This window comes from Pseudomonas sp. MF6747 (assembly GCF_963890955.1).
Classification (GTDB): Bacteria; Pseudomonadota; Gammaproteobacteria; order Pseudomonadales; family Pseudomonadaceae; genus Aquipseudomonas.
Window position 1 is genome coordinate 282,434 of sequence record NZ_CAWPSZ010000023.1, and the last position, 111,073, is coordinate 393,506.

The following is a 111,073-nucleotide window of genomic DNA, read 5'->3' on the forward strand; positions in this document are numbered from 1 at the left end:
ACCGGACCTTCGCCCGCAGCCGCCTTGCCGCGCTTGGCGGCAGGCTCCTTGCTGGCGCTAGCCGAACCGCTGGTGGGCAGGTCTCGGATATGGCCGATACTCGACTTCACCACGTACTCGTTGCCCAAGTACTTGTTGATGGTCTTGGCCTTAGCCGGGGATTCCACAATGACCAGCGATTTGCCCATGGATCGGAAAATTCCTGAATTCGAGAAGTGAAAGGCAGTTGGCGCCTGTCGCGGCAACGCTATATATAGTGGCAACAAGGTGAGGTCAAGCGCAGCATTCTGCGCGACCTGCCGTTATTGCCCTGAAAAAAGACTGGGTTCGGCCTGGACCAAAGCAAAGCGCGGGACCTGCTCGCCGTCAACTTCGACGGTCTCCAGGAACATGCTCAATGGGCGCACCCAAAAGCCGTAATCGCCATACAGTGCTTGGTAAAACACCACTTCTTCTTCGGTCTCGGAGTGCCGCGCCACGTTAAAAACGCGGTACTGCGGCCCCTTATAATGTTGGTAGAGCCCTGGTTCGACTTTCATGCTCTGGCCCTCTTACAAAATTTGTTGAAAAAAATATTAAAAATTCCAAAAAACAAAAACCGGGGCACTGGGCCCCGGCTTCCGTCAACGCAACGCTTAGACGCGTTCGAAGACGGTGGAAATGCCTTGGCCGAGACCAATGCACATGGTTGCAACCCCAAGGTTGCCGCCATTTTGCTTCATCACGTTAAGCAAAGTGCCGGAAATACGTGCACCGGAGCAACCGAATGGGTGGCCCAGGGCAATCGCACCGCCGTGCAGGTTAACCTTCTCGTTCATCTTGTCGAGTACTTTCAAATCTTTCAGCACTGGCAGGGCCTGTGCGGCGAAAGCTTCGTTGAGCTCGAAGAAGTCGATATCGGAGATGGTCAGGCCCGCGCGCTTCAAGGCTTTTTGTGTGGCCGGTACTGGACCATAGCCCATGATTGCCGGGTCCACACCCGCCACGGCCATCGAACGGATCACGGCCATCGGCTGGATACCCAGGTCCTGGGCACGCTGCGCCGACATCACGATCATGCACGAAGCACCGTCGGTGATTTGCGACGAAGTACCGGCTGTCACGGTGCCGCCCTTTGGATTGAAGGCAGGTTTCAAGGCTGCCAGGCTTTCCAGGGTGGTGTCCGGACGAATGGTTTCGTCGTAGTCGAACAGTTTCAGGAAACCGTTTTCGTCATAGCCGTTCATCGGGATGATTTCATCCTTGAACTTGCCTTCCACCGTCGCCTTGTGGGCAAGCTGGTGGGAGCGCAGGCCGAACGCGTCCTGGGCTTCGCGGGTAATGCCGTGCATTTTGCCGAGCATTTCTGCGGTGAGGCCCATCATGCCCGAGGCTTTTGCCGCGTACAGCGACATGTGCGGGTTAGGGTCGACGCCGTGCATCATGCTGACGTGGCCCATGTGCTCCACGCCGCCGACCACGAACACATCGCCGTTGCCGGTCATGATCGCTTGGGCAGCGGTGTGCAGCGCGCTCATCGAGGAGCCACACAGGCGGCTGACGGTCTGGCCAGCGGCGGTGTGCGGGATCTGGGTCATCAAAGACGCCATGCGCGCGATGTTCCAGCCCTGCTCCAGGGTCTGGTTGACACAGCCCCAGATCACGTCTTCGACTTCGTTCGGGTCGACCTTGACGTTACGCTCCAGCAATTTGCTGATCAGGTGCGCCGACATGTCTTCGGCGCGGGTGTTGCGGTGCATGCCGCCCTTGGAGCGGCCCATCGGTGTGCGACCGAAGTCGACAATCACCACGTCTCTTGGATTCAAGCTCATAAATATTCTCGCTCTATTCGTCTGGGCGCTTAACCGAAGAAGCTCTGGCCATTTTTGGCCATTTCACGCAGCTTCGCGGTCGGGTGGTACAGCGGGCCCAGATCAGCGTATTTGTCAGCCAGGGCAACGAACTCGGCCACACCGATCGAATCGATGTAACGCAGCGCACCACCACGGAATGGAGGGAAACCAATACCGTACACCAGGCCCATATCGGCTTCGGCGGCGGTTTCAACGATGCCGTCTTCCAGGCAACGTACGGTTTCCAGGCACAGGGCGATCATCATCCAGTTGATGATGTCCTCATCGGACACCTCACGCTGCTCGTAGATGACCGGCGCGAGTACTTCGTGAACCGAAGGGTCGGCCACTTTCTTCTGCTTGCCCTTCTTGTCGGCCTCGTAGGCGTAGAAGCCCTTGCCGTTCTTCTGGCCCAGACGCTTGGCTTCGTAGAGTGCGTCGATCGCCGAACGGCGGTCGTCTTTCATGCGGTCCGGGAAGCCTTCAGCCATGACGTCACGACCGTGGTGGCCGGTGTCGATGCCGACCACGTCCATCAGGTACGCCGGGCCCATTGGCCAGCCGAACTTTTCCATGACCTTGTCGATACGCACAAAGTCCACACCGGCGCTGACCAGCTTGGCGAAACCGCCGAAGTACGGGAACAGCACGCGGTTGACCAAAAAGCCCGGGCAGTCGTTAACGACGATCGGGTTCTTGCCCATTTTCTTGGCGTAGGCAACGGTGGTGGCAATCGCCAGCTCGCTGGACTTCTCGCCACGGATCACTTCCACCAGCGGCATCATGTGCACCGGGTTGAAGAAGTGCATGCCGACGAAGTTTTCCGGACGCTTGAGGGCCTTGGCCAGCAAGCTGATGGAAATGGTCGAAGTGTTCGAGGCCAGAATGGTGTCTTCTTTAACCTGAGCTTCCACTTCCGCCAGTACGGCTTGCTTGACCTTCGGGTTCTCGACAACCGCTTCGACCACCAGGTCGACGTGGCCGAAATCGCCGTAGGACAGCGTAGGACGAATGCCGTTAAGCACTTCAGCCATCTTCGCTGCGGTCATGCGACCTTTATCAACGCGGCCGACCAGCAGCTTGGCGGCTTCCGCCAGGCCTTGCTCAATGCCGTGTTCGTTGATGTCTTTCATCAGGATCGGCGTGCCTTTGGAGGCCGACTGATAAGCGATACCGCCGCCCATGATACCGGCGCCGAGTACGGCAGCCTGTTTCACGTCTTTGGCGATTTCGTCGTAGGCCTTGGCCTTTTTCTTCAGTTCCTGATCGTTCAGGAACAGACCGATCAGGCTCTGGGCTGCCGAGGTTTTCGCCAGTTTGACGAAACCTGCAGCTTCCACTTCCAGGGCTTTGTCGCGACCGAAGTTCGCGGCCTTCTGGATGGTCTTGATCGCTTCAACGGGCGCCGGGTAGTTCGGGCCGGCCTGGCCTGCCACGAAACCTTTGGCGGTTTCGAACGACATCATTTGTTCGATGGCGTTGAGCTTGAGTTTTTCAAGCTTCGGCTGACGCTTGGCCTTGTAGTCAAATTCGCCGCTGATGGCGCCTTTGATCAGGTTCAGTGCAGCTTCGGCGAGTTTGTCCGGGGCAACCACAGCATCGACGGCACCGACTTTCAGCGCGTCTTCTGCTTTGTTTTCCTTGCCGGCGGCAATCCACTCGATGGCGTTGTCGGCACCGATGATGCGCGGCAGGCGCACGGTGCCGCCAAAACCTGGGTAGATGCCCAGTTTGACTTCAGGCAGGCCGATTTTGGCGGTGGCCGACATGACACGGAAGTCTGCGGCCAGGCACATTTCCAGACCGCCGCCCAACGCGATGCCATTGATCGCGGCGACGGTTGGCACGTTGAGGTCTTCGAAATCGCTGAAAATCTTGTTGGCTTCGAGGTTGCCAGCCACCAGCTCGGCATCGGGCAGCTTGAAGTTGTCGACGAATTCGGTGATGTCAGCGCCGACGATAAACACGTCCTTGCCGCTGGAGACGATCACGCCCTTGACCGAAGCATCTGCTTTGATGGTGTCTACGGCCTGACGCAGTTCGTTCAGGGTTAGACGGTTGAACTTGTTGACGGACTCACCCTTGAGGTCGAATTTCAATTCGACGATGCCACTTTCAAGAGCCTTAACCGTGATGGCTTTACCTTCGTAAATCATCAACTGATCTCCACGATATGGAAGCTGAACAGTACACATTGGACGCTGGCCTCTGGTTGGACATTGATTATTGGGTCAATGCTCATGCCAATCCGCCAGGCACACCCGCCAACGCGCTAGTCGGGGTTCTGTATGAGCGGTCTGACAGACAAACGCTCAATTCATACGCCCGTTTGATTTGGGTACATCACCTTCATCCAATTCCGGGCAATTGTCAATCGCTCGAAAGGCTAGGAAAAACGCGACTTTCCAGTCAGTTCAGAAACCAGGCCCACGGCTTACGCCGCGCCAATATTCGACTATTCACGAAATCAATAACGGAAATTATGTGGGAAAAGGCTGTACAGAACAGGATATGCCGCTAGGCTAGCGACAACCTTAATGCGCCTGGATGAACATCCGACGCATGCATTACCGATTTACCGGCCTGCCTGGCCAACTCCAGCCCGATGATGATGTCGGGCTTTTTATTGCCTGGGTTTTATTCGGCAGGCATCAAGCCAGGGCCTTGAGCAACGCATCAATATCCTTCAACACGCTCGCCTCGCCCTTCTCGCCCCAGTACAGGGCGATCATTTGTTTGTCCGCCTCGACCTTGTAGACGCTATCCGGCAGGGTCGCAAAATGTGCCAACAACGTTTCATCGACGCACACTTCGCGCCACTGATTGACCCAAACCCCGGGCTCCAGCTGCCAGTAACACCAAAGGGCGGGCGCACTTGCGCGGCGCGGTCGGCAGTACTGCGCGCAAGGGCTTGGCGGCTCATGTTTAAGCCAGTACGGCCAGTCCTGCGGCGCCAATTGCATGGCCAGGCCAATGCGGCGCGCCTCCATGCGCAGGGCCATGCGCCCGCTCTGATGGCGCGAGGGACGCAACCAGGCCAGAGGGCTCAGCACCACGAGAAGGATTGACACCACTATCCAGACCGTCATATGTGTACTCCCGAATTTCTAGATGAGCGGATTTGACCTGACGCCACCCCATCCGCTTGAAAGCAGCCATACTGAACTTATTGCAGTCCCCTGGAGGAACGCGCCATGCCCAACGAACACTCCTACAAACATATCCTGGTCGCTGTCGATCTGACCGAAGAGTGCGACCCAGTGATCAAGCGCGCGCAGGCTTCAGCAATCGCCAACGGCGCCAAGCTGTCACTCGTGCATATCGTCGAGCCTATGGCCATGGCGTTTGGTGGCGACGTGCCCATGGACCTTTCCCAGTTGCAGCAACAACAATTTGACCAGGCCAAAGAGCGCCTGGACCGGTTGATCCTCAAGTACCCGGAAGTAACCAAGGAAAATTCCCACCTCACCTACGGCCAGCCTCGTCAGGAAATCCACCACCTGGCCAAGGAACAGGGCTGTGACCTGATCGTGGTCGGCAGCCACGGCCGTCATGGCCTGGCGCTGCTGCTGGGCTCGACTGCCAATGACGTACTGCACGGCGCGCCGTGCGATGTGCTGGCAGTAAAACTGGTAAAAAATACGTAAGCACGGCGCTAACCAACTGTGGGAGCGGGCTTGCTCGCGAAAGCATTCTGTCAGTTGACGCATCCGGCGACTGATGTACCGATTTCGCGAGCAAGCCCGCTCCCACATTTCTAATCGCACTCCATATAAAAAGCCCGGCGTTCATACAAATGGGCGCCGGGCTTTTTTAGTGCGCTTGAATCAATCAGGCATCCAGCTCGGCCCAACGCTCAACCAACACTTCCAGCTCCTGGTTCAACGTTTCCAGGGAAGCAATGACCTTGGCCGTTTCCGCCGCCGGACGCAGGTAGAAACCTGCGTCCGCCATTTCTGCTTCTACTGCGGCAATCTGCTGTTCCTTGGCGTCGATATCCCCCGGCAAGGCTTCCAGCTCACGTTGCAGCTTGTAGCTGAGCTTTTTCTTGGTCGACGGTGCAGCGTCCTGGGCCGGAGCAGCAGCGCCAGCCACTGGCGCAACGACGGCGGAGGTCAGGTCGGCCTTGCCGGACTTGCTCTCGGTCACGCCCAGCAGGCGCGGCGAGCCGCCTTGACGCAGCCAGTCCTGATAACCACCGACGTATTCACGCACCTTGCCTTCGCCTTCGAAGACCAGGGTGCTGGTGACCACGTTGTCGAGGAATGCCCGGTCGTGGCTGACCATCAGCACGGTGCCGTTGAAGGTCAGCAAGACCTCCTCCAGCAGTTCAAGGGTTTCCACGTCGAGGTCGTTGGTCGGTTCGTCGAGCACCAGCAGATTGGCCGGCTTGCTGAACAGCTTGGCCAGCAGCTGGCGCGCACGCTCACCACCGGACAAGGCTTTCACCGGCGTACGTGCGCGTTGCGGGCTGAACAGGAAGTCGCCCAGGTAGCTCAGCACGTGGCGGCTCTGGCCGTCGATGTCGATAAAGTCGCGGCCTTCGGCGACGTTGTCGATCACGGTTTTTTCCAGGTCCAACTGATGGCGCAACTGGTCGAAGTAGGCCACGTCGATGCGCGTACCTTCTTCCACCGTGCCGCTGGTCGGTTGCAGACCATTGAGCATCAGCTTGAGCAAGGTGGTTTTGCCGGTGCCGTTGGCGCCCAGCAGGCCGATACGGTCGCCGCGCTGCAGCACCATCGAGAAGTCCTTGATCAGGAACGGGCCGTCCGGGTGATGGAAGCTGACGTTCTCCAGCACCATCACCTGCTTGCCCGACTTGTCGGCGGTATCCAGCTGGATATTGGCCTTGCCGGTGCGTTCACGGCGCTCGCTGCGCTCAACACGCAGGGCTTTCAAGGCGCGTACGCGACCTTCGTTACGGGTGCGACGGGCCTTGATGCCCTGGCGGATCCAGACTTCTTCCTGGGCCAGCTTTTTGTCGAACAGCGCGTTGGCGGTTTCTTCAGCGGCCAGCGTGGCCTCTTTGTGCACCAGGAAGCTGGCGTAGTCGCCGTTCCAGTCGATCAGGCCGCCACGGTCCAGTTCGAGGATGCGCGTGGCCAGATTCTGCAGGAAAGAACGGTCGTGCGTGATGAACAGCACGGCGCCCTGGAAATCCTTGAGGGCTTCTTCCAGCCAGGCGATTGCGCCGATATCCAAGTGGTTGGTGGGTTCGTCGAGCAGCAACAAATCCGGCTCGGACACCAGCGCCTGGGCCAGCAGCACGCGACGACGCCAGCCGCCGGACAACTCGGCAAGGGTCTTGTCGGCCGGCAGCTGCAGGCGGCTCAGGGTACTGTCGACCAGTTGCTGCAAGCGCCAGCCGTCACGGGCTTCGAGGTCTTGCTGGACGTGCATCAGCTTGTCCAGGTCCTCTTCGGTGACGCAGTTCTGCGCCAGGTGATGGTATTGCGCGAGCAACTCGCCAACGCCGTCCAGGCCTTCGGCAACCACGTCGAACACTGTCCGTCCGTCTGCCACCGGCAACTCTTGCGGCAATTCGCCGATCTTCAGGCCCGGCGCACGCCAAACAGAGCCGTCATCGGGCTTCTGATCGCCTTTAACCAGCTTCATCATGCTGGACTTGCCGGTGCCGTTGCGGCCGATGATGCACACCCGCTCACCACGGGCGATCTGCCAGGACACCTTGTCCAACAACGGCATAGCGCCGAAAGCAAGGGACACATCGCTGAATTTGAGCAGGGTCATACGCTTCTCCAAAAACTGGGCGCGCATTCTACCTGACTTGAAGGTGGGATGCGGTCGGCATTTTCGCTGTCGACACGTTCTGCAGGACATTTACGATGAACTTCAGCCAGCCGGCCGGCAAAGCTTTCGCCGGTCGCTGGCAAAAGGCTAAGCTAGGGGCAATCAGTGTCGGCGGTGCCGGTGCTAGTCGTGATTTCTCTGCACGGACGTCTCATGCGCAGTCGCCTTTTCAACTTTTTATCTTGTCTGCTTCTTTCCGCCACCGCCGTTCAATCCGCCCAGGCCGTGGACCTCACCACCCAACGTCAATATTACGATGAAGCCAAACGCGCCCTCGCCAAAGGCGACAGCGGGCCGTACATGCAATACAGCCAGGCCCTGGCCGACTACCCGCTCACGCCGTACCTGGCCTATGACGAGCTGACCGCGCGCCTGAAAACCGCGAGCAACGAGGAAATCGAACAGTTCCTCGCTAAAAACGGTGACCTGCCCCAGGCCAACTGGATGAAGCTGCGCTGGTTGCGCTGGCTGGCCGACCGTGGCGAATGGCAGACGTTTGAAAAGTACTACGACGCCAAACTCAATTTCGTCGAACTGGACTGCCTGCATGGTCAGTACCAGCTCACCCATAACTTGAAAGCCGAAGGCTACAAGACCACCGAAAAACTCTGGCTGACCGGCAAATCCCAACCCGCCGCGTGTGATGTCACGTTCGGCCAGTGGGCCGCCGATGGCCAACTCACTGAACAGAAAATCTGGGACCGCGCCAAGCTCGCCGCCGAAGCACGCAACTACGCGCTGGCCAACAGCCTGGTGAAAACCCTGCCGACCCTCGGCGCCCAAGGCCGCCTGATGGTCGACGTGGCGCAAAAGCCGGACATGCTCAGCGACCCGTCGCGCTTCCTGCCGGCCAACGAGGCGATGTCTGACGCCGTCGGCCTGGGCCTGCGCCGCCTGGCACGCCAGGACCCGGACAAGGCCATGGCGCTGCTCGACGGCTACGCCAGCAGCATGCACTTCTCGCGTGACGAAAAAGTGTCGATCGCCCGCGAAATCGGCTTGACCCTGGCACGCCGCTACGACCCGCGCGCGCTGGACGTGATGACCAAATACGACCCCGAGCTGCGTGACAACACCGTCTCCGAATGGCGCCTGCGCCTGCTGCTGCGTCTGGCACGCTGGGAAGATGCCTACCAGTTGACCCGCAAACTCCCACAAGACCTGGCGACCACCAACCGCTGGCGTTACTGGCAAGCGCGCAGCCTGGAGCTGGCCGAGCCGAAAAACCCGCAGCCGCTGGTGCTGTACAAAAACCTTGCACAAGAACGGGATTTCTACGGTTTCCTTGCCGCCGACCGCTCCAAAGCGCCGTATCAGCTGAAAAACAAGCCGCTGGTGATGAGCCAGGCGCTGGTCAACAAGGTCCGAAACACGCCCGGCGTACGCCGCGCGCTGGAGTTCTATGCACGTGGCCAGATTGTCGATGGCCGCCGCGAGTGGTACCACGTCAGCCGCCACTTCAATCGCGATGAAATGGTCGCCCAGGCCAAGCTGGCCTACGACATGAAGTGGTACTTCCCAGCGATCCGCACCATCAGCCAGGCCCAGTACTGGGATGACCTGGATATCCGCTTCCCGATGGCCCACCGTGACACCTTGGTGCGCGAAGCCAAGGTACGTGGCCTGCACTCCAGTTGGGTGTTTGCCATTACCCGCCAGGAAAGTGCCTTCATGGACGATGCGCGCTCCGGCGTCGGCGCCAGCGGCCTGATGCAACTGATGCCCGGCACCGCCAAGGAAACCGCGCGCAAGTTCAGCATCCCACTGGCCTCCCCGGCCCAGGTGCTGGACCCGGACAAAAACATCCAGCTTGGCGCCGCCTACCTGAGCCAGGTGCACAGCCAGTTCAACGGCAACCGCGTGCTTGCCTCCGCCGCCTACAACGCCGGCCCAGGGCGTGTACGCCAATGGCTGCGCGGTGCTGATCACCTGAGTTTTGATGTGTGGGTAGAAAGCATCCCGTTCGACGAAACCCGCCAGTACGTGCAGAACGTGCTGTCTTATTCGGTGATCTACGGGCAAAAGCTCAATTCACCGCAGCCGTTGGTGGATTGGCATGAGCGGTATTTTGACGATCAGTAAGGTTGACTGACGAAGAGCCCGTGGCGGTTTTTTCTGGTGCGGGGCTTGTTGTGCAGAGCAGTCTTAGTGTGGAGAGCAGGCCTGTTGTGGCGAGCAGGCTTGCCCTGCGCTGGAGTGCGAAGCGCTCCCCATCCAGGCGCCTCGGCGTAACCGCTCAAACCGGGTAGTCAGGTTTTGGGGCTGCTACGCAGCCCAACGCGGGGCAAGCCCGCTCGCCACAACATGCCTACTTGCCACAACAAGCCCGCTCACCACAACAAGCCTACTTGCCACGACAAGCCCGCTCGCCACATCCGGCCTGCTAGCCACAACAAGCCTGCTCACCACAGGAACAGCGCAATGCAGGTCGGCTATGCCTCGCTTTTCGCGACCTCATCACCATCATTGAACTGCAACGCCGCCAACCGCGCATACAAAGGATTGCTCGCGATCAGTTGCTGATGCGTGCCCACCGCCACCAGCTTGCCCTGGTCCATCACCGCAATGCGGTCGGCGTTTTTCACCGTTGCCAATCGATGCGCAATCACCAACGTGGTACGGCCCTGCATCAGTTGCGGCAATGCCTGCTGAATCAAATGCTCGCTCTGGGCATCCAGTGCGCTGGTGGCTTCGTCCAACAGCAGGATCGGCGCGTCCACCAACAACGCACGGGCGATGGCCAGGCGTTGGCGCTGGCCGCCGGAGAGGCCCATGCCGCCGTCGCCAAGGTGAGTCTGATAACCCTGGGGCATTTGCAGGATGAAGTCGTGGGCATGGGCGATGCGCGCCGCAGCCTCGACCTGCGCGGTGGTGGCGGACGGGTTGCCGTAGCGGATGTTCTCTTCAACGCTGCCGAAAAACAGCGCCGGGCTTTGGGACACCAATGCGAAGTGGCGGCGCAGGTCCATCGGGTCGAGCGCGGTCAGCGCGTGGCCTTCGAGCAGAATGCGGCCGTGCTGGGGATCATAAAAACGCAGCAGCAGGTCGAAGATCGTGGATTTACCGGCGCCGGACGGCCCGACCAGTGCCAGGGTTTCGCCGGGATTAATGGTCAGGCTCAAACCATCGATGGCATAGCTGTCCGGGCGCGACGGGTAGGAAAAGCGCAGGTCTTGCAGTTCCATGCGGCCGCTGACGCGCTCCGGCAACCGTACGGTGCCATCGGCTGGCGCCTGGATTTCATTACTCGACTGCAACAACTCGCCAATCCGCTCGGCAGCACCGGCGGCGCGTTGCAGTTCGCCAAGTACTTCGCTTAACGTGCCGACCGCACTGCCGACGATCAGGCTGTAAAACACGAACGCGGCCAGCTCACCGCCGGAAATGCGCCCGCCAATCACGTCCATCCCGCCAACCCACAGCATCACGCCAACGGCGCCGAGCACCAGCATGATCACCAGCGTAATCAGCCAGGCGCGTTGCACGATCCGTTTGCGCGCGGTGGCAAAGGCCTCTTCCACGGTAACGGCAAAACGCTGCTCGTCCTGGACCTGATGGTTGTAGGCCTGCACGGTCTTGATCTGGCCGAGGGTCTCGGACACATAACTGCCGACGTCAGCGATACGGTCCTGGCTCAGGCGCGAGAGGCTACGCACACGCCGGCCGAAAATCAGGATCGGCGCCAGCACCAGCGGCAGCGCGATCACCACGATACTGGTGAGCTTGGGGTTGGTGACAAACAGCAGCACGATGCCGCCGATGACCATCAGGGCGTTGCGCAGGAACAGCGACAGCGAGGAGCCGATCACCGATTGCAACAAGGTGGTGTCGGTGGTCAACCGCGACTGGATTTCCGAGCTGCGATTGTTTTCGTAAAAGCCGGGGTGCAGGTAGATCAAATGGTTGAACACTTGGCGGCGAATATCCGCCACCACCCGCTCGCCGATCCACGACACCAGGTAAAACCGCGCAAATGTACCCACGGCCAGGCCCAGCACCAGAATCATGAACAGGCCAATGGATTGGTTGAGCAGGTGCGGCGACTGCGTCATGAAACCCTGGTCGACCAGCAGGCGAATGCCCTGCCCCATGGACAAGGTGATGCCTGCCGTGACGATCAGCGCCAGCAAGGCCCCCAGCGCCTGCCAACGGTAGGGCGCGATAAAGCGGCTGGCCAAGCGGATCGCACGGCGTTGACGGACTGAGAACATGGAGGGCATCACCTGCGCAGGGGAGATAAGTATCTACACCACAACATTGGGGGAACTTGAGTAAATAACAATGAGTCAGGTTAATTATGCCCGCCGATGCTGATCCCTAGAGGTTATCGGTCTAACCCCCAGCTGGAAATTTGTATCGCTTTCTGGTGGACTGGTTGTTCGAACCGGTGACTTTGTAAGGAGTTGTAATAGCTTGGTCACGCGGGGGGCTTAATGTAAGAAACACAGTAGGTACACAACCTGATGAGGAGACAGGCCATGACCTTGCAAAACAGCAGCGATGCCAAGATTGAAGTAATCCGCCAACCGCAGCATCTGCCTTGCTCCGTGATCGACGCTCAAGGCCGCGAAGTGCAGATTACCGAAGAGATGATCCAGCAAGCGTGCCGCGAACTGGAACAGCGCCTGGTCAAGCCTGCGCAGCAAGGCTGATACGCCCGAGCTCTTTCAAACCCGGCCCCTGTGGCCGGGTTTTTTATGCCTTGCGTATGCGCACGCCCCTTACCGGCGCGTTGCGTTAAAGCAGTTCGGCGCCCAGGGCGGTGACGATCGCCGACAGCGCGGCAGAGTCGCCATTGATTCGCACCTTCAAGCCGTCAATCTCACGGCGCTGCGGATAATGCTTGCGCAGCAGGTCGAACGCCTTGCGTTGCTCGTCCACAGAGCCTACGAGGCTACGGCGAAAATCCGCGTCATCACGGCGCGGGTCGTACACGCTGCGGCACAAGGTCGCCAACGCCCAGGCCGGGTCGGTCGAAGCGTTCAAGTGCACCTCGGCCAGCCAAGGCTGCGGCAGCAGATCGCTTAGCTGGATGCTCGGCGCCTGGCCCAGATGGGCGCAGAACGCCTGATAAATCTGTGCAGTGCCGCGCTGCTTGCCGTCGAGGCTGTACCCGGCGATATGCGGAGTGGCCAGCACACACAGGTCAGCCAGGTCGGCGTCCACTTCCGGCTCACCCTCCCACACGTCCAGCACGGCCTGCAGGTCCTCGCGCGCCAGCAACACTTCGCGCAGGGCCGCGTTATCCACCACCGGACCACGGCTGGCATTGATCAGCCAGGCGCCAGGCTTGAGGCGATTGAGGCGCTCGCGGTCAAACAAATGCCAGGTGGAGCCGTTGCCGGACTTGGTCAGCGGCGTGTGCAGGCTGATGACGTCGCACTGCTGGATGATCTGTTCGAGGCTGACGTAATCGCCGTCTTCAGCGATCTGGCGCGGCGGGTCACACACCAGCACGTTCCAGCCCAGGTCCTTGAGCACCTTGACCAACCGCCCGCCGACTTCACCGGCACCCACAACGCCGTAGGTGCGCTGATTGAGGTCAGCGCCTTCGATTTCGGCCAGGGTCTGCAGGCTGCCCAGCACATAGTCCACCACGCCACGCGCATTGCAGCCCGGCGCGCTGGACCAGGTGATGCCGGCCTGTTTGAAGTAATCCAGGTCCAGATGGTCGGTGCCGATGGTGCAAGTGCCGACAAACCGTACCTGCGTGCCTTCCAGCAACGCGCGATTGACGTTGGTCACCGAGCGCACCAGCAGCACGTCGGCCTGCTCGACCGTGGCGCGGTCGATGGACCGGCCGGGCACCCGGCGAATCTCGCCAAACCCTTCGAAGAATGCATCGAGCAGCGGGATATTTTCGTCGGCAACAATCAGCATGGCAGGCTCCTTTCGCGGACCAGCAGTGTACAGGGATGCGATCTGTGTAACACCGCAGATCCCAGGTGGGCAGTGCTTATGTGGGCGCCGGGCTTGCCCGCGATAGCATCACCTCGGTACAGCTGATGGACCGAGGCGTCTGCATCGAAGGCAAGCCAGCGCCCACACAAGCCAGCACACACAGGATTAATGCGGCTGGCGCAGGAGCGCTTACAAATCGCTAACACAGGTTTTTTCCTGACCGTTGCGTCAGCGCGTAGACTTCGCCGTCCTTTGCAATACTTTTACTGGACACTCGCACGTGAACACCGCCACTACCGCCCTCTCCCGCCCCGCCCGCGTCAGCCGCGAGGTGCGCAGCCTGCTGACCCTGGCCCTGCCGATCATGATCGGCCAACTCGCGACCACCGCCATGGGCTTCGTCGACGCGGTGATGGCCGGGCGCGTAAGCCCGCGAGACCTGGCAGCGGTGGCCCTGGGCAACTCGATCTGGATTCCGGTGTACCTGCTGATGACCGGCACCTTGCTGGCCACCACGCCCAAGGTCGCCCAGCGCTTCGGCGCCGGCCACTACACCGAGATCGGCCCGCTGGTGCGTCAATCGCTGTGGCTGGCCGTGGTGGTCGGGCTCACCGCGCTGCTGATGCTGGTCAGCGCCGAGCCGATCCTGCATGCGATGAGTGTCGACCCCGAGCTGATCAAACCGTGCATGGCCTACTTGCACGGCATCGCCTCCGGCATGCCGGCCATCGCCCTGTATTACGTGCTGCGCTGCTTCAGCGATGGCCTGGGCCGCACGCGCCCGAGCATGGTCATGGGCCTGTGCGGGCTGGCGCTGAATATTCCGCTGAACTACGTGTTCATTTATGGCCACTTCGGCGTGCCGGCCATGGGCGGCGTGGGTTGCGGCTGGGCCACGGCAATCGTGATGTGGGTGATGATGCTCGGCCTGGCCGCGTGGACGCGCTGGGCACCGGCCTATCAGAGCAGCGAGCTGTTCAAGCGTTTCGACTGGCCACAATGGTCGGTGATAAAGCGTGTGCTGAGCATCGGCCTGCCGATTGGCATCGCGGTGTTTGCCGAATCGAGCATCTTTGCGGTGATCGCCCTGCTGATCGGCAGCCTGGGCGCCAGCGTAGTGGCCGGGCACCAGATCGCGCTGAACTTCAGTTCGCTGGTGTTCATGATCCCTTACTCGCTGAGCATGGCCGTGACCGTGCGTGTCGGCCAGGCCCTGGGCCGCGGCGAGCCGCGTGAGGCGCGTTTCGCCGCTGGAGTCGGCATGGGCACGGCGCTGACCTACGCGTGCCTGTCGTGCAGCCTGATGCTGCTGTTTCGCGAGCAAATTGCCACGATCTACACCCCGGATCCCTCGGTGATCCACGTGGCGTCGATGCTGATCGTGTTTGCGGCGCTGTTCCAGTTTTCGGACGCGATCCAGGTCACGGCCGCCGGCGCGCTGCGGGGCTATCAGGACACACGGGTGACCATGGTGCTGACCTTGTTCGCGTATTGGGGCGTGGGGTTGCCGGTGGGTTACGCGCTGGGGCTGACCGATTGGCTGGGCGCCGCCAGTGGGCCCAGTGGCTTGTGGCAGGGATTGATCGTGGGCTTGAGCTGCGCCGCCGCGATGCTGGTGATCCGCCTGGCACGCAGCGCGCGCCGGCGGATTCGCCTGGTTTAATCGGCCTTCTTGCGAATCCAGTACAGGTACGTACCGGCCTGTTCCTGCTGATCCACCAGTTCGTGGTCCAGAAACACGCAGAACTTGGGAATATCGCGGCGGGTGGACGGGTCGGTCGCAATCACCTTGAGCAAGCCGCCGGGCGGCAAGTCGCGGATGTGCTGGTGCAGCATCATCACCGGCTCCGGGCAGTTGAGGCCGGTGGCGTCGAGCACGGCGTCTGCCGGCAATTCGAGGGGCTGGTTCATACATCACTCCTGAAACGTGCACCGCTCAAATGTGGGAGCGGCGGTTCGACTTGCTCGCGAAGACGCGGGCACATTCAACATAAATTTCGACGGTTATACCGCTTTCGCGAGCAAGCCCGCTGCCACATGGGTCTTGTGGTCACCTCAAGGTGTCAGCGGGACTTCTGTTTCTTCGCATCCACCAGCCGACGCAAGTGGCAGGTCACTTCCTCACGGTCGTGGTACAGCTGCTTGCAGCCGATCTCAACACGAATACCACGCGCCTTGAAGCCGTCTTCAATGCGCTCCAGCAAACGCTTCACCTCGGCGTAACGCTGCTTCATCGGCAACTTCAGGTTCACCACCGCCTCACGGCAATAGCCTTCGCCAATCCAGGTTTCCAGCAGGGCCGCGTTACGCGCCGGCTTCTCGACGATATCGCACACCATCCAGTCCACCGGCTGCTTGGGCACAAAGGTAAAGCCGTCGGCCATCAGGTGCTGAACCAGGCCGGTGTCCATCAGGCTTTCGGCCATTGGGCCGTTGTCGATGGCCGTAACCAACATGCCACGGTTGACCAATTGCCAGGTCCAGCCGCCAGGCGCTGCGCCGAGGTCGACGCCGGTCATGTCGCTGTGCAGGCGCTCATCCCACTGGTCGCGGGGGATGAAGTGGTGCCAGGCCTCTTCCAGCTTCAGGGTGGAGCGGCTAGGTGCCTCACGCGGGAACTTGAGGCGCGGGATGCCCATCGGCCACATCGCCGAGTTGTTCGACTCGGCCAGGCCCATGAACACTTCGCGGCCGCTCTTGAACGTCAGCAGCAGGCGCGGCTTGCTCGGGTCGTCGACCAGCTTGCCGGCATTCAGCAAGGCTTTGCGCAGGTGCACTTCGAATTTCTTGCAGAAGTTCGACAGTTCCTTGCCGTCGTTGGTGTCGACCATCTCCAGCCACAGGCTGCCGCACACCGGGAAGCCTTGCAGGTGCGCGAGGATCACGCTGATACGGTCGGTTTCCGGCAGGTCGATGAACACCCCGCGCGCCCACTGCCTTGGGAAGATCAGCTCGGCAAAGCGCTGGCCGTGCATCAGGCGCTGGGCGCCGTCTTCTTCGGTGCAGACAAATTCGGCACACGCGCTGCCGGTCTTGGTCTTGGCATAGCCGGAAACGTTGAGGCGCGCGGCGTGTTCCGCGATCTCGGAACAGACTTCGCCTTCAAAACCCGGCCGGCAGTGCATAAAAAGGGTGTTCATCAACTCTCCTGGTGAATCAACCGGCATTGCGCTATCGCACTACCTGTCATGAAAACGCGCGCATGATAGCCGAGTTCGGAACCTTGGACTTAACGATAGAGTCCAGTTATTAGCCTGCTAATGAAAACAGGGCTAAGTTGATAGCTCTGTTCGTCCCGTCAGGTCCGTAGCCGTGCGGACCATAAGGAGTCATGTAATGTCATCCCTTGATAGCCTGAGAACCCTTAAAACCCTGCAAATCGACGACAAGACCTACCACTACTTCAGCTTGCCCGAAGCCGCCAAGAGCCTGGGTGACCTGGACAAGCTGCCGATGTCCCTCAAGGTGCTGCTGGAAAACCTGCTGCGCTGGGAAGATGACAAAACCGTCACCGGCACCGACCTCAAGGCCATCGCCGCCTGGCTCAAAGAGCGCCAGTCCGACCGCGAAATCCAATACCGCCCGGCCCGCGTGCTGATGCAAGACTTTACCGGCGTGCCCGCCGTGGTCGACCTGGCCGCCATGCGCGCCGCCGTGGCCAAGGCCGGTGGCGACCCGCAGCGCATCAACCCGCTCTCCCCCGTGGACCTGGTCATCGACCACTCGGTGATGGTCGACAAATTCGGCAGCACCAGCGCGTTCGAGCAAAACGTCGACATCGAAATGCAGCGCAACGGTGAACGCTACGCCTTCCTGCGTTGGGGCCAAAGCGCCTTTGACAACTTCAGCGTGGTGCCACCGGGCACCGGCATCTGCCACCAGGTCAACCTTGAATACCTGGGCCGCACCGTGTGGACCAAGGACGAAGACGGCCGCACCTACGCCTTCCCGGACACGCTGGTAGGCACCGACTCGCACACCACCATGATCAACGGCCTCGGCGTACTCGGCTGGGGCGTGGGCGGCATCGAAGCAGAAGCGGCGATGCTCGGCCAGCCGGTGTCGATGCTGATTCCGGAAGTGATCGGCTTCAAGCTCACCGGCAAACTCAAGGAAGGCATCACCGCCACCGACCTGGTGCTGACCGTCACCCAGATGCTGCGTAAAAAAGGCGTGGTGGGTAAGTTCGTCGAGTTCTACGGCGACGGCCTGGCCGACCTGCCGCTGGCCGACCGCGCCACCATCGCCAACATGGCGCCGGAATACGGCGCCACCTGCGGCTTTTTCCCGGTGGATGAGGTGACGCTGGACTACCTGCGCCTGTCCGGTCGCCCTGCCGAAACCGTCAAGCTGGTGGAGGCCTACACCAAGGCCCAGGGCCTGTGGCGCATCGCCGGCCAGGAGCCGGTATTCACCGACACCCTGGCGCTGGACATGGGCAGCGTCGAAGCCAGCCTCGCCGGGCCTAAACGCCCGCAGGACCGTGTGTCTCTGCCGAATGTAGGCCAGGCCTTCAGCGATTTCCTCGACCTGCAATTCAAACCGACCAGCAAAGAAGAAGGTCGCCTGGAAAGCGAAGGCGGCGGCGGGGTCGCCGTGGGCAACGCCGACTTGGTGGGCGAAACCGACTATGAGTACGACGGCCACACCTATCGCCTGAAAAACGGCGCCGTGGTGATTGCCGCGATTACCTCATGCACCAACACGTCCAACCCCAGCGTGATGATGGCCGCAGGCCTGGTGGCGAAAAAAGCCGTGGAAAAAGGCCTCACCAGCAAACCCTGGGTAAAAACCTCGCTGGCGCCTGGCTCCAAAGTGGTCACCGACTATTACAAGGCGGCGGGCCTCACCCAATACCTTGACCAACTCGGCTTCGACCTTGTGGGTTACGGCTGCACCACGTGCATCGGTAACTCCGGTCCATTGCCTGAACCGATCGAAAAAGCCATCCAAAAAGCCGACCTCGCCGTCGCCTCGGTGCTCTCCGGCAACCGTAACTTCGAGGGCCGCGTGCACCCCCTGGTGAAAACCAACTGGCTGGCCTCGCCGCCCCTGGTGGTCGCCTACGCCTTGGCCGGTACGGTGCGCATCGACATCAGCAGCGAGCCGCTGGGCGAAGGCAAAGACGGCAAGCCGGTGTACCTGAAAGACATCTGGCCAAGCAGCAAGGAAATCGCCGACGCCGTGGCTCAAGTCAGCACCGGCATGTTCCACAAGGAATATGCCGAGGTGTTTGCCGGCGATGAGCAGTGGCAAGCGATTGAAGTGCCGCAAGCGGCGACTTACGTATGGCAGAAAGACTCTACGTACATCCAGCACCCACCGTTCTTCGACGACATCGCCGGGCCACTGCCGGTCATCGAGGACGTCAAAGGCGCCAACGTACTGGCCTTGCTGGGCGATTCGGTGACCACCGACCACATCTCCCCTGCTGGCAACATCAAGGCCGACAGCCCCGCTGGACGCTACCTGCGCGAGCAGGGCGTGGAGCCGCGTGACTTCAACTCCTACGGCTCACGCCGGGGCAACCATGAAGTGATGATGCGCGGCACGTTTGCCAATATCCGTATCCGCAACGAAATGCTCGGCGGCGAAGAAGGCGGCAACACGCTGTACATCCCCACCGGCGAGAAAATGCCGATCTACGATGCGGCCATGAAATACCAGGCGTCGGGCACACCGCTGGTGGTGATCGCCGGCCAGGAGTACGGCACCGGCTCAAGCCGCGATTGGGCAGCCAAGGGCACCAACCTGCTGGGGGTCAAGGCAGTGATCGCCGAGAGCTTCGAGCGCATTCACCGTTCCAACCTGGTGGGCATGGGCGTGCTGCCGTTGCAGTTCAAGCTGGATCAGAACCGCAAGGCGCTGAAACTCACCGGCAAGGAGAAGATCGACATTCTTGGGCTGACCCATGCCGAGATCGAGCCGCGGATGAACCTGACGTTGGTGATTACGCGCGAGGATGGCAGCAGCGAGAAGGTCGAAGTGCTGTGCCGGATCGACACCCTCAATGAAGTGGAATACTTCAAGGCCGGCGGGATTCTGCACTATGTGCTGCGCCAGTTGATCGCCTCTTAAGCAATACTGCAAAACCAATGTGGGAGGGGGCTTGCCCCCGATGGCGGTGGATCAGGTATAGATACTCAGCCTGACACACCGCTGTCGGGGGCAAGCCCCCTCCCACCTTTCAACCTGTGTTTAACCATTCAAATCAGCTGAACAGCCACTTCCACAGCAGCACCAGCACGATAACCGCCAGCACCGGCCGCGCAATGCGGTAGGCCTTGGGATGCTTGCGCTTCCATTGCTTGACCACACCGCTGAACTTGTCGCTGAAGGTCTTGCTCCAGGCATACGCCTGGTTGATCCCGCCAACGCGTTCATCGTCCAGGTTCTGCGGCGCAGTGGCGCGACCCAGTTGCTTGCTGACCCAACGGTTGACGCGGGTCATGATGCGGTTGCTCAGCGGGCGTTCGATGTCGCAGAACAGGATCACGCGGGTCTGGTCGGTTTCGTTCTTCACCCAGTGCACGTAGGTTTCGTCGAACATCACGTCCTCACCGTCGCGCCAGGCATAGACCTGGCCGTCGACGAAGATGCGGCAATCGTCGGAGTTTGGCGTGGACAGCCCGAGGTGATAGCGCAGGGAACCGGCAAACGGGTCGCGGTGCGGGTTGAGGTGACTGCCGCCCGGCAACAGCGCGAACATCGCGCCCTTGACGTTGGGGATGCTGCTGACCAGGGCCACGGTTTTCGGGCACAGCGCCTCGGCCGATGGCAGCGGTTTGTCGTACCACTTGAGGTAGAAACGCTTCCAGCCCTTCTTGAAGAACGAACCGAAACCGGCGTCGTTGTTCTTTTCGGCGGCGCGGATGTAACCCTCGTCGAACAGGTGCATGGCCTCTTCGCGGATCACTTCCCAATTGTCCTTGAGCACATCCAGCTCCGGGAACTTGCTGCGGTCCAGGTACGGTTTGGACGGCACGGCCGAGAACAGGTACATCAGGGCGTTATAGGGTGCAAACAGCGCCGAATGGTTGACGAACTGACGCAACAGCGGCAAACGCGCCTTGCCACGCAGGTGCACATACAGCGTGCTGCCGATAAACAACAGCAACACCGACAGTTTGGCGGCCAAAGAAAAGGTCATGCAGCAACTCCTGGAAATAAGCGCCTGGCCAACAGCCTCCCGTCGACGGGAAACCAGACGTAGCAGCCGGCCATGATAAACACTTGGGCCATTATGCAGAAGGGCCAGGCCGACCGGCTGACATAAATCAACACCCTGGGGCCCTTGTGGCTTGCGGGCCGGTAGTGACCTGCAAGCGTGTAATGGCCTGCAAGCTTGTAGTGGCCTGCAAGCTGGCCGTGGCGAGCGGGCTTGCCCCGCGTTGGAGCGCGCAGCGCTCCCACTTCAGACGTCGCGGTGTACCTGATAGACCGCGTTGTCAGGTTTTAGGGGCTGCTTCGCAGCCCAACGCGGGACAAGCCCGCTCGCCACAGCAAGCCCACAGGCCACATCAAGCCGCTCGCCACAACAGCCCTACTTGCTACACAGTACCGATCAGGCCTGGGTTTCCTGGTCGGTGAACAAATCGCTGAACAGCATGCTCGACAGGTAGCGCTCACCGGAGTCCGGCAGGATCACCACGATGGTCTTGCCCTGCATTTCCGGTTTCTCGGCCAGACGCACGGCCACGGCCATTGCGGCGCCACAGGAAATACCGCACAGAATTCCCTCTTCCTGCATCAGCCGCAGGGCCATGGCCTTGGATTCCTCGTCGGTCACCAGCTCCACGCGGTCAACCATCGACAGATCGAGGTTTTTCGGCACAAACCCGGCGCCGATGCCCTGGATCTTGTGCGGGCTCGGCTTGATCTCTTCACCGGCCAACGCCTGGGTGATGACCGGCGAGACAATCGGCTCTACCGCCACCGACAAAATCGGCTTGCCCGCCGTGTTCTTGATATAACGCGACACGCCGGTGATGGTGCCGCCAGTGCCTACGCCCGCGACCAGCACGTCCACGGCACCATCGGTGTCGTTCCAGATTTCCGGGCCGGTGGTTTTTTCGTGGATCGCCGGGTTGGCCGGGTTTTCGAACTGCGCCGGCATGAAGTAGGTGGCCGGGTCGCTGGCGACGATCTCGCCAGCCTTGTCGATCGCGCCTTTCATGCCTTTGGCCGGCTCGGTCAACACCAGCTCGGCGCCAAGCGCCTTGAGCACTTTACGCCGCTCGATGCTCATCGATGCTGGCATGGTCAGCAGCAGCTTATAGCCACGGGCGGCGGCCACAAACGCCAGGCCGATGCCGGTGTTGCCGGAAGTCGGTTCTACAATGGTCATGCCCGGCTTGAGTTTGCCGGTGCTTTCGGCGTCCCAGATCATGTTTGCGCCGATGCGGCACTTCACCGAATAACCTGGGTTACGCCCCTCGATCTTGGCCAGGATGGTCACGCCACGCGGTGCGATGCGGTTGATCTGCACCAGGGGCGTGTTACCGATGGAGTGCGCGTTGTCTGCAAAGATACGGCTCATGACGGGTCCTTAAGGCAATTTCAACAAGGCCACAAGGGTATGCCTCAGGCCGGTAGGCGTCCAGTCAGAGGAACGTTGGGCCGGTACGCGCGGTCCATCGCCTATAACGTTGGAGAACCTGCACATGAAACGTCGCTACAGTGGGCTGCTATGGATCGTTGCCGTACTGGTGGTAGTACTGATTGCCCTGGACCTCGCCCTGCCCTACCTGGTGCGCAACTACCTGAACGACAAGCTCGCCGACATGGGCGATTACCGTGGCCAGGTCACGGATGTGGACGTGGCGCTGTGGCGCGGGGCCTATAAAATCAACGGCCTGCAGATCGTCAAAGTCGACGGTAAAGTGCCGGTTCCGTTCGTCAAGGCGCCGGTGATCGACGTGTCGGTGAGCTGGCATTCATTGTGGTACGACCATGCGGTGGTGGCCGAGGTGCAGTTCTTCCAGCCGGAGTTGAACTTCGTCGACGGTGGCAACCAGCAGGCATCGCAGACCGGTAAAGGCACCGACTGGCGTGAACAGTTGGGCAAATTGTTGCCGATCACCCTCAACGAAGTCCGCATTCAGGACGGCAAGATTGCCTTTCACAACTTCAATTCCAAGCCTGCGGTGAATATCTACGCCACCCAGGTCAACGCCAGCTTCTACAACCTGACCAATGTGGTGGACATCAAAGGCAAGCGGGACGCCACCTTTGAAGGCAAGGCGCAATTGCTCGGCCAGGCGCCCCTGGAGGCCACCGCGGCTTTCGACCCGCTGAGCAACTTCGAAGACTTCGAATTCCGCTTTCGCGCCAAGGATATTCAACTCAAACGCCTGAATGACTTCGCGTCGGCGTACGGCAAGTTCGACTTCAAGGCCGGCACCGGTGATGTGGTGGTCGAAGCACAGGCTGAAAAAGGCCAACTGAGCGGTTATATCAAGCCGCTGCTGCGCGACGTAGAGGTGTTCGACTGGAAACAGGATGTCGAAAATAAGGACAAGAATATCTTCCGCTCAATCTGGGAAGCCGTGGTTGGCGCCAGCGAGACCGTATTAAAAAACCAGAACAAAAACCAGTTTGCCACCCGCGTGGAACTCAGCGGCAGCGTGCACCAGCAAAATATCAGCGCGTTCTCGGCATTTTTGGCGATTTTGCGTAATGGTTTTATCCAGGCGTTCAATGCGCGGTATGAACAACCCAAGCCCAGCGCGGACTGAGCCGCACGCCGACCGGGAGATGGCTTAGCGATTAGCGTGCCGACGGGTGAATGACCAACGAGTAAGGAAACTGAGCATGCGCATTACAGGCTGGATACTGACAATTATTGGCTACCTTTTGGCCTATTCAGGCTTCGTGAAAATAGTGGGGTTCGCCATGCACGGCGGCCCCATCGCCGGCATGATGATCCTCGCCGGGACGGTCACCCTGGTGCTGGCCGCACTGGCCCTTTGGGGCGGTAGCAAGCTCAGGGACAAAGCGGACGCGCGGGCGTACGCGTTGGAGAAAGCCACCAAGGGTCGCGCGTGACCGGCCATTCAGAGACTGAATAACCCGTCTGCGTTCACAGTCGCCGGGGCTGCACGGTATAGTCCGGGCATTGATGAATTCGAGGAATGACCGATGAAGTTCGAAGGCACCCAGGCCTATGTGGCTACCGATGACCTGAAACTGGCCGTCAACGCCGCCATCACCCTGGAACGGCCGCTGCTGGTCAAGGGCGAGCCCGGCACCGGCAAGACCATGCTTGCCGAGCAATTGGCCGAATCCTTCGGCGCCAAGCTGATCACCTGGCACATCAAATCCACCACCAAGGCACATCAGGGCCTCTACGAGTACGACGCGGTCAGCCGCCTGCGCGACTCGCAACTGGGCGTGGACAAGGTCCACGATGTGCGCAACTACCTGAAGAAGGGCAAGCTCTGGGAAGCCTTCGAGTCCGAGGAGCGCGTGATTCTGCTGATCGATGAAATCGACAAGGCCGACATCGAGTTCCCCAACGACTTGCTGCAAGAACTCGACAAGATGGAGTTCTACGTCTACGAAATCGACGAGACCATCAAGGCCAAGAAACGCCCGATCATCATCATTACCTCCAACAACGAGAAAGAGCTGCCGGACGCGTTTCTGCGCCGCTGCTTCTTCCATTACATCGCCTTCCCTGACCGCACCACCCTGCAAAAGATCGTCGATGTGCACTACCCCGACATCAAGAAAGACCTGGTCAGCGAAGCGCTGGACGTGTTCTTCGACGTGCGCAAGGTGCCAGGCCTGAAGAAAAAGCCGTCCACCTCCGAACTGGTCGACTGGCTCAAGCTGCTGATGGCCGACAACATCGGCGAAGCCGTGCTGCGCGAACGCGACCCCACCAAAGCCATTCCACCGTTGGCCGGCGCCCTGGTGAAAAACGAGCAAGACGTGCAGTTGCTGGAACGTCTGGCCTTCATGAGCCGTCGCGGTAATCGATAATGTTGCTCAACCTGTTCAATGAGATGCGTGCCGCCAAGGTGCCGGTGTCGGTGCGCGAGCTGCTCGACCTGATCAACGCGCTGAAACAGCGTGTGGTCTTCGCCGACATGGACGAGTTTTACTACCTGGCCCGTGCGATTCTGGTCAAGGACGAGCGGCATTTCGACAAGTTCGACCGCGCGTTCGGTGCCTATTTCAACGGCCTGGAAAAGCTCGACGACCACCTGCAGGCGCTGATCCCCGAAGAGTGGCTGCGCAAGGAGTTCGAACGCTCGTTGAGCGATGAAGAGCGTGCGCAGATCCAGTCCCTCGGTGGCCTGGACAAGCTCATCGAAGAATTCAAGAAACGCCTGGAAGAACAGAAAGAGCGCCATGCCGGCGGCAACAAGTGGATCGGCACCGGCGGCACCAGCCCGTTCGGCTCCGGCGGCTACAACCCGGAAGGCATCCGTGTGGGTGAGGCCGGCAAGCGCCAGGGCAAGGCGGTAAAAGTCTGGGACCAGCGCGAGTACAAGAACCTCGACGATCAGGTGGAACTGGGCACGCGCAACATCAAGATTGCCCTGCGCCGCCTGCGCAAGTTCGCGCGCCAGGGTGCGGCCGAAGAGCTGGACATCGACGGCACCATCGACCACACCGCCCGCGATGCCGGGCTGCTGAATATCCAGATGCGTCCGGAGCGGCGCAACACCATCAAACTGCTGTTGCTGTTCGACATCGGCGGCTCAATGGACGCCCACGTGAAGATCTGCGAAGAGCTGTTCTCTGCGTGCAAGACCGAGTTCAAGCACCTGGAGTACTTCTACTTCCATAACTTCGTGTACGAGTCGGTGTGGAAGAACAACCAGCGCCGCACCTCCGAACGCACCTCCACCCAGGACTTGCTGCATAAATACGGCGCCGATTACAAAGTGATCTTTATCGGCGATGCGTCGATGGCACCGTATGAAATCACCCAGGCCGGCGGCAGCGTCGAGCACTGGAATGAGGAGCCTGGGTACGTGTGGATGCAGCGCTTCATGGCCAAGTACAAGAAGCTGATCTGGATTAACCCGTACCCGAAAGACACGTGGGGGTATACGGCGTCGACGGGAATTGTGCGCGAGCTGGTGGAAGATCAGATGTATCCGCTGACGCTGCGGGGCCTGGAAGAAGGGATGCGCTTTCTCTCCAAGTAACTCAAACCTCCCACGCAACGCACATCCCATGTGGGAGGGGGCTTGCCGCCGATGGCAGAGTGTCAGCCAATGCAACGGGCACTCAAAGGCCGCTATCGGGGGCAAGCCCCCTCCTACATTTTTAGCCTTCGCTGAAGCGCTGCAAAAAGTCCACATGCTGCCGATGCGCCGTCTCCTGCACCACCGGCGCCAAGCGCACCTTCTCCCCCGGCAAACATTGCGCCAGCCGCGCCAGCGCCAGGGGCGTCAACGCGCCTAAACGCGGGTAGCCGCCAATGGTCTGCCGATCATTGAGCAACACAATCGGCTGCCCATCCGGCGGCACCTGGATCGCTCCCAGCGGAATCCCTTCGGAGATCAACGACGGCCCCTGATACTGCAACGGCGTGCCCAGCAGGCGCATGCCCATGCGGTCGGCGCGGCTGTCCAGTGCCCAATCGGTGTTAAAAGCATCGAACAAACTCTGGCCGCTGAATTGGCCGATTTGTGCGCCGACTATCACCTCCAATGGCGCCTTGGCGGGCAAGTCCGGCGCGCTTAACACCTTCATCGCGCCGCCCACCCCGGAGTAAGCCAGCCGCGCGCCTTCGGCCAGCGGCGTGCCGAAACCATCCACACCGCCCAACGCTTCACGCACCACCGTGGCGCAACTGCCCAGCACCTGCGGCGCATCAAAGCCGCCCGGCGCCGCGAGGTAGGCCCGCGCGCCATTGAACGGCTGGGTAAAGCGCAAACGCTGACCCTTTTGCAGGATAAAACTGCGTCCCGGGCTGATCGCACGCTCATCGATGTACGCGCCCAGGTCCGCGCCGGCCAATGCCAGCAAGCAATACTCCTCGGCCTGCACGGTGAACCCGCCCAAGGTGATTTCAACCACCGGCGCATCCAGCGCATTGCCCAGCAGCCAGTTGGCCCAGGACATCGACACCCAGTCCAGCGCGCCGCCCTGGGTCACGCCCAGGTGCCGAACGCCAAAGCGACCGGCATCCTGCAACAGGCACAGCGGCGTGCTGGCCTCAATCAACAAGCGGCTCATGCCTGCGCCTCCAACGGCGTGTCATCGCCACCCAGGTTGATGAATTCGGCGTGACCGACCGCCTCGAAACGCACCGTATCGCCGGGCTGCATCAGGCTGTAACCGTCGCGTTCACGGTCGAACAGCTTGGCCGGGGTGCGGCCGATCAGGTTCCAGCCACCGGGCGAAACCACCGGGTACGCGGCGGTTTGCCGCTCGGCAATGCCGACGCTGCCGGCCGCCACACGCTTTCGCGGGGTATTGAGGCGCGGCGTCGCCAGGATTTCGTCCACCAACCCCATAAAGGCAAACCCGGGGGCAAACCCGAGGGCGAACACCTGGTATTCATGGGCGCTGTGGCGGCGGATCACGTCCTCAACCGACAGACCGCTGCGCTGGCTGAGCAAGCTCAGTTCCGGGCCGACACTCAGGTCGTACCACACCGGCAACACGTGACACTGGCCACTGCCCCGGGCCTGGGGTTGCAAGTCGGTCAGCGCCTGGCCGATCAACACGCGCGCCCGGGCCGGGGTTAAGGCGGTGAGGTCGTAATGCACCATCAACGTGGTGTAGGACGGCACCAGGTCCACCAACGCCGCGCCAAACTCCTCGCGCAGGCGTTGAGTGGCGGCGAGCATCCACGGCATGTTGGCTTCGGCAATGACATCAAACAGACGCACCATCAGGCAGTCGATCGCCACCACTTCAATGCGTGGCTTCATGCTGTCTTCAGCGCCTCGCGGATACGTTTCACGGCGGCCACCGAACTGGCGTTGTCGCCATGCACACACAAGGTGTTGGCCTGCAACACCATGGCGCTGCCATCGCTGGCGGTCAGGGCGTCGCCACGGGAAATCGTCAGCGCCTGCTGCACGATGGTTTCGGCATCATGGTGCACGGCGCCCGGCAACTGGCGCGAGACCAGATGCCCCTTGGGGTCGTAAGCGCGGTCGGCAAAGGCCTCGAACCACAAGGTCACGCCGTACTCATCGCCCAAGGCCTGGGCCGCGCTGTTGTCGCGGGTGGCCAGCAGCATCAGCGGCAGATCGCCATAAGCGGCCACGGCCTGGATCACTGCGCGCAATTGCGCAGGGTTGGCCATCATGTCGTTGTACATCGCGCCATGGGGTTTGACGTAGCTGACCCGCCCGCCTTGCGCACGGCAGATGCCGTCGAGGGCGCCGATCTGGTAGTGCAGCAGGTCCTGGATTTCCTGCGGTGTGTAGGCCATGGAGCGTCGACCGAAGCCTTGCAGGTCCTGGTACGCCGGGTGCGCCCCCACTTGCACGCCGTGCTTGAAGGCCAGGCTGACGGTCTTGCGCATGATGCTCGGATCACCGGCATGAAAGCCGCAGGCCACGTTGGCGCAATCAATGAACGGCATGACCTCGGCGTCCAGACCCATGGTCCAGTTGCCAAAGCTTTCGCCGATGTCGCAATTCAATAGCAGACGGCTCACGGTGGGTGCTCCTCCAGGCGTTGTTTTTCAGGCGTTGTATTTTTTGTAGTGTGGGATTTTTCGTACAGAACTGGCAACTTGTCCTCACACCCCAACGACGCTTATCGTGGAATAGCTCGATTTTTGGCGTTTGCCCGGTGCGGCGTCCAACTAATAAAAACCGATCCATGCATAAGAAAAGTTGATCCCATGAATTTGAAGTTCCTCGAAACCTTCGTCTGGGTGGCCAAGCTCAAGAGCTTTCGCCTGACCGCCGAGAAGTTGTTCACCACCCAGGCCTCGATTTCCAGCCGCATTGCCGTGCTCGAGAGCGAGTTGGGTGTGAAGCTGTTTCTACGCGACTCACGCGGCGTGAGCCTGACCCCGGAAGGCTTGAAGGTGCTCGATTACGCCGAGCAGATGATGGTGACCATGCAGGGTTTGAAGCAGTCACTGGAGACCACCAGCAGCAAGGTCGGGCGGATTCGCATCGGCGCGATGGACACGGTGATTCACACCTGGCTCAGCCCCTTGGTGGCCGAATTGATGGACCACTTCCCGTTGGTGGAAATCGAGTTGGTCGCCGATACCGCATTGAACCTCAGCGATCAGCTGCAAAAAGGCTTCCTCGACCTGATCCTGCAAACCGACCTGCTGCGCCTGGAAACCGTGCGCAGCCTGGAACTGGCCAGCCACCCGATGGCCTGGATCGTCGCCAGCCACTCGCTCTACAACCGCGACTATGCCTCCCTCGCCGAACTGGCCCAGGAGCGCATCATCACCTACTCGAAAAACTCCCACCCGCACCAGGACGTGCTGAGCCTGATGCAGGCCAACGGCGTCGCCGCGCCGCGCATGAACTGTGTGAATTCGGTGTCGGCGATCACCCGCCTGCTGCGCGATGGCTTCGGCATCGGCGCCCTGCCGCCGGTGCTGGTCAGCGAGGAACTGGCACGCGGGGAGTTGGTGATGCTGCCGATGGCGCAGAAGCTGCCGAATCTGCAGGTGGTAGTGTCGTGGCGGGTAGGTGTGGAGTTGGTGGAGGAGATTGTCGGGCTGTGCCAGAAGGTGGTGGCCCGCTATGCCGAAGAGGTCGGCAAAGCGCACATGGTGCTAAGCCACTGAAAAAACCGGGGCCACATGTGGGAGCGGGCTTGCTCGCGAATGCGCAGTGTCAGCCAACCTATTAGGCGACTGATCCACCGCATTCGCGGGCAAGCCCACTCCCACATTTAGATTCTCAGCAGTTTTAGAGGCCCTTCAGGTCACGCTCTTCAATCGGCCGACTCTGACGCAGGCGCTTGCCGCCCAACACCACCCAGTCGATCAAGCGGAACAGGCATTCAATGCCGAACGACAACAGCATCGCCCCGCCCAGGCCCCAGCCCATCGCTTCCGGCGTCAGCAGGATCTGATAGCTGTAGCCGTTCCACGTTTCCAGGCGAATCGCCGGGTCCGCGGCCACCGCCACCTGCAGGGCGCGGATGTACCACGGACCTTGCATGGCCTGGAATTGCTTGTCCAACGCCACCTGGCGATCCAGCAAGGTACCCAGGCTGTTGGCGTCGCTCTGGAACACCGGATCATCACTGGCGCGGTAATGCGCCACCAACGCCTGCAAATCACCGTTGAAGAACTGCCGTGCAGTGGTTTCAAACCCGCTGAGGCCGGTCTGGGCCTCGATCAGGTGGGCCTCGACGCGCTTGGCGTAGTCGTTGATGAAACCCGGCACCTGCACGCCGACCAACAAGCCAATGGCAAACAGCACCAACCGCAAATAACTGAGCAGCATGGTCGATATCCTTACTCGGTAATGCCCTGACTGACGCATTCACCGCGTCGCCACAGGCTCCATTGGCCCGGTTCGTAGCGGGTCCAGTTTTCGTTGTCGGTCAACGGCTCGGTGGCGATCACGGTGACCACGTCATTGGGGGTGGTTTCGGCCTGAAAATCGACGATCACGTCGACATCTTTCAAGCGCGCCGGGCCGAACGGTGCGCGCCGGGTAATCTGCGCCAGTTTGGTCGAGCAGTAGCAAAACAGCCAGTCACCGTCGCTGAGCAGGCAGTTGAACACGCCTTTGCTGCGGTATTCGGCGCAGGCGGCGATCAGGTCCGGCAGCACTTGTTCGATCTCTACCGGCTCGGGGAAGGCTTCGCGCACACGGTTGAGCAGGTCGCAGAACGCTGCTTCGCTGTCAGTATCGCCCACCGGCCGGTAGAACGTGGCGCGCGGGTTGAAGTCCGCCAGCTGGCCGTTATGGGCAAAACACCAGTTGCGGCCCCACAGCTCGCGCACGAACGGGTGGGTATTGGCCAGGCTCACCTTGCCCACGTTGGCCTGGCGGATATGGCCAATCACCACTTCACTTTTGATCGGATAACGCTGCACCAGCAGCGCGACTTCCGACTCGCTGCTGGCGGCTGGGTCCTGAAACAGGCGCAGGCCACGGCCTTCGTAGAACGCGATGCCCCAACCGTCGCGGTGGGGGCCGGTACGCCCGCCCCGCTGCATCAGCCCGGTAAAGCTGAACACGATGTCGGTGGGGACGTTGGCACTCATGCCCAATAATTCACACATGCCAGGGCTCTCGCTGCAGGGCGGACGACGTCAAAGGCGCGGTTCGACGCGCATTCCGCTGGCAGGCGCCGGGCGACGGAACGGCTCGTCGTCTTCGTCAACCGTCTCGGCAGCCAGGGCGGCGTCGACAGCGGCCTTGCGCTCACGCCGGGCGTTGGCGGCGCGCTCGATGGGCCAGCGGATCAGCGCAAACACGATATACACGCCAAACGCGATCATCGTGTACATGAACAGGTCGGAAATGGCCCGCCAGGCGTTATTGCCGACATGCAGCACCAGGTCCAAAGCCGTGATCGCTACCGCCGGCGCGAACTGGGTCTTGACCGGATCGACGATGGTCGGGCTGAACAGCAGCACCGCCATCAGCAACTGCAGCGGCTCGCGCAGCCAGCGCCAGATCCAGCGGGTCATGCGCCACCACACCAACAGGCAGCCCAAAGCGGCGAAGGCGTAAAGGCCCCAAGCGGTCAGATAGTCGTTCTCGGTCATGGTGTCCATGGCAAGGTAGGCAAACAGGCGGCTATGATAACGGCTTTTGCGTGTCTCGGCTGCAATGCCTGCCACCATCCGCCAGACAGAGAGTGATCCATGCCTTCATCGACCCACATCACTGCCGCCCCGATTGCCCGCAAGGCCGAAGGGCAGGACCCGTACGCCTGGCTGCAAGAGCGTGACACGGCTGAAGTCCTCGATTACCTCAAAGCCGAAAACGCCTGGCAGGAAGCGCAACTCGCCGATCAGCAGGCGCTGCGCGAAACCCTGTTCGACGAGATCAAGGGCCGCATTCTCGAAACCGACCTGTCCCTGCCCTCGCCGTGGGGTCCGTACCTGTACTACACGCGCACCACCGCCGGTGACGAATACGCCCGCCATTACCGCTGCCGCCGCCCGGCAGATGACAGCAACACAGTGGACGACAGCAGCGAAGAACTGCTGCTCGACCCCAACGTACTCGCCAACGGCGGCTTTTTCTCGCTGGGCGCGTTCAGCATCAGCCCCGACCACCAGCGCCTGGCCTACAGCCTGGACACCAGCGGTGAAGAGATCTACACCCTGTACGTGAAGGAACTGGCTAACGGCAAAGTCAGCGAACTGGAGTTTCAGGACTGCGACGGCAGCATGACCTGGGCCAATGACAGCCTGACCCTGTTCTTCGGCGAACTGGACGACACCCATCGCCCACACAAACTGTATCGCTACCGCCTGGATGGCACGGCAGCGCAGGAAGTGTTCCACGAGCCTGACGGACGTTTCTTCCTGCACTGCTACCGCTCCAGTTCCGAGCGCCAGTTGCTGCTGGCGCTCGGCAGCAAGACCACCAGTGAAATCTGGGCGCTGGACGCCAACCAGCCGCACCTCGACTTCACTTGCCTGGCACCACGGGTCGAAGACCACGAATACGATGTCGACCACGGCCAGCGCAATGGCGAGTGGACCTGGTTTATCCGCAGCAACCGCGATGGCATCAACTACGCGCTGTTCGTCGCCGCCGACACCGGCAGCGTGCCCACCGAAGATCAATGGCAAAACCTGATCCCGCACAGCGACGAAGTGATGCTCGACGGCGTGAGCCTCAATGCCAGCGCGATGACCTTGAGCCTGCGCATCGGCGGCCTGCCAGTGATCGAAGTGCACCCTGAGGACGTGCCGGCCTATCGCGTCGAACTGCCCGACGCCGCTTATAGCCTTTATGTACAAAACAGCCTGGAATTCCCGAGCGACAAGATCCGTCTGCGCTATGAAGCGCTGAACCGTCCGGCCCAGGTGCGCCAGCTGGAATTGGCGACCGGCGCGCAAACCGTGCTCAAGGAAACGCCGGTACTCGGCGAGTTCAACGCCGACGACTACGTCAGTCAACGCCTGTGGGCCACGTCTGCCGATGGCACCCAGGTGCCGATCAGCCTGGTTGTCAAACGCGACCAGTTGGGCAAACCGGTGCCGCTGTACCTCTACGGCTACGGCGCCTACGGCCACAGCCTCGACCCCTGGTTCTCGCACGCACGCCTGAGCCTGCTCGACCGTGGCGTGGCGTTTGCCATTGCGCACGTACGCGGCGGCGGCGAATTGGGTGAAGCCTGGTACCGCAACGGCAAGCAGGCACACAAACAGAACACCTTCAGCGACTTTATCGCCTGCGCCGAGCACCTGATCGCCCAGGGCCTGACCACCTCCAAACAACTGGCCATCAGCGGCGGCAGTGCCGGCGGCCTGTTGATCGGCGCGGTACTCAATCAACGCCCGGAGCTGTTCCAGGCGGCGATTGCCGAAGTGCCGTTCGTGGATGTGCTCAACACCATGCTCGACCCGGAGCTGCCGCTGACCATCACCGAATACGACGAGTGGGGCAACCCTGAAGAGCCAGAGGTGTACGAACGCATCAAGGCCTACGCGCCGTACGAGAACGTCAGCGCCCAGGCGTACCCGGCCCTGCTGGTGATCGCCGGCTACAACGACAGCCGCGTGCAGTACTGGGAAGCGGCCAAGTGGGTGGCCAAGCTGCGCGACACCAAGACAGACGACAACCTGCTGTTGCTCAAGACTGAACTGGGCGCCGGCCATGGTGGCATGAGCGGGCGTTATCAGGGATTACGTGATGTAGCGCTCGAATATGCATTTGTGTTCAAGGCGCTGGGGTTGATTTAAGGAACTTAGGGCGGCGGTCCTGTCTGAACACACAGACCGCCTACTTGATTGATGGACCAAGATTGCAGCTATGCCTCAACCAACTTTATTGAACAATGAAATCCGCGACATGCTCATGGACTGCGGCCTGTTCGACGCTTTGCTGCCGGAAGATTTTCACGTCGCCGCCGGCTACTTCAACATCAGCAGCATTGCCCAGGGCGAAGTGATCTTCGTTGAGGGCGATGCCGGCACGTTCATGTGCATCATCCACAGCGGCCAGGTGGCCGTGCAGAAAACCAACCATGAAGGCCAGCGCCTGACCATCGCCACCCTGCGCAGTGGGCGGGCGTTTGGCGAAATGGCGGTACTCGATGGCGAGCGGCGCTCTGCCAGTTGCCTGGCGGCAAGTGACTGCGTGCTGCTGAACCTGGGCAAGGACTCGCTGGAAAAAATGCTCAACGAAGCGCCCAGGGTCGCGGCCAAGATCATCCGCGCGATTGCGATCGCCTTGTCCAAGCGCCTGCGCATGGCCGACGGGCAATTGCTCTCGCAACCGTTTTAACCGCCGGGCGTCTTCGGCTTGCTGTCATTTTGCAGCAGGCCAGGCACGCTCTGGTCCTTGGGCGGCGTTGGCAACACAATCGGCACCAGCGCGGGTGAACCGTTGGCGGTGGCTTTGGGCGCCACAGGCGGGGTGACTTGCGGGTACAACGTCGGTGTCGGTGTACCCGGCGCACCGGGCGTTGGCGCGGGTGCGACCGGAACGGTTTGCACCTCCTGAGCCTGGGCCGCACCCAATGTGAGCGCGCCAAGCACAATGACCGTTAGAATGCTGCACTTCATCGATGGCTCCATGGCCTGACCGGAATGTCGTAAGGCTACTCCCAACCGCGCAAGAATGCCCTTCCCAATGAGATTTCAATGAAACGTTTCGTTCTGCTCGACACCACTCCAATCCCCGATAACGGCGGTGCCTTGTGCCTGTTCGAATACGGCGAGGATTTTGTCATCAAGATCCAGGGCGGTGACGGCGGCCAACTGATGAACACGCGCATGCACGGCTCCGAAGACGCACTGGCGGAAATTCCCTGCCGCAAAGTCGCCGGGCGCCCGGGTTCGCGGGTGTTGATCGGCGGGCTGGGCATGGGCTTTACCCTGGCCTCAGCGCTCAAACATCTGGGCAAGACGGCCGAAGTGGTGGTCGCCGAATTGGTGCCCGGCGTCGTGGAATGGAACCGTGGGCCCCTGGGTGAAAAGTCCGGCCGCCCGCTGCTCGACCCACGCACCGTGATCCGCATGGAAGACGTGGCCAAGGTGCTGCAAGCCGAGCCTCAAGGCTTTGACGCGATCATGCTGGATGTCGACAACGGCCCCGAAGGCCTTACGCAAAAGGCCAACAGCTGGCTCTACTCGGCCGGTGGCCTGGCTGCCTGCGCCAAAGCCCTGCGCCCCAAGGGCGTACTGGCCGTGTGGTCGGCCAGTGCCGATAAGTTGTTCAGCGACAAACTGCGCAAGGCCGGGTTCAAGGCCGAGGAAGTGCAGGTGTTCGCCCACGGCAACAAGGGCACCCGGCACACCATCTGGATCGCCGAAAAGCTCAAGGGCTGAGCAACATCCCCAAAACGCCACACATCTTTTGTCCTGAGTCAGCTTCGGGATTTGCGGTAATCGATCACATACGGCACTTTTTTCTCGACGGTCTTCTTCAGCTCGGCTTGATCCAACTGGGCCATGCCGCCCAACTGGTGGGCGGTGAAACCGCTGTCACCCACCTGTGAACCGGGCGCCAGGCTGACCATGCGCTGGGCGACGGCTTCAATCGCGTCCTTGTAACCGCCTTTCTTGTTCAGGTTGAAAGCACCCAGGTCGATCTGCGTGCGCAGCCAATTGCCCCAGTAAAACTCCAGGAATTCCGGCGCGACGGCGCCATCGTCCGGCTTGCCGTAGGCGGCCTTGCGAGTGAAATACACCAGGCTGCGAAAGGTGTCGTCCTGCAGGTTCTTGAAGCCCAGGTGCGCCGGCAATTGCTGCGGTGACAGCGGCTGGCCGTGATCGCCTTTGAGCCAGACCTTGCGCGCCGCTTCCATACGCTGCCAGAAGGTGGCCATGTCCGGGCTGTTGCTGAAATCATCGGTCACCTTGACCCACATGTGCAGCTGCGGGCCGCCGCCGGGGACTTCCCACAAGGTAGTGAAGCTGTGGTGACCGTCGGTCAGGTACAACTGGCCACCAGGGCCGACCACGACGGTTTTCATGTCATCGGGATGCGTGCCCACCGGGTCTTTGCAACTGAAGCTGGCGGGTTGGTGCAGGTCGGCCTTTTTGGGCACCTTGTCGGCCTCGCCCTGGCCGTTGGTTTCGCAGTATTCGTCGAAGACCTTGGCCGGCTTGTCGGCAAACAGGCCCAGGCTGTAGTAAATCTGGTCAAAGCCCACGACGGCCTGGGTCGGGTGCAATTGTTCAAGGGCCACCTCGATGATCTGGCCAGGCTTGGGCGTGGAGAATGCCTGGGCTTGGGCCGCCAGGACGCTGAGTAGCAGTGCTGCGGTCAATGTGTATAAACGCATTGGTTTCAGATCCTTGAGAATGAAGTGAGCCGATACTACAAACGATTGCCGCCGGCAGGCTGTACAGCAGCTGAAAAAGCCAGCAGTCATTTACCCCGCAAGCGGCTAGAATCAACCTTATCTGTGAACCCCCAAATAGCCAGGAGCCATGATGAGCTCGACCAACCCGCCCTCCCACACCGCCAAGCTGGACCGCATCCTCGCCGATGCCCAGCGCGACCGGGAAATGGGCTATCGCGACAAAGCCTTGAAGATGTACCCGCACGTGTGTGGCCGCTGCGCGCGTGAATTTGCCGGCAAGCGCTTGAGCGAACTGACCGTGCACCATCGCAACCACAACCATGATGACAACCCCCAGGACGGTTCCAACTGGGAGTTGCTGTGCCTGTATTGCCACGACAACGAACACTCACGCTACACCGACCAGCAGTACTTCGGCGAAGGCTCCACCAGCAGCCCGACGATCGCCAAGGCCACGCACAACCCGTTTGCGGCGTTGGCCGGGTTGATGAAAAAAGACGACTGAAATCGTCGCTGCCTGTCATGGCCTCTTCGCGGGCAAGCCCGCTCCCACATTTGTCCGCGTACATGCTTGGAAATGCGGTCGAATGGGGGAGCAGGCTTGCTCGCGAAGGCGGCCGCTGTAACGGCACCCAACTCGCGACCGACCGCAGCCCGAGCATTCCCCGTATAATCGCCGTTTTTCTCCAAGGCACCCTTCCCCGTGGGCAATAAACGCTACAGCTGCATCGGTCTGTATAACCCCAAATCCCCCGAAAACGTCGGTTCGGTGATGCGTGCCGCCGGCTGCTACGGCGTGGCCTCGGTGTTCTACACCGGCGTGCGTTACGAGCGCGCCCGGGATTTCATCACCGACACCAAGAAGGTCCATCACGACATTCCGCTGATCGGCATCGACGACCTGAAAAAAATCCTGCCGCTGGGTTGCATCCCGGTCGCCGTGGAGCTGGTCGAAGGCGCCCGCCCGCTGCCCGAATACACCCACCCTGATCGCGCGTTGTACATCTTCGGCCCCGAAGACGGCTCGCTGGACAAAGAGATTCGCGACTGGTGTGAAGACGTGGTGTACATCCCGACCACCGGCTGCATGAACCTCGCCGCCACGGTCAACGTGGTGCTCTACGATCGCCTGGCCAAGGGCAACAACACCCGCTCGGGCCCCAAGTACTGATTTTTTGGGAACATCCGGCGCCTGCAGGCAGTCAGCTACATATCACTTGCCTTGTTGGAGACAGATCATGAGCGACAGCAAAATCCTGCGACCTATCATCGAACACACGCCGTTTGAAACCCAACCGCCTCAAAACGTGCACGGCTGGGAGCGCATTGGCTCGGTGGCCGGTGGCGTGATGATGGTTGGCAAAGGCCTGCGCCGTGGCGGGATCTTCGGGCTCATCCAGGTGGCCATTGGTGGCGTGGCGCTGGTGCGCGGCGTTACCGGGCGCAGCTCGCTCAAAGACAAGCTGGAACAGGGCCGCCAGGAAATGAACAGCGTGCGTACCAAAATCGAGCGCGCGGGCGAAGAGCTGAAAAACCTGAAGACCAAGGCCGAAGTCGCCGCTGAAAAAGCCATCAAAACCACTGGCTGACGCCCCTCTCCACCTATTGGAGAGCTGAATGTGGGAGCGGGCGTGCTCGCGAAAGCGGTGAATCAGTCGCCAAGTATTTGGCTGACACACCGTATTCGCGAGCACGCCCGCTCCCGCATTTTTGCTTTGTGTATGGCCTAAGCTCAGCGCAATAATTTGCTATCCAGCACCACCGACGACTCACCGATCACACTGTCGGCCAACTGCACAAACTCCGCCGTCGTTATGCTGTTCGCGCGCATCACCGCCTGCGCAAGGTCATCCAGCGAGCGCTTGTTGTGGGTTTTCACGCGAATCTCGCGGTCCAACTCCTGCAACACCACCACCGCCCTCGCGACGGTCGCGCCGTTGACGTGGTCGCCACGCAATGTGGTCACGTCCTTGCCCTCTTTGCTCAAGCGCGCCTGAATCGCGGCATACCGCTCATCGGTGATGCCGCCCGCGCGGCGCAGCAGCTCGATGGCGTAGTACTCGCCAAGCCCTTCGCTGATCCAGTCACTGGTGTCGTGATCATTGAAGCGCCCGATCGCCTGCACCACCTCACGGATCAACGCGCTGCTGCCGTTCTCGCTGACCAGCGGCGTGCGGCTGTTGAGGTAGATCGAGTCGCGCGACGCAAACACGCCACGGCGCATCGGGTCGCTGGCGCCCACCACCAGCAGCTTGGCCGGGTGGCGCGGGAACGCGGCCTCCACTTGAGGCCAGACGAAGGTCAGCAGCGTCAGCACATCCATGCGGCGCATGGCCTGGCCTTTGGGCGAGGCCACGGTGACCTCGGTTTCGCCCAGGCGCACGCGGCGGCTGCCGAGGGTGCCGGCGAGCATCCAGCCGGTAGGGCGGTCGAACAGGCGGGAAACATTGTCGATGCGGAATTTGTGCTTGCCGATGCGCGGCCAGGCGGTTTCGACGCTTTTCCAGCCTGCCGGCAACTCGAACACCAGGCGCGAGACCAGCTCGACGCCGTCCTGCTGGTCGAGCCGCGCAGCCGGCACCAGGTCTTCGCCTCGGAACAACGCCCAACTGGGCGTCATCCGCGCTTCATACACGCCAGGTTTGCGCGCGTGGGTCAGGCGTACCCGGTAGCTCAGGCTGGCCTTGTCGGCGCTGGGTTGCCACAGGCCATGGGTGCCGGTGACCTTCCACTGGCCATCGGCCTTGAAGTCGCTGTAATCACCGTCGCGGCCCAGGTCGAAATTCAGGCTGCGCACCGCCGAGCCTTGGGACAGGCTCACACGCACCTCGGCTTGATCACTCTGGGGCAGCAGTTTGACGTGGTAGTCGAGGTCGACTTTCTTCGCGCACCACGCGGGCAGGCTCAGCGCCAGCAACACACAAGAGGCCGCCAGCTTGGTTGCCACCGTCATACACACTCCTTTTTCAGCCTGCGCGGAAGATCAGGTAATCCTCCCAGTCGTCTTCGGGCACGCTGCCTTCGGCGAGCATGCGACCGGACTGGGAAATGCGTTCGTGGTGCACGGCATCGCGGTCGCCGCAGACCAGGTGGTGCCACAGCGGCAGGTCCTTGCGCTCGCTGACCAGGCGGTAGCCGCAGGTTGGCGGCAGCCACTTGAACTGGTCGGCCTGGCCCGGCGTGAGCTGGATGCAGTCGGGCACCGAGGCGCGGCGGTTGGGGTAATCGGTGCACTGGCAGGTGTTCAGGTCGAGCAGTTTGCAGGCAATGCGCGTGTAATAAACGCTGTTGTCCTCCTCGTCCTCAAGCTTTTGCAGGCAGCACAGGCCACAGCCGTCGCACAACGACTCCCACTCCTCCTGGTCGAGGTGTTCAAGGGTTTTGCGTATCCAGAAAGGTTCGACTTTAGCGGCCATGGCTCTACATCAGTATCGGTCGGTGAAAAGGCCGCCAGTCTAGTGCCCAAGGCCCCCGGGGCCAAGCGCTTACGACTGGCGGTGTAACAACACTTGTCAGTCCTGTGGGCGCGCAGTAGCTTTGAACGCCGAATCGCACCTCAGGAACTGCCCATGACACGCGTTGCCGACTACCCGATCCACACCCAATTTACCGAACGCTGGTCGCCTCGCGCCTTTACCGGCGAGAGCATCCCGACAGACACCCTGCTGAGCTTTTTCGAGGCCGCACGCTGGGCGCCATCGGCCTATAACTCGCAACCTTGGCGTTTTCTCTACGCGCGCCGTGACACGCCAGATTGGGAACGCTACCTGGGCCTGCTGAATGAATTCAACCGTGCCTGGGCGCAGCATGCGTCGGCCTTGGTGATCATCGCGTCAAAAACCGAGTTCACCGCCCCCGGCGCCAGCGAAGAAACCCCGGCGCTGTGGCACACCTTTGATACCGGTTCGGCCTGGGGCCACCTGGCGCTGCAAGCCAGCCTGAGCGGCTGGCACACCCACGGCATGGCCGGTTTCGATCAAGAAATGACCCGCAAAGAACTGAAGATTCCCCAAGGCTATGCGCTGCACGCGGCGGTGGCCGTGGGCAAGCTGGGCGACAAGTCGAGCCTGCCCGAGTACTTGCAGGGCCGTGAAGCGCCAAGCCCACGCAAGCCGTTGAGCGAGCTGGTGTCCGAAGGCGATTTCAGCCTGTAAGCCTTGCTGATATCCCCTGTGGAAGCGGGCTTGCCCGCGATAGCGCACGGTCAGTCACGGCATCCTTGACTGACACGCTGCTATCGCGGGCAAGCCCGCTCGCACCTTAATAACCGCGTTCGAAGCTCACTTCTCCGCGTAACGCTTGCTTGGCTTGATACGCCCGTAGATTGTGCACAAACAACTCCACCATCATCCCCGGCGAGGTTGGCGCCGAGCTGTGCCCGGTCAGCAGCAGCCCCCACGCAGTCCAGAACGGATGGCGCTGCGGCAGCGGTTCCTGGCGGCACACGTCGATCACCGCTCCGGCCAGGTGCCCTTCTTTCAGCGCCTCGACCAGGTCAGCATCGACCACGGCCACGCCGCGGCCAACGTTGATAAACAAGCCGGTCGGTTTGAATTGCTTGAACAACGCCGCATCGTACACATCATGCGTGTTGGGCGTGTTGGGCAGCAGGTTGATCACGTAGTCCACCTCGCCCACCAGGCGGCCCAGTTGATCCAGCCTGGCCACTTCGATAAACGGCGCCTGCTCACGCGCGGTGCTGGCGATGCCGTACAGCTTGACGCCAAACGGCAGCAGAAAATCGGCAACGCTCTGGCCGATATCGCCCGTGCCGACGATCAGCGCCTTGCGCCCGGCCAGGCTCTGGCCCATGCGGTTGTCCCACTTGCGCTCAACCTGGCTGACCAGCCGCGCGAGCACTTCGCGCTCGTGGCCGAGCATGTAGGTGAGCACAAATTCGGCCATGACCTGGCCAAAAATGCCCACCGCACGGGTCAGGCGATAGTCGCGTGGCAAGCCATCGGCCAGCAGCGGCGTGATGCCCGCCCAGGTCGATTGCAGCCATTGCGGCTGGTGGCCTTGGCGCAACAGGGTGGCGAGCAGATCCGGCTGGCCAAGCCATACCGGGCAATCGGCGGCCAGGCGCGACAGTTCGGCCGAGTCGCCGCTGGTCAGCACTTCGACGTCCGGCGCGGCGTCACCCAGCAATTGGGCGTAGAGCGGGTAATCCTGTTCAGCAATCAGAACACGCATGGTTCAAACCTTTCAAAAACACTGCAGACGGCCGCCCGCATCCTTACGGCCACCGCCAACGAATACGTTTGCATTGAAGAAGGTGCCCGGTTCGGGCACTGACCGATCACATCGGGTCGTTGCGGCGCAGCAGCTCTTCGGGCAAGTGCTCGATGTACTCATCCTCGGCCGGTGGCATTTGCAGGTGGTAGCCCTGCTTGTCGAGGTTTTCCAGGACCACGGTGATGTCCTCGCGGGACAGCTTGCGCTCCGGCGTCAGGATCATCTCGAACGCCAGATGGGCCTTGCCGAAGGCCGCCATCAACGGTTCCGGCACACGCTCCAGCGCGTCGCTTTTGAGCACGTAGAGGTACATTCCGTCTTTTTTCAAGCTGCGGTAGATGGAGCAAATACGTTTCAAGGCTGTTCTCCGGCAGTGGCCAGGCTGTCGAGCAGCGCCTGGCCCATCAACTCGCGGCGCCAGCCACGCAGCGAGTCTGGCAATTTATAAGGCCCATCGGGGTAGCCACTCTTGACCAGGGCTTCGAGGGTTTTCTTGCGCAGCATCAGTTCCGGCGCCATGTCCAGGCGTTCGGCTTCGGCCTGGCCCAAGGCCCGCAGATGCTTGATCAGCGTGGCGGCGTCCACCGGCAGCGGCTCGGCAACAGCCGGTGGCCATTGGTCCATGGGCACGCTGGCGGCGCGCTTGATCAGGTCCAGCAGAAACTGGCCGTCCTGACGCACGGTGCGCGGGTGCATGTCTTCGATTTTGCCCAGCGCGGCGAGGTTGTCCGGCTGGGATTTGGCCAGGGGCCACAACGAGTGTTCGCGGATGATGCGGTTGCGCGGCAGGTCGCGGGCACGGGCCTGCTGCTCGCGCCAGGCGCACAGTTCACGCAATACGGCGAGCTGGGCGCGGGACAGTTTCCACGCCAGCTTGGCGTCGCGGTACACCTCGTACGGGTCGACTTCGCGGCGCAGGTTGGCCACCAACTCGGCGCCGTCTTCCAGCACCCAGGCGTATTTGTCGTCTGAGAGCTGCGGACGCAGGCGGATGTAGACCTCGGCCAAGTGCACCGCGTCTTCGGCGGCGTAGCTCACCTGGGTCTCGGACAACGGCCGCTGCAGCCAGTCCGAGCGGGTTTCACCCTTGGGCAACTCGATATCCAGCACGGCCTGCACCAGGCGCGAATAGCCCATGGAGAAACCGAGGTTCAGGTAAGCCGCCGCCAATTGGGTGTCGAACAACGGCACCGGCAGGCTGCCGGTCAGGCGCAGCAACACTTCCAGGTCTTCGCTGCACGCGTGCACCACCTTGATCACCGCCGGGTTTTCCAGCAAGGCGGCCAAGGGTTGCCAATTGTCGATGGTCAGAGGGTCGATCAGGTAAGCGCGTACGCCATCGCCGATCTGGATCAGCCCGGCAATGGGGTAAAAGGTGTCGACCCGCATGAATTCGGTGTCGAGGGCGACGAATGGCAACTGCTGCCATTCGGCGCAATGCTGGCCGAGGCTATCGTTGTCGCAGATCCAGTGAATATCGATGGCCACACGGCTCTCCCTTGAAGAATGGCGCGCAGTATATATCGCGAAAGACGCTTGCGAGCATCCGCAGTGCACACGCCTTCATGAAAACTCCGACAAGAGAGGAAGAATAGTCCGACGGGCGGGAGTTAGCTTCTCTTACGCAATACGTAAACCCGCCACAGCTTGGAGCCCGGCAGGAATTCCTGATGGTTGAGTATTTTGAAACCGGCCTGGCGAAACTCGCCCTCGACAGGCGCAGGTGCGTCCACGGAAACGATCACGGTGTCGCGGCTGACCCGATGGAACTCGCGCAGCAGCGCCAAACGCCCTTCACTGCTGGGTACATGGCGAAACAGTTCCATGCAGAAAATGCAGTCCACCGCATTGGCCGACAAGCCGATGGAAAACGCTGATCCCTGGAAGGTTTTGACGCGTTTGAGCAGTGCCGCCGGGTGATGAGTGCGCGCATGGTCGAGCATGGCCTGGGAGTTGTCGGAGGCCAGAATCACGCGGTTGATATGTTCTGCCAACACCGGCCAGAACCGGCCGGAGCCGCAGGCCAGGTCGAGGATCAGCCCAGGTTCGCCAGCCACTTTCAATGCCTGGCGCACCAACCGCTCATCGCGCCACGCTGCCACGCGCTGGCGCAGGCGTGGCGGGCGTGTGTCGCCGCAGACCCTGGCATGCTCGCGGTCACAGCGCTCGGTGAACTCAATCTCGATGGAGGAAGGTGGTTGTGACGACATCACGGGCTCATGTGTGTGGAACGGTAGTGAACGACCTTGAACCGCAGCTTACCCACTGCAACGTGAAAAAAAGGTCGAAGCCGTCACGGCCACCCAACACCCAAAATCCATTGTGGGCGTTGTCGAGCTTGAGCGAGGCTACGAGGGCGGTGGGCCAGGCAACCATCCCTGGCTGACACACCGCTATCGCGGGCAAGCCCGGCTCCCAGGGTGGATTACGCTTGGTGCAGATACCAGCGCCAATCCTGCTCGCCTACCTCGCCCATGAACTGGCGATATTCGGCACGCTTCACCGCCAGGTACACACCCAGGAACTCAGTGCCAAACGCATCCCGCGCCCAGCTTGACTCTTCAAGCGCACGCAGAGTCGTGAGCCAGTCGGTGGGCAGCAAATGTTTGGCCTGCGCGTAGCCGTTGCCTTCCACCGGCGCGCCGGGATCGCGTTGCTCACGGATACCGCGATGGATACCCGCCAGGATTGCGGCGGCAGCCAGGTAAGGGTTGGCGTCGGCACCGCAGATCCGGTGCTCGATGTGTCGGGAATTGGCCGGCCCGCCCGGCACGCGCAGGCTCACGGTGCGGTTGTCCACGCCCCACGTGGCGGCCAGCGGTGCGTAGCTGTTGGTCTGGAAGCGGCGATAGGAGTTGGCGTTGGGGCAGAACATCAGCAACGAATCGAGCAAGGTGCTGAGCATGCCGCCCACGGCCTGACGCAGCAGCGGCGTGCCGTCGGCGGCCTCACTGGCGAACAGGTTATTGCCGTGGGCATCCGCCAGGCTGACGTGCATGTGCATGCCGGTGCCCGCCAGGTCGTCGAACGGCTTGGCCATGAAGCAGGCGGTCATCCCGTGTTTATGCGCCACGCCCTTGACCAGGCGCTTGTAGCGCACGGCTTCGTCCATGGCCTGCAAGGCATCGGCGCGATGTTCCAGGGTGATTTCAACCTGGCCCGGGGCGTATTCGGAGATTGCCGTGCGCGCCGGAATGCCTTGCAGTTTGCACGCGCTATAAAGGTCGGCGAGAAACGGCTCGATCTGCTCCAGCTCGCGCAGGCCATACACCTGGGTCGAGCGCGGGCGATTGCCGTCCACATCCCGCGCCGGTTGTGGGCGGCCATTGCTGTCGGGTTTCTGGTCGAGCAGGTAAAACTCCAGCTCCGCCGCCATCACCGGGTAGTAACCGTCGGCTTTCAGCCCGTCGATGACCTTGGCGAGCAAATGCCGCGGGTCGGCCACGGTGGCGGGCATGCCCTCGGTGGGGTGCATGCTCACTTGCACGGCGGCCGTGGGAATCAGGCGCCATGGCATGCGCTGCAGGCTCCCGCTGATCGGGTAGGCGCGGCAGTCGATGTCACCGACTTCCCACACCAGCCCGGAGTTTTCCACGTCATCGCCATTAATCGTCAGGCCAAGGATGGTACTGGGCAACGGCCGGCCACTTTCGTACACCGCCAGCAGCTCATCGCGGTGCAGCAATTTGCCGCGCGGCACGCCGTTGTTGTCGAGGATAAACAGCTCGAACATCTCGATGTCCGGGTGCTGTTCAAGGAAAGATCGGGCTTCTTGCAGGCAGGCGAAATCACTCATGGCAAGTCTCATACGTTTGCGTCAGGCAGGAACATAGGCAACGCGCGCAGGGGCGCCTGGTCTATGGGGGAGATCAACGTAGGAGAGCGGTATCCGGAGGGCGTGCGTGTCGGCAGTGGAACAAGGCCCAGAAGGCCAGCTCGGAAGGAAGGGCCTCGACAACCGCGGTACGGCTGGGCACTAAAGCGCCAGGCAATGTCGCGGGATGAGTGTCGGGGGAACCGTCCATGCGGGATTCACAGTGAGGTAGATGCCCGGCAGCGTCACACGCCTGCACAGGGTGGTTAAATTCAGCGTTGATGGAGTTTGGTTGCAGCTTGGCTAAACATTCACGCCGCTTGCTACCTCGGCGCGCTCCTGGAAATAATGGCCGCCCCGATCATGCCCCAAGGACTCGACCGCATGAAAGCTCCCCTGGCCCTGTGTGTATTGGCGAGTTTGGCAACCACCGCCCTGGCCGATACCGCGCCCTCGCGCCTCGATGAGGTGCTGCAACGCGGCACGCTCACCGTTTGCACCACCGGCGATTACAAGCCTTACACTTCGCTGCGCGCCGATGGCCGTTATGAAGGCATCGACATTGCCATGGCCGAGTCGCTGGCCAAAAGCCTGAATGCGACGATCACGTGGGTGCCCACCACCTGGAAAACCCTGATGCCGGACTTCCTGGCCCAGCGCTGTGACATCGCGGTGGGCGGGATTTCGGTGTCGCTGGAGCGCCAGAAAAAGGCCTTCTTCAGCCAGGCGCTGGGTGTGGACGGCAAGATCCCGTTGGTGCGTTGCGCCGATGTGCAGCGCTACCAGAGCGTCGAGCAGATCAACCAGCCGCAGGTGCGGGTGATCGAGCCGGCCGGCGGCACCAACGAAGTGTTTGCCCGCACTCACCTGGGCCAGGCGCAGATCCGCCTGCATGACAACGTGACCATCTTCGACGAGTTGCTGGCGGGCAAGGCGGACGTGATGATCACCGACGCCAGCGAGGCGCGCTTCCAGCAAAAGCTCAAGCCGGGATTGTGCGCGGTCAACCCGCAGCAGCAGATGCAGTACAGCGAAAAGGCCTTCCTGCTGCCCCGCGATGATGTGGCGTGGAAAAGCTATGTCGACCAGTGGTTGCACTTGAGCGTCGCTACCGGGGCGTACGACGCCATTGTCAATCAATGGCTGGCGGCGCCCTGAGCCGCAGCCGTCTACGCTGTGGTCACATCAAACAATAACGAGGGATGAGTAATGAAGGGATTGCTCCGAATCACCTGGCTGCTGCTGTTGTGTTGCAGCCAGGTGCACGCGGCCACTCAGGAGGAGGACGCCCACGCCGCCAAGACGCTGCTGACCAAGGCCCTGACCTATTACCAGAGCAACGGCGACAAGGCGTTTGCTGCGTTCAGTCGCCAAGGGGAGTTTGTCGACCATGACCGTTATGTGTTTGTGGTCGACACCCAGGGCGTGTTGCTGGCCAGTGGCGGGCCCTCCTCGGCCTTGATCGGCCGCGATGTGTCCGAGTTGCTCGGGCCTGACTTGCAAGCCTCATTCAAACAAGCGCTGGCGGTGCCCGAAGGCCAGGGCATCCAGCAGGCCGATTATCGCTGGCAGAACTGGAACGACGGCAAGGTTGAGCACAAGCACGTGTTTTATCAGCGGATCGGCGAGCGGATTCTGGCCGTCGGCTATTACCTGCCACGCGCCACGCCAGAGCAGGCTCGCGCTTTGCGCGACAAGGCGGTGAAAGCACTGGTCAAGGATGAAGCCGGCACGCTCAAGGCGATCAATTCGTTGCAGGGCGACTTCCTGCAGGATGACCTGTACGTGTTCGTGGTCGACCTGAATACCGGGCGCTATGTGGCCCACGGCACCAACCTGCGGCTGGTGGACACCGACTTCGCCAAGATCAGGGACCCGGACGGCAAGCCGGTGGGCGAGCCGATTTTGAAGCTGATGGCCGAGCAGGATCAGGGTGAGTACAAGTACCGCTGGAAAAACCCGGTGACCGACAAGGTCGAGAACAAACACGCGTATGTGCGCAAGGCCGGGCATTTCATGGTGGCGGTCGGGTATTACAGCCCCTGATCAGCATTGAAATGCAGTCACCTGGGGGAGCTGGCTTGCCTGCGAAAGCGGTGGGTCAGTTTGCATAGCCGGCACTGATACACCGCTTTCGCAGGCACGCCTGCTCCCACAGCTTGATCATCATCGGGTCAGTTACTTGGCCTTGTCTTCACGCCCACGCAGCACTCGGTTTGGCATCGCAATCGCCGCCGCCAACCCCAGCAACGACACCGCCGCACTCACCATCAGCAAGTGCCGGAACGTCACCGCCAACTCCCCGCGCAGGGCATCCTGCGACGGGCCGGGCGCGGCGTTCAAGCCGTCCAGCAAGACGTTGCCGGAACTGCCTTCGGCCACCAGCGCGCCGCTGGCCAAATGCGCAAAGCTCGAATCCTGCAACAGCGCCAGCAACAAGGCCGACATGCAGGCCACGCCAACGGCCCCGCCCAGGGAGCGAAACAGGTTGGTGGTGCTGGTCGCCACGCCAATGTCGCGCTGCTCGACCGAATTCTGCGTTCCCACCAGCGACGTCGGAAACTGCATCCCCGCCGCAATCCCACACAGCAACATGAACACCGCCGTCATCCCGACCGCCTGCGGCGCACTGTAGGCCATGCCCAGAATCGCGAACGGGCTCAGCAACGCCCCGCTCAGAATCATGGGCTTGTAGCGCCCGGTCACCGAGGTCATGCGCCCGGCAAAATAAGCCCCCACCGGCAGGCCGAACGCCAGCGGCAGCAGGTGCAGCGCGGCGCTGTCCGCGCCCGAACCGGTCACCGTCTGATACCGCAGCGGCATCAACACCGTCAGGGAAATCGCCTGAAAACTGGTGAAAAAAATCGTGCACCAGCACAACACGGCGCTGCGATTGGCGAACAGATGCATCGGCAGCAAAGGCTCGCGCGCGCGGCGTTCATGCCAGACAAACACCGTCAGCGCCACGCCCGCACACACCAGCAGCCCGAGCACTTGCTGGTCGCGCCAATGATGGCCCTGGCCGATTTCGGTGATGCCCAGCAGCAAAGCCGTGAGGCCGATGATCATCAGCAAGGTGCCGACATAATCGATGATCGGCTTGCGCTGCGGCACCGGCAACCCGACCAGCGTGCGATGCGCCACATACCAGGCGCCAGCGCCCAGCGGCAGGTTGATCAGAAATACCCAACGCCAGGACAGATATTCGGTCATGTACCCGCCAAGCACCGGCCCGGCCACGCTGGCCACCGCGTACATGCTGCTGAAATAACCCTGATAACGCCCGCGCTCGCGCGGTGGAATGATGTCACCAATGATCGCCTGGCTCACCGAGATCATCCCGCCGGCACCGATGCCCTGCAGAATGCGCGCCAGCACCAGTTGCTCCATGTTTTGCGCCATGGCGCAAAACAGCGACGCCAGCGTGAACACGCCCATGCCGATCAGCATCATCGGGCGACGCCCGTACAAGTCACCGAGCTTGCCGTAAATCGGCACCGCCACCGTCATCGCCACCATGTAGCCGGAGATCACCCAGGCCAGCAGGTTGACGTCATGGAACTGCGCGGAAATGGCCGGCATGGACACGGCGACGATGGTCTGGTCCAGCGCGCCGAGGAAGATCGCCATCATCAAGGCGGCGAGCACACTGCGCACGGCGGGAACGGGTTGGGTGGGCTGGTTGAGGTTGGTCACGGCAGAACCTTCGAGCAAGGCCCACGGGGCAGAAAGGGCCCGCGGGAATGCTCGATACGATAGCAGGCTACTCGATAGCTTCGTAAGCAAGCCCGACGTAATTTTCTGCAATGGTTGTGCGCCCTGCCTGCGAATCGACGAAATATGCCAGCTCACTCTCGGCGATGCGCTGGCTGAAGCCATCCGCGTCCGCAAACTGGTGCAGCATGGAGGTCATCCACCAGGAAAACCGCTCGGCCTTCCACACCCGGCGCAGGCAGATCGCCGAGTATTGCTGCAATAAGTCCACGCGCCCCTCGCGATACACCTTGAGCAGGATGCGAAACAGCGTATTCACGTCACTGGCCGCCAGGTTCAACCCCTTGGCCCCGGTCGGCGGCACGATATGCGCCGCATCCCCGAGCAGGAACAGGCGCCCGTATTGCATCGGCTCCACCACAAAGCTGCGCAGCGGCGCGATGCTTTTCTCGATGGACGGCCCGGTCACCAACTGTGCGGCCAAGGCGCTGGGCAGGCGGGTTTTCAGCTCATCCCAGAAACGCTCATCCGACCATTCATCCAGCGCCGTTTCAGCCGGCACTTGCAGGTAATAACGGCTGCGGGTCGGCGAACGCATGCTGCACAGCGCAAAGCCGCGCGGATGCTTGGCGTAGACCAGTTCGGCATGCACCGGTGGCGTGTCGGCGAGGATGCCCAGCCAACCAAAAGGGTAAATGCGCTCGAAAACCTTTAACGAATCAGCCGGAATGGATTGGCGCGCCACGCCGTGGAAACCATCACAGCCGGCAATGTAGTCGCACTCCAGACGAAAGGCTTCGCCCTGATGCTCGAAGGTCAGCCACGGTCGATCACTTTTCAGGTCATGGGGCTGCACGTTGTGCGCTTCGTACAGCGTGAGGGCGCCGGCGGCTTCGCGCGCTTGCATCAGGTCGCGGGTCACTTCGGTCTGGCCGTAGATCATCACCGACTGGCCGCCGGTCAAGCCCTTGAGGTCGATATGGCTGAGCTGGCCATTGAGCGCCAGCTCGAAACCGTCATGCACCAAGCCTTCGGCGTCCATGCGCTGGCTCACACCGGCTTCGCGCAGCAGGTCGACCATGCCTTGTTCCAGCACCCCGGCACGGATGCGGCCTTGCACGTAATCGGCACGCTGGCGCTCTAGCACCAGGGTCTGGATACCCGCGTTGTGCAGCAGTTGACCGAGCAACAGTCCGGAGGGACCGGCGCCAATAATGGCGACTTGGGTTTTCAGCGTTTTCATTATTTTTAGGGTCCGCGAGGCTCATCCGAACGGATAAGGTGAAAGAGTTGTCATTGATCTTGTTGCTGACATTTTTCACTTGAGTGACCGCCATAAGAAGGTGAAAACTGAGACAAAGCCTGCGCTTTTTGCCAATCGGGGCGATTACCGAACCACTATCCTGAGTATCGGATTGAAACCATGACCAAAACTGCCAGTACCGCGATTCCGGTCTTCAAGCTTTACGGGGAAAGCCAGCAATGGCCAACGCCCGATTTGTTGCACTGTGAAACCATTTCCCGGCGCAGTCGGGAATACCAGTGGGAAATCCAGCCCCACCGGCACGCGGACTTGTGCCAGTTGTTGTACGTGCATAAAGGTCAGGCGCAACTGGAAATCGAAGGTCAGCGCACCACACTCAACGAGGCGACCTTGCAGGTGCTGCCGCCCTTGTGTGTGCATGGGTTTCGGTTTGCCGAAGATGTCGAAGGGTTCATCGTCACGCTGTCAGCGCCGCTGGTCAGCCATTTGCAGGCGCAGCTGGGCTCGGCGGTGGACGGCTTGCAAGCCCTGGGCAACTACCCGGCAGGCAAGGACAGCGACTACCTCAATAGCCTGTTTGCGCGCTTGCAAGATGAATACGCCGATGAGCAACCGGCGCGCGACATGATGATGCACGCGTTGGTCAGCGTGCTGCTGGTGTGGATCAGCCGCCAGGCCATCCAGCGCCGCCACGCGCGCGCGCCTCGAGGGCGTGAATATTTCCGGCGCTTTACCCAACTGGTCGAACAGCATTACCGCGAGCACCCCAAGATCGAAGACCTGGCCCACAAGCTGGGCATCTCGGTCTCACACTTGAACGGCACGTGTCGGGAATTGGGTGGGCAACCTGCGCTGCAGATCATGCATGACCGCCAGTTGCTGGAAGCCAAGCGCCTGCTGACTTACACCAGCATGACCATCAATGAGATGTCGCAGGTGCTGGGGTTTTCCGACCCGACCAACTTCTCGCGACTGTTTCGTCGGCGGGTCGGGTTTTCGCCCAAAGCGTTCCGCGAGCAGTTGAAGGCCGAACAGCCTACCTGAGCGCGCTGAAACTGCCGGTACGCGGCAGGCACATGTCCTGATGGCAACTGACCGCAAAGGTCGGCTGCATGCGGGTTTGTTCAACCCGATAGGCAGCCGTGCCGTACAGCGCGGTAGCCAGGGCGCACAGGATGAAAATCATCAGGTACTTTCTGATTTTTAGAGTCATGGCACACCTCTGAACGGATCGACTCGGTGCTGTTTAAAGCATAGGTCAGTCAGCAAGAGTTGCCATTATTGGACGCCATTCAACATCTTTATGTCGGCTTCAAAGGCCGACATCCCACACCGGCTCCTCAGGAAAGCGCAGCACCAGAAAATCCAGCAGGCTGCGCAGCGCCAACGGCATGTGCTTGCGCGAGGCGTACACCGCGTAGACATTCATTTGCTGGGGCTCTGCCTCGGGCAGCAAACGGATCAGTTCGCCACTGCGGATGTAATCCCCCGCCTGATAACTGGGAAGCCGCGCCACCCCTGCCCCCGCCAACGTCACCCGTAACAGGGCGGTCGCCTCGTTAGCGCTGATATTGCCCTGCACCGCCACCGACACTGGCTCAGCGTTTTCTGTGAAATGCCACAGGCTTTTGCCGAAGTAGGTGTGCGTCAGGCAGTTGTGCTTCGCCAGATCGTGCACGTGCTGCGGGCGCGGATGTTCCAGCAGGTACGCCGGGGACGCGCAAATGACCGAGCGGCAGAGCGTCAGCTTGCGAGCGATCAGGTTGGGGTCCAGCTCAAAACTAGTGCGAATCGCCAGGTCGATCCGCTCATCCACCAGGTTTACCGTACGGTCGAGCATCTGCAGATCGATACTGACCAACGGGTTGCGCTTGACGAACTCGGCCACGGCGTCCGCCAATTGCGCCTGGCCGAATGAGCTGCTGACACTCAGCCGTAGCTGGCCGCGCGGCGCTTCGTCCGGCTCGCTGACGGCCGCCTGCATGTCGTTGCACAACTCCAGCATCTGCCGCGCTCGGGGCAGCATTTCGCTGCCCGCTGCGGTGAGACTGAGCTTGCGCGTGGTGCGATGCATCAGCCGCGCGCCCACCCAATCCTCAAGCTCCGCCAGATAACGTGAAACGACCGGCCGCGACAGGTCCAGTTGATCCGCAGCCGCCGACTGGCTTCCCAGGTCAACGACCGTGACAAACACCCGCATTGCTTGAAGACGATCCATGATTTGCACGCTTTTGGAAACAAACTATGTTCAAGCATGGCATTTTTTGTGACGTTTAGTGCAACTAAGCTCTGTGCATCCCTTATCTGCCGCTGGAGTTGCACATGATCTCGACGCTTAAACGATTGGCCACGGCCATGGCCGCCCTGGCGTTCGCCGCCCATGCCGCGGCGGCCGATCTGACGCTGGACGCTTATAACCCTGGCACCTCGGCAATGATGCCCGTCAGCTCGGTACTGGTCAGCGGCGAGCACGACGTCATTTTGGTGAACGCGCAATTCGGCAATGCCCAAGCCGAGCAACTGGTGACAAAGATTCGCGCCAGCGGCAAGCGCCTGACCACCATCTACGTCAGTGACGGCGACCCGGATTACTACTTCGGCCTCGACGTCCTGACGCAGGCATTCCCCGCCGCCAAGGTGGTAGCCACCCAGCCGGTGGTTGACCATATCAAGGCCACCGCCGAGCAGAAACTCGCGTTCTGGGGCCCTAAGCTGGGTGCCGACAAACCGGCCAAAGCCATCATCCCGCAGGTGCTCCAAGGCCATAGCCTGACCCTGGAAGGCAAGACGCTGGAAGTGGTCGGCCTGGACGGCCCGCAGCCGGACCGCACGTTTGTGTGGATTCCATCGATCAAGGCCGTGGTGGGCGGCGTTGTGGTCTTCGAGAACACCCACGTGTGGATGGCCGATACGCAAACCGCTCAGTCCCACGCCGACTGGCTGGCAACCTTGCAACGCATCGAAGACTTGAAACCGCGCACCGTGATTCCAGGTCATTACCTGGGTACGCCGACTGTGCAGTCCGTGGCATTCACCGCGGGCTATATCAAAGCGTTCGATGAGGAAACCGCCAAGGCCAAGGATTCGACTGCGCTGATCGCGGCCATGAAAAAACGTTACCCGAAACTTGAAGATGAGAGCAGCCTGGAACTCGGTGCCAAAGTCGCCAAGGGCGAAATGAAGTGGTGAATGGTTTAAACCTTAACGTACTGGAGAACGTCATGAGCAAGATCGCAATCATTGGTGCCACCGGCCGCGCCGGTAGCCAACTGCTGGAAGAAGCGCTGCGTCGTGGGCATACCGTCACCGCCATTGCGCGTAATACCGGCACGCTGGCCGCACGCCCGGGCGTCACCGTCAAACAGGTCGACGCCCTGGATGCCAACGCCCTGCAACAGGCTGTCAGCGGCAACGACGTGGTGATCAGTGCGGCGCACTTCGCCACACTGCCGGCCAGTGCCGTGATCGGCCCGGTGAAGAGCGCCGGGGTGAAACGCCTGCTGGTGGTCGGCGGTGCAGGTTCATTGTTGTTGCCGGATGGCAGCCGAGTCATCGACAGCCCTGGCTTCCCGGCAGAGTACAAGGCCGAAGCCAGTGCAGGCGCTGAATTTCTTGATGCGCTGCGTCAGGAAAAAGAGCTGGACTGGACCTTTCTGTCGCCGTCGGCGGAGTTCGTTGAGACTGAGCGCACCGGCAAATTCCGTGTCGGCCAGGATGACTTGCTGGTGAGCGCTGAAGGGCGTAGCTGGATCAGCTTTGCTGACTACGCGATTGCGTTGATCGACGAGGTTGAGTCGCCGAAGCACTCGCGCCAGCGTTTCACCGTCGGCTACTGAACCGACACGGTTAAAACTGTGGGAGCTGGCTTGCCTGCGATAGCATCACCGCGGCATGACTGACACACCGAGGTGCCTGCATCGCAGGCAAGCCCGCTCCCACACAAGCCTCCTCCCACATTCGGGTCTTCGGTGTTACGACGGTTGTGCCTGGCTTACCAACCACTCCATCAAGGCGACTAATCCAGTAGACGGCTCAATCCCCGGCGGATACACCAGGTAATACCCCATCCCCGTCGGCACGCGCAGTTCAAACGGTGTCGCCAACCGCCCCGCTTTCACATCCTCGCCAATCAACGCGCTGTCGCCTATCGCCACTCCCGAGCCCTGGGACGCCACCGTCATTGCCAGGTCCAGCGTTTCAAAATGATGCCCCTGGGCCAGGTTGCTCAAGCGTGTATTCGCAGCCTTCAGCCACAACGCCCAATCGCGCTCGTCCCGCGTGGGGTGCAGCAGCACCTGTCGCTGCAAATCAGCCGGTGTGTGCAGGCTGGCCAGCAACGCCGGCGCGCAGACCGGGGTGAGTTGTTCATCGAATAAATGCCGCGCCTGCGCCGACTGCTCGGCGATGGGCGCATAGATCACCGCCGCGTCGAATTGCTCGCGACGAAAGTCCACGGTGTAGGCCACCGTGGTGGTGAGTTCCACCGGCACGTCCGGGCGCTCCTGTTGCCACTGCATCAGGCGCGGCAGCAGCCAGCGCATTACGCAGGTGGAGGCCTTGAGTTGCAGGGTCTGGCGGCGGCTGCCGATCTGCTCCACCGCGTCACCGATCAAGCCAAACACCTGCTGCGCCCGCAGCGACCACTCGCGCCCTTCTTCGGTCAGGCTCAAGCCCCGCGCCTGGCGCTGGAACAAGGCATAGCCCAAATGGTTTTCGAGCCCGGCAATCTGCCGGCTCACCGCACCTTGGGTAATGTGCAGTTGCTCGGCGGCGCGGGTGAAGTTGCAGCACTGGGCCGTGACCCAGAAGGTGTGCAGCGCGGGCAGCGGTGGCAAGCGTTTCATCGGGCGCAGCCATGACGTGGGGACATGGCTAGTATGACTTTTTATCGATTGTTGGCGCTACCGGCCAGCCGCTCCAATAGCGCCTCGAATCCATAACAAGAGCGACATGTATGGCGACCTGCGGCGAAGTATTGGTCAACCTCCTGGAACGCTACGGCGTAGACCAGGTGTTCGGCATTCCCGGCGTGCACACCGTGGAGTTGTACCGTGGCCTGGCGCGCTCGAGCATCCGCCACGTCACCCCGCGCCACGAACAGGGCGCAGGCTTCATGGCCGACGGCTATGCACGCACCCGCGGTAAACCTGGCGTGTGTTTCATCATCACCGGCCCCGGCATGACCAACATCACCACCGCCATGGGCCAGGCCTATGCCGACTCGATCCCGATGCTGGTGATTTCCAGTGTGCAATCGCGCAGCCAATTGGGTGGCGGGCGCGGCAAGCTGCATGAGCTGGCGAATCAGAGCGCGATGATCGCGGGCGTGGCGGCGTTCTCGCACACCTTGATGTCGGCGGCGGAGTTGCCTGGCGTGCTGGCGCGCGCGTTTGCGCTGTTCCAGGCCGGTCGACCGCGCCCGGTGCACATCGAGATTCCGCTGGATGTATTGGTCGAAAACGCCGATGCCCTGCTCGGCAGCGAGCCGGTCAGCGTGGCGCGCGCCGGTGCCGCGCCGGCGGCGGTGAAGCAGATGAGCCAGTGGCTGGCGGCAGCAAAACGCCCGCTGATCCTGGCCGGCGGCGGCGCCATCGAGGCGGCCGCCGAATTGACGCGCCTGGCCGAACGGCTGGGTGCACCGGTGGCCCTGACCATCAACGCCAAAGGCATGCTGCCGGCCGCGCACCCGTTGCTGATCGGCTCGACCCAGACGCTGGTCGCCACCCGCGCCCTGGTCGCCGAAGCCGATGTGGTGCTGGCCATCGGCACCGAGCTGGCGGAAACCGATTACGACGTGACCTTCGCCGGGGGTTTCGAGATTCCCGGCACGCTGCTGCGCATCGATATCGACCCCGACCAGACCGTGCGCAATTACCCGCCTCAGGTCGCACTGGTGGCCGATGCGCAGATCGCAGCCCAAGCCTTGTTGGCCGCGCTGGACGCCCAGGTATCGGGCGATCGCGCCCCCGACTGGGGCAGCGCACGCGTCGCACGTCTGTGGGCTGAATTGACGCCCACCTGGGACGCCGCCACCCGCGCGCAAACCCTGTTTCTCAACACCGTGCTGGCGCAACTGCCCGGCGCCGTGCTGGTGGGCGACTCCACCCAACCGGTGTACAGCGGCAACCTGACGCTGAACCTCGACCACCCACGCCGCTGGTTCAATTCCTCCACCGGCTACGGCACCTTGGGCTACGCCCTGCCCGCAGCGATTGGCGCCTGGCTGGGACGCGGCGACGGGCAACCGGTGGTGTGCCTGATCGGCGACGGTGGCCTGCAATTCAGCCTGCCGGAACTGGCCAGCGCGGTCGAGGCGCGCGTGCCGGTCATCGTGCTGCTGTGGAATAACCAGGGTTACGAGGAGATCAAGAAGTACATGCTCAACCGCGCCATCGAGCCGGTCGGTGTGGACATCTACACCCCGGACTTTATCGGTGTGGCCAAAGCCTTGGGCTGCGCCGCCGAGAGCATTCAGGGTATCGCGCAGCTGCGCACGGCATTGCGCGCCGCCGCTGATCGCCAGGGACCGACGCTGATAGAAATCGACCAGGGGCTGTGGATGCAGGAGGTAGCGGTATGAACGCAGTATTGGACGGTGTGTACATTGCAGGCGAATGGCGCGCAGGCCATGACGTTATCGAGGTGATCAACCCCGCCACCGAAGCCACCCTGGCCCACGTCAGCGTCGGCGACGCGAGCACCGTGGCCCACGCGGTGGCGGCGGCCAGCGCGGCGTTCATCGACTGGTCGAAAAGCACCGGCCGTGACCGCGGCGCCGTGCTGCGTAAGATCGCCCAAGGCGTGAGCGCCCAGCGCGACCAGCTGATGCAGTTGCAGTCGAGCAACAATGGCAAGCCGCTGTTTGAGGCCGGCATTGATGTGGACGATGTGATCGCCACCTTCGACTACTACGCCGGCATGTGCGACGACATGGACGCCACGCAAGACCGCCCGGTGGCACTGCCCGGCGAGGACTTCAGCGCACGCCTGCGCCGTGAGCCCTGTGGTGTGGTCGGGCTGATTGTGCCGTGGAATTTCCCGATGGTGACCACCGCCTGGAAGCTCGCCCCGGCCCTGGCGGCCGGATGTTGCGTGGTGCTCAAGCCATCGGAAGTCACGCCGTTGGCAGAGTTGCAACTGGCGCAAATTATTGCCCAGGCAGGGCTGCCGGCGGGTGTGTTCAACCTGGTCTGCGGCACGGGCCTGGCGGTTGGCGCACCGCTGGCCGCAGACCGCCGCGTGGCGAAGATTTCCTTCACCGGCAGTAACGCCGTCGGCGTGCAAGTGATGCAGCGCGCGGCAGAAACCATCAAGGGTGTAAGCCTTGAGCTGGGCGGTAAATCCGCGTTGCTGGTGCTCGCGGACGCCGACCTTGACCTGGCGGTGGAGCTGGCCTGTGGGGGTGGCTTTTTCAACGCCGGGCAGATGTGTTCGGCCACCAGCCGCGTGCTGGTGGCTGACAGCCTGGCGGACGCGTTCCTGCAGCGTTTGCAGACACGGGCCGAGGGGATTCGCGTGGCAGACCCGTTTGCCGATGAGGTGCAAATGGGCGCTTTGATCAACCGTGCGCAGTATCAGCGAGTGCTGGGGCATATTCAGCGTGGCATCGCAGACGGCGCGCGTTTGCTGTGCGGTGGTGAACGACCGGCCGACCTGGCGAAGGGCTATTTCATTCGCCCGACCGTGTTTACCGATGTGCCGTTGAACAGCGCGTTGTGGAACGAGGAGATCTTCGGCCCGGTGCTGTGTGTCCGACGTTTTACCACTGCCGAGGAAGCCATTGCCCTGGCCAATGACAGCGATTTCGGCCTGGTCGCCAGTGTGGTGAGCGCCGATGTCGACACCGCCGAACGCGTGGCCAACGCCTTGCAGGCCGGGCTTGTGTGGATTAACGCACCGCAGGTGATCTTCCCGCAAACGGCGTGGGGTGGTTACAAGCAGAGCAGCATCGGCCGCGAGTTGGGCCCGTGGGGCTTGGCGGCGTTTCAGGAGATCAAACATGTGATCCGCGCCCTCTAGCGACGCAGGTCCCTCGTGGGTGCTGGCTTGCCTGCGCCTACATGTTTGATCACCTGCAATTTTTAGATAGCCCCAACGACTTTCTGATTTGCTCCCCTACCCCCCTGCGTGGCCTGATTCGCCCTTGTCTCTTCAAGGTCCACCCATGGAAAACGTTCGCGCAACGCCCGCCACCGCTGTCTGGCTGATGATCAGCGTCGTACTGGTCGCCCTTAACCTGCGCCCGTCGATGGCCGCCGTCGGTCCACTGTTGTCATCGATTCGCGGCGATGTGCCGTTGAGTTTCAGCAGCGCCGCGCTGCTGACCATGCTGCCGGTCATGGCCATGGGCCTGGCGATGTTCTTTGGCATGGGCCTGGGTAAACGCGTGGGCGAGCACCGCAGCATTGTGCTGTCACTGCTGGTGATTGGCTTGGCCACGCTGTCGCGGCTGTTTGTGGATTCGGCGTCGGCGTTGATCGTCAGCGCCATCGCTGCCGGCGTCGGTATCGCGATGATCCAGGCGTTGATGCCGGCGCTGATCAAGACGCGCTTCAGCGCCAACGTCTCGCTGTTCATGGGCCTGTACGTCACCGCCATCATGGGGGGCGCGGCACTGGCCGCTTCGTTTGCGCCGCTCGTGCAGGTGCAGACCGGCAGCTGGCGTATGGGCCTGGCCATCTGGGCGGCGCTTGCGGTATTGGCGCTGGTGTTCTGGTACGCCCAGCGTTCGGCAATGCCGCCACTGCCCCAGGCCGGTGCCGGCGCGCAGGAATCGTTTTTCGGCAATCGTCGCGCATGGTTGTTGGCGATTTTTTTCGGCCTCGGCACCGCCGCCTACACCTGCGTACTGGCGTGGCTGGCGCCGTACTACGTGGAGCAAGGCTGGAGCGAACAACAGGCCGGCCTGCTGCTGGGGTTCTTGACCGCCATGGAAGTCGTGTCCGGCCTGATCACCCCGGCCATCGCCAACCGCCGTGAGGACAAACGCGGGGTAGTTGCGGTGTTGCTGGTGCTGATCATCTGCGGTTTTTGCGGCCTTATTCTCAGCCCTCAATACCTGAGCCTGCTGTGGCCTTGCCTGCTGGGCCTGGGCATTGGCGGTCTGTTTCCGATGAGCCTGATCCTGTCCCTCGACCACTTGGACAACCCGCGCCGCGCCGGCGGCCTGACTGCGTTTGTGCAAGGCATCGGCTACCTGATTGCTGGCTTGTCGCCACTTATTGCCGGGATGATCCGCGACCAACTCGGCAGCTTCGAATGGGCCTGGTGGTCACTGACCGCCGTGATTGGGGTGATGCTGCTGATCGTCACGCGTTTCAATCCTAAGCATTACGCACGACATATCCGCTGACGTCGTATTGCCAACATTTTTTGTCCCACACCAAACATAGAAACGCCCTACAGAGCTTTCTAATGGCACGACCGTTCCGTTAAGCTTTTGCCCTTGTCGCGCGCTGCCTCAGTGCCAAGGCTTACCGGATGGAACGGATGCTAAACAGTAATTTGCTCAGAAAGCTCGATATGCAGGACTTGATGGTGTTCATCGCCGTCTACGACCAGAGCAGCGTTACCGAGGTGTCTGAAACGCTGTTCGTCAGCCAGTCCACTGTGAGTTACAGCCTGAAGAAACTGCGCACCAGTTTTGAGGATGAGCTGTTTATCAACACGCGGGCAGGCATGCGGCCTACGTACAAAGCCACGACCATGTACGGGCATGTGCAGAAGATCCTCGAGAGCATCAACCTGTGCCACGCCGGTGGCCAGACCTTCGACCCGACGCAGAAGGCCGTAACGTTCAACGTGTGCGCGCCGGAGTACTTTGAGCAACTGATCCTGCCGCGCCTGTTGAAGAACTTCGACCGCGCCGACCTGCCAGTGATCGTCAATGTGCAAAAGCTGGAAACCGAGATTCCCGCCGAGGACTTGCGCGAAGGTCGCCTCGACCTGGTGATTTGTTTCGGCCCGAACTTTCACCGCGCCCACAAAGACTTCAAGGTCCAGATGCTGCTGGAAGATGACTTGGTGTGTGTGTTCGATAAACGCGCGACCCCACGCGAGCCGGCGTTCAGCCTGCAATCTTTCGTCGAGCGGCGGCACGTGTTTCCCACGCCCTGGACCTCCCACACCAACATGATCGACGGCTGGCTGGCACGCCAGGCCCACACGCGCCAAGTGGTCGCCAGGGCCAACAGTTACAGCGCCGCGTTGAAGATGATCACCGGCACCGACTTCATCGTCACCCTTCCGCGCCGTGTGCAAAAGCTCTTGGCGCCCGCCAGCGTGTTTGGCCATTGCGAGGCGCCCAACGGGCTGCCGGGCTTCACCCTGGACATGCAGTGGAACGAAACCAGCGGCCAGGACAGTGCCAATACCTGGTTTCGTGAGCAAGTGGTGAAGGTGTGCGCCGATCAGGGGTTGTTGTAGCCCTCAGCCAATCGCCACTTTGCTGTAGGAATCGCGGTCCATGTCGACCAGCAGGACGCTGAGTTGAACCTGAATATTCGCCGGCCATTCGCCCTGGTCCTGCAACGCCGCCAACAGGCTTTCCGACAACTGCTTCTTGACCTGCGGCGAGCGCCCGCTGAGCAGTGACAGCTTCAGCGCAATAAACCCTCGTGGGTTGAGTGAGGTGCCGACCTGGAACGTCTCAACCTTGACGGCGCGGCTTTTGATATCGAACTCGGAACCGAACTGCCCGGACGCCATCAGCACATTGTTGAGCCGCAACAGGGTTTTCTCGACGGCCAGGCCGGTCAGATTGGCGGTGTATTCCAGGTGCAGGTGCGGCATGAAAAGCTCCGAATAGTTGTAGGAAAAAGAGCGATACATATAGCACGCAGCCGAACCGAATCAGAACGCCTTCAGTGTGAAACTTCGTTCAGGCTGCGCAGCGCACGGTTTTCCCAAACGGCCACGATCACCAACACCGCCGTGGTCAGCGCGCCCAGCACCAAGGCCGAAAACACCTGCTGCAACCCAAGCGGCAACACCACCAGCAACATCAGCAACCCGCCGAGGTGCGACAGCGGTGGCAATGACCGGTCACTCATTACCCACTTGAACAAGGCGCTGCCCACTAGAAACAACCATGGGCCGGCGATGATCGCGACCACGCCGGCCTGGCTGGCATGGCCCGGATGCACCAGCACCAGTTCGTCGGCCACCGCGCTGACAATGATGCCGGCGACAATCAACACGTGCAGGTAGGTATAGGCAATCCGCGCCTGGCGGCCCGGGTCGGCAGAGCTGGCAATCCGGTGATGGGCGCGCTCGGCGCCGCTGTCGAAATAGATCCACCACAGCGCAATGCTGCCCACCACCGCCACCAGAAATGCGCCCAGGCCTTCTACGCTCCAGGGCAATTCGGCAAAGGTGGCGCCGGTCACCAGCAATGATTCGCCAAGGGCAATGATCACAAACAGGCCGCAGCGCTCGGCCATGTGGTTGCCTTCGACGTTCCAGTCCGCCAGGGTCGAACGCCCCAGGCCCGGTACCCAGAAATACACCGACGGCGATATCAGTTCGATCAACAGCGCCAGCGCCCAGAAAGCCAAGCGCTGTTGACCTTCGAGCAGGCTGCCGGTGATCCAGAACACGCCGGAACACAGCATCCACGCCAGGATTCGCTGAAAATTGCGAATCATGTTCAGCGACTCGCCACGCACTGCCCACAACGCAAACAGCGTGCGTCCTACCTGCATGAATACGTAGGCGCCGGCAAACAGTACACCTCGGTCGGTAAAAGCCTTGGGGATCGAGGAAGACAGCAGCAGACCGGCCACCATCAAGCCGAACAGGCCGAGGCGAATCGGGATTTTTTCTGGATCGAGCCAGTTGGTGATCCACGACGTGAAGATCCACACCCACCACACCGCAACCATCATCAGCGCCACCTGCACCGCCCCGTCCAGGGTCAGATGCGCCAACAACGAATGGGACAATTGGGTCACGGCGAACACGAACACCAAGTCGAAAAACAGCTCGACCATGCCGACTTTGCCACTGTCATGACTGCCGCGCCCACGCAGCAAGGAACGGGATGGAATCATCGGTGGCACTCCCTGAAGGGCTATCTCAAGATTTTGTCGCCAGCACCGGCAGCATGTCGCGCTCGCTCATGAACGCTTCCAGCCGCGAGCGCATCCAGCGTTCCGCCGGGTCGGTGTCGACGTGGCTGAGCCAGACCATGGACAAGTCCAGGGTCGGGGTTTCGAACGGAAACGGTTCGCAGAACAGGTTGCCGCCAGCGGCCATGGCCTGGGCGGTGTAGTCCGGCAAGCTGGCGATCATGTCAGTGCCGGCGAGCAGCGCCGGCAGCGCACTGTATTGCGGCACCGACAGCACCACATGGCGCTTGCGGCCAATTTCGGCCAGCCATTCATCGGCAAACCCGGACACGTTGGCGGTGTGGGACACCAGCACATGAGGGCGTGCGCAATATTCGTCGAGGGTCAGCGGTTTATCCGAGGCGTCGGCGCGCAGCAGGCAGGGGCGGATATGCCGCAGCAGTTTACGTTTGGCATTCGCCGGCAGGCCGCGGGTCTGGGTGATGCCGACGGTGATATCGCCGGACGCCAGCAGGTCAGGGATGCGCCAGTAATCCACATGCTGCACCACAAACACCACCAACGGCGCTTCCTGGCGCAACGCCCGCAGCAAGGGCGGCAGCAGGCCGAACTCGACGTCATCGGACAAACCGATGCGAAAGGTCATGGTGCTCTGGGTGGGATCGAAATCGTGGGTCAGACTCAGGGCCGACGACAATGAATCCAGGGCCGGTGACAGGTGCTGAATGATCTCCTCGGCGCGCGCGGTGGGTTCCATACGGTGGCCGACGCGAATAAACAGCGGGTCATTGAACAATGTGCGCAAACGGTTGAGGGCCGAACTGATGGTCGGTTGACCGAGAAACAGCTTCTCCGCCACTCGCGTAACATTGCGCTCGAGCATCAGTGCTTCGAAGACCACCATCAGGTTGATGTCGGCCTTGCGTAATTCATTGCGATTCATCGGCACCTGCCCCTTTCCCCAAGACAAGCCGCAGTTTAGAAAGCCCGCGGGGCTGCGTCTATGTGAACACTGTTCATCGGACGGCTTTGGGATTATAAATCAGCGCTTGAAGGCCACAGGAACACCATCGTGCTGTTCATTATTGCCTTGGCCATTGTGGTGGCCGGGTTCTGTCTCTGGGTAGTCAAGGGGATCGCCAACCCCACGGTGAGAACGCTGACGCGGGTGTTTGTCGGTCTGTGCCTGGCAACCGTGATCGCGTTTGTGGTGTTGGCGTGGGGGGTTCCCGTCTCCGTGCTGCTGTCATGAGGCATTTCATTCATCCACTCTTTCAGCAAGGACCGCCTGATCGTGAAATTTGCCTACACCATCATCTATGTACCCGACGTTGCCGCCTCTCTGATGTTTTTCGAGAAAGCCTTCGGCTTCAGTCGCCGTTTCCTGCATGAATCCGGCACCTACGGCGAGCTTGAAACCGGCGACACCACGCTCTCGTTTGCGGCGCATGAGTTGGGCGAATTGAATTTCGACGGGGGTCATGTCCAGGCGCATGCCTCTAAAAGGCCGCTGGGGATGGAGGTCGGGTTCATGACCGAAGACGTGTTCGTCGCCCATGCCAAAGCGCTGGCCCACGGCGCGACGGAGCTGGCGCCACCCGCCACCAAGCCTTGGGGCCAGGTGGTGTCGTATGTGCGCTGCCCGGATGGCACGCTGGTGGAATTGTGCACGCCGATCGTAGGCTGAACGTGGCGCCGATGTAGGAGCGGGCTTGCTCGCGAAGGCGGTGAATCAGTGAGCCTGCTGGTTACTGACGCATTCCCTTCGCGAGCAAGCCTGCTCCCACTTTTAGACTGCGTTCGCTCATTCAATCAGGGCTTGAGCGGCCGCTCCTGATCTCGCTCGGAAAGCTCCGTACCATCGTCCGGATGCTTCCAGGTCTGCGGCTTTTCCTCTTCAGGCTGCCGCCGAGGTTGCTCATGCGCGTGCTCATCCCGGTGCTCGTGTTTGTCAGCCATTGCCACCTCCCATCCGTAAGAATTGGTCACAGCTTCAAGCATAGAACAGTGGCGAGATTTTGGACGCCAGCAGCGATTGATAGCCATGACGCATCAATGCATCCAAATTACTCACTTATCATTTCTAAATGTGTCAGCCACTATCCGCGGTCTTAAGCGAAACAAGCACTTTAAAAAGAACGCTGGAGACACAAAACCATGACTAGCCCTTCCCGGCCCGACTCTGCTCGCTCGAAAGTTGGTGCGGTATTCCGTGTTACTTCGGGCAACTTCCTCGAACAGTTCGACTTCTTTCTGTTCGGCTTTTACGCCACCTACATCGCCGCCGCGTTCTTCCCCGCCGCTAATGAGTTTGCGTCATTAATGATGACCTTCGCCGTGTTCGGCGCGGGCTTCCTGATGCGACCGTTGGGCGCGATCATTCTGGGCGCCTATATCGATGACGTCGGTCGCCGCAAAGGGTTGATCGTGACCCTGTCGATCATGGCCAGCGGTACGCTGTTGATCGTGTTGGTGCCGGGTTACCAAACCATCGGCCTGTGGGCGCCGTTGCTGGTGCTGTTGGGTCGCTTGCTGCAAGGCTTCTCTGCCGGTGCGGAGCTGGGCGGCGTGTCGGTTTACCTTTCCGAAATGGCCACCCCGGGCCGCAAGGGTTTCTACACCAGCTGGCAGTCGGGCAGCCAACAGATCTCCATCGTGGTCGCCGCCGCATTGGGTTACGGCCTGAACGTGTGGATGCAACCGGCCGTCGTTGCCGATTGGGGCTGGCGTATTCCGTTTGCCATCGGCTGCGTGATTATCCCGTTCATCTTTTTGCTGCGTCGTAACCTGCAGGAAACCGAAGAGTTCGCCAACCGCAAGCATCGCCCGACCATGCGCGAAGTGCTGGCGACCCTGGTGAAGAACTGGACCGTGGTGATCGGCGGCATGCTGATGGTGGCCATGACCACCACCGCGTTCTACCTGATTACCGTGTACGCCCCGACCTTCGGCAAGACCGTGCTGCAACTGAGCACCTCCGACGCCCTGCTGGTGACCTTGCTGGTGGCCGTGTCGAACTTTGTCTGGCTGCCGATCGGCGGCACCCTGAGTGACCGTTTCGGCCGCAAGCCGGTGCTGGTGGCGATGACCGTGCTGACCGTGATCACCGCCTACCCGGCACTGTCGTTTGTGGTCAACGCACCAAGCTTCGGCCACATGCTGGAAACCCTGCTGTGGTTCTCGTTCCTGTACGGCATGTACAACGGCGCGATGATCCCGGCGCTGACCGAAATCATGCCGGTGGAAGTGCGCGTGGCGGGCTTCTCGCTGGCCTATAGCCTGGCGACAGCGATCTTTGGCGGTTTCACGCCGGCGATCTCCACCTGGTTCATTCACATCACCGAAGACAAGGCCTCGCCGGCCTACTGGATGATGTTTGCCGCGTTGTGCGCGCTGTGCTCGACCCTCGCGTTGTACCGCCGCGCCAATACCCGCGGGCAGGTGATGCAGGGGGCCGCATGATCAAGCCGCTGCGCAAAACCCTGACCGCCCTGGCCTTCGGCGCTTTGGCGCTGACGGCCCAGGCCGAAGAACTCAAGGTGATGACCTCCGGTGGCTTCACCGCCGCCTATAAACTGCTGGGCCCGCAGTACGCCCAGCAAAGCGGCGACACCCTCGACACCATTCTCGGCCCGTCCATGGGCAAGGCGCCGGAAGCGATTCCCAACCGCCTGGCCCGTGGCGAGCACGCCGACGTGGTCATTATGGTGGGCTATGCCCTGGATGACTTGATCAAGCAGGGCAAGGTCGACAAGGCGTCGCGGGTGGAGCTGGCCGATTCGCGCATCGGCCTGGTGGTCAGGCAAGGCGCCGCGAAGCCGGCGATTGGCACCGATGCCGAGTTGAAAGCGGTGCTGAGCCAGGCCAAGTCCGTGGCGTATTCGGACAGCGCCAGCGGTGTGTATGTCGAGAAGGAGCTGTTCAAAAAGCTCGGCATGCCCGCCAAGGGCAAGATGATCGAGCGCATCCCGGTGGCTTCGGTGGTCGCCAAGGGTGAATACGAGGTGGGCCTGCAGCAGGTGGCGGAATTGCTGCCGGTGCCGGGCGTGACTTACGTCGGCAAGATCCCGGAAGACGTGCAATCGGTGACGCGCTTTGCGGCGGGCATTCCGGTCAACGCCCAACATCCGGCGCAGGCCAAGGCACTGTTGCAGTACCTGGCCTCGCCCGAGGCGCAACCGCTGGTGCAATCCACCGGGTTGGACTCGGTATCACACTGACCGAAACGGCATCTCCCGCACCAACCGTTCCAATTCCAGCGCCGCCGGCGGCAACGTCCGCCCGCGGCGCTTGATCAAGCCCACATTGCGCATCACCTGCGGCTCTACCAGCGGCACGCTTACCAGAATCGGGTGCGTGCCCGCCGGCATCGCAATCGACGGCACCATCGCCACGCCCAGCCCCGCCTCCACCAAGCCGATCATCGTGGTCACGTGGTGGGTCTCGCAAATACTCGGTTTTTTCACCCGCACCCCACGCAGCGCCTGGTCCAGCAGGAAGCGGTTGCCCGAGGTTTTGTCCACGGTAATGTAATCGTGCTCGTAGGCCTCGGCCCAGGTCACGCTCTCGCGCTCGGCCAACGGATGATCACGCCGACAGGCGAGGACGTAGCGCTCCTGCAATAACAGTTCAAATTGCACTTCGTCGGCCAGGCTGCCACTGAAACTCACGCCAAAATCCGCCTCGCCACTTTCTACCGCGTTGCACACCTCGCCGGCGCTGGCGTCCAGTACGCGCAGGCGAATCTTGGGGTACAGCTTGTGGAATTCGGAGATCACGTGGGGCATGAAGTAGTAAGCGGTGGACGGCACGCAGGCAATGGTCACGTTGCCCATGCGCGTGGACGCCACGTTACTGATGCCCATCAAGGCGACATCGAGGTCGTCGAGCATGCGCTCCACTTGCGGCAAGAATGCCCGACCGACCATGGTCAGGCTGACCCGCCGCGTGGTGCGTTCGAACAACTTCACCTCGAGGGCGGACTCGAGCTTTTCGATGCGCCGGCTCAGCGCCGGCTGCGAGATGCGGATGGCTTCGGCGGCGCCGCGAAAACTGCCCTTGTCTACCACGGCGCGAAAAGCCTGGAGGTCGTTGAGGTCGAAGTTGATGATCACGGGATGGGCCAGGGTGGTCGATTTGGGGGGCATTATCGTATGGGCAGTGGTGGCGCGCCATGTGTGCCTGCACGGGTTTGGATTGATAACCCGGCGACAACGATGAAGCCGGCGCTATCAGCGCGTCAGGTGCGCCCGCACCGCGATGACCTGCTACCTTCGCTGCGTACCCTGCCATCTTCGCGCTTCATCGCATTTACGGTGGATAAATCCAGTGAAGCGGGTGTCGATACAGGCAGTCTTCGAGCGAGGGCAGCGTTGACGCCGCTGATCGGCTTGAGTAGCAGAGACGAAAATGAGCAATACGGCCGGATTTGAACACGAAAAATCCACGAAACAATTCAAAAAAACCCAACTTAGTATAAATTGCACCGCAACAACTAAAGCCGTTCAAGGAGACTCTCGTGGCAACTCTTCAAGCTCATACAATCCAGGCGCTGCAAACCCAACGCCCTGCCCTGCTGACCGAATGGATTACGAGCCTCGAGGCTTCGGGAGCCACACGAAACGTCAAGGGTGATGACGTCAAACAGCAAGCGGGCGACTTCCTTAATTTGCTGATCGACGCGCTTCTGCAGGGCGGCTCACAGCAGGTAAGCCATGAAAACTGGGCCGAAACCCGGGTCTTCCTGGAAAAGCTGTCGCACAGCCGTGCCTTGATCGGCCAAGATTCGCAGCAGACTGCCAGCTTCATTTTCGCCCTTAAAGGCCCAGTGTTCAGCCTGCTGCAACGTGAGTACGCCGAACAACCGGCGCAACTGGCCGAGCAACTGTGGGAAGTGTCCGAACTGCTCGATTCGCTGGGCATGCACACCATCCGCACCTTCCAGAAGTCCCGTGAGTCGGTCATCAAACGCCAGCAGGAAGAATTGCTGGAGTTGTCCACCCCCGTAGTGAAGCTGTGGGACGGCGTGCTGGCCCTGCCGATGATTGGCACCCTGGACTCGCAACGCACCCAGGTGGTCATGGAGTCCCTGCTGCAACGCATCGTCGACACCGGCTCGGAAATCGCCATTATCGACATCACCGGCGTGCCGACTGTCGACACTCTGGTGGCCCAGCACTTGCTGAAAACCGTCACCGCCATCCGCCTGATGGGTGCCGATTGCATCATCAGCGGCGTACGCCCACAAATTGCCCAGACCATCGTGCACCTGGGCCTTGACCTGCAAGGCGTGGTGACCAAAGCCAACTTGGCGGATGCCCTGGCGCTGGCCCTCAAACGCCTGGGCGTCACCATCAGCAAGGCTGTCTAAGCATGGAACGCATCCCTATTTTGCAGATGGGCGATTTTTTGCTCGTGACCATTCAGGTCGACATGCACGACCAGTTGGCCATGACGCTGCAGGACGACCTGTCCGAGCGCATCAGCCGCACGTCGGCGCGCGGCGTGTTGATCGACATTTCGGCGCTGGACATGGTCGACTCGTTCATCGGGCGCATGATCGGCACCATTTCCGGCCTGTCGCGCATCATGGACGCGCAGACCGTGCTGGTGGGCATGCAACCGGCGGTGGCCATTACCCTGGTGGAACTGGGCATGACCCTGCCCGGCGTGGCGACCGCACTGAACGTCGAGCGCGGCATGAAACTGCTGCGTGACCGGGTAGAACACTTATGAGCCAAGCCAGCAGCGGCACGCATCCCGTGCTGATCGAACAGGACGTTGTGCTGGCCAGACAATTAGTACGCAGGCTGGCACAGGACTGCGGCATGCGCCTGATCGACCTGACCAAGCTGGTCACGGCCGTCAGTGAGCTGGCACGCAACACCGTGGTCTACGGCGGCGGCGGGTACATGGATTGGAGCGTCGTCGAAAGAGACCATCGCCCCGGCCTGCGCCTGACCTTTCGCGATGAAGGCCCCGGCATTCCCGACCTCAAGCTGGCCCTGACCGACGGCTGGACCTCCGGCAGCGGCCTGGGCCTGGGCCTGACCGGCGCCAGGCGCCTGGTGGACGAGTTTGAACTGGAAACCGCACCCGGCGAGGGCACACGCGTGACGATCACCCGATGGACCTGAATATTCCCAGCGCCTTGACCCAAGTGCTTTTGATCGAAGATGTCAGCCAAATCGGCTATGCCCGGCGCAGCGCCCAGCAGCTTGCCGAGCTGCTGGGGCTTGATGAAACCGACGCCGGGCGCGTGGCCCTGGTGGCGACCGAACTTGCCAGCAACATCCTCAAGCATGCCGCCCATGGCGAGCTGCACCTGCGCGCTACGGGCAATCAGGGCGTAGAAATGATTGCCGTCGACCGTGGTCAGGGCTTCGACCTGGAAAGCTGCCTGGTGGATGGGTTCTCCACGGGCGGCACGCAAGGCATCGGCATGGGCGCCATATCGCGTGTGGCCCAGGTCTTTGATGTGTATGCCGATCATCGGGGCACGGCGATGTTGGCGCGGCTCTACCCACGCACGTCGAACACGTGGGATATCCGCTATGGCGTCAGCCAGCATTCCTTGCACGACGATCCGGCCTGTGGCGACGCCTGGCACCTGGCAATCGAAGCGGGCCGGTTCAGCGTGATGGTTGCCGACGGCCTGGGCCATGGCAGCGAAGCCGAACGGGCAGCGCGCGCGGGCGAAGAGGTGTTTGCCCAAGACCCCTTCCAGGACTCGGCCACGTTGCTCAACGACATGCATATCGGCATGAACGGCACCCGGGGCGGCGCAGTGGCCGTGGCGCAATACGACGCCGTGGCTGACCGGCTGCGTTTCACCGGCGTGGGCAACATCGGCGCCAGCCTGATTGCCTTCGGCAAGTCGCGCGGGCTGGCGTCCCACCCGGGCATCGTCGGCGTGCAGTTTCGCAAGGCGCAACCCTTCGACTACGCTCAGGTCAGCGGCCAACTGCTGATCCTTTACAGCGACGGGCTGCAGTCACGCTGGAACCTTGCGGACTATCCCGGGCTTTGCCACCGCCACCCGGCCCTGATCGCCGCCATCCTTCACCGTGACTTCTGTCGCGGCCGGGATGACGTTACCGTCTTCGTGATTGCCCTGGAGGCCATTGATGGCTGACACCATTGCTTCGCTCACTGAGCAAGTGCAGCGCCTGCACCAGGAAGCCGACGCCTTGCGTGCCGAGTTGGATGAGACCAACCAGGGCGTGCTGGCACTGTATGCCGAACTGGATATGCAGGCCGATCAGTTGCGTCAGGCATCAGACCTGAAAAGCCGCTTCCTGTCGTACATGAGTCATGAATTCCGCACGCCCCTGGGCTCGATCCTGAGCATCACCAGCTTGCTTGCCGATGAACTCGACGGCCCCTTGAGCCCCGAGCAGCAGACCCAGGTAGGCCTCATCCGCAGCTCGGCGCGCGAGCTGCGCGAGATGGTTGACGACCTGCTGGACCTGGCCAAGATCGAGGCCGGGCGCATCACCATCTCGCCTGCCTGGTTTGACATGTTCGACCTGTTCTCGGCATTGCGCGGGATGTTCCGCCCGATTGTCGACGCCTCGTCGGTGGACCTCATCTTTGAAGAGCCCGCAGGCTTGCCCAAGCTCTACACCGATGACAAGAAGCTAGCGCAGATCCTGCGCAACTTTATCTCCAATGCCCTGAAGTTCACCTTGCAAGGTGAGGTGCGCGTGTCGGCCCGCATGGAAAGCGCGCACGAGATCCGCTTTGCGGTACAGGACACTGGCCTGGGCATTCCTGCCGAGCTGCACAACAACCTGTTCGAAGACTTTTCCCAGATCGACTCACCGCTGCAAAAACGCCTGCGCGGCACCGGCCTGGGGCTCTCGCTGTGCAAGCGCTTTGCCGAGTTGCTCGGTGGCAGTGTCGGGGTGCAAAGCGCCCCAGGCGTCGGGTCGATGTTCTTTGTGATCATTCCTCTGTCTATTGCGGGCGGGCCTGCTGATGAATCGTGACATCCAGCTGCTGATCGTCGACGACAACGCCGCCACCCGCTATGCCCTGCGCCGACGCCTGGAAAGCCATCACTACCACGTGCTCGAAGCCGGCACCGGCCAAGAGGGCCTGGACCTGATCGCGAGCAAACAGATCGACGGGCTCATCCTCGACGTCAATCTGCCGGACATGAGTGGCTTCGACATCGTGCGCGCGCTGCGCGCCGACCCGGTGACCGCTCTGCTACCGGTGGTGCACGTCTCGGCTGCGTCCATCGAGACGGGCGACATCATCACCGGCCTGGACGCCGGCGCCGATGCCTACCTGATCCACCCGGTGGACCCGGACGTGCTGCTGGCAACCCTGCGCACGTTGCTGCGCGTGCGTGATACCGAATACGCCTTGCGCGAGAGCGAGGCGCGCTTTCGCGAAATATTCTTCAACATCAGCGCGCCGATCGCCGTCATGGACCCGCAGTTGAAGGTGCATGAATGCAACCACGCGTTCACCCAACTGATCCAGGACAACCTGAACCCTGACGCCTTGCTCGAATGCTTCGCCAGCGATCAGCAGGCCGTCATTCAGGAGCTGTGCCTGCGTCTCGCCGCGGGCGAGCGCTGGAAAGGCACGTTGCAAATGCAAGTCGATGGCCAAGTGCGCGAAACCGAGTGGCAAATCTCGCCTTATCGCCGGGCCGAACTGAGCCTGGTGTTTGTCGAAGACGTCACCGAGCATCGCCATCGCGAGCGCCATCAGCTGGCCGAGCTGACCAATGCCACCACGCAGTTGGCGCGCACCGAGGCGCAGTTGCTGCAGGCACAGAAGATGGACGCGCTGGGCAAACTCACCGGCGGCATCGCCCACGACTTCAACAACCTGCTGACCGGGATCATCACCAGCCTTGAGCTGATCAAAAAACGCCTCGACACTCAGCATACCGAGAAGGTCAAGGCTTATGCCGACGCCGCATTGAGCTCGGCCCTGAGCGCCGCCGGCCTGACCAACCGCCTGCTCGCGTTTGCCCGCCAGCAGCCTCTGGACACGCGCCCGGTGGATATCAACGCGCACATCCGCTCACTGGAAGAGCTGCTGGTGCGCACGATCGGTGAACACATCGCGCTCAAACTCGAGCTGACGACCCACCCGGCCGTGGCGCTGGTCGATCCGATCCAACTGGAAAGCGCGGTGCTGAACCTGGTCATCAATGCCCGCGATGCGCTGCCCAAGGGCGGCAATATCTGGGTGACCACCTACCCTGCTTACTCCAACGGCAACCTGAAACTGGAAAACGGCGCCTACATCGCGCTCTCCGTGCGCGATAACGGCGTGGGCATCGAACACAGTGTGATCGACAAAGTGTTCGACCCTTTCTTCACCACCAAACCGCTGGGCCAGGGCACCGGGCTGGGGCTGTCGACCATCTACGGCTTTGCACGCCAGTCCGGCGGCGATGCACAGATCCGCAGCGTCACCCGCCAGGGCACCGAGGTCACCATCATGCTGCCCGCTGCCTCGGGCCCGGCGAGCGCAACCACCAAGCCCGTTGCGGCGCCCGGGCTCAGCAGCGGCGAACACGTGCTGATCGTCGAAGACATGCCCTCGGTGCGCAGCTTCGTCGCCGAGGTGCTGGTCGACGCCGGTTACCGCTGCAGCCTGGCGGCCGACGGTGATGAAGCGATCGCCACCCTGAACCAGGACACCAGCATCGACCTGTTGCTTACCGATGTCGGCCTGCCTTACATGACCGGTCGGGAATTAGCCGATGTCGCCCGTGGCCTGCGTCCTACGCTGCCGATTCTGTTCATGACCGGTTATGCGGAAAACGCAGCGAATCGCCAAAGCTTCCTGGGGGAAGGCATGGACCTGATCTCCAAACCGTTCCATATCGACGAGTTGCTGGAGAAGATCCGACGCGGGCTCGATGGCCTGCCAGGCACCGAGTAAGGGGGACACGCAGGCCGCCCCGGCTAAATTGCAGGATGCCGTGCGGTGACAGGCTTGGTACGGTGACCGGCCTTGCAAGCTGCTACCGGCACCGAACAATGACTCAATCCAACAAGAACTATCGGCCCCTGCGCCTCGCATCGTGGGCGCTCGGCCTGCTGTGCACCGCCACCCTGGGCTTTTTTGCCTGGCAAAGTTTTTACCCGGTGCGCGCCGCCGATTCGTGGAGTTACCAGGTTTTGCACACCGATGTGGCCAAGGCCGCGTCGTTGATGCCCATGGCTGACGGCTCGTTGATGGTCACCCAGGAACTCAAGGACGGGCTGGGCAGCATCGTGCACATCCGGCTGGATGGAACGCGCGATGTAGTACTGGGTAACCTGTCCAAACCCGACGGAATGTTGGCCACGCGAGGCGGCTGGGTGTTCAGTCAGGAAACCGGCAACGCCCCCGTCAGCTTTCTCAAGGACGGCGCGGTCACCGAATTGTTCAAAGGCGAAAACGTGCAAGGCTTGTGGGATGACGGCGACTACCTCTATGCCATCGAAGACCGCAGCCATGCAGGGCGCCTGCTGCGCTATCGCTGGAGCGACCAGAGCGTAAGCGTAATACGCGAGGGCCTGGACCAGGCGGAGTCGATTATCCGCTGCACGGATGGCCGCATGCTCTACACCAAAAAGAAAGAAGGCATGGTGCGCGAACTGACCGCCGACGGCAGTGACCCGGTGGTACTGGCCAAACTTAACCAACCGACCTTTTTGATGTGCGATGAGCGGGGCCTGTGGGTCAATGAAGATTCCACCCACCGCGCACGCTTGTTGCTGATCGACAAACAGGGGCGCCAGCAGACGATTCTGTCGTTTTTGAAGGCGCCACAATCGATTGTGCGAACCGCAGACGGCACTTACCTGGTGGCCGAAGGTGGACGCAATCGGGTACTCAAACTGGTGAACAACGCGCTGGCGGCGGCCGGCGACGGCCACAAGCCCTGACGCCGCCCCGAGACAGACCGAACAGCGGCTACTGGCAAGTGCCGCCTTTGTGGTGCGAGCCTGTGCCGCCCACCGGATGCGTGCCCTTGGGGCACGCCGCCGCGAACATCGGGGTGACCATCAAGACCACCAGTAACCCAACCAACGAAAGCTTTTTCATACGACCCTCCGTGACGATCACGATGCGTGATGGCACAAAGATATCACGCATCCACGGAAGTTATCGCCTGCGCATTACACCCACGCCTTGGCGCCGCTGAAAAACGCCTGCGCATTGCTGTCCAGTGTTTCCAAGTGATAGCCACCCTCCTGCACAATCACGCAGGGTAAGCCCAACTGCCGGACGCATTCGCCCAAGCGCGCAAACCCTTCACGCGTCACCGCCACTTTGCTTTGTGGGTCGAGTTCATAGATGTCGAACCCCAAGGACAACACCAGCACATCCGCCGAGAACGCCTTCACCGCCGCCAAGGCCAGCGCCAGCTTTTCGAAGAACACCGCTTCGCTGGCGCCATGGGCCATGGGCAGGTTGAGGTTAAAGCCTGCACCGCCAGCCACGCCGCGCTCGTCGGCAAAGCCTGCGACGCCCGGGTAGAAGTTGGTCGGGTCGCCGTGGATCGACACATACAGCACGTCGTCACGGTCGTAGAAAATCTCCTGGATGCCTTGGCCGTGGTGCATGTCGGTGTCCAGCACGGCCACGCGCGCAAAGCCTTCGCGCAGAACCTGAGCGGCCACCGCCGCATTGTTGATGTAGCAGAAACCACCCGCCGCATCGTAACGAGCATGGTGGCCCGGCGGGCGACACAGCGCATAGGCCGCCGGCGCGCCGTCAAGGATATGCTTGGCAGCGGCGACGGCACTTTGCGCCGACCAGTACGCCGAACGCCACGTCAACTCGCCGACCGGGCAACTGCCATCCGCCAGGTAACGCGCAGCTTGGGCGAGGATGCCGCGCAGGGCGTTGGGTTCGCGCACGAAGATATTCGACATGACTTCGTCGCCCCAGTCTTCGGGGATCTCCTTCCAGCGCGAATGCGCTTCCTGCAAAAACGTCAGGTAAAGCGCGCCGTGCACGCCCAGCAATGGTCCAAGGCCGTAGTCAGCAGGCGGCTGGATATCGAAGCCCAAGGTCTGTGCGGCCAACAGCAAGTTGCGCGCGCGCTCGGGGACCTCCTGGGGCGTGCGCATCTGACCGCGGAAGTAGTAGCTGCGCGGGTGGTGCAACAGTTGTTCGGGGTGGAAAAACGTACGCATGAGATGCTCCTGTATAAACACCCAACCTGCAGGCGCTGGCGTGCCGGCGCCTGCAGTCGAATCTGGTCAGACGTTAGCGTTGAGTCGTTGATCAGCTTGGCCTGCGCGCTGCAACACGGCGTTAAGCAGCACATCGGTGCCTTGGCGCACATCCTCGGGCAGCACGTCTTCAGCTTCGTTATGGCTGAGTCCACCGACACACGGGATAAAAATCATCGCCGTCGGGCAGTACCGTGCCAGGTGAATGGCATCGTGGCCGGCGCCGCTGACGATGCGTTGCTGGCTGTAGCCCAAGGCATCCACCGACGACTGCACGCACGCCACACAATCGGCATCGAACGGCGTTGCCGGGCTGATCCAGTGCGCACTGATGCTGACCGTCAGGCCGCGCTTCTCGGCGATGGCGTGCAGGCGCGCGCGCACCTGTTGCTCCATGGCTGCAATGTCGGCGTCGCGGTGATGACGCAGGTCGACAGTGAAGGTCAACAAGCCGGGAATGGTGTTGCGCGACGACTTGCTGATGCTTAACTCGCCGACCGTGGTCAGGCCTTCGGGGGCGAAATCGGCGGCGAGGTTTTCCAGCGCCTGAATCATTTTTGCCGCGCCATACAGCGCGTCCTTGCGCAGGGGCATCGGCGTGGTGCCGGCATGCGCGGCCACGCCTTGGACCCGCACGTCGAGCCAGCGGATCGCCTGGCCACCGGTCACCACGCCAATGCTCTTGGCGTTGTCCTCCAGGATCGGGCCCTGCTCGATATGGGCTTCAAAATACGCGTCCACCGCGCCACCCAGGGGCCGTTCGCCGTTGTAGCCGGTGCTGCGCAAAGCCTCGGCCACGCTGATGCCGGCGCCATCGGTGGTGGCCAGCGCCTGGTCGAGTGCCAGGCTGCCGGTGAACGCGGCCGAGCCGAGCATGGCCGGGCCATGCAATCACCCGCATCACCGAAGGCAGCCTGATCATCGCCAGCGCTTCCGAAGAGCAGGCGCAGGTGGCCCGGGAGGTGGATCGCAACCTGACGAATATCCGTGATCTGTCGGCCCAGACGGCCGCCGGGGCCAATCAGACCGCCGCCGCCAGTCAGGAGCTTTCGCGCCTGGCGGTTGACCTGAACACAATGATTGCGAAGTTCGTGGTTTAAGCCCGCCGCAAGCTGCTGGAACAAAACATCGGAAACGAAAAAGCCCCGTAGCGTGTTCAGCTACAGGGCTTGTGCCTTGGCGGCGTTGTTAACTCAGCGTCCGCGTTCTCTATTGGCCTGGGAGAGGACCGAGGCAGCGAGGGATTTGGTCTGGTCGCTGTATTTATCGCTCTGAAGCGCCTTCGCTGCTTTCTCCTCCATCCCGGCGCTCGTCTGCTTGTCCGTACCGCTCTGGGCCAACGCCGAAGCGGCAAGGCTTTTGGCAAGGGCCGAAGCGTTTGGATTATTGAGGGTTTCCGCCGCCAAGGTGGCCATCTTGCCGGAGGTTTTCTTGGTGTTTTTGCTCATGATGCAACTCCTTTGCTGTGTGGGGTTTCCTACCTGAAAATCGCTGGACCACGATAGTGAGTTGCAGAACAGGTCGCAACGCGCTGCCTGTAGGCAACGTTTGGGAAACCGGTACGAAAGGCGCAAGCGTGATGTAAGGCGTCTAATCGATTGCACTGATGGTTATTATCGAAACGCTCGCCTGTGTGATTGCCCAACCCGCTTCCTATAATCGCCCCCACTCTCCCTTCCCCTCGCCTGCTTCAGGCGACATGTCCCTATGGAACCCAATACCATGCCAAGCGCCAGCCCGGCTCCCAGCGGCCTTCCCGAACATAATCAACAGAGCGTCAAACAGCAGTGGCTGGCGATTCTCTCGGTCGCCGTGGGCGCCTTCGCCTTGGTGACCAGTGAGTTTCTGCCGGTGGGCGTACTCAACGACGTTGCCAGCGACCTCGGCATCAGCGCCGGCCACGCCGGCCTGATGGTGACCTTGCCCGGCATCATGGCCGCCCTGGCCGCGCCGTTGCTGTCTGTCAGCATTGGCGCCATGGACCGTCGTTACCTGCTGATCGGCCTGACGCTGATCATGATCATCGCCAACTCGGTGGTGGCCTACGCCAGCGATTTCAGCGTGCTGTTGTTCGGCCGCGTACTGCTGGGCATCAGCATCGGCGGCTTCTGGGCGACAGCGATCGCCCTCAGCGGGCGCTTGGCACCCAAGGGTGTGGGCGTAGCGAAGGCCACGTCGATCATCATGATGGGAGTGACGCTGGCCACCGTGCTTGGCGTGCCTGTTGGCACCTGGCTCAGTGGCCTGATGGGCTGGCGCATGACCTTTCTGGTGACCGCGCTGGTGGGCGTGCCGGTGCTGCTGGCGCAAGTCCTCCTGCTGCCACGCCTTACCCCGGAAAAAGCCATTCAGGTCCGCGACCTGCCGGCCTTGTTCATCAACCCACAAGCACGGGTCGGGTTGATCGCCGTCTTGCTGATCGGGCTGGCGCACTTTGCGGCCTACACCTATGTCGCGCCCTTCTTCAAAAACAGCTCCGGCTTCGACGGCCCAACGATTGGCTCACTGCTGCTGCTTTACGGTGTGGCCGGCGTGATGGGCAATGTCTTTGCCGGTTTCGCCGCCAACCGCAGCGTCCGTTACACCTTGCTGCTGGTCGCGCTGATGATCGGCACCAGCACCGCGCTGTTCCCCTACTTCGCCACCGGCATGACCGGCGCCGCGATGTTGATCGGGCTGTGGGGCTTCGCCTTCGGCGCCTTCCCGGCCTGCGCCAGTATCTGGATGTTTGTAGTGGCGCCCAAGGATGTCGAACGCGGCATGCCACTGTTTGTTGCCTTGTTCCAAGTGATCATTGCCTTGGGTTCGTACTTTGGCGGACGGATCGTCGATCAGATGGGCAGCGCGATGTTGTTGAGTTTGGCGACGGCGTTGGTCGGCTGTGGGTTTGTGACGGTATTGGTGCTGGGGCGCAATGTGAGCAACAGCTTGGTGGCGCAGCCCGGCTGACCAGGGAGGAATGACTGGAAGGCCTGCTGGGCGTTGAGCTCAGCAGGCTTTTTTAGTTTTAGATGTTAGACAGGATCTGCCGTGTTTATCCGCCGGGAAATCATGCTCAAATAGATCCACCAGCGTTTGGCTTGTGCATTGTTTTGCTAGGAATACATATCGCTTGAAGGATAGCACTGATGAATGCAATCCATCGAATCCAATAATTACTCACAAGAAACTCCAGAGGGGACGAAAAAAATAAAATAGATCCGTGACGAGCTACGTTATATTGCACCGCCCCCCAAAGTAGAACGCCAGCAAGGCACAGCCAAAACCATTTCTCTTTAAAGCCTTCACCAGAAAGACGCCTGCTAACTGAATAACTACACAAGAAAACCAAAACAGAAACTATAAAATAAAATAAAGTTAAAAAAATATTATCACTGCTCATTATTCTTTATATCTCTAGTCAAATTGTCCATCGTCACTCCGTCAGCAAACGCGTCAAAAACCAAGGTAAATTTGCTAGCCTCGACATATCCAAGTTGATAGTCACTACGAACATAACGAAACAGACGCCAAGAATCAGGCTTTAAAACCAACCTGGTCGCACCATACACTGACATCAATAAATCGCCGCCTCCATACGCCATATTCCCTTCAAACTCACCACCGCCCATTGCTTTAGCAACTTGGTGGTAAACCTTGCGCACCGGCCCTTGAGTGTCCGAGCGGCGCTCCCACAAATTGCGTCCGCCCTCATAGACATTATTGGCTCCGTGCGCCATCAACGGCACTCCAGGGACCACACATAGCGCACCGATAGACCCGTAACAAATCCCTGCTCCGGCCGCGAATTGCAGTGCACCTGCAATCATCCCAATACCCTGTCGAGAAATCTCCATTGACTGGTCAAGCAGGCTTTTTTGCTCGTTCTCCAAGTCCCTAAGACCCTGCTCTGGGGACTTTTTACCCTGCTCCACATCGTGGACAATACTTCTCGCGAAAAACGCTACCTCACGGTTGAACTGCAGTCGCAGAACTCCATCTTTGATATGCCGTGCGCTCACGGTACACGCCTGGTTAGCCAGAATGCTCCCAGCACGACTGACCTGCCAAAAATCGCAGCTATCGAACCTGTCGCCATCCACTCTGTCCGTCAAGGGTTTCACTCATCGCCTCCCCAAGCGCTATAGCCTGTTGTGCCAGCAAGGTGGTGAGCCCACGTGATGCTTCGATAACGAATCGCTAGATGTTCCTGTGGTTCGGCATCGTTTTGTAAAATGACATGCGGCATATCCAGCGTCAGGTCTGTGATAACACCGCCTTCAATGGAGATTGAGTAAAACTTTTGCTGCTGTCCAAAGGAAGATATTCGATAAAAGTTAATCGTACATTCAATTTCCTCTCTACTTGAAAGCGCTTGAGCGAGTAAGGGTGACGATTTATCAACATTTTTTGTGAGCACAATTGGGCGATGCGTCGGCTTGTTCACGTTGCCAATATTCGCCATGTTATGGCTGTATGAGAGCACCATGATTTCATCTAAATGGCCCGACTGACACTTATTACCTATCGATTCCTGACTTGAACAACCCGCTGAAATCAATCCTTGAACCTTACCGGTGATCGACATATAACCAGTGTTCGCCATGGGTAACCTTCTCGTACTCAATCAATCGGCTGAGTAGACTATTACAGCGATCAAGGATGCACGTGTAGGACGCGTCCGGTTCTCAGGAAAATCTGAGACTTCTGATTTCAGCGCACTGTCGTCGTCATAAATGGCGTTGAGCGCATCGGTAGGTCGAAAGTAAGCCTTTTCACGATGTAACAACACGTTATGAAGAACTTACTAATCTCTGCTTTCAAACAGGACTGGGTGGCAGTTGTCCTCGGGTGTTCTGATGACCGAGGAAGATCAAGCCATTGAAGGAATGGCAAAAACTTGGCGATACCGTTCGTCAGTCGCTCACGGAGGAATGGGTATAAGTACTGAAGATCTCCGGATTGACGCTAACCGCCTGCATGAGATGCCTGATGGCTACAGCTCAAGCGACGTAGCAGCCAGCCTATTTTTCAGGTGACTGATCAGAAAATCACCGTCGCTGGGGCGGCCTTTGATAAACCAGATCGTGATTAGGTTTATCGGAAAGCAACTGAGCGATTGAGCCTGCCGCCGATTTATAAGCCAACGCAAAAAAGCCCCGTAGCTTATTCAGCTACGGGGCTTTTTCTATGTAATGGCGGAGAGATAGGGATTCGAACCCTAGGTACCGGTGAAGGTACAACGGATTTCGAATCCGTCCCATTCGGCCACTCTGGCATCTCTCCAACGGCGCGCATCATAACAGTGTGTTTCGCGGAAGCAAACCCCAAATGCGATTTTTTTCCGTGCTATCAGATGCTTGCGTCGATTAAAGCGGTACGCCGAGACGATTGGCGACTTCTTCGTAGGCTTCGATAACGTCACCGAGGCCCTGGCGGAAGCGGTCTTTGTCCATCTTCTTCTTGGTGTCTTTGTCCCACAGGCGACAGCCGTCCGGGCTGAATTCATCGCCCAGGACGATGGAGCCGTCGTGGAATACGCCGAATTCCAGCTTGAAGTCGACCAGCAGCAGGCCAGCGTCGTCGAACAGCTTGCTCAGCACCTCGTTGACCTTGAGGGACAACTCCTTCATGCGTGCCAGTTGCTCAGCGGTGCCCCAACCGAACGCCACGACGTGGGATTCGTTGATGAACGGGTCGCCCTTGGCGTCGTCCTTCAGGAACAGCTCAAACGTGTAAGGGTTGAGCTTGAGGCCCTCTTCCACGCCCAGACGCTTGACCAGGCTGCCGGCGGCGTAGTTACGCACAACGCATTCAACCGGGATCATGTCGAGCTTCTTGACCAGGCACTCGTTGTCGCCCAGCAGTTTGTCGAATTGGGTCGGGATGCCCGCCGCTTCGAGTTTCTGCATGATGAAGGCGTTGAACTTGTTGTTCACCATGCCTTTGCGGTCGAGCTGTTCGATGCGCTTGCCGTCGAACGCCGAGGTGTCGTTGCGAAACAGCAGGATCAGGCGGTTGGCGTCGTCGGTCTTGTACACCGACTTGGCTTTGCCGCGGTAGAGTTCTTCACGTTTTTCCATGATGGGCTCCGCTTGCTAAATGGTGGGCTAGGCGATGTGTCGCCAGTCGAGCCCTGAATCTTGATCGGCCAGTTGCAGCCAGTCCGGGTCGCACCCGAGGGTGTCGACAAAACATTGCCGGGCCAGCTGCGGCAGGTTGTTCTTGCTGCTCAGGTGGGCCAGGACCAAGTGCTGAAGGTCTTGCCAGCCCAACTCATACACCAGGTACGCCGCCTGGTGGTTATTCAAATGTCCCAGCTCGCCGCCCACCCGTTGCTTGAGGAAGTACGGATAATGACCGCGCGCCAGCAAGTCTCGACAGTGGTTGGACTCAATCATCAATGCGTCGAGGTTGCGGTATCCATCCAGCACCTTGGAACAGTAGGAACCCAGGTCGGTGAGCACGCCAAAACGTCGCTCTCCGTCGCTGAATACATACTGCGTGGGCTCCTGGGCGTCATGCGCAACGGCAATCACATCGATGCTCAACGCACCAATCTGCAGCTGCTCGCCGCCAGCCAGGAAACCTGCAGGTTCTATGGGTTTGCGCATCCCGCGCTGTGTGCCGCGACTCAGGTACACCGGAAGATTGTAGCGCCGAGACAGCAAACCCACGCCATGCACGTGGTCGGCATGTTCGTGGGTCACTAGAATCGCGCTCAGCTGCGTGGGGTGAACCCCCAGGCGCAGCAGGCGCCGCTCGGTTTCTTTTAACGAGAAACCACAATCCACCAACACGTACGTGTCGTCGTGGGCGACCAGCGTGCCGTTCCCTTGGCTACCGCTGCCGAGAACGGCAAAACGCATTGGATCAGCCCAGGTTGTCCTGAATCACGCCCAACACTTTGCGCGCTGTTTCAGCCGGCGCAACGGTGTTGATGTTTTTCTCGACGGTGACTTGCACGCTTTCGCCCACTTTGCTCAAACGAATCTGATAGCGCTCGGCGCGGGTTTCGACCTCTTCCTTGGTCGGCTTGCTGCCGAACAGTTTGCCGAAGAAACCTGGCTCGTCGTCTTTCTTCTCGGCTTTTTCAGCCACGTTGATGTAGTACAGACCCAGGCTGCGGTTGATGTCTTCAACGCGCCATGGGCCTTTCTCCAACGCGCGGCCAACACTGGCCCAGGCACGGTCGAGGTCTTCACCCAGGTTCAGTACCACGTTACCGCTGCCGTCCTCGGTGAGGCTGACGCGGTTCGGCGTGTCGTAATCACGCGCAGCGAGAAGCGACACCGAACCGCCCTTCTCGGAGATACGGCTCATGCTGGCCAGCATCTCGTCGACCAGCGCGGCGTCCACGCCCATGTTGACCGAACGCGGGGTGAAATCGACAGCGGCGGTGCTGCCGGCGGGACGCTCGGCGCTGACCACGTAGACTTCACTGGTATTGCGCTGCACGCCCGGCTCGATGCGCACACGCACACGGGCTTCGCTGTCAGCGGCTACACCGCCGGCCTGCAGGCGCTGGGCCATGTTGGCGGACAGTTCGCTGCTGCGCTGCCAGGCAGTGGTGAATTCACCGGTCTGCGGGCGTTGCTGGTCAATGCGAAAACCGTTGTCCTGGAAAAACTGCACCGCCACTGGCCAAACTTCGGCAGGTGGGCGCTGGGCGATAATCCAGCGGTTGTCGCCGCTCTTCTGCAGGCTGTAGTCGCTGGCATCAGCCACGGCCGAGATCGGCTGTGGACGTGGCACCACGTATTCACCCTTGGTGGTGTCGTCGGCAACGTTGCGCGGAATAGGCAGCAACGGGTCAAGGCGCTTGGCGACATTGACGTCCGGCGGCAGTTGCATCGGTTTGGTTGCTTGTGCTTCCAGGTAATCGCTGCCGCGGTCACGGAAGTAACCATCCGGGCCCCAAATCCAACCGCAGCCACTGGTGCTGGAGATAATCAAGGCAAGTGCGGAAAGTCCGGCCAATCGCTTCATGCGTAGTGCTTCCTCAATTAAACCAGGACGCCGGACTGGCGCAGGGCCTGTCGCAGCGGTTCGTGACAGGCTTCGCTGAGCCGGGTGAGCGGCAGACGGATACCGTCCGGCATCAAGCCCATCTCAAACAGCGCCCATTTCACGGGAATAGGGTTGGATTCAATAAACAGTGTCTTGTTGAGCGGCATCAGCTTCTCGTGGATCGCGCGAGCGGTCACGGCATCACCGGCGATGGCGGCGGCGCACAGTTCGCTCATGGCGCGCGGGGCGACGTTGGCGGTCACCGAGATGTTGCCCTTGCCACCCAGCAGGATCAGCTCGACAGCCGTGGCGTCGTCACCGGAATACACCAGGAAGTCGCTGCTCACGCCGGCCAGAATGTCCTTGGCGCGCTGCAGGTCACCGGTGGCTTCTTTGATACCAATGATGTTCGGCACGGTGGACAGGCGAATCACGGTCTCGGCCTTCATGTCGCAGGCAGTGCGGCCGGGTACGTTGTAGAGGATCTGCGGGATATCAACGGCTTCGGCAATGGTGCGAAAGTGCTGGTACAGGCCTTCCTGGGTCGGCTTGTTGTAGTACGGGGTCACCAGCAGGCAGGCATCGGCGCCGGCTTTCTTGGCGTTTTTGGTCAGCTCGATCGCTTCACGCGTCGAGTTGGCGCCCGTGCCGGCGATCACGGCGATACGGCCCGCAACGCGCTTGACCACGAATTCGATCACCTGGATGTGTTCTTCCACATCCAGTGTGGCCGACTCACCTGTGGTGCCGACCGCCACAATGGCGTTGGTGCCCTCTTGCAGGTGGAAGTCCACCAGTTTGCCCAGGCTATCCCAGTCGAGATGACCTTGTGCATCCATGGGTGTGACCAGTGCCACCATACTGCCCGCAATCATGCAACCGCTCCTGCCGGAAAAAGAGAGCCGTAATGGTACTGGCGCCAAGATGCTTGTACAAGCGAAGTACCGCCTGAGGATGCGTTCTGGGGCAACTAAACGATGGGCAATGCCATCATTGGGTCAAAGCGTGCCTTGAAGCACGCTGAAATCAGACGGATCACGCAATGAAAACGCCACCTCCTATCCCTTGGCGGTGGTTTTCGCTACCCTTCATCCTTTGATCGATACAGCCCTGACCGTATCGACCGCTCATCGTTTTAGGAAGGCTGCATGTCCACCCCCACAGTTCGCGAACAATTCCTTGTTATCAGTGCCCTCGGCGCCAACCCCATGGAGCTGACCAACGTCCTGTGCCGCGCCAGCCATGAAAACCGCTGCGCCGTCGTAACCTCTCGCCTCACGCGCCATGGCGAGTGCAGCGCGCTGGTGCTGCAGATTTCCGGCACCTGGGACGCCTTGGCCCGCCTGGAAACCGGCCTGCCGGGCCTGGCCAAGAAGCATGACTTCACCGTCAACGTAGTGCGCAGCGCTGCACTGGAAAACCGCCCGCAGGCCCTGCCTTACGTGGCATACGTCAGCTCGGCTTACCGTTCGGACATCGTCAATGAGCTGTGCCAGTTCTTCATCGACCACAACGTCGAACTCGAGAACCTGACCTGCGACACCTACCAAGCGCCACAGACCGGCGGCACCATGCTCAACGCCACGTTTACCGTGACCTTGCCGGCGGGTGTGCAGATCAGTTGGTTGCGTGACCAGTTCCTGGATTTCGCCGATGCCCTGAACCTCGACGCCTTGATCGAGCCATGGCGCCCACAGAACCCAATGTAAGGAAGTCTCTATCCATGCCGGTAGTCATCGATAAACCCGTGGCCGATTTCGAAGCCCAGGCCACCAGCGGCCAGACCTTCAGCCTCGCAGCCCTCAAGGGCAAGCAAGTGGTGATCTACTTCTATCCGAAAGACAGCACGCCGGGCTGCACCACCGAAGGCCAGGGCTTTCGGGACCAGTACGCAGCGTTCAAGGCCGCCAACACCGAGGTGTTTGGCGTGTCGCGCGATAGCGTGAAGTCCCACGAAAACTTCAAGGCCAAGCAGGAATTTCCCTTCGAGCTGATCAGCGATAAGGACGAAGCGGTTTGCCAGCTGTTTGATGTGATCAAACTGAAGAAGCTTTACGGTAAGGAATACCTGGGCGTTGATCGCAGCACCTTCTTGATCGACAAGGACGGCGTGCTGCGTCAGGAATGGCGTGGCGTGAAAGTGCCAGGGCATGTGGACGCTGTCTTGGCGGCGGCGCAGGCGCTGAGCAAGGCTTGAATGGTTGGGGGCGAACACCGGGTGTTCGCCCCCATCGTTACAACAAAGGCGCCACCACCGGCTCTTGTCGCGGCCACGCATCCAGTACGGCCTTGAACAGTGTCGCCAGGGGAATCGCAAAGAACACGCCCCAAAACCCCCATAGCCCGCCAAACAACAACACCGCACAGATGATCGCCACCGGGTGCAGGTTGACGGCCTCCGAGAACAACAGCGGCACTAATACGTTTCCGTCCAGGGTCTGGATAATGCCGTACACCGCCATCAGGTAGATGAACTGATCACTCCAGCCCCACTGGAACAGCGCGATCAACATCACCGGCACCGTTACCACCACCGCGCCGACGTAGGGCACCACCACCGACACCCCCACCAGCAACGCCAGCAATGCCGCGTAGTTCAGGCCGAGCGCGACGAAAGCGATGTAGGTGACGCCCCCGCAGATGACGATCTCAATGACCTTGCCGCGGATGTAGTTGGCAATCTGCCGGTTCATTTCCTCCGCCACTCGGGTAATCAGCGCTCGCTCACGCGGCAAGTAACCGCTTACCCAGCGGCCAATCATCGCGCGGTCCTTGAGAAAGAAGAACACCAGAATCGGCACCAACACCAGGTAGATCATGATGTTGACCAGCAACGGCAGACTGGACAGGGAAAAGGTCAGCGCCCATTGCCCGAACTTTCCGATCTCGCCGCGCGCCACTTCGATGGCCTGCAGCACCTGCTCGTCAGACACCAGGTGCGGATAGCGTTCAGGCAACAGCAGCAACAGCGATTGCCACTTGGCGAGCATGCCCGGCAACTCGTTGAATAACGTAATCAGCTGATGCCACAGTAACGGCAGCACCACCACGATGAACACCACCAACAACCCCATGAACAACGCAAACACCAACCCTACCGCGACCCCGCCCGGCAAACGCATACGCTCCAGCGTGGTGACCAGGCCTTGCATCAGGTACGCCAACACCATCCCCGCCAGCACCGGTGCCAACATGCCGCCCAAGGTGAGTACGGCGGTAAAAGCCAGGAACAGCAGGACCGCCAGCACCACGGCTTCCTCATCGGAGAAGTAGCGCTGAATCCAGTCTCGTAACACTTTGAACATCAATCAACCTCGGGCGGTAGGGGCGAACGGTTCAGGCCTTGCGCAACCAATAGCGGTATACACCGCCGGCGTCTTCTTCATGCAACAGGGTGTGGCCAGCCAACTTGGCAAACGTGCGGAAATCACGCTGGGAGCCTGCGTCCGTGGCGATCACCTTGAGCACCGCACCGCTGGCCAATCGATTGAGTTCCAGCTTGGCCTTAAGCAACGGCAACGGGCAATTGAGGCCGCTGGCATCGAGTTCGGCATCAAAGGCTACAGCGTCGGTCATGGTTTTACTCCGGGCACGCGTTTGGGGTGCTTAGAATATCTGGTCCGAAGCTCAGTGTCCGGCTACAGTAAGCTCTTTGTCGAAAGGCTCTGTGCATGACTTTTTTGCGCCCTACCCTGCTGACGCTGGCCTGCCTGCTGGCCTCTCCGGGCTTCGCTGACGACCTGCCGTCACTTGGCGACGCCAGTTCTGCCATTGTCTCGCCACAACAGGAATACCAGCTGGGCCGCGCTTGGCTTGCTTACCTGCGCGGCCAGGTCTCGCAACTCAATGACCCACAACTCAAGGATTACGTCGAAACCAGCGTGTACAAGCTGGTGGAGACCAGCCAGGTCAATGACCGGCGCCTGGAGTTCATCCTGATCAACAGCCCACAGCTAAACGCCTTCGCCGCCCCCGGCGGGATCGTCGGGGTCAACGGCGGTTTGTTCCTCAACGCGCAAACCGAAGGCGAATATGCTTCGGTACTCGCCCACGAATTGGCTCACTTGTCCCAGCGCCACTTTGCCCGCGGCGTGGAAGCGCAGTCACGCATGCAGATCCCGATGATGGCCGCTTTGCTCGGCGGCATCATCGCTGCGGCAGCGGGTGCGGGTGATGCCGGTATTGCCGCGATTGCCGGCAGCCAGGCGGCAGCCATCCAGGAGCAACGCCGGTTCTCCCGTCAGAACGAACAGGAGGCCGACCGTATCGGCATTCTTAACCTGGAAAAAGCCGGTTACGACCCACGCTCCATGCCGACCATGTTCGAACGGCTGATGCGTCAATATCGCTTCGACGCCAAGCCACCGGAGTTCCTGCTGACTCACCCGGTTACCGAATCACGGATCGCCGACACTCGTAACCGCGCCGAGCAAGCCAAACCCGGCGGCAAGGAAGACAGTCTGCGCTATCAACTGATTCGCGCGCGCGTGCAGTTGCAATACGAGGACACGCCCGGTCTTGCGGCCAAACGCTTCCAGGCGCAGTTGGACGAGAACCCGAAGAACGATGTGGCGCGCTATGGCCTGGCCATCGCCCAGATCAAGGGCACTCAACTCAAGGAAGCGCGCGAAACCCTGGCACCGCTGCTGGCCAAGGCGCCCAACGACATCACGTACAACCTGGCGCAAATCGAGCTGGACATCACCAACAACCGCTTGCCGGATGCTCAGCAACGCACTGATCGGATGCTGACCCAATACCCCGGCAACTACCCACTCAACCAGGTGCGCGTGGACTTGCTGCTTAAGCAGAACCGGACCGCCGATGCGGAGAAAGCGTTGGATGCGCTGCTCAAATCTCGTCCCGACGACCCCGACGTCTGGTACCAGGTCGCCGAGACACGCGGACTGTCCGGCAACATCATTGGCTTGCATCAAGCCCGCGCCGAGTACTTTGCATTGGTGGGCGACTTCCAGCAGGCCATTCAGCAACTGGATTTTGCCAAACGCCGGGCTGGCAACAACTTCCCGCTGTCGTCTCGTATCGACGCGCGCCAGCGTGAGCTGATCGAGCAGGAACGCTTGGTAAAAGGGATGATGAGCTAAATACGTCGCCCACAAAAAAGCCCCGCTTTCGCGGGGCTTTTTATTGGCCTGGAAGTTACTCGGCCAGTTTGAAGGTAATGAAACTCGCACGCCCTTGACGCAAGACACGCATCGACACCGAACGGTTCTTCGGCAGCGCCTTGGCGATGTCGGTGAACTGCTTGGTGGAGTCGATGGCCTGATTGTTCAGGTGAGTGATCACGTCACCTGGTTGCAGGCCAATCAAAGAGGCAGGGCCGTCCTGCACTTCTTTGATCACTACGCCGCTTTTAAGGTCGAAGCTTTTCTTCTGCTCATCAGTCAGCTCAGCCACGGCAATGCCCAGGCGATTGCTGCTGCGCTCGGCACCCGGTTTGGCGTTGCCCAGAGCGTCAAGGGTGGCGCCCTCTTCCGGGATAGCACCAACGGTCAGCTCAACGTTCTGGCGTTTGCCGTCACGAATCACTTCCAGCTTGGCTTTGCTGCCGGCCTTGAGTGCACCGACCAGGTGTGGGAGGTCGGCCGACATGATGATTGGTTGGCCATTCATGCTCAGAATCACGTCACCGACTTGCAGGCCACCTTTGGCCGCCGGGCCGTCGTCCTGGATCTGGGCGACCAGGGCACCGGCCGGCTTATCGAGACCGAAAGACTCGGCCAGGTCTTTGTTCACTTCCTGGATCACTACGCCCAACCAGCCACGGCTGACCTTGCCACCGCTTTTGAGCTGGTTGGAAACGTCCATGGCCACGTCAATCGGAATGGCGAAGGACACCCCCATGAAGCCACCGGAGCGGGTATAAATCTGCGAGTTGATCCCGACCACTTCGCCCGCCAGGTTGAACAGCGGACCGCCGGAGTTACCCGGGTTGATCGGCACGTCGGTCTGGATGAATGGCACGTAGTTTTCATTTGGCAGGCTGCGGCCAATGGCACTGACAATGCCTTGGGTGACGGTATGGTCAAAGCCGAACGGTGAACCGATCGCTACTACCCACTGACCGGCTTTCAGGTCCTGGGATTTACCCAGTTTCAGTACCGGCAAATCTTTGCCGTCGATTTTCAGCAAGGCCACGTCGGAACGCGGGTCGGTGCCGATCAGCTTGGCCTTCAATTCACTGCGATCAGCCAGGCGCACAAGAATCTCGTCGGCGTCGGCAATCACGTGGTTGTTGGTGAGGATGTAGCCGTCAGGCGAGATGATGAAGCCCGAGCCCAGGGACTGCGCCTCACGCTGGCCACTGCCGCCGCCACGCGGGGAACGCTGTTGCGGCATGCCGCGCTCGAAGAACTCGCGCAGCATTGGCGGCAGGCCTTCCAGGTCGGGCATCTGCTGGTTCGAGACTTTACGATCCGGCAGTTTTTGCGTGGTACTGATGTTCACCACGGCAGGCGAGGCCTGCTCCACCAGTTGGGTGAAGTCAGGCAGTTCGGCCGCTTGCGCGGACACGGCCTGACCCAGCACCAGCACCGTGGCGACTATGGATAGGTAAGACTTCAAACGTGGTATCGACATACAGCTCCCGTTACGACGAGCAGGGTTGAGCGACAGGGTTCAAGAAACGCCGAAAAGTGCGACCGACATCTTTGTTCCGCGAACAAAACAAGGCCAGGGCCGACAAGCCCTGACCTATAAAAAACATGGGGATTTTTTGCAAGTGAAAATACTGATCCTGAAGTTTCATGCTTCCAGCCTCCAACCAAGCATAGGCTCACATTGAAAGGTCAGGATGAACATAGGATTAACGACTCACGGCTTGGCGGTGGCGGTTTTTTCACCGCGCACCGACAGCGCAATGCGCTCGGCAGTGCCGATGGGAATTTCGCCCACGACGGTCACCATCACTTCACCATCTACCGTGTTCAAGCGGCGCGATACGGCAACGGTCGGGCCCAGCTGGGTGCGGGTTTCGCTCACACTGGCGCCATCGGTCGACTCAAGAAACACTGAAAAACGCGCCAGCCCATCGTCGTACATCAAGCTATCGACGGTGGACTTGGTCTGGGTATCTTTGCGTGCAGTACTGCTGGTGAGCTGAAAACCCGGAGGCAGCCAATCCAAATGCCACGCATGGGTAACGGGGATTTCAGGCGCTTTGCTATTGGCAAGTGCGATAGGTGCGCAATCACCGCTGGGCTGCAAGTCTCGATCAGAGAGCGCGACCGACGTGTTCAGTCGAGTGAACTGGAAACGCTCCAACAATTGTCCCTGTTCATTAAGTAACAAGGATTTGAGCGGCAACGCCGTTTGACGATCAAGGTGCAATTCGAACCCATACCGATACTGATCGCGCGGCGTGATCGAGACAATCACCGCATTTCGACCGGCCACGCGAGATTTGCCGATGACGGCCAATTCGTAGAGTTGAGTGAGTTTTTGCGGATCAAGAGCGCGCGATGGCGCTTCGGGCGAATTACCCAGGCCAGCAACCAGAGCGCCACTGACGCATTGGGTTCGACCGTCTACCCGAACCAATTCCTGAGCTGATCCGTCGAGCTGCAAGAGCCGCTCACGGACGTGCCCGTCTTGAATACGGTGCCAGATATCATGGGTAGAGAAACTGCCGTTACGCTCGTAGACGAACGTACCTTCAAAGCTTTGCTGCTGTTCTGCACGCCCAAGTCGAGTCAGCCAGTCTTGGGCTTCGTCGGCATGGGCGGATAGTGCAAAACAACCACTGAGCAAAAGCGTAAGGAGCGGTATGGCGCGCATAGGGCTCCTTAACGGTTTAGCGGTTTTCCAGACTTGCTGCACGGGCGTACGGCAGAGCGCTTTCAGTGCCTTTCAAAGCCGATTCCTGTGCGTGTTGACGCAGGTAGCCTGGAAGACGCTGATCCTGCCAGCCGGATTGCCCTTGAAGTACACCGTTAGCCATAGGGCCGGTGGTATCGGAGCTTTCCTTATAGCCGGCCAGCACTGCTGGACCTTTGACTTGCGGACCGGCCATGACCGGCTGCTGAGTCTGTTGGGCCAGTTCGGCACCGGCTATTTCGTCCTGGTTGTACAGGCGAACACCGGCCAATACGGCAACAGTTACCGAAGCAGCGACTGCCAAACGACCCAGGCTACGCCATGGACCACGAGCAGCTTTTGCCGGAACGGCTTCATCAGCCAGCGCAGCAGAAACGGCCGCAGCAATATCCAGACGAGGGATTAGAAGATCCTTGTGCATCACCGCCCGAGCGACTTGGTAACGAGACCAGGTATCACGGGTTTCGGCATCATCAAATGCATTAAGCACTCGACGAAGTTCCAGTTCATCCGCTTCGTTATCCATCACTGCGGACAGCGATTCCTGCAGGGCATCACGACTCATGGCGGTTCCTCTCTTGGCTGTCGCCGCTGTCTTTAGTTTTCCTGCAACAACGGTTGCAAGGCTTTATCGATGGCTTCCCGGGCCCGGAAAATCCGTGACCTTACAGTCCCCACCGGACACTGCATGACGCTCGCAATGTCTTCGTAACTCAGACCATCGAATTCACGTAAAGTTAACGCCGTACGCAAATCTTCTGGAAGTTGCTGAATTGTGCGATGAACGGTGCCTTCGATCTCGTCGCGCAGCAATGCACGCTCCGGCGACTCGAGATCTTTGAGGCCGTGATCACCATCATAAAATTCTGCATCTTCTGAACTTACATCACTGTCCGGTGGGCGGCGGCCGCGAGACACCAGATAGTTCTTCGCCGTGTTAATGGCGATGCGGTATAGCCACGTATAAAACGCACTATCACCGCGGAAGTTTCCAAGTGCACGGTACGCCTTGATAAAGGCTTCCTGTGCAACGTCCTGCGCTTCATGGGTGTCGTGCACAAAACGCACGATCAACCCGAGAATTTTGTGCTGGTATTTCAGCACTAGCAGATCAAATGCTCGCTTGTCGCCGCGTTGAACGCGCTCGACCAGCTGCTGATCCTCTTCCTGGGTTAGCATGAACACTCCTCGTTGTACTTGGAGGAGGCTTGCATAACTAAACGATCAGGCTTGCAAACATAGACTCGGACTTTTCGCAAAAGTTCTCCCCCTCCAAGCAAGTTTCCGGCGCGCACTGATTTGGCACACACGAAAAACGCAGCACGGGCATTGCCGGCTGCGCGAATAATCTTGTCGCCGGTTTTCTGACGCGTCCAATGCTCCCGACGGGCCAATAAACTCAACGTTTTCCCAGCTTTCGGGCAACCTGCTATTGAGTCAGGGCTTATGCAAAAAGTTCCCGCCTCAATAACCAGCCGATCTTGCCCAAGCTGCGCACCGTAATCTCACATTGCCACAAATGCCCGGCTATTGTGCCGCTCCCCCCCTCTATATACTAGTGGCCCGTGTGACCCTTTGATTCGCCGATCCAGGCGTCCTGTTCGCGCCGCCCCTTTGGATCGCTTTTTGCGGAATCCTGCTAATGAGCCAACAGTTTCAACACGATGTCCTGGTGATCGGTAGTGGCGCGGCCGGCTTGAGCCTGGCGCTGACGCTCCCCAGCCACTTGCGCATTGCGGTCCTGAGCAAAGGCGATCTGGCCAACGGCTCGACATTCTGGGCCCAGGGCGGCGTCGCGGCAGTGCTGGACGACACTGACACCGTGCAATCCCACGTCGAAGACACCCTTAACGCCGGCGGCGGCCTGTGCAACGAAGACGCCGTACGCTTCACCGTCGAGCACAGCCGCGAAGCTATCCAATGGCTGATCGACCAGGGTGTGCCGTTCACCCGCGACGAGCATGCCGGCAGCGACGACGGCGGATTTGAATTCCACCTAACCCGTGAAGGCGGTCACAGCCATCGCCGCATCATCCATGCGGCCGACGCCACCGGCGCCGCCATTTTCAAAACCCTCCTCGACCAGGCCCGCCAATGCCCCAATATCGAGCTGTTGGAACAACGGGTAGCCGTCGACCTGATCACCGAAAAACGCCTGGGCCTGGCAGGCGAACGCTGCCTCGGCGCCTACGTGCTCAACCGCGCCAGCGGCGAAGTCGACACCTACGGCGCGCGCTTCACCATTCTCGCCTCGGGCGGCGCGGCCAAGGTTTATCTCTACACCAGCAACCCCGACGGTGCCTGCGGCGATGGCATTGCCATGGCGTGGCGTTCGGGCTGCCGCGTCGCGAATCTGGAATTCAACCAGTTCCACCCCACCTGCCTTTATCACCCGCAGGCCAAGAGTTTCCTGATCACCGAAGCCCTGCGCGGTGAAGGTGCGCACCTGAAACTGCCAAATGGCGAGCGCTTCATGCAACGCTTCGACCCTCGCGCTGAGCTCGCGCCACGGGATATCGTCGCGCGCGCCATCGACCACGAAATGAAGCGCCTGGGCATCGACTGCGTCTATTTGGACATCAGCCACAAGCCCGAAGCCTTCATCAAGACCCATTTCCCCACCGTCTACGAGCGCTGCCTGGCGTTCAACATCGACATCACCAAAGGCCCGATCCCGGTAGTGCCTGCCGCGCACTACACCTGCGGCGGGGTCATGGTCGACCAACACGGTCGCACCGACGTGCCTGGCCTGTATGCGATCGGCGAAACCAGCTTCACCGGCCTGCACGGCGCCAACCGCATGGCCAGCAATTCGCTGCTCGAATGCTTCGTCTATGCCCGCTCCGCCGCCGCCGACATACTCGAACAACTGCCCCGCATCCCGGTGCCCGCCGCCCTGCCCCGCTGGGACGCCAGCCAGGTCACCGATTCGGACGAAGACGTCATCATCGCCCACAACTGGGACGAGCTGCGCCGCTTCATGTGGGACTACGTGGGGATCGTGCGCACCAACAAGCGCCTTCAACGCGCTCAACACCGCGTGCGGTTGCTGCTGGACGAAATTGACGAGTTCTACAGCAACTATAAAGTCAGCCGGGACCTGATCGAATTGCGCAACTTGGCCCAAGTGGCGGAATTGATGATTCGCTCTGCCATGGAGCGCAAGGAAAGTCGCGGCCTGCACTACACCCTCGACTACCCGCAGATGCTGCCCGAGGCCCGTGACACTATTCTGGTGCCAGCCACCTACGGCGGCTGAACTTCAAGCGAACCCGCAGGCGCCGATGCACATCGGCAGCCTGCGCGTCCCTCGGCACACAGATCGAACGCACCCGCCATTCCCCCTGCACCCGGTAGCGCAGCACCACGATCAGCGGTAATGCCAGGCTGTCGGGACGCAGTTGCACAGGGTGCCAACCGCGCTCGTCACACAATAATTGCCAGCCGTCTTCATCGCGGCGCAGGCCACGAATCGACGAACGGTGGTTTAACATGATATGACGCGGTAAAACCCACACGGCGTGAGCCAGACACAGCAGAATGCCGAGGCCGTAGAACGGTAGATCCCCAAGCAGCAAGGCGCCCAACGCGAACAGTTGGGCAAGCAAGTAGGCCGCCAGCAATAGCCGTGAGGCCTGCCAGCGGCATTCGAAGCGATTACTTGGGCTGGACACGATCCAGAATCATCCGAACCATGCGCTGCAGCTCCGGATCTTCAGATTCGGCGCGCTCCATGAACCAGCCGAACATGTCCTGATCTTCGCAAGTCAGCAGCCTGACGTAGAGGTCGCGGTCCACCTGATTGAGCGTCGCGTATACCTCTTTGGTGAAAGGCACCAGCAACACATCCAACTCCAGCATGCCGCGACGGCTGTGCCAGTAGAGGCGATTGATTTCTACATCTTCGACCATGGAGCGCTCCTCAAATAGAGCGCAAGTATACAGGCCCGACGGCACCGGACCAGTCGGCTTTGGTCGCACCATACGGAAACTATCCATTTGCCGGGCGCCCCTCTATGATGCACCCATGACTTTTTGACCTGCGATGACCCATGGCTGACTCTGCTTTTTTCTGCCCCTTGTCACACGAAGGCGTTCTCGCCGTCCGCGGCGCCGACGCTGCCAAGTTCCTGCAAGGGCAACTGACCTGCAATCTCAATTACCTGAGTGACACCCAGGCGAGCCTCGGCGCTCGCTGCACGCAAAAAGGCCGCATGCAGTCGAGCTTTCGCATCCTGCTGCAAGGCGACGGCGTGCTCCTGGCCATGGCCAGCGAATTGCTCGAACCGCAACTGGCAGATTTGAAAAAATACGCGGTGTTCTCCAAATCCAAACTCACCGACGAAAGCGCCGCCTGGGTGCGTTTCGGCCTGTCGAATGCGGATCAGGCCCTCGCCTCCCTTGGCCTTGAGCTGCCTGCCGAAACCGACAGCGTCGCGCGCAGCGACACATTGATCGCCATTCGCGTCTCCCCTGGCCGCAGCGAACTCTGGGTGCCCGTCGAACACGCCGAAGCTGTACGCGCTCAGCTGGCCACACAGCTGCAACCTGCTGACTTGAATCAATGGCTGCTGGGCCAGATCCGCGCTGGCATCGGCCAAGTCATGCCCCAGACCCGCGAACTGTTTATCCCGCAGATGCTTAACCTGCAGGCCGTCGGCGGCGTCAGCTTCAAGAAAGGCTGCTACACCGGCCAGGAAATCGTCGCGCGCATGCAATACCTGGGCAAACTCAAGCGTCGCCTGTACCGCCTGAGCCTGGATGCAACCGAATTGCCCGAGCCGGGCACCCCGCTGTTCGCGCCCAGCCACAACAGTGCTATCGGTGAGGTGGTGATTGCAGCAAAAGCTGACCAATGCGTTGAACTTCTGGCCGTGCTGCAAGCCGAAGCTGCCGACAGTGGCGATGTGCACTTGGGCGCTCTGGAAGGCCCCGGCTTACACCTGCTTGACCTGCCGTACTCACTGGATCGCGATCGAGAGATCCAGCGTTAATCGCCGTACTTTTTTTGCAACACCCTAGAGAGCATGAATGAACAAGCTGGCGGAAAAAGTCCAACAGGCTTTAGTGACGGCCATCGACAACGATGACCTGGTTCTGCCGACATTACCGGAAGTGGCCCTGAACATACGACAGGCCGCCGAAGACCCGGAAATCAGCATCAGCCACTTGAGCAAAGTGATCGGTCGCGACACCGCCCTGTCGGCACGCCTGATCAAAGTGGTCAACAGCCCGCTGCTGCGCGCGACCCAGGAAGTCACCGACCTGCATACCGCAATCACCCGGCTGGGCACCAACTACAGCAGCAACCTGGCCATCGGCCTGGTGATGGAACAAATTTTCCACGCCCGCTCCGAAGTCGTCGAATTGAAAATGCGCGAAGTGTGGCGCCGCAGCCTGGAAGTGGCGGGCGTGAGCTACGCCTTGTGCCGCAGCCACAGCCAGCTGAAACCTGACCAGGCAGCGCTCGGCGGTCTGGTGCATCAGATTGGCGTGCTGCCGATCCTCACCTATGCCGAAGACCATTACGAACTGCTCTCCGACCCCGTCAGCCTCAACCATGTGATAGAGAGCATTCACCCGCTGCTGGGGGACAAACTGCTGGGCGGCTGGGATTTCCCGGAGATGCTCGCGAAGCTGCCAGGGCAATACCTGGACCTGGAACGCGACTCCGCGAGCCTGGACTACATCGACCTGGTGCAAGTCGCCGTGCTGTATTGCCACCGGGGCACTGATCATCCGCTGGCGAATGTATCGGTTGCCAGCCTGCCGGCGATTCAGAAGTTACGGGTCGACCCGTACAGCAATGCCCTGCGTGCCGAACTGGATGAAGCGCGCTCGATGTTTTACTGATCAGCCCGCGATAAAGCTCACGCGCACCTTCAACCCCGCCAACTCGCCGTCATGCAGGCTGATCTGCGCCAAGTGTGCGCGGCAGATCTCACCAACAATCGCCAGCCCCAAACCTGAGCCCATGCCCTGTTGACTGCGGCGGTAGAAACGCTCGAATACCCGGTCCCGCTCATCCAGCGGGATACCCGGGCCATCATCCTCCACCTCCAGGATCGCGGGCGCCGTGACCCGCAAAATCACATTGCCTCCAGGCGGTGTGTGGGCCAGGGCGTTATCGACCAGATTGCTCAGCAACTCGTTCAACAAGGTCGGCTCACCCCGCAGCCACACCGGCTCATCCGCCTCCAACGCCAGCGCAACGCCGCGCGCATGCGCCAGCGGCGCCATGGCCATGCCCAATTCCCGCGCCAGCTGGCTGAGGTCGAGCAATTGCGCCCCGCCTTCGGCAATCGCCCGCGCGCCGTTTTCAATGCGTGCCAGCGACAGCAGTTGATTGGCCAAATGGGTGAGGCGGTCGGTGCCTTGGGCGGCGCTTTCCAGGGTGCTGTGCCACGTCGCCGGGGCGTCGCTGCGCAGGCCGAGTTCCAAACGCGCCTTCAGTGCCGCCAGCGGGGTGCGCAATTCATGGGCGGCGTCGGCGATAAACTGCGCCTGGCGCTCGAACTGGCCGCGCAGGCGCTCGGTAAAGTGATTGAGGGAGCGCACCAGGGGACCGAACTCATGCTGCACTTCCACCAACGGCAATGGCCGCAAGTCGTCGGGCTGACGCTCCTCCACGGCAGTGCGCAAGCGCTCCAGTGGACGCAGCGCCGCGCTGACGGCAAACCACACCAGCAGCAATGCGCCAACGGCCAACATCCCAAGGCGCAGCAAGGTGTCGGCCAGCAGGCTACGGGCCATGCTTTCGCGCGCTTCATCGGTTTCTGCAACGCGTATTTCGGCCATGCCATTCATGTTCGGTTCGGAGACAGCCTTGAGCAAACTCACCACGCGTACATGCTGGCCCTGGTAGGTGGCGTTGTAAAACCGCGCCAGCGCTGGGTAGTCGTCCGTGCGCGGCGTGCCCGGCGGCGGGCCGGGGAGGTTTTCGTAACCGGAGATCAGCTTGCGATCAATGTCATTGACCTGATAGTAAATACGCCCGGCACTGTCGTAGGCAAAGGTGTCCAGCGCCACATACGGCACGTTCGCGCTCAGGGTGCCATCCACCTGGGTCAATCCGGCGGCGATGGTGCGCGCTGACGCCAGCAAGGTGCGGTCATAAGCGGTGTCGGCGGCTTCGCGCCCATTCCAGTAGGCGCTCATGCCGCTGGCGAGCATCAACACCACCAGCAACAGCGCCAGGTTCCACAGCAGGCGCCAGCGCAGGCTGCTGGGCTTATGCATCGCGGGCTTCCAGCAGGTAGCCAAGGCCGCGGAAAGTCACGATGGCAATAGGCTGGCCGTCGAGCTTCTTGCGCAGGCGGTGCACGTAGATTTCGATGGCGTCGGGGCTGGCCTCTTCATCCAGGCCGAACACCTGCGACGCCAATTGCTCCTTGCTCATCACGCGACCAGGGCGTGCGATCAGCGCTTCAAGCACCGCCTGCTCGCGGGAAGTCAACGTCAGCAGCTCGCCACCCACGGTGAAACGCCGGGTATCCAGGTCATAGACCAGCACGCCGCACGCCTGCTGACGCTCGCCCCCCAAGACGCTGCGGCGCAACAGCGCTTTGACCCGCGCTTCCAGCTCGGTCAATTCAAACGGCTTGGCAAGGTAGTCATCGGCGCCCAGGTTCAGGCCATGCACGCGGTCTTTCACATCACTGCGCGCCGTGAGCATCAATACAGGCAGATTTTTCCCACGTGCGCGCAGGCGCGCCAACACTTCAAAACCGTCCATGCGCGGCAGCCCCACGTCAAGGATCACCACCGCATATTCCTCACTGTTCAGGGCCAGGTCAGCGGCCACGCCATCGTGCAACACGTCGACAGTCAAACCCGTGCTCTTGAGCGCCTGGGCGACACTTTCAGCGAGTTGCAAATGGTCTTCAACCAGGAGGACACGCATGGATTTTCACCTCATTCGGGCATGGTCGACGCCACGCTTTGCGGGGCAGTTTACAGGCGCCGCCTGCCCTGTGAAGCCCGAAAACATTGAAAGGCAACTGAAAGGTTAGTGAAAGCTTCGCCCTTTAGCATCCAGCCACGGTGGGTTATGCCCGCCGAGCTACCTGATCCGTAGTGCCAGAAAAACGCCTCGAAGCGTTTTCGCCAAAATAAGAACAATAACGGAGTACACAACGATGCTGTCGACACAGCCACAGGCTTGCCCACCTGTTCGTTTTTCTCGCCTTTCCCAGACCGCCCTTGCCAGTGCCACCGCCCTTGCCGGCTTTTCGCCACTGAGCCAGGCCGCCTTCTTCGAAGACAGCAGCGCCACCCTCGAAACCCGCAATATGTACTTCAACCGCGACTTTCGCGACGGTACCAGTGCCCAGCAATCCAAGCGTGACGAATGGGCCCAGGGGTTCATGCTCAACCTGCAATCGGGCTACACCGATGGCACTGTCGGGTTCGGCGTGGATGCGTTGGGCATGCTTGGGGTCAAGCTCGACTCCAGCCCCGACCGCACTGGCACCGGCCTGTTGCCGACCCACGACGACGGCCGCGCCGCCAACGAATACTCCAAGCTGGGCCTGACCGGCAAAGTGAAGATCTCCGCCACCGAACTGAAAATCGGCGCGCTGATCCCCGAACTGCCGATCCTCAAACCCAACGACGGGCGCATCCTGCCGCAGACTTTCAACGGCGGCCTGCTGACCTCCAAAGAATTCAAAAACCTGGTGTTCACCGGCGGCCGCCTCGACAAAGCCAAAGACCGCGACGACACCCACTACGAAGACATCGCCCTCAACAACAAAAACAGCCGCTTCGTCAGCGGCGCCACCGGCAAGCACTTCAATTTCGGCGGTGCGGACTACAAGTTCGCCGACAAGATCACCGGCAGCTACCACTTCGCCCAGCTCGACGACGTCTACCGCCAGCACTTCCTTGGCCTGGTGGCCTCACGCCCAGTGGGCCCCGGCACTTTCGGCGCCGACCTGCGCCTGGCCATCAGCGATGACACCGGCAGCGCCCGTGGCGGCAACATCGACAACAAATCCCTCAACGGCCTGTTCAGCTATGCCCTCAATGGCCATAAGCTCAGCGCCGGCTACCAGCACATGTCCGGCGACAGCGCCTTTCCCTACGTGGATGGCAGCGATCCGTACCTGGTCAACTTCGTGCAGATCAACGACTTTGCCGGCGCACAGGAGCGCTCCTGGCAGGCGCGCTACGACTATGACTTCGCCAAGTTGGGCATTCCCGGCCTGAGTTTCATGAGCCGTTATTTGTCGGGTGACAACATCAGGCTTCGCAACGGCGAGACCGGCAAGGAGTGGGAGCGCAACAGCGAGATCCGCTACGTGGTGCAAAGCGGCACGCTCAAGGATGTCGCCCTGCGCCTGCGTAACGCCACCTACCGCTCCAACTATTCGGCACGTGATGCCGACGAAGTGCGCGTGCTGGTGAGCTACAGCATTGCGCTTTGGTAGTCGCAACTCATAACAACAAAGACGGAGATATCCATGACCCATTCACTGCGTAAATTGGCCCTCGCCGCCGGCTGCATGCTGTTCGCCGGCCAACTGCTGGCCGCCGACGAACCCAAGCGCCCGGAGTGCATCGCCCCGGCCTCGCCCGGCGGTGGCTTTGACCTGACCTGCAAACTGGCGCAAAGCGCGCTGGTCAACGAAAAGTTGCTGAGCAAGCCGATGCGCGTCACCTACATGCCAGGCGGCGTGGGCGCGGTGGCCTATAACGCGGTGGTCGCCCAACGCCCGGCGGACGCTGGCACGCTGGTAGCGTGGTCCAGCGGTTCGCTGCTGAACCTGGCCCAGGGCAAGTTCGGCCGCTTTGATGAAAGCGCCGTGCGTTGGTTGGCGGCCGTCGGCACCAGCTACGGGGCCATCGCGGTGAAAGCCGATTCGCCCTACAAGACGCTCGACGATTTGGTTAAAGCCCTGAAGAAAGATCCGGGCAGCGTCGTCATCGGTTCTGGCGGCACCGTCGGCAGCCAGGACTGGATGCAAACCGCACTGATCGCCAAGGCTGCCGGGATCAACCCGCGCGACCTGCGTTACGTGGCACTCGAAGGCGGCGGTGAAATCGCCACCGCACTGCTCGGCGGTCATATCCAGGTGGGCAGCACCGACATCTCCGACTCCATGCCGCACATCCTCAGCGGCGACATGCGCCTGCTCGCCGTGTTTGCCGAAAAGCGCCTGGACGAGCCGGAAATGAAGAACATTCCGACCGCCAAGGAGCAAGGCTACGACATCGTCTGGCCGGTGGTACGCGGCTTCTACCTCGGGCCAAAAGTCAGCGATGCCGATTACGCGTGGTGGAAAGAAGCGTTCGACAAACTGCTGGCCTCCGAAGAGTTCGCCAAGCTGCGTGACCAGCGCGAGCTGTTCCCGTTCGCCATGACCGGCCCGGAGCTGGACACCTACGTGAAGAAACAGGTGGCTGACTACAAAGTGCTGGCCAAAGAGTTCGGCCTGATCCAGTAATCGCCTCGCTTTCGCACGGCCGCGCCCTCCTCGACGGGCGGCGCGGCCCAGGAGTTTCACATGCTCTTACAACGCATTTTCGCCTCAGTGATGCTGCTGGTCTGCGCCGGCCTCGCGCTGATGGCATGGCCGTATCAGGCGGCGTTTTCCTACGAGCCGGTCGGGCCTCGCGCCTACCCGCTGCTGATGCTCGGGCTGATGAGCCTGGGCCTGATCTACATGCTGTTTCGCCCACAGCCCACCAAGCACACCGAAGAAGAACCGGCCCTGGACCGCGACACGCTGATCAAGATCGGCATCTGCGTGGCGCTGCTGATCGTGTTTGCCGGCACGTTCGAGGCTCTGGGCTTCATCCTCAGCAGCATGCTGATCGGCATTCCGATGGCGCGCCTGTATGGCGGCCGCTGGGTGCCGAGCGTGGTAATCGTCACGCTGATGGCCATTGGTCTTTACCTGCTGTTCGACAAAGCCATGGATGTACCGCTGCCCCTCGGCCTGCTTGAAGTTCTGGAGAACTGATATGGATACGTTCAGCTATTTGGGCCAGGGCTTCGGCCTTGCACTGACCCCTTACAACCTGGTGACCGCCCTGTGCGGCACCTTGATCGGCACCGTGGTCGGCCTGCTGCCGGGCCTGGGCCCGATCAACGGCGTAGCCCTGCTGATCCCCATCGCGTTCGCCCTGGGTCTGCCGCCGGAATCAGCCTTGATCCTGCTCGCTGCCGTCTACCTGGGCTGCGAATACGGCGGCCGCATCAGCTCGATCCTGCTGAACATTCCCGGCGAAGCGTCCACCGTAATGACCACCCTCGACGGCTACCCGATGGCCCGCAAAGGCCTGGCCGGTGTGGCACTGTCGTTGTCGGCGTGGAGTTCGTTCATCGGCGCGTTCATTGCCACCTGCGGCATGGTGCTGTTTGCGCCGCTGCTGGCCAAATGGGCGATTGCCTTCGGCCCGGCGGAATATTTCGTACTGATGGTGTTCGCGATTGTCTGCCTCGGCGGCATGGCCGGAGACAAACCGCTGAAGACCTTTGTGGCGGCGCTGATCGGCCTGTTCCTTTCAGCCGTCGGCATCGACGCCAACAGCGGCGTGTACCGTTTTACCGGCGACAACATCCACCTCACCGACGGCATCCAGTTTGTCGTATTGGTCCTGGGTTTGTTCTCCATCAGCGAGATCCTGTTGCTGCTGGAAAAAACCCACCGCGGCCAGGAAGCGGTAAAAGCCACCGGGCGAATGATGTTCAACCTGAAGGAAGCGTCTGCAGTCTTCGTGGTTAACATCCGTTGTGGCCTGCTGGGTTTCATCATGGGCGTCTTGCCGGGTGCCGGCGCGACGCTCGCCTCGGCCGTTGCCTACATGACCGAAAAACGCCTGGCCGGCGCCAGCGGTAAATTCGGCCAGGGCGACATGCGCGGCCTCGCCGCTCCGGAAACCGCAATCGGCGCCTCCGCCTGCGGCGCGCTGGTGCCGATGCTGACCCTCGGCGTACCCGGTTCAGGCACCACCGCTGTGATGATTGGCGCATTGTCGCTGTACAACATCACCCCTGGCCCGCTGCTGTTCCAACAGCAACCGGACATCGTCTGGGGCCTGATCGCGTCGCTGTTTATCGCCAACATCATGCTGGTGATCCTCAACATCCCGATGATCCGCATCTTCACGCGCATCCTCGCCGTGCCGAATTGGGCGCTGGTGCCGGTGATCGCCATCATCACCGCTATCGGTGTGTACGCGGTTCACGCCACCACCTTCGACTTGTTCCTGATGGTCGGCATCGGCATCTTCGGCTACATCCTGCGCAAGCTGGACTTCCCGCTGTCGCCCGTGCTGCTGGGCTTCATCCTCGGCGGCCTGATGGAACAGAACCTGCGCCGCGCGCTGTCGATTTCCAACGGCGCGCTGGACATCCTCTGGTCCAGCCCGATCACCTTTGGTGTGTGGGTGCTGACCGCGCTGATGCTGGCTTTCCCGCTGGTGCGCATCTATCGCAAACGTGCCCTGCAGCGTCGTGCCCTGGCCGATGTCTGAGGTCACCTTTAAGCAATGGTGGGCAACACCGCTGGTCGGCCTGGCCGGCGGTTACCTGGCCAGCCTCGTCGGCTGGCCTTTGCCTTATATGGTCGGCTCGTTGCTGGCAATTATCCTGGTGCGCTGCCTCACGCCATGGCAACTGGCGGAGATTCCCGGCGGGCGCAAATGCGGCCAATGGGTGGTGGGCATCGGCATCGGGTTGCACTTCACCCCGGTGGTGATCGAGCAAGTCATGAGCCACTTCGGCCTGATCTTCTTCGGCGCGCTGATCACCAGCCTGTCGAGCAGTGTCGGCGTGTGGTTGATGCGCCGCAGCGGTGAAGACCGCGCCACCGCGTTCTTCTCCAGCATGCCGGGCGGTTCCGGTGAGATGGTCAACCTCGGCGCACGCAATGGCGCGGTGCTCAGCCGTGTCGCGGCGGGCCAGAGTCTGCGTGTGCTGGTGGTGGTGTTGTGTGTGCCGGCGATCTTCAAGTACGTGCTGGAAGGCGGCGCGCCGCAGTTTCATCCGGCGCCGGTGAACTGGGCGTGGCTGGCGCTGCTGTTTCCGCTTGGGGCGCTGGTGGCCTGGGGCTGGCAGCGTTTGCGTCAGCCCAACCCGTGGCTGTTCGGCCCGCTGTTGGTCAGTGCGACCGCCAGTGTTGTGTGGGATTTGCACATCGGCCTGCCCGATGGCGGCAGCCAGATCGGCCAATGGCTGATCGGCAGCGGTTTGGGCTGCCACTTCAACCGTCAGTTCTTTCGCCGTGCACCGTCGTTCATGGCGCGTACGCTGCTAGGTACGGCGTTGACCATGGCGCTGGCGACGTTGGCGGCGGTGGGCTTGAGTGCATTGACACATCTGGACTTACGCTCACTCACGCTGGGCATGATGCCGGGCGGTATTGCTGAAATGAGCCTGACGGCCGAAACCCTGCAACTGTCGGTGCCGTTGGTGACGGCGATGCAGGTGATGCGCTTGTTGTTTGTGCTGTTTCTGGCGGAGCCGTTGTTCCGGCACTGGAACCGTCAGCCGGAAAAAATCTAAGCCTTCACAAAATTCCAATGTGGGAGCTGGCTTGCCTGCGATAGCGGTGGTTCAGTCAATAAATATATCGGCTGACAGATCGTCATCGCAGGCAAGCCAGCTCCTACATTGGGTTGCGGTTAACCTTTAGAGCGGCGGCAACCGCCACTCAATCGGCGTCTCGCCATTCTGCTCAAGAAATTTATTGGTACGGCTGAAATGCCCGCAGCCCAGGAACCCGCGATACGCCGACAACGGTGACGGGTGCACCGACGTCAGTACCAGGTGCTTGGTCGCGTCCACCAGCTTCTGCTTGCTTTGCGCATGGGCGCCCCACAGCAGGAACACCAGGTGCGGCTGATGTTCACTGACCACCTCGATAATCCGATCCGTGAAGAACTGCCAGCCCTTGCCCGCATGGGCGTTGGCATTGGCGCGCTCAACGGTCATGGTGGTGTTGAGCATCAGCACGCCCTGATCCGCCCAGCTTTGCAGGCAACCGTGGTTGGGAATATCGATGTTCAAGTCGCGCTTGAGTTCTTTGTAAATATTGACCAGCGAGGGCGGCGTCGGCACGCCCGGCTGCACCGAGAAGCACAACCCGTGGGCCTGACCGGGCCCGTGGTACGGGTCCTGGCCCAGAATCACCACTTTGACCTTGTCCAAAGGCGTTGAGTTGAGCGCATTGAAAATCAGCGGGCCTGGCGGGTAAATCTCTTTGCCAGCGGCGTGCTCCTGGCGCAGGAACTCGCGCAGTTGGGCCATGTAGGGCTGCTCGAACTCATCCCGCAGGGCGTGTTTCCAGCTGGGTTCGAGTTTGATACGGTCGCCTTCGGTCATGGTGTGTTCGTCGCGTAGAAAAAGAATGGGCGAACCCTAGGAAAGCAGGCCCCGCTTGTCAATTGATCTGACACACCACCGGCACTTTCCGTTGAACCGATCATACTGATCCTTCACTTTCTCGATTGAGGTCACGATGAACCTGCACTTCGAAGAGCTGACCGGCAGCGACGGTGCCCGCCTTGGCATCGCCAGCCTGGACGCTGAAAAATCGCTCAACGCGCTTTCCTTGCCGATGATCCTGGCCCTGACCGAACGTCTGGATGCGTGGGCCAAAGACCCGAATATTGTCTGCGTACTGCTGCGCGGCAACGGGCCAAAGGCCTTTTGCGCGGGCGGTGAAGTACGCAGCCTGGCCCAGGCCTGCCGTGAACGGCCCGGCGTTGTGCCAGCACTGGCCGCCGATTTTTTTGCGGCCGAATACCGCCTCGACTATCGCCTGCACACCTACCCGAAACCGCTGATCTGCTGGGGCCACGGCTATGTGCTGGGCGGAGGCATGGGCCTGCTGCAGAGCGCAGCAATACGCATCGTCACCCCCAGCAGCCGTTTGGCGATGCCCGAAATCAGCATCGGCCTGTACCCGGATGTGGGCGCAAGCTGGTTCCTGTCACGCTTGCCCGGCAAGCTGGGATTATTCCTGGGCCTCACCGGCGCGCATATGAACGGCCGCGACGCAGTGGACCTGGGCCTGGCCGACCGTTTCCTGCGCGATGACCAGCAAGACGAACTGATCGAAGGCCTGCTGCAACTGAACTGGCAGGAACAGACCGCGATGCAGCTCAACAGCCTGCTCAAGGCACTGGCCCAGGAAGCCGTCAGCCAGCAACCGGAGGCGCAATGGCTGCCCCGTCGCGCACAGATTGATGAATGGTTGGATGTGGGCGATGTGCGCTGTGCCTGGCGCGCCTTGAACCTGTTGCGCGACCACGCCGACCCGATGTTCAGCCGTGCCGGCAAGACGCTGGCCGAAGGTTGCCCGCTGACGGCGCATCTGGTGTGGGAACAGGTCGAGCGCGCCCGGCACTTGTCATTGGCTGAGGTCTTCCAGATGGAATACACCATGAGCCTCAATTGCTGCCGTCACCCGGAATTTGCCGAAGGCGTACGCGCACGCTTGATCGACAAGGACCAGCAACCCCACTGGCATTGGCCCGATATCAACACGGTGCCGGAGGCTGTGGTGCAGGCGCACTTCACCAAGGTGTGGGAAGGCAGGCACCCTCTGGCAGACTTGTCCGACTACTGACAGGCAATCAATTCAGGCGCCCGACCGTAAATGCACAATTGTCCGGCTGGCTGTCCTGGCAAATGTAGACGTCTTGCTTGAGTGGATCGGTGGCGAGTTCCCAGTGCAGGGACTTGGTCAGCGACATCGTGCTGAGGGTCCCCGGCATGTCATACCGCAATGCCAGGCTCCGCCCGCTGCCCATCAGATAAACGCAGCGGTCCAGGTAGCCGTTCTCGCGATCCTGGCCCTTGCCGGGGGTGAAGAGCGCACCGATAAAGCGATCCGCGAAGTCATTGGCGTCGACCTTCGGGCTTCGCCAATGAGAGTGTTTATCCGACGCTTGAAAATAGCCGCTCACGTACTTGACCGATGATGGGTAGGGACAGCCCTGTTCCGCATTCGCTTGCGCGACGCCACCCACCCACAATAAGAACAAGCACACACGTTTGATCAAAGAGCATTCCATAGACCCACTGCCTCCTCAGAGACGCACAACGGCGTCCCCAGCAGTGGAATGCAGATCAAACGCTTGCGATAGCTGTTAGAAATGACAGTGCCGACGAACGGTCTGCATAAAAAAGCGGCACCTGGGGCGCCGCTTGAGGTCATGACCTGTCAACGATGGCCGCCACCGCCACCGCCGCCGCGTCCACCGCCATGGCCCGACCCGCCATTGCCCCAACGATTGTTCCAGCCCTGGCCTGGATAAGGCCGGTAAGCGGGCCGTGGGTAATAACGCGGGGCCGGTTGGTAATAGCGCGGCGCCGAATAGTAACGTGGTGGCGGCGCATAGTAGCTGCGCCCATATTGATAGTAAGCGGGGCCGCCGTAGTAATAGGCCGGTGCCGGCGCGGTGTAGACCTCGGAGCGATAGTAAGTAGCACCGCCATCGTAATAGGGCACACACGCAGAAAGGGTCAACCCGAGTAACGCAGTGAGCAGCAGTCGTCGATACATGGCGGCCTCCTGGACCGCTTGAGAGCACCTCCAGCGACGCTGGAGAGCGGCATTCGTCTTTCATTGAATGACGAAATATCTGACATCGAAATCCGAATCTGGTGCGTTTCAGACACAGGTTGTAACACCTGTTTCAGACGAGCTGAACACCTCATCGCCCGGGCGTGGAAAGGTGCAACTCGCTGGCGGCCAGTGGAAAACCCGCCTCATCGGTGGGCCTCACTGCCTCGCCGATACCATCAGCCACTTCAGCGGCCGGCGCGGTAACCTGCGCAGCTTGCAATAGCGGGACGGCGCTGTATCGTGCTGAAAACTGCGCGATACAGCACGAACCCACATGACCACGCCAACCCTCTGCCCCGCCTGCGGTGCCCGTAACGACTGCGCACTGGCTGACCCGCGCACCGCCGACCAGGCCTGCTGGTGCTACAGCGTCACCCTCGATCCGGCGGTGCTTCAAGCCTTGCCCGATGAACTGCGCAACACCGCCTGCCTGTGCCCGCGCTGTGCCCAAGTGGATGCGCAATTGCGTGAGGCGGCGATAGAGTAATGCGCGTTGATCGTTTCCTCAGCAACCTGCCGCGTTTCAATCGTCAGCAAGTGCGCGTGCTGCTGGTAGAGCGACGGGTGACCGTCGATGGCGTGGCGGTCAGCGATCCGCACCATGAGGTGCGTGAGTTCAGCCGCGTGTGTGTCGACAATGACGTGCTGCAAGCCGGCAAACCGGCGCGCTACTTCATGCTGCACAAACCTCAAGGCTGTGTGAGCGCTACCTCAGACCCGCAGCACAGGACGGTCCTCGACTTGCTCAATGAACCGGACAAAGGCGAGCTGCATATCGCCGGTCGTCTGGATTTCAATACCACCGGGCTGATGCTGATCACCAACGACGGCCAATGGTCACGGCGCCTGACGCAACCGCAGACCAAGCTGCCCAAGGTTTATCGCGTGGAAACCGAACAGGCCATCACGCCGGCGTACGCGATCACCTTCGCAACCGGCGTGTATTTCGCGTTTGAAGACCTCACCACGCAGCCCGCCGAGCTGGCCCTGCTGGGGCCGACGACTGCGCGGCTGAGCATCATTGAAGGCCGCTATCACCAGGTCAAGCGCATGTTCGGGCACTTTGATAACAAGGTCATCGGCTTGCACCGTGAGCGGATGGGGCCATTGGCGCTGGATGACTCGCTGGCGCCGGGCGAATATCGGGCACTGACTGAAAACGAAATCCTCGCGGTCTGATGACCGTTCGGCCGGTGCTGGCAATAAACCAGCTGGTCGCCTTGCGACCTGGCGTCTGTGCTGCTTGAATCAAACCGTCAGCCAAATCATGACTGGCGAGTCGCCTTATAACCTCCAAGAAACACCTTGCCCCGCCCGCGCGTGATCTACGGGCCTCTCAGGCAAACAGCCCGCCCTGACAACAGCCGTCGGCCAGCCGTCATCGGACGGACATGGGCGCTCCTCTTCCAGGCGTATGCCTACCTGTCATAAAGCTCGTGCAGAGTGATCTGCGCGCCCTACCCGCTTGCCAGGAGTCTTACGACATGAGGCCAGAAATCGCTGTGTTGGATATACAGGGTCAGTATCGGGTTTACACGGAGTTCTATCGCGCGGATGCTGCTGAAAAGACCATCATCCTGGTCAACGGCTCGATGGCCACCACGGCGTCCTTCGCCCAAACCGTGAAAAGCCTGTACCCGCAGTTCAACGTGGTTTTGTACGACCAGCCCTACGCTGGCCGCTCTAAAATCCACAACCGCCACGAGCAGATGCTGACGAAAGAAGTCGAAGGCCAGATTCTGCTGGAACTCATCGACCACTTCGCCGCCGAACACGTGCTGTCATTTTCCTGGGGCGGCGCTGCCACCCTGGTCGCCCTCGCTGCGCGACCGCGCCACGTGGAAAAGGCCGTGATCAGTTCGTTTTCCCCGGTGATCAATGCACCGATGCGCGATTACCTGGAACGCGGTGTGGACTACCTCGGCAACCTTGACCGCGACCGCGTCGGCCACCTGGTCAACAACACTATCGGCAAACACCTGCCGTCGCTGTTCAAGCGCTTCAACTACAAACACGTCAGCAGCCTGGCCGAGCACGAATACGGGCAGATGCACTTTCACATCACCCACGTGCTCAACAGCGACCGCCTGTGCTACCTCAAGGCAGCGCGGCAAATCGACATCCCAGTGCTGTTTTTGAATGGCGAATGGGACGAGTACACCAGCGCCGAAGACGCCAAGCTGTTTGGCCAGCATGTGGCCAAGAGCAGCTTCAGCACTATTCAGGCGACCGGGCATTTTCTGGATATGGAGCACAAGGCGGCGTGTCGGGACAGCCGGGACGCGGTGGTGGGCTTTTTGAAACCGCAGCGACAGGCCAGTCGCTTGCGCTACCACCAGGGCCAGACGCAGCATGCCTTTGCGATTTGAAATGACAGAGCTGAAACGCCCGCTTGGGCGGGAGCCGGGCTTGCCCGCGATGCAGGTACCTGTGTGTCAGTCACACAGGCGATGTATCGCAGGCAAGCCAGCTTCCAACTGAGCTTGAGCGACGCAACCCACACATTTTTCGAAGAAAAACTTCAAATCCCGATGAACATCTGGTACAAAGTCAGCCGCTCTGAGCGGGTATAGTTTAATGGTAGAACAGTAGCTTCCCAAGCTTCCGACGAGGGTTCTTATAGGACATGTCGTTTTGTGAGCAAAGGAACGTGCAAAACGCGGGTATAGTTTAGTGGTAAAACGAAAGCTTCCCAAGCTTTAGTTGAGGGTTCGATTCCCTCTACCCGCTCCATAAAATTGCTCCTCCCCCCAGTAAACACGGGCTCTCCGCCCCCAGCCTCTCCGATCAGCGCTCTCGCTCATCTAGACCCGCCTTCCAATCGAGCAGTTTGAATCGCCCCGGGTTTCGTAGACACCTCCATGCCTTAAAATGAGGCCAATCAGGAGGTGCCATGAGCAACCCGCGTTATCCCGAAGAATTCAAAATCCAAGCAGTCAATCAAGTGACCGAAAAGAAGCTGCCTGTCGCTGAGGTAGCGGCCCGTCTCGGCGTGTCGACGCATAGCCTCTATGCCTGGATAAAGCGCTACAGCAAACCTCAAGAAGAACGGCAGCAGGATGATGATCAGCACGCTGAGCTACGTCGTCTGCGAGCGGAACTCAAGCGGGTGACTGAAGAGCGAGACATATTAAAAAAGGCCGCCGCGTACTTTGCCAAGGAGTGCGGCTGAAGTACGCCTTTATCAAGCAGCGCGCGGGCGACTATTCGATTCGACGGCTTTGCCTGACGCTGTAAGTCCATCCCAGCGGTTATTACGCCTGGCTGTCTAAGCCGCAATCTGTACGCGCCAAAGACGACCAGCGACTGCTGGGTTTGATCAAGCATTCCTGGCTGGAGAGCGGCGGCGTTTATGGCTATCGCAAAATCCACGACGATCTGCGCGAGGTCGGTGAGGATTGTGGTCGTCAT

Annotated in this window: 114 protein-coding genes, 2 tRNA genes and 3 pseudogenes (1 of these 119 only partly in view); 57 read left to right on the top strand and 62 right to left on the bottom strand. The window is 60.9% G+C overall.

Going from position 1 to position 111,073, the window contains the following annotated elements; all coding sequences use genetic code 11:
• The 5 genes from topA to AACW30_RS20240 all read right to left on the bottom strand — a co-directional run.
• Nucleotides 1-188 carry the beginning of a type I DNA topoisomerase gene (gene topA / locus AACW30_RS20220; RefSeq protein ID WP_119739192.1) on the bottom strand. It extends 2,434 nt beyond the left edge of the window, so the window shows 188 of its 2,622 coding nt (coding positions 1-188); its start codon is at nt 186-188; its stop codon lies beyond the left edge, outside the window.
• A 114-nt stretch (nt 189-302) separates the two neighbouring features.
• On the bottom strand, nt 303-539 hold the full coding sequence (locus AACW30_RS20225) for a DUF1653 domain-containing protein (RefSeq protein WP_021490990.1): 237 nt from the start codon (nt 537-539) through the stop codon (nt 303-305).
• A gap of 96 nt (nt 540-635) precedes the next feature.
• Nucleotides 636-1,811, bottom strand: coding sequence for an acetyl-CoA C-acyltransferase FadA (gene fadA / locus AACW30_RS20230; RefSeq protein ID WP_106576936.1), 1,176 nt, complete (start codon nt 1,809-1,811; stop codon nt 636-638).
• Between the two features lie 29 nt (nt 1,812-1,840).
• Nucleotides 1,841-3,988 (bottom strand): fatty acid oxidation complex subunit alpha FadB, encoded by a 2,148-nt coding sequence (fadB, locus tag AACW30_RS20235; protein WP_124416715.1) that lies wholly within the window; start codon nt 3,986-3,988, stop codon nt 1,841-1,843.
• A 495-nt stretch (nt 3,989-4,483) separates the two neighbouring features.
• On the bottom strand, nt 4,484-4,921 hold the full coding sequence (locus AACW30_RS20240; RefSeq protein WP_200623212.1) for a hypothetical protein: 438 nt from the start codon (nt 4,919-4,921) through the stop codon (nt 4,484-4,486).
• Nucleotides 4,922-5,026: 105 nt separating this feature from the next.
• Between AACW30_RS20240 and AACW30_RS20245 the strand changes: the two genes are divergently transcribed.
• The gene (locus AACW30_RS20245; RefSeq protein WP_106576939.1) at nt 5,027-5,479 is read left to right on the top strand and encodes a universal stress protein; all 453 of its coding nucleotides are present in this window, start codon (nt 5,027-5,029) and stop codon (nt 5,477-5,479) included.
• A 184-nt stretch (nt 5,480-5,663) separates the two neighbouring features.
• Here AACW30_RS20245 and AACW30_RS20250 read toward each other — a convergent pair whose 3' ends face one another.
• Nucleotides 5,664-7,586, bottom strand: coding sequence for an ATP-binding cassette domain-containing protein (locus tag AACW30_RS20250; RefSeq protein WP_200623215.1), 1,923 nt, complete (start codon nt 7,584-7,586; stop codon nt 5,664-5,666).
• Nucleotides 7,587-7,799: 213 nt separating this feature from the next.
• Here AACW30_RS20250 and AACW30_RS20255 point away from each other — a divergent pair, with 213 nt between their 5' ends.
• Nucleotides 7,800-9,728, top strand: a complete 1,929-nt coding sequence (locus AACW30_RS20255) for a transglycosylase SLT domain-containing protein (RefSeq protein ID WP_200623218.1) — start codon at nt 7,800-7,802, stop codon at nt 9,726-9,728.
• A 350-nt stretch (nt 9,729-10,078) separates the two neighbouring features.
• Here the strand turns inward: AACW30_RS20255 and AACW30_RS20260 are convergent, their stop codons facing one another.
• The gene (locus tag AACW30_RS20260; protein WP_169368494.1) at nt 10,079-11,866 is read right to left on the bottom strand and encodes an ABC transporter transmembrane domain-containing protein; all 1,788 of its coding nucleotides are present in this window, start codon (nt 11,864-11,866) and stop codon (nt 10,079-10,081) included.
• A gap of 258 nt (nt 11,867-12,124) precedes the next feature.
• Between AACW30_RS20260 and AACW30_RS20265 the strand changes: the two genes are divergently transcribed.
• Nucleotides 12,125-12,298 (top strand): PA1571 family protein, encoded by a 174-nt coding sequence (locus AACW30_RS20265; RefSeq protein WP_027604248.1) that lies wholly within the window; start codon nt 12,125-12,127, stop codon nt 12,296-12,298.
• An 85-nt stretch (nt 12,299-12,383) separates the two neighbouring features.
• On the opposite strand, the gene pdxB is transcribed toward AACW30_RS20265, so the two are convergent.
• A complete protein-coding gene (gene pdxB, locus AACW30_RS20270) occupies nt 12,384-13,526 on the bottom strand; it encodes a 4-phosphoerythronate dehydrogenase PdxB (protein ID WP_200623220.1) in 1,143 nt (380 codons plus the stop codon).
• A gap of 301 nt (nt 13,527-13,827) precedes the next feature.
• Between pdxB and AACW30_RS20275 the strand changes: the two genes are divergently transcribed.
• Nucleotides 13,828-15,210, top strand: coding sequence for an MATE family efflux transporter (locus tag AACW30_RS20275; RefSeq protein WP_200623221.1), 1,383 nt, complete (start codon nt 13,828-13,830; stop codon nt 15,208-15,210).
• On the opposite strand, the gene tusA is transcribed toward AACW30_RS20275, so the two are convergent.
• Both tusA and rlmM read right to left on the bottom strand, forming a co-directional pair.
• Nucleotides 15,207-15,458, bottom strand: coding sequence for a sulfurtransferase TusA (tusA, locus tag AACW30_RS20280; protein WP_119739175.1), 252 nt, complete (start codon nt 15,456-15,458; stop codon nt 15,207-15,209). The two genes, AACW30_RS20275 and tusA, sit on opposite strands and share 4 nt — an antisense overlap.
• A 152-nt stretch (nt 15,459-15,610) precedes the next feature.
• Entirely contained in the window at nt 15,611-16,687 is a 1,077-nt protein-coding gene (gene rlmM, locus AACW30_RS20285) for a 23S rRNA (cytidine(2498)-2'-O)-methyltransferase RlmM (RefSeq protein ID WP_124416709.1), read from the bottom strand.
• Between the two features lie 196 nt (nt 16,688-16,883).
• On the opposite strand from rlmM, the gene acnA reads away from it, so the two are divergent.
• Nucleotides 16,884-19,625 carry an aconitate hydratase AcnA gene (acnA, locus tag AACW30_RS20290; RefSeq protein ID WP_119739172.1) on the top strand — a complete coding sequence of 914 codons (2,742 nt, stop codon included), beginning with the start codon at nt 16,884-16,886 and terminating at the stop codon, nt 19,623-19,625.
• A 133-nt stretch (nt 19,626-19,758) separates the two neighbouring features.
• Here the strand turns inward: acnA and AACW30_RS20295 are convergent, their stop codons facing one another.
• Together AACW30_RS20295 and cysK are read right to left on the bottom strand one after the other, a co-directional pair.
• Nucleotides 19,759-20,697, bottom strand: a complete 939-nt coding sequence (locus AACW30_RS20295) for an aspartyl/asparaginyl beta-hydroxylase domain-containing protein (protein ID WP_200623224.1) — start codon at nt 20,695-20,697, stop codon at nt 19,759-19,761.
• Nucleotides 20,698-21,111: 414 nt separating this feature from the next.
• A complete protein-coding gene (cysK, locus tag AACW30_RS20300) occupies nt 21,112-22,086 on the bottom strand; it encodes a cysteine synthase A (RefSeq protein ID WP_119739169.1) in 975 nt (324 codons plus the stop codon).
• 124 nt (nt 22,087-22,210) lie between these two features.
• On the opposite strand from cysK, the gene AACW30_RS20305 reads away from it, so the two are divergent.
• From AACW30_RS20305 to AACW30_RS20320, 4 genes are all read left to right on the top strand, one after another.
• The gene (locus AACW30_RS20305; RefSeq protein ID WP_106576951.1) at nt 22,211-23,284 is read left to right on the top strand and encodes a DUF748 domain-containing protein; all 1,074 of its coding nucleotides are present in this window, start codon (nt 22,211-22,213) and stop codon (nt 23,282-23,284) included.
• Between the two features lie 76 nt (nt 23,285-23,360).
• A complete protein-coding gene (locus tag AACW30_RS20310; protein WP_124416707.1) occupies nt 23,361-23,594 on the top strand; it encodes a hypothetical protein in 234 nt (77 codons plus the stop codon).
• 93 nt (nt 23,595-23,687) lie between these two features.
• Nucleotides 23,688-24,533: an AAA family ATPase gene (locus AACW30_RS20315; protein ID WP_003210690.1), complete on the top strand. Its 846-nt coding sequence runs from the start codon at nt 23,688-23,690 to the stop codon at nt 24,531-24,533.
• A complete protein-coding gene (locus AACW30_RS20320) occupies nt 24,533-25,711 on the top strand; it encodes a vWA domain-containing protein (protein ID WP_119739165.1) in 1,179 nt (392 codons plus the stop codon). Before AACW30_RS20315 ends, AACW30_RS20320 begins: the two co-directional genes overlap by 1 nt.
• Before the next feature lie 121 nt (nt 25,712-25,832).
• Here AACW30_RS20320 and AACW30_RS20325 read toward each other — a convergent pair whose 3' ends face one another.
• The 3 genes from AACW30_RS20325 to AACW30_RS20335 are packed head-to-tail and all read right to left on the bottom strand — an operon-like array spanning nt 25,833 to nt 28,185.
• Complete coding sequence (locus tag AACW30_RS20325; RefSeq protein WP_200623226.1) at nt 25,833-26,747, bottom strand: 5-oxoprolinase subunit C family protein; 915 nt, start codon at nt 26,745-26,747, stop codon at nt 25,833-25,835.
• Nucleotides 26,744-27,448: a 5-oxoprolinase subunit PxpB gene (pxpB, locus tag AACW30_RS20330; protein WP_200623229.1), complete on the bottom strand. Its 705-nt coding sequence runs from the start codon at nt 27,446-27,448 to the stop codon at nt 26,744-26,746. Before pxpB ends, AACW30_RS20325 begins: the two co-directional genes overlap by 4 nt.
• A complete protein-coding gene (locus AACW30_RS20335; protein WP_200623231.1) occupies nt 27,445-28,185 on the bottom strand; it encodes a 5-oxoprolinase subunit PxpA in 741 nt (246 codons plus the stop codon). The genes pxpB and AACW30_RS20335 overlap by 4 nt, the downstream gene beginning before the upstream one ends.
• Nucleotides 28,186-28,374: 189 nt before the next feature.
• On the opposite strand from AACW30_RS20335, the gene AACW30_RS20340 reads away from it, so the two are divergent.
• Nucleotides 28,375-29,289 carry a LysR family transcriptional regulator gene (locus tag AACW30_RS20340; RefSeq protein WP_119739157.1) on the top strand — a complete coding sequence of 305 codons (915 nt, stop codon included), beginning with the start codon at nt 28,375-28,377 and terminating at the stop codon, nt 29,287-29,289.
• A 124-nt stretch (nt 29,290-29,413) separates the two neighbouring features.
• On the opposite strand, the gene AACW30_RS20345 is transcribed toward AACW30_RS20340, so the two are convergent.
• The 3 genes from AACW30_RS20345 to AACW30_RS20355 are packed head-to-tail and all read right to left on the bottom strand — an operon-like array spanning nt 29,414 to nt 31,311.
• On the bottom strand, nt 29,414-29,956 hold the full coding sequence (locus AACW30_RS20345; protein WP_106576957.1) for a DUF2937 family protein: 543 nt from the start codon (nt 29,954-29,956) through the stop codon (nt 29,414-29,416).
• 11 nt (nt 29,957-29,967) lie between these two features.
• Entirely contained in the window at nt 29,968-30,744 is a 777-nt protein-coding gene (locus tag AACW30_RS20350; RefSeq protein ID WP_106576958.1) for a class II glutamine amidotransferase, read from the bottom strand.
• Between the two features lie 30 nt (nt 30,745-30,774).
• Nucleotides 30,775-31,311, bottom strand: coding sequence for an MFS transporter (locus tag AACW30_RS20355; protein WP_106576959.1), 537 nt, complete (start codon nt 31,309-31,311; stop codon nt 30,775-30,777).
• 21 nt (nt 31,312-31,332) lie between these two features.
• Here AACW30_RS20355 and AACW30_RS20360 point away from each other — a divergent pair, with 21 nt between their 5' ends.
• Nucleotides 31,333-33,387: a S9 family peptidase gene (locus AACW30_RS20360; RefSeq protein WP_200623235.1), complete on the top strand. Its 2,055-nt coding sequence runs from the start codon at nt 31,333-31,335 to the stop codon at nt 33,385-33,387.
• Between the two features lie 70 nt (nt 33,388-33,457).
• A complete protein-coding gene (locus tag AACW30_RS20365; protein WP_200623239.1) occupies nt 33,458-33,931 on the top strand; it encodes a cyclic nucleotide-binding domain-containing protein in 474 nt (157 codons plus the stop codon).
• Here the strand turns inward: AACW30_RS20365 and AACW30_RS20370 are convergent.
• Nucleotides 33,928-34,212, bottom strand: coding sequence for a hypothetical protein (locus AACW30_RS20370; protein WP_106576962.1), 285 nt, complete (start codon nt 34,210-34,212; stop codon nt 33,928-33,930). The genes AACW30_RS20365 and AACW30_RS20370 overlap by 4 nt on opposite strands.
• Before the next feature lie 78 nt (nt 34,213-34,290).
• On the opposite strand from AACW30_RS20370, the gene AACW30_RS20375 reads away from it, so the two are divergent.
• On the top strand, nt 34,291-34,977 hold the full coding sequence (locus AACW30_RS20375; RefSeq protein ID WP_058411058.1) for a spermidine synthase: 687 nt from the start codon (nt 34,291-34,293) through the stop codon (nt 34,975-34,977).
• A 38-nt stretch (nt 34,978-35,015) separates the two neighbouring features.
• Here the strand turns inward: AACW30_RS20375 and AACW30_RS20380 are convergent, their stop codons facing one another.
• On the bottom strand, nt 35,016-35,936 hold the full coding sequence (locus tag AACW30_RS20380; protein WP_200623241.1) for a ParB/Srx family N-terminal domain-containing protein: 921 nt from the start codon (nt 35,934-35,936) through the stop codon (nt 35,016-35,018).
• A 151-nt stretch (nt 35,937-36,087) separates the two neighbouring features.
• Between AACW30_RS20380 and AACW30_RS20385 the strand changes: the two genes are divergently transcribed.
• The 3 genes from AACW30_RS20385 to AACW30_RS20395 all read left to right on the top strand — a co-directional run bounded on the left by AACW30_RS20385 (nt 36,088) and on the right by AACW30_RS20395 (nt 37,546).
• The gene (locus AACW30_RS20385) at nt 36,088-36,462 is read left to right on the top strand and encodes a YajD family HNH nuclease (protein ID WP_003210675.1); all 375 of its coding nucleotides are present in this window, start codon (nt 36,088-36,090) and stop codon (nt 36,460-36,462) included.
• A gap of 198 nt (nt 36,463-36,660) precedes the next feature.
• The gene (locus AACW30_RS20390; RefSeq protein WP_003189607.1) at nt 36,661-37,128 is read left to right on the top strand and encodes an RNA methyltransferase; all 468 of its coding nucleotides are present in this window, start codon (nt 36,661-36,663) and stop codon (nt 37,126-37,128) included.
• Between the two features lie 67 nt (nt 37,129-37,195).
• Nucleotides 37,196-37,546 carry a YgaP family membrane protein gene (locus tag AACW30_RS20395; RefSeq protein ID WP_200623243.1) on the top strand — a complete coding sequence of 117 codons (351 nt, stop codon included), beginning with the start codon at nt 37,196-37,198 and terminating at the stop codon, nt 37,544-37,546.
• A 143-nt stretch (nt 37,547-37,689) separates the two neighbouring features.
• Here AACW30_RS20395 and AACW30_RS20400 read toward each other — a convergent pair whose 3' ends face one another.
• Complete coding sequence (locus AACW30_RS20400; protein ID WP_106576965.1) at nt 37,690-38,910, bottom strand: hypothetical protein; 1,221 nt, start codon at nt 38,908-38,910, stop codon at nt 37,690-37,692.
• 13 nt (nt 38,911-38,923) lie between these two features.
• Nucleotides 38,924-39,373: a YcgN family cysteine cluster protein gene (locus AACW30_RS20405; RefSeq protein WP_106576966.1), complete on the bottom strand. Its 450-nt coding sequence runs from the start codon at nt 39,371-39,373 to the stop codon at nt 38,924-38,926.
• Nucleotides 39,374-39,526: 153 nt separating this feature from the next.
• Between AACW30_RS20405 and AACW30_RS20410 the strand changes: the two genes are divergently transcribed.
• A complete protein-coding gene (locus AACW30_RS20410; RefSeq protein ID WP_200623245.1) occupies nt 39,527-40,111 on the top strand; it encodes a nitroreductase family protein in 585 nt (194 codons plus the stop codon).
• A 106-nt stretch (nt 40,112-40,217) separates the two neighbouring features.
• Here AACW30_RS20410 and AACW30_RS20415 read toward each other — a convergent pair whose 3' ends face one another.
• From AACW30_RS20415 to AACW30_RS20435, 5 genes are all read right to left on the bottom strand, one after another.
• Entirely contained in the window at nt 40,218-41,150 is a 933-nt protein-coding gene (locus tag AACW30_RS20415; protein ID WP_200623248.1) for a D-2-hydroxyacid dehydrogenase, read from the bottom strand.
• 106 nt (nt 41,151-41,256) lie between these two features.
• Nucleotides 41,257-41,550: a YcgL domain-containing protein gene (locus tag AACW30_RS20420; protein WP_056857316.1), complete on the bottom strand. Its 294-nt coding sequence runs from the start codon at nt 41,548-41,550 to the stop codon at nt 41,257-41,259.
• The gene (gene rnd / locus AACW30_RS20425; RefSeq protein ID WP_106576969.1) at nt 41,547-42,680 is read right to left on the bottom strand and encodes a ribonuclease D; all 1,134 of its coding nucleotides are present in this window, start codon (nt 42,678-42,680) and stop codon (nt 41,547-41,549) included. Before rnd ends, AACW30_RS20420 begins: the two co-directional genes overlap by 4 nt.
• Before the next feature lie 122 nt (nt 42,681-42,802).
• A complete protein-coding gene (locus tag AACW30_RS20430) occupies nt 42,803-43,402 on the bottom strand; it encodes a class I SAM-dependent methyltransferase (protein ID WP_106576970.1) in 600 nt (199 codons plus the stop codon).
• A gap of 215 nt (nt 43,403-43,617) precedes the next feature.
• The gene (locus AACW30_RS20435; RefSeq protein WP_200623250.1) at nt 43,618-44,988 is read right to left on the bottom strand and encodes a glutamine synthetase family protein; all 1,371 of its coding nucleotides are present in this window, start codon (nt 44,986-44,988) and stop codon (nt 43,618-43,620) included.
• A gap of 402 nt (nt 44,989-45,390) precedes the next feature.
• Here AACW30_RS20435 and AACW30_RS20440 point away from each other — a divergent pair, with 402 nt between their 5' ends.
• Together AACW30_RS20440 and AACW30_RS20445 are read left to right on the top strand one after the other, a co-directional pair.
• Nucleotides 45,391-46,164 carry a transporter substrate-binding domain-containing protein gene (locus AACW30_RS20440; RefSeq protein WP_169368485.1) on the top strand — a complete coding sequence of 258 codons (774 nt, stop codon included), beginning with the start codon at nt 45,391-45,393 and terminating at the stop codon, nt 46,162-46,164.
• A gap of 51 nt (nt 46,165-46,215) precedes the next feature.
• A complete protein-coding gene (locus AACW30_RS20445) occupies nt 46,216-47,052 on the top strand; it encodes a cache domain-containing protein (RefSeq protein WP_200623254.1) in 837 nt (278 codons plus the stop codon).
• Between the two features lie 132 nt (nt 47,053-47,184).
• On the opposite strand, the gene AACW30_RS20450 is transcribed toward AACW30_RS20445, so the two are convergent.
• Complete coding sequence (locus AACW30_RS20450; protein ID WP_200623256.1) at nt 47,185-48,702, bottom strand: MDR family MFS transporter; 1,518 nt, start codon at nt 48,700-48,702, stop codon at nt 47,185-47,187.
• Nucleotides 48,703-48,769: 67 nt separating this feature from the next.
• The gene (pobA, locus tag AACW30_RS20455) at nt 48,770-49,963 is read right to left on the bottom strand and encodes a 4-hydroxybenzoate 3-monooxygenase (RefSeq protein ID WP_200623258.1); all 1,194 of its coding nucleotides are present in this window, start codon (nt 49,961-49,963) and stop codon (nt 48,770-48,772) included.
• Between the two features lie 180 nt (nt 49,964-50,143).
• On the opposite strand from pobA, the gene AACW30_RS20460 reads away from it, so the two are divergent.
• Nucleotides 50,144-51,028: a helix-turn-helix domain-containing protein gene (locus AACW30_RS20460; RefSeq protein ID WP_106576975.1), complete on the top strand. Its 885-nt coding sequence runs from the start codon at nt 50,144-50,146 to the stop codon at nt 51,026-51,028.
• On the opposite strand, the gene AACW30_RS20465 is transcribed toward AACW30_RS20460, so the two are convergent.
• Together AACW30_RS20465 and AACW30_RS20470 are read right to left on the bottom strand one after the other, a co-directional pair.
• Nucleotides 51,021-51,197: a hypothetical protein gene (locus AACW30_RS20465; protein ID WP_164487913.1), complete on the bottom strand. Its 177-nt coding sequence runs from the start codon at nt 51,195-51,197 to the stop codon at nt 51,021-51,023. The genes AACW30_RS20460 and AACW30_RS20465 overlap by 8 nt on opposite strands.
• Before the next feature lie 99 nt (nt 51,198-51,296).
• Complete coding sequence (locus tag AACW30_RS20470; protein WP_124416694.1) at nt 51,297-52,202, bottom strand: LysR family transcriptional regulator; 906 nt, start codon at nt 52,200-52,202, stop codon at nt 51,297-51,299.
• Nucleotides 52,203-52,306: 104 nt separating this feature from the next.
• On the opposite strand from AACW30_RS20470, the gene AACW30_RS20475 reads away from it, so the two are divergent.
• Both AACW30_RS20475 and AACW30_RS20480 read left to right on the top strand, forming a co-directional pair.
• Entirely contained in the window at nt 52,307-53,173 is an 867-nt protein-coding gene (locus AACW30_RS20475) for an MBL fold metallo-hydrolase (RefSeq protein ID WP_200623259.1), read from the top strand.
• A 32-nt stretch (nt 53,174-53,205) separates the two neighbouring features.
• Nucleotides 53,206-53,820, top strand: a complete 615-nt coding sequence (locus AACW30_RS20480; protein ID WP_119739127.1) for an NAD(P)-dependent oxidoreductase — start codon at nt 53,206-53,208, stop codon at nt 53,818-53,820.
• 135 nt (nt 53,821-53,955) lie between these two features.
• On the opposite strand, the gene AACW30_RS20485 is transcribed toward AACW30_RS20480, so the two are convergent.
• Nucleotides 53,956-54,828: a LysR substrate-binding domain-containing protein gene (locus AACW30_RS20485; RefSeq protein ID WP_124416691.1), complete on the bottom strand. Its 873-nt coding sequence runs from the start codon at nt 54,826-54,828 to the stop codon at nt 53,956-53,958.
• Between the two features lie 110 nt (nt 54,829-54,938).
• Here AACW30_RS20485 and AACW30_RS20490 point away from each other — a divergent pair, with 110 nt between their 5' ends.
• The 4 genes from AACW30_RS20490 to AACW30_RS20505 all read left to right on the top strand — a co-directional run bounded on the left by AACW30_RS20490 (nt 54,939) and on the right by AACW30_RS20505 (nt 60,409).
• A complete protein-coding gene (locus AACW30_RS20490; protein WP_200623260.1) occupies nt 54,939-56,564 on the top strand; it encodes a 5-guanidino-2-oxopentanoate decarboxylase in 1,626 nt (541 codons plus the stop codon).
• Nucleotides 56,561-58,003: an aldehyde dehydrogenase family protein gene (locus AACW30_RS20495; protein ID WP_200623263.1), complete on the top strand. Its 1,443-nt coding sequence runs from the start codon at nt 56,561-56,563 to the stop codon at nt 58,001-58,003. Before AACW30_RS20490 ends, AACW30_RS20495 begins: the two co-directional genes overlap by 4 nt.
• 145 nt (nt 58,004-58,148) lie before the next feature.
• Complete coding sequence (locus AACW30_RS20500) at nt 58,149-59,336, top strand: cyanate transporter (protein WP_200623265.1); 1,188 nt, start codon at nt 58,149-58,151, stop codon at nt 59,334-59,336.
• Nucleotides 59,337-59,473: 137 nt separating this feature from the next.
• Nucleotides 59,474-60,409, top strand: coding sequence for a LysR family transcriptional regulator (locus AACW30_RS20505; RefSeq protein WP_106577292.1), 936 nt, complete (start codon nt 59,474-59,476; stop codon nt 60,407-60,409).
• 3 nt (nt 60,410-60,412) lie between these two features.
• On the opposite strand, the gene AACW30_RS20510 is transcribed toward AACW30_RS20505, so the two are convergent.
• From AACW30_RS20510 to AACW30_RS20520, 3 genes are all read right to left on the bottom strand, one after another.
• Complete coding sequence (locus tag AACW30_RS20510) at nt 60,413-60,775, bottom strand: 5-carboxymethyl-2-hydroxymuconate Delta-isomerase (protein ID WP_106577293.1); 363 nt, start codon at nt 60,773-60,775, stop codon at nt 60,413-60,415.
• A 71-nt stretch (nt 60,776-60,846) separates the two neighbouring features.
• The gene (locus tag AACW30_RS20515; protein ID WP_119739116.1) at nt 60,847-62,034 is read right to left on the bottom strand and encodes a low temperature requirement protein A; all 1,188 of its coding nucleotides are present in this window, start codon (nt 62,032-62,034) and stop codon (nt 60,847-60,849) included.
• A 25-nt stretch (nt 62,035-62,059) separates the two neighbouring features.
• Nucleotides 62,060-62,995, bottom strand: a complete 936-nt coding sequence (locus AACW30_RS20520) for a LysR substrate-binding domain-containing protein (protein WP_106576984.1) — start codon at nt 62,993-62,995, stop codon at nt 62,060-62,062.
• Nucleotides 62,996-63,124: 129 nt separating this feature from the next.
• Here AACW30_RS20520 and AACW30_RS20525 point away from each other — a divergent pair, with 129 nt between their 5' ends.
• Both AACW30_RS20525 and AACW30_RS20530 read left to right on the top strand, forming a co-directional pair.
• On the top strand, nt 63,125-63,304 hold the full coding sequence (locus tag AACW30_RS20525) for a hypothetical protein (RefSeq protein WP_106576985.1): 180 nt from the start codon (nt 63,125-63,127) through the stop codon (nt 63,302-63,304).
• Nucleotides 63,305-63,346: 42 nt separating this feature from the next.
• Nucleotides 63,347-63,739 carry a VOC family protein gene (locus AACW30_RS20530; protein ID WP_106576986.1) on the top strand — a complete coding sequence of 131 codons (393 nt, stop codon included), beginning with the start codon at nt 63,347-63,349 and terminating at the stop codon, nt 63,737-63,739.
• A gap of 125 nt (nt 63,740-63,864) precedes the next feature.
• On the opposite strand, the gene AACW30_RS20535 is transcribed toward AACW30_RS20530, so the two are convergent.
• Nucleotides 63,865-64,011 carry a hypothetical protein gene (locus tag AACW30_RS20535; RefSeq protein WP_164487912.1) on the bottom strand — a complete coding sequence of 49 codons (147 nt, stop codon included), beginning with the start codon at nt 64,009-64,011 and terminating at the stop codon, nt 63,865-63,867.
• Nucleotides 64,012-64,209: 198 nt separating this feature from the next.
• Here AACW30_RS20535 and AACW30_RS20540 point away from each other — a divergent pair, with 198 nt between their 5' ends.
• The gene (locus tag AACW30_RS20540; RefSeq protein WP_106576988.1) at nt 64,210-65,514 is read left to right on the top strand and encodes an MFS transporter; all 1,305 of its coding nucleotides are present in this window, start codon (nt 64,210-64,212) and stop codon (nt 65,512-65,514) included.
• Nucleotides 65,514-66,272, top strand: coding sequence for a substrate-binding domain-containing protein (locus tag AACW30_RS20545; protein WP_200623336.1), 759 nt, complete (start codon nt 65,514-65,516; stop codon nt 66,270-66,272). The genes AACW30_RS20540 and AACW30_RS20545 overlap by 1 nt, the downstream gene beginning before the upstream one ends.
• On the opposite strand, the gene AACW30_RS20550 is transcribed toward AACW30_RS20545, so the two are convergent.
• Nucleotides 66,264-67,166, bottom strand: coding sequence for a LysR family transcriptional regulator (locus AACW30_RS20550; protein WP_200623337.1), 903 nt, complete (start codon nt 67,164-67,166; stop codon nt 66,264-66,266). The two genes, AACW30_RS20545 and AACW30_RS20550, sit on opposite strands and share 9 nt — an antisense overlap.
• Nucleotides 67,167-67,268: 102 nt before the next feature.
• Here AACW30_RS20550 and AACW30_RS20555 point away from each other — a divergent pair, with 102 nt between their 5' ends.
• From AACW30_RS20555 to AACW30_RS20590, 8 genes are all read left to right on the top strand, one after another.
• Nucleotides 67,269-67,484 carry a hypothetical protein gene (locus AACW30_RS20555; protein ID WP_200623268.1) on the top strand — a complete coding sequence of 72 codons (216 nt, stop codon included), beginning with the start codon at nt 67,269-67,271 and terminating at the stop codon, nt 67,482-67,484.
• Nucleotides 67,485-67,570: 86 nt separating this feature from the next.
• Nucleotides 67,571-68,422 (top strand): STAS domain-containing protein, encoded by an 852-nt coding sequence (locus AACW30_RS20560; RefSeq protein ID WP_119739112.1) that lies wholly within the window; start codon nt 67,571-67,573, stop codon nt 68,420-68,422.
• A 2-nt stretch (nt 68,423-68,424) separates the two neighbouring features.
• Nucleotides 68,425-68,787, top strand: coding sequence for an STAS domain-containing protein (locus AACW30_RS20565; protein WP_200623269.1), 363 nt, complete (start codon nt 68,425-68,427; stop codon nt 68,785-68,787).
• Entirely contained in the window at nt 68,784-69,188 is a 405-nt protein-coding gene (locus tag AACW30_RS20570; protein ID WP_106576991.1) for an ATP-binding protein, read from the top strand. Before AACW30_RS20565 ends, AACW30_RS20570 begins: the two co-directional genes overlap by 4 nt.
• A complete protein-coding gene (locus AACW30_RS20575) occupies nt 69,179-70,186 on the top strand; it encodes an ATP-binding protein (protein WP_200623270.1) in 1,008 nt (335 codons plus the stop codon). The genes AACW30_RS20570 and AACW30_RS20575 overlap by 10 nt, the downstream gene beginning before the upstream one ends.
• Nucleotides 70,179-71,042: a sensor histidine kinase gene (locus AACW30_RS20580; RefSeq protein WP_200623271.1), complete on the top strand. Its 864-nt coding sequence runs from the start codon at nt 70,179-70,181 to the stop codon at nt 71,040-71,042. Before AACW30_RS20575 ends, AACW30_RS20580 begins: the two co-directional genes overlap by 8 nt.
• Entirely contained in the window at nt 71,032-72,966 is a 1,935-nt protein-coding gene (locus AACW30_RS20585) for a response regulator (protein ID WP_200623274.1), read from the top strand. The genes AACW30_RS20580 and AACW30_RS20585 overlap by 11 nt, the downstream gene beginning before the upstream one ends.
• 98 nt (nt 72,967-73,064) lie before the next feature.
• On the top strand, nt 73,065-73,958 hold the full coding sequence (locus AACW30_RS20590) for a hypothetical protein (RefSeq protein ID WP_200623277.1): 894 nt from the start codon (nt 73,065-73,067) through the stop codon (nt 73,956-73,958).
• A gap of 28 nt (nt 73,959-73,986) precedes the next feature.
• Here AACW30_RS20590 and AACW30_RS20595 read toward each other — a convergent pair whose 3' ends face one another.
• From AACW30_RS20595 to AACW30_RS20605, 3 genes and pseudogenes are all read right to left on the bottom strand, one after another.
• Complete coding sequence (locus AACW30_RS20595) at nt 73,987-74,118, bottom strand: hypothetical protein (protein WP_256586935.1); 132 nt, start codon at nt 74,116-74,118, stop codon at nt 73,987-73,989.
• 74 nt (nt 74,119-74,192) lie between these two features.
• The gene (locus tag AACW30_RS20600; protein WP_200623280.1) at nt 74,193-75,215 is read right to left on the bottom strand and encodes a histone deacetylase family protein; all 1,023 of its coding nucleotides are present in this window, start codon (nt 75,213-75,215) and stop codon (nt 74,193-74,195) included.
• A 66-nt stretch (nt 75,216-75,281) separates the two neighbouring features.
• Nucleotides 75,282-76,136: pseudogene (locus tag AACW30_RS20605) on the bottom strand (hydantoinase/carbamoylase family amidase); the annotation flags it as partial.
• 23 nt (nt 76,137-76,159) lie between these two features.
• Here AACW30_RS20605 and AACW30_RS20610 point away from each other — a divergent pair.
• Nucleotides 76,160-76,354 (top strand): annotated as a pseudogene (locus tag AACW30_RS20610) (methyl-accepting chemotaxis protein); the annotation flags it as partial.
• Between the two features lie 93 nt (nt 76,355-76,447).
• Here AACW30_RS20610 and AACW30_RS20615 read toward each other — a convergent pair.
• Nucleotides 76,448-76,702: a hypothetical protein gene (locus tag AACW30_RS20615; protein ID WP_179606794.1), complete on the bottom strand. Its 255-nt coding sequence runs from the start codon at nt 76,700-76,702 to the stop codon at nt 76,448-76,450.
• 274 nt (nt 76,703-76,976) lie between these two features.
• On the opposite strand from AACW30_RS20615, the gene AACW30_RS20620 reads away from it, so the two are divergent.
• Nucleotides 76,977-78,203 (top strand): MFS transporter, encoded by a 1,227-nt coding sequence (locus tag AACW30_RS20620; RefSeq protein WP_200623282.1) that lies wholly within the window; start codon nt 76,977-76,979, stop codon nt 78,201-78,203.
• A gap of 106 nt (nt 78,204-78,309) precedes the next feature.
• Here the strand turns inward: AACW30_RS20620 and AACW30_RS20625 are convergent, their stop codons facing one another.
• The 8 genes from AACW30_RS20625 to dapA all read right to left on the bottom strand — a co-directional run bounded on the left by AACW30_RS20625 (nt 78,310) and on the right by dapA (nt 84,118).
• Entirely contained in the window at nt 78,310-78,636 is a 327-nt protein-coding gene (locus AACW30_RS20625; RefSeq protein ID WP_200623285.1) for a hypothetical protein, read from the bottom strand.
• A complete protein-coding gene (locus tag AACW30_RS20630) occupies nt 78,626-79,357 on the bottom strand; it encodes a DUF4225 domain-containing protein (protein ID WP_325167522.1) in 732 nt (243 codons plus the stop codon). Before AACW30_RS20630 ends, AACW30_RS20625 begins: the two co-directional genes overlap by 11 nt.
• Complete coding sequence (locus AACW30_RS20635) at nt 79,354-79,839, bottom strand: Hcp family type VI secretion system effector (protein ID WP_124416683.1); 486 nt, start codon at nt 79,837-79,839, stop codon at nt 79,354-79,356. Before AACW30_RS20635 ends, AACW30_RS20630 begins: the two co-directional genes overlap by 4 nt.
• A gap of 590 nt (nt 79,840-80,429) precedes the next feature.
• A tRNA-Ser gene (locus tag AACW30_RS20640) sits at nt 80,430-80,519 on the bottom strand.
• An 83-nt stretch (nt 80,520-80,602) separates the two neighbouring features.
• The gene (purC, locus tag AACW30_RS20645; protein ID WP_016971341.1) at nt 80,603-81,316 is read right to left on the bottom strand and encodes a phosphoribosylaminoimidazolesuccinocarboxamide synthase; all 714 of its coding nucleotides are present in this window, start codon (nt 81,314-81,316) and stop codon (nt 80,603-80,605) included.
• 27 nt (nt 81,317-81,343) lie between these two features.
• Nucleotides 81,344-82,102: an MBL fold metallo-hydrolase gene (locus AACW30_RS20650; RefSeq protein ID WP_106577010.1), complete on the bottom strand. Its 759-nt coding sequence runs from the start codon at nt 82,100-82,102 to the stop codon at nt 81,344-81,346.
• Nucleotides 82,103-82,106: 4 nt separating this feature from the next.
• On the bottom strand, nt 82,107-83,222 hold the full coding sequence (bamC, locus tag AACW30_RS20655) for an outer membrane protein assembly factor BamC (protein ID WP_106577011.1): 1,116 nt from the start codon (nt 83,220-83,222) through the stop codon (nt 82,107-82,109).
• Between the two features lie 17 nt (nt 83,223-83,239).
• Entirely contained in the window at nt 83,240-84,118 is an 879-nt protein-coding gene (gene dapA / locus AACW30_RS20660) for a 4-hydroxy-tetrahydrodipicolinate synthase (RefSeq protein ID WP_106577012.1), read from the bottom strand.
• Between the two features lie 273 nt (nt 84,119-84,391).
• Here dapA and AACW30_RS20665 point away from each other — a divergent pair, with 273 nt between their 5' ends.
• Together AACW30_RS20665 and AACW30_RS20670 are read left to right on the top strand one after the other, a co-directional pair.
• The gene (locus tag AACW30_RS20665) at nt 84,392-84,952 is read left to right on the top strand and encodes a glycine cleavage system protein R (protein ID WP_003172487.1); all 561 of its coding nucleotides are present in this window, start codon (nt 84,392-84,394) and stop codon (nt 84,950-84,952) included.
• A gap of 14 nt (nt 84,953-84,966) precedes the next feature.
• The gene (locus AACW30_RS20670; protein WP_145162901.1) at nt 84,967-85,440 is read left to right on the top strand and encodes a peroxiredoxin; all 474 of its coding nucleotides are present in this window, start codon (nt 84,967-84,969) and stop codon (nt 85,438-85,440) included.
• 37 nt (nt 85,441-85,477) lie between these two features.
• Here AACW30_RS20670 and AACW30_RS20675 read toward each other — a convergent pair whose 3' ends face one another.
• The gene (locus tag AACW30_RS20675; protein WP_119738961.1) at nt 85,478-86,548 is read right to left on the bottom strand and encodes an AI-2E family transporter; all 1,071 of its coding nucleotides are present in this window, start codon (nt 86,546-86,548) and stop codon (nt 85,478-85,480) included.
• A 31-nt stretch (nt 86,549-86,579) separates the two neighbouring features.
• A complete protein-coding gene (locus tag AACW30_RS20680) occupies nt 86,580-86,819 on the bottom strand; it encodes a sulfurtransferase TusA family protein (protein WP_200623288.1) in 240 nt (79 codons plus the stop codon).
• A 95-nt stretch (nt 86,820-86,914) separates the two neighbouring features.
• On the opposite strand from AACW30_RS20680, the gene AACW30_RS20685 reads away from it, so the two are divergent.
• On the top strand, nt 86,915-88,348 hold the full coding sequence (locus tag AACW30_RS20685; RefSeq protein WP_200623290.1) for a M48 family metalloprotease: 1,434 nt from the start codon (nt 86,915-86,917) through the stop codon (nt 88,346-88,348).
• Nucleotides 88,349-88,403: 55 nt separating this feature from the next.
• Here AACW30_RS20685 and AACW30_RS20690 read toward each other — a convergent pair whose 3' ends face one another.
• The 4 genes from AACW30_RS20690 to rpoE form a co-directional block, all read right to left on the bottom strand.
• Entirely contained in the window at nt 88,404-89,843 is a 1,440-nt protein-coding gene (locus AACW30_RS20690; RefSeq protein ID WP_200623292.1) for a DegQ family serine endoprotease, read from the bottom strand.
• 234 nt (nt 89,844-90,077) lie between these two features.
• Nucleotides 90,078-91,040, bottom strand: a complete 963-nt coding sequence (locus tag AACW30_RS20695; RefSeq protein WP_200623302.1) for a MucB/RseB C-terminal domain-containing protein — start codon at nt 91,038-91,040, stop codon at nt 90,078-90,080.
• Between the two features lie 16 nt (nt 91,041-91,056).
• Nucleotides 91,057-91,644, bottom strand: a complete 588-nt coding sequence (locus tag AACW30_RS20700) for a sigma-E factor negative regulatory protein (protein ID WP_003172479.1) — start codon at nt 91,642-91,644, stop codon at nt 91,057-91,059.
• A 32-nt stretch (nt 91,645-91,676) separates the two neighbouring features.
• Entirely contained in the window at nt 91,677-92,258 is a 582-nt protein-coding gene (rpoE, locus tag AACW30_RS20705) for an RNA polymerase sigma factor RpoE (RefSeq protein WP_003172477.1), read from the bottom strand.
• Nucleotides 92,259-92,721: 463 nt separating this feature from the next.
• Here rpoE and nadB point away from each other — a divergent pair, with 463 nt between their 5' ends.
• Nucleotides 92,722-94,338, top strand: a complete 1,617-nt coding sequence (nadB, locus tag AACW30_RS20710) for an L-aspartate oxidase (RefSeq protein WP_200623304.1) — start codon at nt 92,722-92,724, stop codon at nt 94,336-94,338.
• Here nadB and AACW30_RS20715 read toward each other — a convergent pair.
• Both AACW30_RS20715 and AACW30_RS20720 read right to left on the bottom strand, forming a co-directional pair.
• Nucleotides 94,307-94,753 carry a protein YgfX gene (locus AACW30_RS20715; protein WP_200623307.1) on the bottom strand — a complete coding sequence of 149 codons (447 nt, stop codon included), beginning with the start codon at nt 94,751-94,753 and terminating at the stop codon, nt 94,307-94,309. The two genes, nadB and AACW30_RS20715, sit on opposite strands and share 32 nt — an antisense overlap.
• Nucleotides 94,737-94,991, bottom strand: a complete 255-nt coding sequence (locus tag AACW30_RS20720) for an FAD assembly factor SdhE (protein ID WP_014717362.1) — start codon at nt 94,989-94,991, stop codon at nt 94,737-94,739. Before AACW30_RS20720 ends, AACW30_RS20715 begins: the two co-directional genes overlap by 17 nt.
• Nucleotides 94,992-95,131: 140 nt before the next feature.
• Here AACW30_RS20720 and ygfZ point away from each other — a divergent pair, with 140 nt between their 5' ends.
• Complete coding sequence (gene ygfZ, locus AACW30_RS20725; protein WP_179606782.1) at nt 95,132-96,073, top strand: CAF17-like 4Fe-4S cluster assembly/insertion protein YgfZ; 942 nt, start codon at nt 95,132-95,134, stop codon at nt 96,071-96,073.
• 37 nt (nt 96,074-96,110) lie between these two features.
• Complete coding sequence (locus AACW30_RS20730; protein WP_106577021.1) at nt 96,111-96,932, top strand: HDOD domain-containing protein; 822 nt, start codon at nt 96,111-96,113, stop codon at nt 96,930-96,932.
• Here AACW30_RS20730 and AACW30_RS20735 read toward each other — a convergent pair whose 3' ends face one another.
• Nucleotides 96,933-98,318: a sensor histidine kinase gene (locus AACW30_RS20735; protein ID WP_200623309.1), complete on the bottom strand. Its 1,386-nt coding sequence runs from the start codon at nt 98,316-98,318 to the stop codon at nt 96,933-96,935.
• The gene (locus tag AACW30_RS20740) at nt 98,311-98,982 is read right to left on the bottom strand and encodes a response regulator (protein ID WP_083359659.1); all 672 of its coding nucleotides are present in this window, start codon (nt 98,980-98,982) and stop codon (nt 98,311-98,313) included. Before AACW30_RS20740 ends, AACW30_RS20735 begins: the two co-directional genes overlap by 8 nt.
• Nucleotides 98,983-99,217: 235 nt before the next feature.
• Here AACW30_RS20740 and AACW30_RS20745 point away from each other — a divergent pair, with 235 nt between their 5' ends.
• Genes AACW30_RS20745 through AACW30_RS20765 form a run of 5 tightly spaced genes read left to right on the top strand, consistent with a single transcriptional unit; the run spans nt 99,218 to nt 104,592 of the window.
• Nucleotides 99,218-100,510: an OprD family porin gene (locus AACW30_RS20745; protein WP_200623312.1), complete on the top strand. Its 1,293-nt coding sequence runs from the start codon at nt 99,218-99,220 to the stop codon at nt 100,508-100,510.
• Nucleotides 100,511-100,543: 33 nt separating this feature from the next.
• Nucleotides 100,544-101,527, top strand: a complete 984-nt coding sequence (locus AACW30_RS20750) for a Bug family tripartite tricarboxylate transporter substrate binding protein (RefSeq protein ID WP_234452481.1) — start codon at nt 100,544-100,546, stop codon at nt 101,525-101,527.
• 60 nt (nt 101,528-101,587) lie between these two features.
• Nucleotides 101,588-102,046: a tripartite tricarboxylate transporter TctB family protein gene (locus tag AACW30_RS20755; RefSeq protein ID WP_119738943.1), complete on the top strand. Its 459-nt coding sequence runs from the start codon at nt 101,588-101,590 to the stop codon at nt 102,044-102,046.
• Nucleotide 102,047: 1 nt separating this feature from the next.
• A complete protein-coding gene (locus AACW30_RS20760; RefSeq protein WP_200623313.1) occupies nt 102,048-103,562 on the top strand; it encodes a tripartite tricarboxylate transporter permease in 1,515 nt (504 codons plus the stop codon).
• Nucleotides 103,555-104,592, top strand: a complete 1,038-nt coding sequence (locus AACW30_RS20765; RefSeq protein ID WP_200623316.1) for an AbrB family transcriptional regulator — start codon at nt 103,555-103,557, stop codon at nt 104,590-104,592. Before AACW30_RS20760 ends, AACW30_RS20765 begins: the two co-directional genes overlap by 8 nt.
• Before the next feature lie 126 nt (nt 104,593-104,718).
• Here the strand turns inward: AACW30_RS20765 and ung are convergent, their stop codons facing one another.
• Nucleotides 104,719-105,411, bottom strand: a complete 693-nt coding sequence (gene ung, locus AACW30_RS20770) for a uracil-DNA glycosylase (RefSeq protein WP_106577028.1) — start codon at nt 105,409-105,411, stop codon at nt 104,719-104,721.
• Between the two features lie 136 nt (nt 105,412-105,547).
• Between ung and AACW30_RS20775 the strand changes: the two genes are divergently transcribed.
• Nucleotides 105,548-106,660 (top strand): enoyl-CoA hydratase/isomerase family protein, encoded by a 1,113-nt coding sequence (locus AACW30_RS20775; protein ID WP_200623318.1) that lies wholly within the window; start codon nt 105,548-105,550, stop codon nt 106,658-106,660.
• Nucleotides 106,661-106,667: 7 nt separating this feature from the next.
• Here AACW30_RS20775 and AACW30_RS20780 read toward each other — a convergent pair whose 3' ends face one another.
• Nucleotides 106,668-107,096, bottom strand: a complete 429-nt coding sequence (locus tag AACW30_RS20780; protein ID WP_200623321.1) for a DUF3757 domain-containing protein — start codon at nt 107,094-107,096, stop codon at nt 106,668-106,670.
• A gap of 161 nt (nt 107,097-107,257) precedes the next feature.
• Nucleotides 107,258-107,599, bottom strand: coding sequence for a hypothetical protein (locus AACW30_RS20785; RefSeq protein ID WP_119738936.1), 342 nt, complete (start codon nt 107,597-107,599; stop codon nt 107,258-107,260).
• 337 nt (nt 107,600-107,936) lie between these two features.
• Between AACW30_RS20785 and AACW30_RS20790 the strand changes: the two genes are divergently transcribed.
• The 5 genes and pseudogenes from AACW30_RS20790 to AACW30_RS20810 all read left to right on the top strand — a co-directional run.
• On the top strand, nt 107,937-108,149 hold the full coding sequence (locus AACW30_RS20790; RefSeq protein ID WP_119738934.1) for a cysteine-rich CWC family protein: 213 nt from the start codon (nt 107,937-107,939) through the stop codon (nt 108,147-108,149).
• Complete coding sequence (locus tag AACW30_RS20795) at nt 108,149-108,841, top strand: 16S rRNA pseudouridine(516) synthase (protein ID WP_200623323.1); 693 nt, start codon at nt 108,149-108,151, stop codon at nt 108,839-108,841. Before AACW30_RS20790 ends, AACW30_RS20795 begins: the two co-directional genes overlap by 1 nt.
• A 305-nt stretch (nt 108,842-109,146) precedes the next feature.
• Nucleotides 109,147-110,031 (top strand): alpha/beta fold hydrolase, encoded by an 885-nt coding sequence (locus AACW30_RS20800; RefSeq protein ID WP_200623325.1) that lies wholly within the window; start codon nt 109,147-109,149, stop codon nt 110,029-110,031.
• A 290-nt stretch (nt 110,032-110,321) separates the two neighbouring features.
• Nucleotides 110,322-110,395 (top strand) — tRNA-Gly (locus AACW30_RS20805).
• Nucleotides 110,396-110,555: 160 nt separating this feature from the next.
• Nucleotides 110,556-111,073 (top strand): annotated as a pseudogene (locus AACW30_RS20810) (transposase); the annotation flags it as partial.

Excerpts from the sequence above, each read along its gene's own strand:
- AACW30_RS20225 (WP_021490990.1), bottom strand. The coding sequence starts at position 539 with ATGAAAGTCGAACCAGGGCTCTACCAACATTATAAGGGGCCGCAGTAC.
- fadA (WP_106576936.1), bottom strand. The coding sequence starts at position 1,811 with ATGAGCTTGAATCCAAGAGACGTGGTGATTGTCGACTTCGGTCGCACA.
- fadB (WP_124416715.1), bottom strand. The coding sequence starts at position 3,988 with ATGATTTACGAAGGTAAAGCCATCACGGTTAAGGCTCTTGAAAGTGGC.
- AACW30_RS20240 (WP_200623212.1), bottom strand. The coding sequence starts at position 4,921 with ATGACGGTCTGGATAGTGGTGTCAATCCTTCTCGTGGTGCTGAGCCCT.
- AACW30_RS20245 (WP_106576939.1), top strand. The coding sequence starts at position 5,027 with ATGCCCAACGAACACTCCTACAAACATATCCTGGTCGCTGTCGATCTG.
- AACW30_RS20250 (WP_200623215.1), bottom strand. The coding sequence starts at position 7,586 with ATGACCCTGCTCAAATTCAGCGATGTGTCCCTTGCTTTCGGCGCTATG.
- AACW30_RS20255 (WP_200623218.1), top strand. The coding sequence starts at position 7,800 with ATGCGCAGTCGCCTTTTCAACTTTTTATCTTGTCTGCTTCTTTCCGCC.
- AACW30_RS20260 (WP_169368494.1), bottom strand. The coding sequence starts at position 11,866 with ATGCCCTCCATGTTCTCAGTCCGTCAACGCCGTGCGATCCGCTTGGCC.
- AACW30_RS20265 (WP_027604248.1), top strand. The coding sequence starts at position 12,125 with ATGACCTTGCAAAACAGCAGCGATGCCAAGATTGAAGTAATCCGCCAA.
- pdxB (WP_200623220.1), bottom strand. The coding sequence starts at position 13,526 with ATGCTGATTGTTGCCGACGAAAATATCCCGCTGCTCGATGCATTCTTC.
- tusA (WP_119739175.1), bottom strand. The coding sequence starts at position 15,458 with ATGAACCAGCCCCTCGAATTGCCGGCAGACGCCGTGCTCGACGCCACC.
- rlmM (WP_124416709.1), bottom strand. The coding sequence starts at position 16,687 with ATGAACACCCTTTTTATGCACTGCCGGCCGGGTTTTGAAGGCGAAGTC.
- acnA (WP_119739172.1), top strand. The coding sequence starts at position 16,884 with ATGTCATCCCTTGATAGCCTGAGAACCCTTAAAACCCTGCAAATCGAC.
- AACW30_RS20295 (WP_200623224.1), bottom strand. The coding sequence starts at position 20,697 with ATGACCTTTTCTTTGGCCGCCAAACTGTCGGTGTTGCTGTTGTTTATC.
- cysK (WP_119739169.1), bottom strand. The coding sequence starts at position 22,086 with ATGAGCCGTATCTTTGCAGACAACGCGCACTCCATCGGTAACACGCCC.
- AACW30_RS20305 (WP_106576951.1), top strand. The coding sequence starts at position 22,211 with ATGAAACGTCGCTACAGTGGGCTGCTATGGATCGTTGCCGTACTGGTG.
- AACW30_RS20310 (WP_124416707.1), top strand. The coding sequence starts at position 23,361 with ATGCGCATTACAGGCTGGATACTGACAATTATTGGCTACCTTTTGGCC.
- AACW30_RS20315 (WP_003210690.1), top strand. The coding sequence starts at position 23,688 with ATGAAGTTCGAAGGCACCCAGGCCTATGTGGCTACCGATGACCTGAAA.
- AACW30_RS20320 (WP_119739165.1), top strand. The coding sequence starts at position 24,533 with ATGTTGCTCAACCTGTTCAATGAGATGCGTGCCGCCAAGGTGCCGGTG.
- AACW30_RS20325 (WP_200623226.1), bottom strand. The coding sequence starts at position 26,747 with ATGAGCCGCTTGTTGATTGAGGCCAGCACGCCGCTGTGCCTGTTGCAG.
- pxpB (WP_200623229.1), bottom strand. The coding sequence starts at position 27,448 with ATGAAGCCACGCATTGAAGTGGTGGCGATCGACTGCCTGATGGTGCGT.
- AACW30_RS20340 (WP_119739157.1), top strand. The coding sequence starts at position 28,375 with ATGAATTTGAAGTTCCTCGAAACCTTCGTCTGGGTGGCCAAGCTCAAG.
- AACW30_RS20345 (WP_106576957.1), bottom strand. The coding sequence starts at position 29,956 with ATGCTGCTCAGTTATTTGCGGTTGGTGCTGTTTGCCATTGGCTTGTTG.
- AACW30_RS20350 (WP_106576958.1), bottom strand. The coding sequence starts at position 30,744 with ATGTGTGAATTATTGGGCATGAGTGCCAACGTCCCCACCGACATCGTG.
- AACW30_RS20355 (WP_106576959.1), bottom strand. The coding sequence starts at position 31,311 with ATGGTGGCAGGCATTGCAGCCGAGACACGCAAAAGCCGTTATCATAGC.
- AACW30_RS20360 (WP_200623235.1), top strand. The coding sequence starts at position 31,333 with ATGCCTTCATCGACCCACATCACTGCCGCCCCGATTGCCCGCAAGGCC.
- AACW30_RS20365 (WP_200623239.1), top strand. The coding sequence starts at position 33,458 with ATGCCTCAACCAACTTTATTGAACAATGAAATCCGCGACATGCTCATG.
- AACW30_RS20370 (WP_106576962.1), bottom strand. The coding sequence starts at position 34,212 with ATGAAGTGCAGCATTCTAACGGTCATTGTGCTTGGCGCGCTCACATTG.
- AACW30_RS20375 (WP_058411058.1), top strand. The coding sequence starts at position 34,291 with ATGAAACGTTTCGTTCTGCTCGACACCACTCCAATCCCCGATAACGGC.
- AACW30_RS20380 (WP_200623241.1), bottom strand. The coding sequence starts at position 35,936 with ATGCGTTTATACACATTGACCGCAGCACTGCTACTCAGCGTCCTGGCG.
- AACW30_RS20385 (WP_003210675.1), top strand. The coding sequence starts at position 36,088 with ATGAGCTCGACCAACCCGCCCTCCCACACCGCCAAGCTGGACCGCATC.
- AACW30_RS20395 (WP_200623243.1), top strand. The coding sequence starts at position 37,196 with ATGAGCGACAGCAAAATCCTGCGACCTATCATCGAACACACGCCGTTT.
- AACW30_RS20400 (WP_106576965.1), bottom strand. The coding sequence starts at position 38,910 with ATGACGGTGGCAACCAAGCTGGCGGCCTCTTGTGTGTTGCTGGCGCTG.
- AACW30_RS20405 (WP_106576966.1), bottom strand. The coding sequence starts at position 39,373 with ATGGCCGCTAAAGTCGAACCTTTCTGGATACGCAAAACCCTTGAACAC.
- AACW30_RS20410 (WP_200623245.1), top strand. The coding sequence starts at position 39,527 with ATGACACGCGTTGCCGACTACCCGATCCACACCCAATTTACCGAACGC.
- AACW30_RS20415 (WP_200623248.1), bottom strand. The coding sequence starts at position 41,150 with ATGCGTGTTCTGATTGCTGAACAGGATTACCCGCTCTACGCCCAATTG.
- AACW30_RS20430 (WP_106576970.1), bottom strand. The coding sequence starts at position 43,402 with ATGTCGTCACAACCACCTTCCTCCATCGAGATTGAGTTCACCGAGCGC.
- AACW30_RS20435 (WP_200623250.1), bottom strand. The coding sequence starts at position 44,988 with ATGAGTGATTTCGCCTGCCTGCAAGAAGCCCGATCTTTCCTTGAACAG.
- AACW30_RS20440 (WP_169368485.1), top strand. The coding sequence starts at position 45,391 with ATGAAAGCTCCCCTGGCCCTGTGTGTATTGGCGAGTTTGGCAACCACC.
- AACW30_RS20445 (WP_200623254.1), top strand. The coding sequence starts at position 46,216 with ATGAAGGGATTGCTCCGAATCACCTGGCTGCTGCTGTTGTGTTGCAGC.
- pobA (WP_200623258.1), bottom strand. The coding sequence starts at position 49,963 with ATGAAAACGCTGAAAACCCAAGTCGCCATTATTGGCGCCGGTCCCTCC.
- AACW30_RS20460 (WP_106576975.1), top strand. The coding sequence starts at position 50,144 with ATGACCAAAACTGCCAGTACCGCGATTCCGGTCTTCAAGCTTTACGGG.
- AACW30_RS20465 (WP_164487913.1), bottom strand. The coding sequence starts at position 51,197 with ATGACTCTAAAAATCAGAAAGTACCTGATGATTTTCATCCTGTGCGCC.
- AACW30_RS20470 (WP_124416694.1), bottom strand. The coding sequence starts at position 52,202 with ATGGATCGTCTTCAAGCAATGCGGGTGTTTGTCACGGTCGTTGACCTG.
- AACW30_RS20475 (WP_200623259.1), top strand. The coding sequence starts at position 52,307 with ATGATCTCGACGCTTAAACGATTGGCCACGGCCATGGCCGCCCTGGCG.
- AACW30_RS20480 (WP_119739127.1), top strand. The coding sequence starts at position 53,206 with ATGAGCAAGATCGCAATCATTGGTGCCACCGGCCGCGCCGGTAGCCAA.
- AACW30_RS20485 (WP_124416691.1), bottom strand. The coding sequence starts at position 54,828 with ATGAAACGCTTGCCACCGCTGCCCGCGCTGCACACCTTCTGGGTCACG.
- AACW30_RS20490 (WP_200623260.1), top strand. The coding sequence starts at position 54,939 with ATGGCGACCTGCGGCGAAGTATTGGTCAACCTCCTGGAACGCTACGGC.
- AACW30_RS20495 (WP_200623263.1), top strand. The coding sequence starts at position 56,561 with ATGAACGCAGTATTGGACGGTGTGTACATTGCAGGCGAATGGCGCGCA.
- AACW30_RS20500 (WP_200623265.1), top strand. The coding sequence starts at position 58,149 with ATGGAAAACGTTCGCGCAACGCCCGCCACCGCTGTCTGGCTGATGATC.
- AACW30_RS20505 (WP_106577292.1), top strand. The coding sequence starts at position 59,474 with ATGCTAAACAGTAATTTGCTCAGAAAGCTCGATATGCAGGACTTGATG.
- AACW30_RS20510 (WP_106577293.1), bottom strand. The coding sequence starts at position 60,775 with ATGCCGCACCTGCACCTGGAATACACCGCCAATCTGACCGGCCTGGCC.
- AACW30_RS20515 (WP_119739116.1), bottom strand. The coding sequence starts at position 62,034 with ATGATTCCATCCCGTTCCTTGCTGCGTGGGCGCGGCAGTCATGACAGT.
- AACW30_RS20520 (WP_106576984.1), bottom strand. The coding sequence starts at position 62,995 with ATGAATCGCAATGAATTACGCAAGGCCGACATCAACCTGATGGTGGTC.
- AACW30_RS20535 (WP_164487912.1), bottom strand. The coding sequence starts at position 64,011 with ATGGCTGACAAACACGAGCACCGGGATGAGCACGCGCATGAGCAACCT.
- AACW30_RS20540 (WP_106576988.1), top strand. The coding sequence starts at position 64,210 with ATGACTAGCCCTTCCCGGCCCGACTCTGCTCGCTCGAAAGTTGGTGCG.
- AACW30_RS20555 (WP_200623268.1), top strand. The coding sequence starts at position 67,269 with ATGAAGCCGGCGCTATCAGCGCGTCAGGTGCGCCCGCACCGCGATGAC.
- AACW30_RS20565 (WP_200623269.1), top strand. The coding sequence starts at position 68,425 with ATGGAACGCATCCCTATTTTGCAGATGGGCGATTTTTTGCTCGTGACC.
- AACW30_RS20570 (WP_106576991.1), top strand. The coding sequence starts at position 68,784 with ATGAGCCAAGCCAGCAGCGGCACGCATCCCGTGCTGATCGAACAGGAC.
- AACW30_RS20575 (WP_200623270.1), top strand. The coding sequence starts at position 69,179 with ATGGACCTGAATATTCCCAGCGCCTTGACCCAAGTGCTTTTGATCGAA.
- AACW30_RS20580 (WP_200623271.1), top strand. The coding sequence starts at position 70,179 with ATGGCTGACACCATTGCTTCGCTCACTGAGCAAGTGCAGCGCCTGCAC.
- AACW30_RS20585 (WP_200623274.1), top strand. The coding sequence starts at position 71,032 with ATGAATCGTGACATCCAGCTGCTGATCGTCGACGACAACGCCGCCACC.
- AACW30_RS20590 (WP_200623277.1), top strand. The coding sequence starts at position 73,065 with ATGACTCAATCCAACAAGAACTATCGGCCCCTGCGCCTCGCATCGTGG.
- AACW30_RS20595 (WP_256586935.1), bottom strand. The coding sequence starts at position 74,118 with ATGAAAAAGCTTTCGTTGGTTGGGTTACTGGTGGTCTTGATGGTCACC.
- AACW30_RS20600 (WP_200623280.1), bottom strand. The coding sequence starts at position 75,215 with ATGCGTACGTTTTTCCACCCCGAACAACTGTTGCACCACCCGCGCAGC.
- AACW30_RS20615 (WP_179606794.1), bottom strand. The coding sequence starts at position 76,702 with ATGAGCAAAAACACCAAGAAAACCTCCGGCAAGATGGCCACCTTGGCG.
- AACW30_RS20620 (WP_200623282.1), top strand. The coding sequence starts at position 76,977 with ATGCCAAGCGCCAGCCCGGCTCCCAGCGGCCTTCCCGAACATAATCAA.
- AACW30_RS20625 (WP_200623285.1), bottom strand. The coding sequence starts at position 78,636 with ATGAGCAGTGATAATATTTTTTTAACTTTATTTTATTTTATAGTTTCT.
- AACW30_RS20635 (WP_124416683.1), bottom strand. The coding sequence starts at position 79,839 with ATGGCGAACACTGGTTATATGTCGATCACCGGTAAGGTTCAAGGATTG.
- purC (WP_016971341.1), bottom strand. The coding sequence starts at position 81,316 with ATGGAAAAACGTGAAGAACTCTACCGCGGCAAAGCCAAGTCGGTGTAC.
- AACW30_RS20650 (WP_106577010.1), bottom strand. The coding sequence starts at position 82,102 with ATGCGTTTTGCCGTTCTCGGCAGCGGTAGCCAAGGGAACGGCACGCTG.
- bamC (WP_106577011.1), bottom strand. The coding sequence starts at position 83,222 with ATGAAGCGATTGGCCGGACTTTCCGCACTTGCCTTGATTATCTCCAGC.
- dapA (WP_106577012.1), bottom strand. The coding sequence starts at position 84,118 with ATGATTGCGGGCAGTATGGTGGCACTGGTCACACCCATGGATGCACAA.
- AACW30_RS20665 (WP_003172487.1), top strand. The coding sequence starts at position 84,392 with ATGTCCACCCCCACAGTTCGCGAACAATTCCTTGTTATCAGTGCCCTC.
- AACW30_RS20670 (WP_145162901.1), top strand. The coding sequence starts at position 84,967 with ATGCCGGTAGTCATCGATAAACCCGTGGCCGATTTCGAAGCCCAGGCC.
- AACW30_RS20675 (WP_119738961.1), bottom strand. The coding sequence starts at position 86,548 with ATGTTCAAAGTGTTACGAGACTGGATTCAGCGCTACTTCTCCGATGAG.
- AACW30_RS20680 (WP_200623288.1), bottom strand. The coding sequence starts at position 86,819 with ATGACCGACGCTGTAGCCTTTGATGCCGAACTCGATGCCAGCGGCCTC.
- AACW30_RS20685 (WP_200623290.1), top strand. The coding sequence starts at position 86,915 with ATGACTTTTTTGCGCCCTACCCTGCTGACGCTGGCCTGCCTGCTGGCC.
- AACW30_RS20690 (WP_200623292.1), bottom strand. The coding sequence starts at position 89,843 with ATGTCGATACCACGTTTGAAGTCTTACCTATCCATAGTCGCCACGGTG.
- AACW30_RS20695 (WP_200623302.1), bottom strand. The coding sequence starts at position 91,040 with ATGCGCGCCATACCGCTCCTTACGCTTTTGCTCAGTGGTTGTTTTGCA.
- AACW30_RS20700 (WP_003172479.1), bottom strand. The coding sequence starts at position 91,644 with ATGAGTCGTGATGCCCTGCAGGAATCGCTGTCCGCAGTGATGGATAAC.
- rpoE (WP_003172477.1), bottom strand. The coding sequence starts at position 92,258 with ATGCTAACCCAGGAAGAGGATCAGCAGCTGGTCGAGCGCGTTCAACGC.
- nadB (WP_200623304.1), top strand. The coding sequence starts at position 92,722 with ATGAGCCAACAGTTTCAACACGATGTCCTGGTGATCGGTAGTGGCGCG.
- AACW30_RS20720 (WP_014717362.1), bottom strand. The coding sequence starts at position 94,991 with ATGGTCGAAGATGTAGAAATCAATCGCCTCTACTGGCACAGCCGTCGC.
- ygfZ (WP_179606782.1), top strand. The coding sequence starts at position 95,132 with ATGGCTGACTCTGCTTTTTTCTGCCCCTTGTCACACGAAGGCGTTCTC.
- AACW30_RS20730 (WP_106577021.1), top strand. The coding sequence starts at position 96,111 with ATGAACAAGCTGGCGGAAAAAGTCCAACAGGCTTTAGTGACGGCCATC.
- AACW30_RS20735 (WP_200623309.1), bottom strand. The coding sequence starts at position 98,318 with ATGCATAAGCCCAGCAGCCTGCGCTGGCGCCTGCTGTGGAACCTGGCG.
- AACW30_RS20740 (WP_083359659.1), bottom strand. The coding sequence starts at position 98,982 with ATGCGTGTCCTCCTGGTTGAAGACCATTTGCAACTCGCTGAAAGTGTC.
- AACW30_RS20745 (WP_200623312.1), top strand. The coding sequence starts at position 99,218 with ATGCTGTCGACACAGCCACAGGCTTGCCCACCTGTTCGTTTTTCTCGC.
- AACW30_RS20750 (WP_234452481.1), top strand. The coding sequence starts at position 100,544 with ATGACCCATTCACTGCGTAAATTGGCCCTCGCCGCCGGCTGCATGCTG.
- AACW30_RS20755 (WP_119738943.1), top strand. The coding sequence starts at position 101,588 with ATGCTCTTACAACGCATTTTCGCCTCAGTGATGCTGCTGGTCTGCGCC.
- AACW30_RS20760 (WP_200623313.1), top strand. The coding sequence starts at position 102,048 with ATGGATACGTTCAGCTATTTGGGCCAGGGCTTCGGCCTTGCACTGACC.
- AACW30_RS20765 (WP_200623316.1), top strand. The coding sequence starts at position 103,555 with ATGTCTGAGGTCACCTTTAAGCAATGGTGGGCAACACCGCTGGTCGGC.
- ung (WP_106577028.1), bottom strand. The coding sequence starts at position 105,411 with ATGACCGAAGGCGACCGTATCAAACTCGAACCCAGCTGGAAACACGCC.
- AACW30_RS20775 (WP_200623318.1), top strand. The coding sequence starts at position 105,548 with ATGAACCTGCACTTCGAAGAGCTGACCGGCAGCGACGGTGCCCGCCTT.
- AACW30_RS20785 (WP_119738936.1), bottom strand. The coding sequence starts at position 107,599 with ATGTATCGACGACTGCTGCTCACTGCGTTACTCGGGTTGACCCTTTCT.
- AACW30_RS20790 (WP_119738934.1), top strand. The coding sequence starts at position 107,937 with ATGACCACGCCAACCCTCTGCCCCGCCTGCGGTGCCCGTAACGACTGC.
- AACW30_RS20795 (WP_200623323.1), top strand. The coding sequence starts at position 108,149 with ATGCGCGTTGATCGTTTCCTCAGCAACCTGCCGCGTTTCAATCGTCAG.
- AACW30_RS20800 (WP_200623325.1), top strand. The coding sequence starts at position 109,147 with ATGAGGCCAGAAATCGCTGTGTTGGATATACAGGGTCAGTATCGGGTT.